At 36.2% G+C, this 115343-nt stretch carries 122 protein-coding genes, 2 pseudogenes, 2 riboswitches and 1 other annotated feature (2 of these 127 cut by a window edge); of the genes and pseudogenes, 24 read left to right on the forward strand and 100 right to left on the reverse strand.

What is annotated here, in order from left to right:
* The 11 genes from ytvI to T323_RS0121835 form a co-directional block, all read right to left on the reverse strand.
* On the reverse strand, window positions 1–847 hold the 5' portion of the coding sequence (gene ytvI, locus T323_RS0121790; RefSeq protein ID WP_026675172.1) for a sporulation integral membrane protein YtvI. The gene continues 278 nt to the left of window position 1, outside the view; only the first 847 of its 1125 coding nucleotides appear in the window; its start codon is at window positions 845–847; the stop codon falls past the left edge of the window.
* Between the two features lie 362 nt (window positions 848–1209).
* The gene (locus T323_RS0121795) at window positions 1210–3396 is read right to left on the reverse strand and encodes an alpha-galactosidase (RefSeq protein ID WP_026675173.1); all 2187 of its coding nucleotides are present in this window, start codon (window positions 3394–3396) and stop codon (window positions 1210–1212) included.
* 67 nt (window positions 3397–3463) lie between these two features.
* Window positions 3464–6520 carry a beta-galactosidase, LacZ type gene (lacZ, locus tag T323_RS0121800; protein WP_026675174.1) on the reverse strand — a complete coding sequence of 1019 codons (3057 nt, stop codon included), beginning with the start codon at window positions 6518–6520 and terminating at the stop codon, window positions 3464–3466.
* Between the two features lie 26 nt (window positions 6521–6546).
* Entirely contained in the window at window positions 6547–7374 is an 828-nt protein-coding gene (locus T323_RS0121805; RefSeq protein ID WP_026675175.1) for a carbohydrate ABC transporter permease, read from the reverse strand.
* Complete coding sequence (locus T323_RS0121810; protein ID WP_026675176.1) at window positions 7367–8272, reverse strand: carbohydrate ABC transporter permease; 906 nt, start codon at window positions 8270–8272, stop codon at window positions 7367–7369. Before T323_RS0121810 ends, T323_RS0121805 begins: the two co-directional genes overlap by 8 nt.
* Before the next feature lie 363 nt (window positions 8273–8635).
* Complete coding sequence (locus T323_RS0121815) at window positions 8636–9943, reverse strand: ABC transporter substrate-binding protein (protein ID WP_026675177.1); 1308 nt, start codon at window positions 9941–9943, stop codon at window positions 8636–8638.
* A gap of 185 nt (window positions 9944–10128) precedes the next feature.
* Window positions 10129–11886, reverse strand: a complete 1758-nt coding sequence (locus tag T323_RS0121820; RefSeq protein ID WP_026675178.1) for a cache domain-containing sensor histidine kinase — start codon at window positions 11884–11886, stop codon at window positions 10129–10131.
* A 10-nt stretch (window positions 11887–11896) separates the two neighbouring features.
* On the reverse strand, window positions 11897–12511 hold the full coding sequence (locus T323_RS29430) for a helix-turn-helix transcriptional regulator (protein WP_051556666.1): 615 nt from the start codon (window positions 12509–12511) through the stop codon (window positions 11897–11899).
* 17 nt (window positions 12512–12528) lie between these two features.
* Window positions 12529–13431, reverse strand: a complete 903-nt coding sequence (locus T323_RS29435) for a response regulator (RefSeq protein WP_051556667.1) — start codon at window positions 13429–13431, stop codon at window positions 12529–12531.
* Between the two features lie 186 nt (window positions 13432–13617).
* Complete coding sequence (locus T323_RS28565; RefSeq protein ID WP_084309367.1) at window positions 13618–13731, reverse strand: YjcZ family sporulation protein; 114 nt, start codon at window positions 13729–13731, stop codon at window positions 13618–13620.
* A 322-nt stretch (window positions 13732–14053) separates the two neighbouring features.
* Window positions 14054–15139 carry an AI-2E family transporter gene (locus T323_RS0121835; protein WP_026675179.1) on the reverse strand — a complete coding sequence of 362 codons (1086 nt, stop codon included), beginning with the start codon at window positions 15137–15139 and terminating at the stop codon, window positions 14054–14056.
* 834 nt (window positions 15140–15973) lie between these two features.
* On the opposite strand from T323_RS0121835, the gene T323_RS0121840 reads away from it, so the two are divergent.
* Window positions 15974–16792: a MerR family transcriptional regulator gene (locus T323_RS0121840; RefSeq protein ID WP_026675180.1), complete on the forward strand. Its 819-nt coding sequence runs from the start codon at window positions 15974–15976 to the stop codon at window positions 16790–16792.
* A gap of 4 nt (window positions 16793–16796) precedes the next feature.
* Here the strand turns inward: T323_RS0121840 and T323_RS0121845 are convergent, their stop codons facing one another.
* Window positions 16797–17003: a hypothetical protein gene (locus tag T323_RS0121845; RefSeq protein ID WP_026675181.1), complete on the reverse strand. Its 207-nt coding sequence runs from the start codon at window positions 17001–17003 to the stop codon at window positions 16797–16799.
* 145 nt (window positions 17004–17148) lie between these two features.
* Window positions 17149–18492: an MATE family efflux transporter gene (locus T323_RS0121850; protein WP_218971045.1), complete on the reverse strand. Its 1344-nt coding sequence runs from the start codon at window positions 18490–18492 to the stop codon at window positions 17149–17151.
* Between the two features lie 163 nt (window positions 18493–18655).
* Here T323_RS0121850 and T323_RS0121855 point away from each other — a divergent pair, with 163 nt between their 5' ends.
* Window positions 18656–18838 carry a hypothetical protein gene (locus T323_RS0121855; protein WP_026675183.1) on the forward strand — a complete coding sequence of 61 codons (183 nt, stop codon included), beginning with the start codon at window positions 18656–18658 and terminating at the stop codon, window positions 18836–18838.
* Between the two features lie 81 nt (window positions 18839–18919).
* Here T323_RS0121855 and T323_RS0121860 read toward each other — a convergent pair whose 3' ends face one another.
* On the reverse strand, window positions 18920–19834 hold the full coding sequence (locus T323_RS0121860; RefSeq protein ID WP_026675184.1) for a glycoside hydrolase family 43 protein: 915 nt from the start codon (window positions 19832–19834) through the stop codon (window positions 18920–18922).
* Window positions 19835–19949: 115 nt separating this feature from the next.
* Window positions 19950–20741 carry a DUF817 domain-containing protein gene (locus tag T323_RS0121865; RefSeq protein WP_026675185.1) on the reverse strand — a complete coding sequence of 264 codons (792 nt, stop codon included), beginning with the start codon at window positions 20739–20741 and terminating at the stop codon, window positions 19950–19952.
* A 455-nt stretch (window positions 20742–21196) separates the two neighbouring features.
* Between T323_RS0121865 and T323_RS0121870 the strand changes: the two genes are divergently transcribed.
* Window positions 21197–21766 carry a hypothetical protein gene (locus T323_RS0121870; protein ID WP_026675186.1) on the forward strand — a complete coding sequence of 190 codons (570 nt, stop codon included), beginning with the start codon at window positions 21197–21199 and terminating at the stop codon, window positions 21764–21766.
* A gap of 148 nt (window positions 21767–21914) precedes the next feature.
* Here the strand turns inward: T323_RS0121870 and T323_RS0121875 are convergent, their stop codons facing one another.
* The 3 genes from T323_RS0121875 to T323_RS27415 all read right to left on the reverse strand — a co-directional run bounded on the left by T323_RS0121875 (window position 21915) and on the right by T323_RS27415 (window position 24402).
* Complete coding sequence (locus tag T323_RS0121875; RefSeq protein ID WP_026675187.1) at window positions 21915–22478, reverse strand: SRPBCC domain-containing protein; 564 nt, start codon at window positions 22476–22478, stop codon at window positions 21915–21917.
* Window positions 22465–22791 carry an ArsR/SmtB family transcription factor gene (locus T323_RS0121880; RefSeq protein ID WP_026675188.1) on the reverse strand — a complete coding sequence of 109 codons (327 nt, stop codon included), beginning with the start codon at window positions 22789–22791 and terminating at the stop codon, window positions 22465–22467. The genes T323_RS0121875 and T323_RS0121880 overlap by 14 nt, the downstream gene beginning before the upstream one ends.
* A 114-nt stretch (window positions 22792–22905) precedes the next feature.
* Window positions 22906–24402 carry a BCCT family transporter gene (locus T323_RS27415; RefSeq protein ID WP_035179610.1) on the reverse strand — a complete coding sequence of 499 codons (1497 nt, stop codon included), beginning with the start codon at window positions 24400–24402 and terminating at the stop codon, window positions 22906–22908.
* Window positions 24403–24532: 130 nt separating this feature from the next.
* On the opposite strand from T323_RS27415, the gene T323_RS0121890 reads away from it, so the two are divergent.
* Entirely contained in the window at window positions 24533–25255 is a 723-nt protein-coding gene (locus T323_RS0121890; protein ID WP_026675189.1) for a DUF3270 family protein, read from the forward strand.
* A 32-nt stretch (window positions 25256–25287) separates the two neighbouring features.
* Here the strand turns inward: T323_RS0121890 and T323_RS0121895 are convergent, their stop codons facing one another.
* The 3 genes from T323_RS0121895 to T323_RS0121905 all read right to left on the reverse strand — a co-directional run bounded on the left by T323_RS0121895 (window position 25288) and on the right by T323_RS0121905 (window position 28728).
* The gene (locus T323_RS0121895) at window positions 25288–26796 is read right to left on the reverse strand and encodes a sensor domain-containing diguanylate cyclase (RefSeq protein ID WP_026675190.1); all 1509 of its coding nucleotides are present in this window, start codon (window positions 26794–26796) and stop codon (window positions 25288–25290) included.
* 152 nt (window positions 26797–26948) lie between these two features.
* Window positions 26949–27028: riboswitch (cyclic di-GMP riboswitch) on the reverse strand.
* Between the two features lie 202 nt (window positions 27029–27230).
* On the reverse strand, window positions 27231–28208 hold the full coding sequence (locus T323_RS0121900) for a DUF4179 domain-containing protein (RefSeq protein ID WP_026675191.1): 978 nt from the start codon (window positions 28206–28208) through the stop codon (window positions 27231–27233).
* Window positions 28189–28728: a sigma-70 family RNA polymerase sigma factor gene (locus T323_RS0121905; protein WP_026675192.1), complete on the reverse strand. Its 540-nt coding sequence runs from the start codon at window positions 28726–28728 to the stop codon at window positions 28189–28191. The genes T323_RS0121900 and T323_RS0121905 overlap by 20 nt, the downstream gene beginning before the upstream one ends.
* Window positions 28729–29313: 585 nt before the next feature.
* Between T323_RS0121905 and T323_RS0121910 the strand changes: the two genes are divergently transcribed.
* A complete protein-coding gene (locus tag T323_RS0121910; RefSeq protein WP_026675193.1) occupies window positions 29314–31050 on the forward strand; it encodes an ABC transporter ATP-binding protein in 1737 nt (578 codons plus the stop codon).
* A 103-nt stretch (window positions 31051–31153) separates the two neighbouring features.
* Here T323_RS0121910 and yjfF read toward each other — a convergent pair whose 3' ends face one another.
* From yjfF to T323_RS0121930, 4 genes are all read right to left on the reverse strand, one after another.
* Window positions 31154–32140, reverse strand: a complete 987-nt coding sequence (gene yjfF / locus T323_RS0121915; protein ID WP_026675194.1) for a galactofuranose ABC transporter, permease protein YjfF — start codon at window positions 32138–32140, stop codon at window positions 31154–31156.
* Window positions 32137–33165 (reverse strand): ABC transporter permease, encoded by a 1029-nt coding sequence (locus T323_RS0121920; RefSeq protein WP_026675195.1) that lies wholly within the window; start codon window positions 33163–33165, stop codon window positions 32137–32139. Before T323_RS0121920 ends, yjfF begins: the two co-directional genes overlap by 4 nt.
* Window positions 33162–34682 carry a sugar ABC transporter ATP-binding protein gene (locus tag T323_RS0121925; RefSeq protein ID WP_026675196.1) on the reverse strand — a complete coding sequence of 507 codons (1521 nt, stop codon included), beginning with the start codon at window positions 34680–34682 and terminating at the stop codon, window positions 33162–33164. The genes T323_RS0121920 and T323_RS0121925 overlap by 4 nt, the downstream gene beginning before the upstream one ends.
* 92 nt (window positions 34683–34774) lie before the next feature.
* Complete coding sequence (locus T323_RS0121930) at window positions 34775–35821, reverse strand: ABC transporter substrate-binding protein (RefSeq protein ID WP_026675197.1); 1047 nt, start codon at window positions 35819–35821, stop codon at window positions 34775–34777.
* Window positions 35822–36208: 387 nt separating this feature from the next.
* Here T323_RS0121930 and T323_RS0121935 point away from each other — a divergent pair, with 387 nt between their 5' ends.
* Genes T323_RS0121935 through T323_RS27420 form a run of 3 tightly spaced genes read left to right on the forward strand, consistent with a single transcriptional unit; the run spans window position 36209 to window position 40485 of the window.
* The gene (locus T323_RS0121935; RefSeq protein WP_051556668.1) at window positions 36209–37951 is read left to right on the forward strand and encodes a sensor histidine kinase; all 1743 of its coding nucleotides are present in this window, start codon (window positions 36209–36211) and stop codon (window positions 37949–37951) included.
* 4 nt (window positions 37952–37955) lie between these two features.
* A complete protein-coding gene (locus T323_RS0121940) occupies window positions 37956–39479 on the forward strand; it encodes a response regulator transcription factor (protein ID WP_026675199.1) in 1524 nt (507 codons plus the stop codon).
* 19 nt (window positions 39480–39498) lie between these two features.
* Complete coding sequence (locus tag T323_RS27420) at window positions 39499–40485, forward strand: substrate-binding domain-containing protein (protein ID WP_051556669.1); 987 nt, start codon at window positions 39499–39501, stop codon at window positions 40483–40485.
* A gap of 336 nt (window positions 40486–40821) precedes the next feature.
* Here the strand turns inward: T323_RS27420 and T323_RS0121950 are convergent, their stop codons facing one another.
* The 5 genes from T323_RS0121950 to T323_RS0121970 all read right to left on the reverse strand — a co-directional run bounded on the left by T323_RS0121950 (window position 40822) and on the right by T323_RS0121970 (window position 46009).
* A complete protein-coding gene (locus tag T323_RS0121950) occupies window positions 40822–41922 on the reverse strand; it encodes an ABC transporter permease (protein ID WP_026675200.1) in 1101 nt (366 codons plus the stop codon).
* Window positions 41919–43184, reverse strand: a complete 1266-nt coding sequence (locus tag T323_RS0121955) for an ABC transporter permease (protein ID WP_026675201.1) — start codon at window positions 43182–43184, stop codon at window positions 41919–41921. The genes T323_RS0121950 and T323_RS0121955 overlap by 4 nt, the downstream gene beginning before the upstream one ends.
* Before the next feature lie 11 nt (window positions 43185–43195).
* Window positions 43196–44128, reverse strand: coding sequence for an ABC transporter ATP-binding protein (locus T323_RS0121960; RefSeq protein ID WP_026675202.1), 933 nt, complete (start codon window positions 44126–44128; stop codon window positions 43196–43198).
* Window positions 44129–44250: 122 nt separating this feature from the next.
* Window positions 44251–44883: a response regulator gene (locus T323_RS0121965; protein WP_026675203.1), complete on the reverse strand. Its 633-nt coding sequence runs from the start codon at window positions 44881–44883 to the stop codon at window positions 44251–44253.
* Window position 44884: 1 nt separating this feature from the next.
* Complete coding sequence (locus tag T323_RS0121970) at window positions 44885–46009, reverse strand: sensor histidine kinase (protein WP_026675204.1); 1125 nt, start codon at window positions 46007–46009, stop codon at window positions 44885–44887.
* A gap of 159 nt (window positions 46010–46168) precedes the next feature.
* On the opposite strand from T323_RS0121970, the gene T323_RS0121975 reads away from it, so the two are divergent.
* Complete coding sequence (locus T323_RS0121975; protein WP_026675205.1) at window positions 46169–46633, forward strand: helix-hairpin-helix domain-containing protein; 465 nt, start codon at window positions 46169–46171, stop codon at window positions 46631–46633.
* Between the two features lie 49 nt (window positions 46634–46682).
* Here T323_RS0121975 and nikC read toward each other — a convergent pair whose 3' ends face one another.
* From nikC to T323_RS0122190, 38 genes are all read right to left on the reverse strand, one after another.
* Window positions 46683–47585, reverse strand: coding sequence for a nickel transporter permease (nikC, locus tag T323_RS0121980; protein ID WP_051556690.1), 903 nt, complete (start codon window positions 47583–47585; stop codon window positions 46683–46685).
* Between the two features lie 42 nt (window positions 47586–47627).
* Complete coding sequence (locus T323_RS0121985; RefSeq protein ID WP_026675207.1) at window positions 47628–48629, reverse strand: ABC transporter permease; 1002 nt, start codon at window positions 48627–48629, stop codon at window positions 47628–47630.
* 340 nt (window positions 48630–48969) lie between these two features.
* Complete coding sequence (locus T323_RS0121990) at window positions 48970–50649, reverse strand: ABC transporter substrate-binding protein (RefSeq protein WP_026675208.1); 1680 nt, start codon at window positions 50647–50649, stop codon at window positions 48970–48972.
* A gap of 50 nt (window positions 50650–50699) precedes the next feature.
* A complete protein-coding gene (locus T323_RS0121995) occupies window positions 50700–51668 on the reverse strand; it encodes an ABC transporter ATP-binding protein (RefSeq protein WP_026675209.1) in 969 nt (322 codons plus the stop codon).
* On the reverse strand, window positions 51661–52656 hold the full coding sequence (locus T323_RS0122000; protein WP_026675210.1) for an ABC transporter ATP-binding protein: 996 nt from the start codon (window positions 52654–52656) through the stop codon (window positions 51661–51663). The genes T323_RS0121995 and T323_RS0122000 overlap by 8 nt, the downstream gene beginning before the upstream one ends.
* A gap of 555 nt (window positions 52657–53211) precedes the next feature.
* Complete coding sequence (locus T323_RS27425; protein WP_035179613.1) at window positions 53212–53442, reverse strand: hypothetical protein; 231 nt, start codon at window positions 53440–53442, stop codon at window positions 53212–53214.
* Window positions 53443–53498: 56 nt separating this feature from the next.
* Window positions 53499–55976 (reverse strand): glycosylhydrolase-like jelly roll fold domain-containing protein, encoded by a 2478-nt coding sequence (locus T323_RS0122015; RefSeq protein ID WP_035179615.1) that lies wholly within the window; start codon window positions 55974–55976, stop codon window positions 53499–53501.
* On the reverse strand, window positions 55973–58168 hold the full coding sequence (locus tag T323_RS0122020) for a glycoside hydrolase family 88/105 protein (RefSeq protein WP_035179617.1): 2196 nt from the start codon (window positions 58166–58168) through the stop codon (window positions 55973–55975). Before T323_RS0122020 ends, T323_RS0122015 begins: the two co-directional genes overlap by 4 nt.
* A gap of 18 nt (window positions 58169–58186) precedes the next feature.
* Window positions 58187–59473 carry a Gfo/Idh/MocA family protein gene (locus T323_RS0122025; protein WP_026675213.1) on the reverse strand — a complete coding sequence of 429 codons (1287 nt, stop codon included), beginning with the start codon at window positions 59471–59473 and terminating at the stop codon, window positions 58187–58189.
* Between the two features lie 21 nt (window positions 59474–59494).
* The gene (locus T323_RS0122030) at window positions 59495–60370 is read right to left on the reverse strand and encodes a carbohydrate ABC transporter permease (RefSeq protein ID WP_243532425.1); all 876 of its coding nucleotides are present in this window, start codon (window positions 60368–60370) and stop codon (window positions 59495–59497) included.
* Between the two features lie 11 nt (window positions 60371–60381).
* Window positions 60382–61266, reverse strand: coding sequence for an ABC transporter permease (locus T323_RS0122035; protein WP_373279358.1), 885 nt, complete (start codon window positions 61264–61266; stop codon window positions 60382–60384).
* Window positions 61267–61401: 135 nt separating this feature from the next.
* Window positions 61402–62937: an extracellular solute-binding protein gene (locus T323_RS0122040; RefSeq protein ID WP_051556670.1), complete on the reverse strand. Its 1536-nt coding sequence runs from the start codon at window positions 62935–62937 to the stop codon at window positions 61402–61404.
* 319 nt (window positions 62938–63256) lie between these two features.
* A complete protein-coding gene (locus tag T323_RS0122045) occupies window positions 63257–63886 on the reverse strand; it encodes a YesL family protein (protein ID WP_051556671.1) in 630 nt (209 codons plus the stop codon).
* Window positions 63887–63904: 18 nt separating this feature from the next.
* Complete coding sequence (locus tag T323_RS0122050) at window positions 63905–66271, reverse strand: helix-turn-helix domain-containing protein (protein WP_026675218.1); 2367 nt, start codon at window positions 66269–66271, stop codon at window positions 63905–63907.
* 642 nt (window positions 66272–66913) lie between these two features.
* Complete coding sequence (locus T323_RS0122070; RefSeq protein ID WP_026675219.1) at window positions 66914–67708, reverse strand: nucleotidyltransferase domain-containing protein; 795 nt, start codon at window positions 67706–67708, stop codon at window positions 66914–66916.
* Between the two features lie 88 nt (window positions 67709–67796).
* On the reverse strand, window positions 67797–68714 hold the full coding sequence (locus tag T323_RS0122075) for a cation diffusion facilitator family transporter (protein ID WP_051556672.1): 918 nt from the start codon (window positions 68712–68714) through the stop codon (window positions 67797–67799).
* 22 nt (window positions 68715–68736) lie between these two features.
* Window positions 68737–69321, reverse strand: coding sequence for a TetR/AcrR family transcriptional regulator (locus T323_RS0122080; RefSeq protein ID WP_035179620.1), 585 nt, complete (start codon window positions 69319–69321; stop codon window positions 68737–68739).
* Window positions 69322–69654: 333 nt separating this feature from the next.
* The gene (locus T323_RS0122085) at window positions 69655–70971 is read right to left on the reverse strand and encodes an acyl-CoA thioesterase/bile acid-CoA:amino acid N-acyltransferase family protein (protein WP_026675222.1); all 1317 of its coding nucleotides are present in this window, start codon (window positions 70969–70971) and stop codon (window positions 69655–69657) included.
* Between the two features lie 91 nt (window positions 70972–71062).
* Complete coding sequence (locus T323_RS0122090) at window positions 71063–71614, reverse strand: histidine phosphatase family protein (protein WP_026675223.1); 552 nt, start codon at window positions 71612–71614, stop codon at window positions 71063–71065.
* 138 nt (window positions 71615–71752) lie between these two features.
* Entirely contained in the window at window positions 71753–72607 is an 855-nt protein-coding gene (locus T323_RS0122095) for a hypothetical protein (protein ID WP_026675224.1), read from the reverse strand.
* 675 nt (window positions 72608–73282) lie between these two features.
* On the reverse strand, window positions 73283–73798 hold the full coding sequence (locus tag T323_RS0122100; RefSeq protein ID WP_026675225.1) for a GrpB family protein: 516 nt from the start codon (window positions 73796–73798) through the stop codon (window positions 73283–73285).
* 208 nt (window positions 73799–74006) lie between these two features.
* Window positions 74007–74222: a hypothetical protein gene (locus T323_RS0122105; RefSeq protein ID WP_026675226.1), complete on the reverse strand. Its 216-nt coding sequence runs from the start codon at window positions 74220–74222 to the stop codon at window positions 74007–74009.
* A 39-nt stretch (window positions 74223–74261) separates the two neighbouring features.
* The gene (locus tag T323_RS0122110) at window positions 74262–74858 is read right to left on the reverse strand and encodes a hypothetical protein (RefSeq protein WP_026675227.1); all 597 of its coding nucleotides are present in this window, start codon (window positions 74856–74858) and stop codon (window positions 74262–74264) included.
* Window positions 74859–74907: 49 nt separating this feature from the next.
* A complete protein-coding gene (locus tag T323_RS0122115; protein ID WP_026675228.1) occupies window positions 74908–75723 on the reverse strand; it encodes a lipid II flippase Amj family protein in 816 nt (271 codons plus the stop codon).
* Window positions 75724–75770: 47 nt separating this feature from the next.
* Window positions 75771–76280, reverse strand: coding sequence for a DUF7878 domain-containing protein (locus T323_RS27430; RefSeq protein WP_051556673.1), 510 nt, complete (start codon window positions 76278–76280; stop codon window positions 75771–75773).
* Window positions 76277–76402, reverse strand: coding sequence for a hypothetical protein (locus tag T323_RS29620; RefSeq protein WP_281175757.1), 126 nt, complete (start codon window positions 76400–76402; stop codon window positions 76277–76279). Before T323_RS29620 ends, T323_RS27430 begins: the two co-directional genes overlap by 4 nt.
* A gap of 76 nt (window positions 76403–76478) precedes the next feature.
* Window positions 76479–76790: a hypothetical protein gene (locus tag T323_RS0122130; protein WP_026675229.1), complete on the reverse strand. Its 312-nt coding sequence runs from the start codon at window positions 76788–76790 to the stop codon at window positions 76479–76481.
* 90 nt (window positions 76791–76880) lie between these two features.
* Window positions 76881–77606, reverse strand: a complete 726-nt coding sequence (locus tag T323_RS0122135; RefSeq protein WP_026675230.1) for an alpha/beta fold hydrolase — start codon at window positions 77604–77606, stop codon at window positions 76881–76883.
* A 117-nt stretch (window positions 77607–77723) separates the two neighbouring features.
* A complete protein-coding gene (locus T323_RS0122140) occupies window positions 77724–77903 on the reverse strand; it encodes a hypothetical protein (protein WP_026675231.1) in 180 nt (59 codons plus the stop codon).
* Between the two features lie 22 nt (window positions 77904–77925).
* Window positions 77926–78417 (reverse strand): GNAT family N-acetyltransferase, encoded by a 492-nt coding sequence (locus tag T323_RS0122145; RefSeq protein ID WP_026675232.1) that lies wholly within the window; start codon window positions 78415–78417, stop codon window positions 77926–77928.
* Between the two features lie 326 nt (window positions 78418–78743).
* Window positions 78744–79088, reverse strand: coding sequence for a cupin domain-containing protein (locus T323_RS0122150; RefSeq protein WP_026675233.1), 345 nt, complete (start codon window positions 79086–79088; stop codon window positions 78744–78746).
* A gap of 40 nt (window positions 79089–79128) precedes the next feature.
* On the reverse strand, window positions 79129–79602 hold the full coding sequence (locus T323_RS27435; protein WP_051556674.1) for a GNAT family N-acetyltransferase: 474 nt from the start codon (window positions 79600–79602) through the stop codon (window positions 79129–79131).
* A gap of 154 nt (window positions 79603–79756) precedes the next feature.
* Window positions 79757–80215: a hypothetical protein gene (locus tag T323_RS0122160; RefSeq protein WP_026675234.1), complete on the reverse strand. Its 459-nt coding sequence runs from the start codon at window positions 80213–80215 to the stop codon at window positions 79757–79759.
* Window positions 80216–80644: 429 nt separating this feature from the next.
* Window positions 80645–80956: a hypothetical protein gene (locus T323_RS0122165; protein ID WP_026675235.1), complete on the reverse strand. Its 312-nt coding sequence runs from the start codon at window positions 80954–80956 to the stop codon at window positions 80645–80647.
* A gap of 146 nt (window positions 80957–81102) precedes the next feature.
* A complete protein-coding gene (locus T323_RS28570; protein WP_084309371.1) occupies window positions 81103–81201 on the reverse strand; it encodes a YjcZ family sporulation protein in 99 nt (32 codons plus the stop codon).
* 365 nt (window positions 81202–81566) lie between these two features.
* On the reverse strand, window positions 81567–82364 hold the full coding sequence (locus T323_RS0122175) for a phosphotransferase enzyme family protein (RefSeq protein WP_026675236.1): 798 nt from the start codon (window positions 82362–82364) through the stop codon (window positions 81567–81569).
* A gap of 496 nt (window positions 82365–82860) precedes the next feature.
* A complete protein-coding gene (locus T323_RS0122185) occupies window positions 82861–83562 on the reverse strand; it encodes a class I SAM-dependent methyltransferase (protein WP_026675237.1) in 702 nt (233 codons plus the stop codon).
* Window positions 83563–84042: 480 nt separating this feature from the next.
* Window positions 84043–84263 (reverse strand) — a binding site (T-box leader).
* Between the two features lie 56 nt (window positions 84264–84319).
* Window positions 84320–84835: a hypothetical protein gene (locus T323_RS0122190; protein ID WP_026675238.1), complete on the reverse strand. Its 516-nt coding sequence runs from the start codon at window positions 84833–84835 to the stop codon at window positions 84320–84322.
* 72 nt (window positions 84836–84907) lie between these two features.
* A riboswitch (guanidine-I (ykkC/yxkD leader) is annotated at window positions 84908–85005 on the forward strand.
* 59 nt (window positions 85006–85064) lie between these two features.
* Between T323_RS0122190 and T323_RS0122195 the strand changes: the two genes are divergently transcribed.
* Together T323_RS0122195 and T323_RS0122200 are read left to right on the forward strand one after the other, a co-directional pair.
* Complete coding sequence (locus T323_RS0122195; protein WP_026675239.1) at window positions 85065–85406, forward strand: DMT family transporter; 342 nt, start codon at window positions 85065–85067, stop codon at window positions 85404–85406.
* The gene (locus T323_RS0122200) at window positions 85406–85720 is read left to right on the forward strand and encodes a DMT family transporter (protein WP_026675240.1); all 315 of its coding nucleotides are present in this window, start codon (window positions 85406–85408) and stop codon (window positions 85718–85720) included. Before T323_RS0122195 ends, T323_RS0122200 begins: the two co-directional genes overlap by 1 nt.
* Before the next feature lie 74 nt (window positions 85721–85794).
* Here the strand turns inward: T323_RS0122200 and T323_RS0122205 are convergent, their stop codons facing one another.
* From T323_RS0122205 to T323_RS0122250, 10 genes are all read right to left on the reverse strand, one after another.
* Window positions 85795–86547 (reverse strand): aminoglycoside phosphotransferase family protein, encoded by a 753-nt coding sequence (locus T323_RS0122205; protein WP_026675241.1) that lies wholly within the window; start codon window positions 86545–86547, stop codon window positions 85795–85797.
* Window positions 86548–86581: 34 nt separating this feature from the next.
* Window positions 86582–87124 carry a GNAT family N-acetyltransferase gene (locus tag T323_RS0122210; protein ID WP_026675242.1) on the reverse strand — a complete coding sequence of 181 codons (543 nt, stop codon included), beginning with the start codon at window positions 87122–87124 and terminating at the stop codon, window positions 86582–86584.
* 52 nt (window positions 87125–87176) lie between these two features.
* On the reverse strand, window positions 87177–87338 hold the full coding sequence (locus T323_RS29255) for a hypothetical protein (protein WP_169737920.1): 162 nt from the start codon (window positions 87336–87338) through the stop codon (window positions 87177–87179).
* 145 nt (window positions 87339–87483) lie between these two features.
* A complete protein-coding gene (locus T323_RS27440) occupies window positions 87484–87756 on the reverse strand; it encodes a hypothetical protein (RefSeq protein ID WP_051556675.1) in 273 nt (90 codons plus the stop codon).
* Window positions 87757–87855: 99 nt separating this feature from the next.
* Window positions 87856–88266 carry a GNAT family N-acetyltransferase gene (locus T323_RS0122225; protein WP_026675244.1) on the reverse strand — a complete coding sequence of 137 codons (411 nt, stop codon included), beginning with the start codon at window positions 88264–88266 and terminating at the stop codon, window positions 87856–87858.
* A 77-nt stretch (window positions 88267–88343) separates the two neighbouring features.
* A complete protein-coding gene (locus T323_RS0122230; RefSeq protein WP_026675245.1) occupies window positions 88344–88619 on the reverse strand; it encodes a hypothetical protein in 276 nt (91 codons plus the stop codon).
* Between the two features lie 171 nt (window positions 88620–88790).
* Window positions 88791–88982, reverse strand: coding sequence for a hypothetical protein (locus T323_RS0122235; protein ID WP_026675246.1), 192 nt, complete (start codon window positions 88980–88982; stop codon window positions 88791–88793).
* A 239-nt stretch (window positions 88983–89221) separates the two neighbouring features.
* The gene (locus T323_RS27445; RefSeq protein WP_051556676.1) at window positions 89222–89488 is read right to left on the reverse strand and encodes a hypothetical protein; all 267 of its coding nucleotides are present in this window, start codon (window positions 89486–89488) and stop codon (window positions 89222–89224) included.
* Window positions 89489–89569: 81 nt separating this feature from the next.
* On the reverse strand, window positions 89570–90298 hold the full coding sequence (locus T323_RS0122245) for a DUF2812 domain-containing protein (RefSeq protein ID WP_026675247.1): 729 nt from the start codon (window positions 90296–90298) through the stop codon (window positions 89570–89572).
* Window positions 90295–90612, reverse strand: coding sequence for a PadR family transcriptional regulator (locus tag T323_RS0122250; protein WP_026675248.1), 318 nt, complete (start codon window positions 90610–90612; stop codon window positions 90295–90297). The genes T323_RS0122245 and T323_RS0122250 overlap by 4 nt, the downstream gene beginning before the upstream one ends.
* A gap of 260 nt (window positions 90613–90872) precedes the next feature.
* On the opposite strand from T323_RS0122250, the gene T323_RS0122255 reads away from it, so the two are divergent.
* Together T323_RS0122255 and T323_RS0122260 are read left to right on the forward strand one after the other, a co-directional pair.
* Window positions 90873–91391 (forward strand): RNA polymerase sigma factor, encoded by a 519-nt coding sequence (locus tag T323_RS0122255; RefSeq protein ID WP_026675249.1) that lies wholly within the window; start codon window positions 90873–90875, stop codon window positions 91389–91391.
* Window positions 91381–92205 carry a hypothetical protein gene (locus T323_RS0122260; RefSeq protein WP_026675250.1) on the forward strand — a complete coding sequence of 275 codons (825 nt, stop codon included), beginning with the start codon at window positions 91381–91383 and terminating at the stop codon, window positions 92203–92205. Before T323_RS0122255 ends, T323_RS0122260 begins: the two co-directional genes overlap by 11 nt.
* An 858-nt stretch (window positions 92206–93063) precedes the next feature.
* On the opposite strand, the gene T323_RS27450 is transcribed toward T323_RS0122260, so the two are convergent.
* The 11 genes from T323_RS27450 to T323_RS0122315 all read right to left on the reverse strand — a co-directional run bounded on the left by T323_RS27450 (window position 93064) and on the right by T323_RS0122315 (window position 100532).
* Entirely contained in the window at window positions 93064–93810 is a 747-nt protein-coding gene (locus T323_RS27450; protein ID WP_051556677.1) for a Fic/DOC family protein, read from the reverse strand.
* Between the two features lie 7 nt (window positions 93811–93817).
* Window positions 93818–94021 carry an antitoxin VbhA family protein gene (locus T323_RS0122270; protein ID WP_026675251.1) on the reverse strand — a complete coding sequence of 68 codons (204 nt, stop codon included), beginning with the start codon at window positions 94019–94021 and terminating at the stop codon, window positions 93818–93820.
* A 128-nt stretch (window positions 94022–94149) separates the two neighbouring features.
* The gene (locus T323_RS0122275; protein ID WP_026675252.1) at window positions 94150–94626 is read right to left on the reverse strand and encodes a GNAT family N-acetyltransferase; all 477 of its coding nucleotides are present in this window, start codon (window positions 94624–94626) and stop codon (window positions 94150–94152) included.
* Window positions 94627–94743: 117 nt separating this feature from the next.
* On the reverse strand, window positions 94744–95001 hold the full coding sequence (locus tag T323_RS0122280) for a hypothetical protein (protein WP_026675253.1): 258 nt from the start codon (window positions 94999–95001) through the stop codon (window positions 94744–94746).
* A gap of 40 nt (window positions 95002–95041) precedes the next feature.
* Window positions 95042–95596 carry a hypothetical protein gene (locus T323_RS0122285; protein WP_026675254.1) on the reverse strand — a complete coding sequence of 185 codons (555 nt, stop codon included), beginning with the start codon at window positions 95594–95596 and terminating at the stop codon, window positions 95042–95044.
* 99 nt (window positions 95597–95695) lie between these two features.
* Window positions 95696–96148, reverse strand: a complete 453-nt coding sequence (locus tag T323_RS0122290; protein WP_026675255.1) for an NUDIX hydrolase — start codon at window positions 96146–96148, stop codon at window positions 95696–95698.
* A gap of 363 nt (window positions 96149–96511) precedes the next feature.
* Window positions 96512–97765: an acyltransferase family protein gene (locus tag T323_RS0122295; RefSeq protein WP_026675256.1), complete on the reverse strand. Its 1254-nt coding sequence runs from the start codon at window positions 97763–97765 to the stop codon at window positions 96512–96514.
* A 219-nt stretch (window positions 97766–97984) separates the two neighbouring features.
* Entirely contained in the window at window positions 97985–98422 is a 438-nt protein-coding gene (locus T323_RS0122300) for a hypothetical protein (RefSeq protein WP_026675257.1), read from the reverse strand.
* 50 nt (window positions 98423–98472) lie between these two features.
* Entirely contained in the window at window positions 98473–99474 is a 1002-nt protein-coding gene (locus tag T323_RS0122305; protein WP_051556678.1) for an alpha/beta fold hydrolase, read from the reverse strand.
* A 172-nt stretch (window positions 99475–99646) separates the two neighbouring features.
* Entirely contained in the window at window positions 99647–100255 is a 609-nt protein-coding gene (locus T323_RS0122310) for a transglutaminase-like domain-containing protein (protein ID WP_026675259.1), read from the reverse strand.
* A 64-nt stretch (window positions 100256–100319) separates the two neighbouring features.
* The gene (locus T323_RS0122315) at window positions 100320–100532 is read right to left on the reverse strand and encodes a hypothetical protein (protein ID WP_026675260.1); all 213 of its coding nucleotides are present in this window, start codon (window positions 100530–100532) and stop codon (window positions 100320–100322) included.
* Between the two features lie 234 nt (window positions 100533–100766).
* Between T323_RS0122315 and T323_RS28575 the strand changes: the two genes are divergently transcribed.
* The 5 genes from T323_RS28575 to T323_RS0122340 are packed head-to-tail and all read left to right on the forward strand — an operon-like array spanning window position 100767 to window position 104666.
* Window positions 100767–101684 carry an AraC family transcriptional regulator gene (locus T323_RS28575; RefSeq protein ID WP_084309372.1) on the forward strand — a complete coding sequence of 306 codons (918 nt, stop codon included), beginning with the start codon at window positions 100767–100769 and terminating at the stop codon, window positions 101682–101684.
* Between the two features lie 41 nt (window positions 101685–101725).
* The gene (locus T323_RS0122325; protein ID WP_026675262.1) at window positions 101726–102724 is read left to right on the forward strand and encodes a C45 family autoproteolytic acyltransferase/hydrolase; all 999 of its coding nucleotides are present in this window, start codon (window positions 101726–101728) and stop codon (window positions 102722–102724) included.
* A 5-nt stretch (window positions 102725–102729) separates the two neighbouring features.
* The gene (locus tag T323_RS0122330) at window positions 102730–103137 is read left to right on the forward strand and encodes a VOC family protein (protein WP_026675263.1); all 408 of its coding nucleotides are present in this window, start codon (window positions 102730–102732) and stop codon (window positions 103135–103137) included.
* A 42-nt stretch (window positions 103138–103179) separates the two neighbouring features.
* On the forward strand, window positions 103180–103599 hold the full coding sequence (locus tag T323_RS0122335; RefSeq protein WP_026675264.1) for a VOC family protein: 420 nt from the start codon (window positions 103180–103182) through the stop codon (window positions 103597–103599).
* An 8-nt stretch (window positions 103600–103607) separates the two neighbouring features.
* Window positions 103608–104666, forward strand: a complete 1059-nt coding sequence (locus tag T323_RS0122340) for a serine hydrolase domain-containing protein (protein ID WP_245613759.1) — start codon at window positions 103608–103610, stop codon at window positions 104664–104666.
* A 262-nt stretch (window positions 104667–104928) separates the two neighbouring features.
* On the opposite strand, the gene T323_RS0122345 is transcribed toward T323_RS0122340, so the two are convergent.
* A complete protein-coding gene (locus tag T323_RS0122345; protein WP_026675266.1) occupies window positions 104929–105588 on the reverse strand; it encodes a 3'-5' exonuclease in 660 nt (219 codons plus the stop codon).
* A 199-nt stretch (window positions 105589–105787) separates the two neighbouring features.
* On the opposite strand from T323_RS0122345, the gene T323_RS0122350 reads away from it, so the two are divergent.
* The gene (locus tag T323_RS0122350) at window positions 105788–106990 is read left to right on the forward strand and encodes a PQQ-binding-like beta-propeller repeat protein (RefSeq protein ID WP_026675267.1); all 1203 of its coding nucleotides are present in this window, start codon (window positions 105788–105790) and stop codon (window positions 106988–106990) included.
* A gap of 324 nt (window positions 106991–107314) precedes the next feature.
* Here T323_RS0122350 and T323_RS0122355 read toward each other — a convergent pair.
* From T323_RS0122355 to T323_RS0122400, 10 genes and pseudogenes are all read right to left on the reverse strand, one after another.
* A pseudogene (locus T323_RS0122355) lies at window positions 107315–107509 on the reverse strand (ATP-binding cassette domain-containing protein); the annotation flags it as partial.
* A 125-nt stretch (window positions 107510–107634) separates the two neighbouring features.
* Complete coding sequence (locus tag T323_RS0122360) at window positions 107635–107979, reverse strand: DUF1048 domain-containing protein (RefSeq protein WP_026675269.1); 345 nt, start codon at window positions 107977–107979, stop codon at window positions 107635–107637.
* Window positions 107976–108329 (reverse strand): DUF1048 domain-containing protein, encoded by a 354-nt coding sequence (locus tag T323_RS0122365; protein WP_026675270.1) that lies wholly within the window; start codon window positions 108327–108329, stop codon window positions 107976–107978. Before T323_RS0122365 ends, T323_RS0122360 begins: the two co-directional genes overlap by 4 nt.
* 22 nt (window positions 108330–108351) lie before the next feature.
* Window positions 108352–108687: a DUF1048 domain-containing protein gene (locus tag T323_RS0122370; protein ID WP_026675271.1), complete on the reverse strand. Its 336-nt coding sequence runs from the start codon at window positions 108685–108687 to the stop codon at window positions 108352–108354.
* Window positions 108688–108707: 20 nt separating this feature from the next.
* The gene (locus T323_RS0122375; protein WP_026675272.1) at window positions 108708–109028 is read right to left on the reverse strand and encodes a PadR family transcriptional regulator; all 321 of its coding nucleotides are present in this window, start codon (window positions 109026–109028) and stop codon (window positions 108708–108710) included.
* 274 nt (window positions 109029–109302) lie between these two features.
* Complete coding sequence (locus T323_RS29440) at window positions 109303–109962, reverse strand: hypothetical protein (protein ID WP_245613755.1); 660 nt, start codon at window positions 109960–109962, stop codon at window positions 109303–109305.
* A gap of 33 nt (window positions 109963–109995) precedes the next feature.
* On the reverse strand, window positions 109996–110529 hold the full coding sequence (locus tag T323_RS0122385) for a GNAT family N-acetyltransferase (protein ID WP_026675274.1): 534 nt from the start codon (window positions 110527–110529) through the stop codon (window positions 109996–109998).
* 93 nt (window positions 110530–110622) lie between these two features.
* Window positions 110623–111054, reverse strand: coding sequence for an HIT family protein (locus T323_RS0122390; protein ID WP_026675275.1), 432 nt, complete (start codon window positions 111052–111054; stop codon window positions 110623–110625).
* Window positions 111055–111347: 293 nt separating this feature from the next.
* Window positions 111348–111497: a hypothetical protein gene (locus T323_RS29025; RefSeq protein WP_156942511.1), complete on the reverse strand. Its 150-nt coding sequence runs from the start codon at window positions 111495–111497 to the stop codon at window positions 111348–111350.
* A 254-nt stretch (window positions 111498–111751) separates the two neighbouring features.
* Entirely contained in the window at window positions 111752–112291 is a 540-nt protein-coding gene (locus T323_RS0122400) for a GNAT family N-acetyltransferase (RefSeq protein ID WP_026675276.1), read from the reverse strand.
* Between the two features lie 560 nt (window positions 112292–112851).
* Between T323_RS0122400 and abnA the strand changes: the two are divergent.
* The 5 genes and pseudogenes from abnA to T323_RS27460 all read left to right on the forward strand — a co-directional run.
* Window positions 112852–113817: pseudogene (gene abnA, locus T323_RS27455) on the forward strand (arabinan endo-1,5-alpha-L-arabinosidase AbnA); the annotation flags it as partial.
* 18 nt (window positions 113818–113835) lie between these two features.
* Entirely contained in the window at window positions 113836–114264 is a 429-nt protein-coding gene (locus T323_RS29445) for an RICIN domain-containing protein (RefSeq protein ID WP_281175764.1), read from the forward strand.
* Window positions 114265–114653: 389 nt separating this feature from the next.
* Window positions 114654–114947: a hypothetical protein gene (locus T323_RS0122410; RefSeq protein WP_156942512.1), complete on the forward strand. Its 294-nt coding sequence runs from the start codon at window positions 114654–114656 to the stop codon at window positions 114945–114947.
* Between the two features lie 15 nt (window positions 114948–114962).
* The gene (locus tag T323_RS29030) at window positions 114963–115106 is read left to right on the forward strand and encodes a hypothetical protein (protein ID WP_180320858.1); all 144 of its coding nucleotides are present in this window, start codon (window positions 114963–114965) and stop codon (window positions 115104–115106) included.
* Window positions 115107–115214: 108 nt separating this feature from the next.
* Window positions 115215–115343: the 5' portion of a serine hydrolase domain-containing protein gene (locus T323_RS27460; RefSeq protein WP_084309374.1), read on the forward strand. The gene runs 1071 nt beyond the window's last position; only the first 129 of its 1200 coding nucleotides appear in the window; its start codon is at window positions 115215–115217; its stop codon lies beyond the right edge, outside the window.

Genomic DNA, 115343 nt, shown 5'->3' on the forward strand with positions numbered 1-115343 from the left:
TATAAATCCCCCATGGTACGAGAATAAGCCCTGTTCCAAGATAAGGTAATAAATCAACAACACCAAGAATTAAGGCGATGGTTAAAGGCTGTTCGACATTTAAAATAAGCAAACCGATAAAGTTAACGACCGCGGTCATAGTAATAAGAATAAACTGAGCACGAACAAAACCAAACAGCTTTGATTTTAAATCTTTAAAAATATCACCGATTTGTTTTAACGCTTTTGTCGGGAGTTTATCCTTCACTGCCTTCATTAAGTCATTCCAGTCCTTACTCATAAAATATAAAGCAAGTATAATAAACACAACAACCGTTAATGTAATCGGCAAAGCTCCTATAAAATGGGACAAACTGTTGGCGATCGCTTGTCCAGCGTTTGCAAGTAAAGTCGCAAATTGGCCTCCTAACTGTTGAATGCTGTTGCCGACTGCGTCACGTTGGGTTTCCTCTAATTCATCAATTAATCCAATCGCCTGTCCCCACAGTGGTAATACCTGTTCATTCACATACATTTGAATATGAATTGAAATCGTTTCAATATGTTTTGGGACAAGCTGAGACAAATATTGAAAGCCATCAATGAGTTTTATAATAAGAAGGGTTACAGCACTACCGACTAACCCAAATAAAAATAAAATTCCCGAAAGAACAGCTAATGTTCTTGGAAACCTCGCTTTTCTTTCCAAAAAATTAGCAACCGGATTAAGCAAAAAAGCAATCATTCCAGCAATGATAAAAGGATATGTAAGCCAAACAACATAGTAAAAAGCAACCAAGCCAATAATGAACAATGCAACAACAATGAGTAGACGAATAATCATTTGCAACACTTTATTTTCCGCCATGTTATACCCCTCCGATAAGAAAAACGCGGAGCGTCTTTTCGTTTCAAGCGAAGAGCGGAGCCCTGCCCGCTTTTGACAGTGAACCCCAAGTGCTCTTCTTGGGGTGAAACGCGCAGGTGCGCAGCCTTCGCTCTTCTAGAATAAGCTTTCAAAGCCTCACTGCTATACTAAAATTTTTATGCTTTCTTATCTTTAAATCAAAAGACCTCTACCAAGAGGTGAAATACCGATGGTAGAGGTCCAACAAGCACCATTCAACGTTGTTTTCTTCCTCTTTCGTTAGAGCGTATGTTGAACTGATCATAAATCATTTCAACATAGAAAACAACTATGTTACAATTTCAATTTTATTCAAATTGTCACTATTCGGCTATTAAATGCCACATGAAGCTTTTGAAGTCTCCATTCATTAATGGAACATTAATGCCGACATTCATTAATTCATCGCCATAAAAACTTTTTCCTATTGCCTCAATTTTATATTTTTTTGAAGGGTTCAAACCTTTCAAACGAACTTTTATTAAAGCATCACTCGGTTCTGCTAACACTTTTACATAGGTTACAACAGCTTCAGACTGGTCTTCAGACACTGACATCCAAGCCGTATGATTCGATTCAAATGGATTATACAAACGGTAAAACTGTCCAAATTGAATAACGGGTCTAATTTGCTTATAAAACTCAACTTGTTCTGAAACGGTCTGTTGTTCTTCTTGAGACATCTCCGTCACATCTAATTCATAACCAAAGTTTCCTGACATCGCCACATGTCCTCTAATATCAAGTGATGTGATTCGTTCTACTTGATGATTTGGAACAGCAGAAACATGTGCCCCCATTGAACTTGTTGGATAAACAAGGCTTGTGCCATATTGGATTTTCAATCTTGAAATCGCATCTGTATTGTCACTCGTCCACGTCTGTGGCATATAATAAAGAATACCTGGGTCAAAACGACCTCCACCACCAGAGCAGCTTTCAAACAAAATATGAGGAAACTTTGTTGTAATTTCATTCATGACGCGATACACACCTAGCATATAGCGATGTGCTGTTTCTCTTTGGCGTTCAGGTGGCAATCCCGCTGAGCCAACTTCTGACATATGACGGTTCATATCCCATTTTACATACGTAATTGGGGCTGCTTCAAGAATAGCGGAAACTCGAGCAATGATTTCATCACACACTTCTTTACGGGAGAAATCTAAAATTAATTGCTGTCTGCTTTCAGAACGTCTTCGGTTTGGAACATGGATGCACCAATCCGGATGCTCCCGATACAAATCACTGTCCACTGAAATCATTTCAGGCTCAAACCATAATCCAAACTCCATCCCTGTTTCTCGAATTTGTTCAGCTAATGACTGTAACCCATTTGGGAGTTTTCTTTCATCTACGAACCAATCTCCTAATGACGTTGTATCGTTATCACGTTTGCCAAACCAGCCATCATCTAAGACAAATAACTCCATCCCTAGATCTTTACCACAGAGAGCAATTTCTCGTATTTTTTCTTCATTAAAATTAAAATATGTCGCTTCCCAGTTATTAATTAAAATCGGTCTTTCTTTGTCGCGGAATTCGCCTCGACATAAACGTGTTCGGTATAACCTGTGGAACGTATGTGACATCGCACCTAATCCATTCGCTGAGTAGACCATGACAACTTCTGGCGCTTGAAACGAAGCCCCTGGCTCAAGTAGCCATGAAAAATCAAACGGATTAATACCGACTGTGGCACGAGAATAGCCAAACTGGTCGACTTCAACAGAGCTTAAGAAATTTCCACTATACACAAAACTAAATGCAAACACTTCGCCATATTCTTCGTTTGTGTTTTTTTCTACTAGTGCCATAAATGGATTTTGTTGATGACTACTTGCCCCGCGGCGACTTTCGACTGATTGCATACCTGGACGTAATCCAGTTCTCGCAACATAACGCTCTCTTCCCCATGCTCCTGGCAAACTAATTAAATCGAAATCTGACTGGCGGAAATCTACATTAGCACTTGCTACTTTTAATAGTTTTACGTTTTCGTTACCATCATTGATAAAACGAACCGATCTCGTAATCGCATCATAATTTTCGAATACCGTGTAACTTAACACCACTTTTAGATTTATTAAATCATCTTTCAACATGATTTCGATCGTTTCTGCCTCATTTTCATCCTCTACATATGTAGCAGGTAAGCCTTCTAATACTTTTTTCCCTTTAAAAATTTCATGTGACTCATACCGTAAATCTGTCACAGTTGAGCCATTTTCTAATTGAATTTGAAATGCAGGATTGCGATAGTCAGAATGACCGAAAGATGGATATTCCTGAGGAAGCGTATCTAAAGAAAACGTAAGGTCATCTGCTACAGGGTTGGCAGAAAATGAGCGATTAACAAATCGAAGTTCATTTGAATGATTATACTCGTTTACTTTTTTTCCCCAGTATAAATGACTCAAGTAGCCATCTCGAATAATTTGAAAAATATAACTCGTATCTTTTGCAGTTAAATGGAATGTTTGTGTTGATTGGTCAAATGTTATAGCCATAATAACCTCCTATAGTAAAAACAAGTAATGTGCCAAAAGGTCATAACTAGACCTTTTGGCACTATTTTTATAAACGCCCAATTTTAAATTCAAATGTCATTTCTTTATTCGCTTGAATCGTATGTTCGTCATGAACAGGGGCTCCCCAACTATCATCCCCACCAACGCCCATTTGCTTACCAGCAATTGTTAACACCGTGTAATGAACGTTTGGTAATTCATAATGATGGTTTGCATTTTCTAATTCAAAAGCGGTATAAGGTGATGCATTACACTCGACTGGTTCACCTTGTGCAGAAATCTTAAGGCCGTGACCGTTTGCATTTGTCACTTCTAAACTTCTCACTCCTGTACGGTTTCCTGATTCTTGTGGCATCACATATGGGGACACATTTGTCATAACAGTATTTTCAAAAATACCAAGCCGTGCTCCTTTTGCTCGGTCAGAGTAATTCTCATCTGGCCCCATTGCATACCATTTTAACTTTTCATACTCAGCAGGAACTTTAAACGATAACGCAAAAGTTGGTAGCTTTGGCAAATTCTCTGCCCCATAATACACCGATTTCACAGCAATGTCGCCGTTTAACAACACTTCGTATGTGGTTTTTACAGATACATCTTCATGAATCGAAAATCGATACGTAAAGGTAACAGACACACTATGCTCTTTCTCTACTAGGTCAATTTCTGTACATAAGCGTGCAAGACTTGCGACATACCACAGACCTGAACGAAATGTTTGACCGAAGCCTTTATCATTTTCTGTTGTCGCTCTCCAAAAGAGTGGCATTGGAGGAACAGAAATCATTTCCCGACCTTCATAATTTATGGACACTAATGTACCTGCTTGTTTAGAAAATAAGATACTAAAATCTCTCCCGTGGACACCAATATTGACGTCACCTTCTACTAGCTTTAACTTGCCGTTTACTGTTGGACCTTCTTCTTTCGTTGTTCCCTTTTGTTCTGTAAAAATAAACTGACCAAAGGCAATTTCATGTCCAGCTTTTGCCCAACGCTCATCTGATTTTGTTACGAGACGAACATGAATGCAATACTCACCGACACCATAGTCTGCAAATATTTCTTCTTCAATATCAAACTTTACTCTAGCTTTTTCATTTGGAGCAACAAGTACCGTTTGAGGCTTACTTCGATAACAAACTTCACCTTCATAAAGCAAATCATATTCCAGTGCATAACGGCTTGTATCGATAAATAAGTTTTGATTTACAATCGTAACACCTGTTTTATCTACTTCTAGTTTCACGTTTTGATATAAAAATTTCACTTCTTGCATTTTCGGTGAAACTTGACGATCCGCGGTTACAATTCCATTTGTACAGAAAGAATAATCTGTTGGACGGTCCTCGAAATCACCACCATATGCTAAGTGCTCTATGCCATAACGATCTTTTTTCATTAAAGATTGGTCAATATAATCCCAAATAAACCCACCTTGATACATCGGATACTTTTCTTCTAAATCAGTATACTTATACATCCCACCTACGGAATTTCCCATCGCATGCATATATTCGCAGCTAATGTACGGCTTATGTGGATTCGATTCAAGATATTCGATAATATCGTTTGGTTTTGCATACATACGACTTTCCATATCACTTGTCGCTTCATAATTGCGGTCATAAAACACACCTTCATAATGTACAAGTCGACCAGGGTCTTTTTCTTTAAAGTATTTCGTACATTGGAGTATAACTTCCCCTGCATAAGATTCATTTCCACAAGACCAAATTAAAATGGATGGATGGTTTTTATCGCGCTCATACATAGAAACTGCACGGTCTAACACTATATCTTGCCATTCTGGGAGATTACCAGGAATGTTCCAAGATGGCTCAACCTTCCCCATTTTTTGCCATGAACCATGTGTTTCAAGATTCATTTCATCAATGACATATAAGCCATAAAGGTCACATAACTCATACCAATAGCTTTGGTTCGGATAATGAGACGTACGAACGGCATTAATATTATTTTCTTTCATTGTTTTAATGTCCCAAAGCATATCTTCTTTTGTAACAACACGACCTTGGCGACAATTAAATTCATGGCGATTCACACCTTTGAACACAATTCGTTTTCCATTTAAACACATTACTTTATCGATCATTTCAAATCGACGGAACCCTACATAATGCGGTATACACTCAACAAGCTCACCAGCAGGATTGTATATATTTATAAAAAGGCGATACAAATATGGATGTTCAGCACTCCAAAGCTGTGGCTTTTCTACTTCTTCTGCGATAACCCAACTGTTCTCACCTTTTCTATCCGCAGCAGCACGTAACATAAACTCACCTTGCTCATCATATAGCTCAACTTCAAGGCGTGCATTTTCAGGAATTGTCGTTACACTCGTAAACTCTCCATGTAAAACCGCATTTTGATACAAATGATCAAGTTCTGTTTGAACATTCATATCAAATACATGCACCTCAGGGACTGTATATAAATACACATCTCGGAAAATTCCAGAGAATCGCCAGAAGTCCTGGTCTTCTAACCAGCTCCCAGTACTACGTTGATAAACTTCTACAGATAGTTTATTTTCACCTTCCTGTAAAAACGGAGTTAAATCAAAATCAGCCGGTGTAAAACTATCTTCGCTATACCCAACAAACTCTCCGTTTAACCAAAGATAAAAAGCTGATTCTACACCTTGAAAGGAAATATACACTGGTTTCTTTTCAAAGTTAGTAGGAAGGTGGAAGTAAGTCACATAACTTCCTACCGGATTATCGTCCATCGACACTTCCGGTGGACGAAGATGGTGATGCCCATCCCAAGGATACATCGTATTCGCATATTGCGGTTTACCGTATCCTTGTAATTGGATATGCCCAGGAACTGTTATATTACCCCAAATTGTACAATCATAATTGACCTTATAAAAATCTTTAGGACGCAAAGCTGGATTTAAAGCATAATGAAACTTCCAATTGCCATTTAAGGAATGACGAAGAGCCATGTCCCCTCTTTTTTCAGCTTCTTTTTTTGTTTCATAGTAATAGTGATCGCTATGAGCTGGAAGACGATTCACAGCAAATACGCTCGTATCCGAAAGCCAATCTAGTGTTGGTGTTACTGTCATCATGTATCAACCTCTCTTTTTACAAATTATCCTTTAACTGAACCCATCATTCCTGCAACAAAATGCTTTTGCATTAAGAAGAATACTAGGGCTGTTGGTAATGTTGCGATAACAATGGCAAGCATAATCATCCCGTAATCTGGCGTATAACTAGAGCCTAAGTTCGAAATCAATAACGGAATTGTTTGATTTTCTGGCGATTGAAGGATAACGAGTGGCCACAAGTAATTGTTCCAGCTCGCCATAAACGTAATAATAGCTGCTGCTGCATACGTTGTTTTCATTGTTGGGATATAAATTCGAATGAACACACCAAGTTCTGTTAACCCATCAATTCGACCTGCTTCAAGCAATTCCTTTGGAAACATTTTTGTTGATTGCCGGAAGAAAAAGATGAGAAAGGCAGTCGTAATCGTTGGTAAAATCACCGCTGGAATCGTATCAACTCCGATAAACGGAAGGTATTGTGACATGGAACCAAACATTCTAAATAACGGAACCATCAAGGCAGCAAAAGGAATCATCATCGATAAAAGCAAAATGTTAAACACAACATCCTTTGCTTTACTGCGATAAATTTCAAAACCATAACCAGCAAGTGACGCGATAAGCAACGACAGAACCGTCGTAGCAATCGATATTTTTGCTGAATTCATTAATGCCGGGACAAGATTTACTGTTTCTAATAAGTTCTGGAGATTTTCCCATAAATGCGAGCCTGGCAGTAAACGTCCTCGTGTGACATCAACTGATTTATTCGTTGCACTAATAATCATCCAAAAGAACGGAAAAATCGAAACAATCGAGATGATGGATAAAATTAAATAGATAAAAAACCGCTTTACTTTATGCATTTTTATCACCCGCCGCTCTGAACTGTAATATTGAGAAGAATACGATTAACACGACGATGGCATACGATACAGTCGCTGCATACCCAAAGTCTGGTGTATATTTGAACGATAAATTATAAATGTATTGTGAAATCGTTAATGTTGAATTACCTGGTCCTCCACCTGTTATATTCATAACTTCATCAAAGAGCTGAAGTGTTCCGATAGTTGAAGTAATTGATGTGAATAAAATAATCGGTTTTAGCATCGGAATGGTAATCGTAAAAAACTGTCGAATGGGTGATGCCCCGTCAATTTTAGCTGCTTCATAAATCGAAGGGTCAATATTTTGTAAAGAAGATAAATAGAAAATCATATTGTAACCTGTCCATCTCCACGTAATCGCAATAATAATCGTAACTTTAGCCCAAAACGGATCCGTTAACCATTGAACCGGTTGCCCGAGAAAAGATAAGTTCATAAGCATGACATTAATGAGCCCATCTGTTCCAAATAAATACTTGAAAATAACAGAATAAGCAACGAGTGACGTAACACACGGTAAAAATATCGCTGTCCGGAACCAACCTCTTGCCATAAGTTTTTTATCATTTAGTAATACTGAAACTAAAAGAGCGAGGAAAATCATCACAGGTACTTGAACGATTAGATATATGACTGTATTTTTAACCGCCGTTATAAAAACAGGGTCACTAAACAATCGAAAATAATTATCCAAACCTACATATTCAAGATTTCTCCCCGTTCCAGATTGAAACGACAAAAGTAACGCTGAAAACATTGGATAAAAATAAAAAATTGAGATTAATACAACAGAAAGTAAAATAAAAGACCAACCGATAATTCCATTTTTAAAACGAAGACTTCTCCCCAGCTTGTTTGGTTTCTTTTCTTTCATTGGGGGAGACTGCTGCGGGACTGATTTTGCTGTTTCCACTTGAAGTCACTCCTTTTTGGCTGTAACGGACATACGTTCCGCTATTTCTGCTAAAATGCTAGATTTTTTTATCTAACGGACATCTGTTCCGTTATTTCTGAGTTTTTGCTTTGTTTCACTCTGTTTTGACGTAAATAACGGAACCAATGTCCGTAACGTTTTCTAAAACTGTTCTTTTCTTTAAAATAGCGGAACAGATGTCCGTAACTTATTCAACTAAAAAAGAAAAACTCGGAAACTCGCTTGTAGCCGGACTCCAAATGGATAGTAGGCAAAGCCGGCGAGTTTCCAAGCCCTTTCATTCAAACGCTTACAAAGATGTGATTATTTAATTTGTGTTTCTGCTTGTGTTTGTGCATCTTGTAACGCTTGGTCAATATCTTTTCCGTTAAGGTAATTTTGCATTTCTACGACAAGAATATCTTCAATAGCATACGTGTGTAGACCAAAGTTAACTTGTGGAATTTCTTCTGCCCATTGTGAGAAATCAGCATAAATCATTTGGCCACCGAAGAACTCGTCTTCTACTTGGTAAGCATCTCCTTCAGCCGCTGGTAAATACGTACCCATTGCTCCGATTTCTGTAATGAAGTTTTGGTATAGTTCAGTACTAGAACCAAAAGTTTTAGCTAGGAAATCTGTTGCATCTTCTTTACCATCAATATCAAGAACATACCATGAGCTTCCGCCTAAGTTTGTTGCATTTGCAGAGTCAGGGAATCCTGGAAGACTTGGGAATGGAACGACTGCCCAGTTACCTGCTTGAGACTCTTCTGCTTTGATTGACGGTGTGATCCAGTTTCCAGTTGGAACAGCAGCAACTTCTCCATTGTTAAAGCCTGCTAAGAATTGACTCCAATCTGAAATCGGTTTTGATACGTCTTCAGTAATTAATTGTTTAAAAACATCAAATCCTGCTTTAATTGCTTCATTTCCAGCAATATTTGGTGTTGCTCCATCTTCTTCAACATACCATGTACCTGCTGTTTGAATCATCATACGAACAAGGCCAAGGTCATTTGGATCAAGTGTTAACATATGTTTTCCTGTTGCTTCTTTTACATCTTTTGCAATAGCAATGAACTCGTTCCAATCAATATCTTGTAAATCTTCAACCGAATAGCCAGCTTCTTTTAAATAATCCGTTCTTACATATAAACCAGCAACGCCAGTATCAAATGGTAAACCGTAGTTTTCTCCATCTAAACTTGTTGGAGCAATTTTATATGGTGCAAAATCCTCAGTGTTATACTCACCTGTAATCGGATGGAAAGATCCTGGATACGCTTGCAAAAAGCTTTGTGCACGGTAATCTTCAATTAATACGATGTTTGGTAAACCACTTGTTGAACCAGAACTTAAGCTCGTATTTAACTTTTGGATAATATCATCTTGCGCATATTCAATAATGTTAATTTCAAGGTCTGGATTAACTGATGCATATGTTTCTTTCGCTAATTCCATCGCCTTAATGTTAAAGTTCGGGTCCCAAGCCCAAATTGTAATCGCTTCCGCAGAAGTCGTGTCGCTGCCACCCTCAGCTGGTTCACTAGAATTCGATGATTCTCCTCCTGAACAAGCAGCAAGTAGCATAATACTTAGTAAAAACAATGTGACTAATACTTTCTTCATCTTGCATATCCCCCTTTGTTTTCGTATCTTTTTTGTTTGTGTAAGCGTTTTCTATCTTACAAATTAATCTTACCACCTGCTGACTTAAGGGAGTTATGACTATCTTTTTATTCTCTTGTGTTATTTTTATATGTTCTTCATTCACAAAAAAATCGTTTTGTACTTTTTTTAGTTTTTTGTACTTTTTATTGTTTCGTGACTGGAAGTGTAATTCTCACTTTAGTTCCTTCCCCATCGCCACTAGAAAGTTCAACACCATACTTCTCCCCATATAATAATTGCACACGCTCATGTACATTGTTTATCCCAATTCCAGAGAAATGTTGGCCCCTTCCTTTTTTCCGTGGAACGAGTTTATCTTTCGACTCTGATGCGATCCCATCACCATTATCCATCACTTCACAAATTAATTTCTCTTCTTCTTTCCAAACCATAATGTGAATAGAACCACTCGCTTTTTTATTAAACCCATGGAAAAAAGCATTTTCAACAAATGGCTGTAATATAAGTTTTGGTACGTTGTAGTCAATACAATCTGGTGCCACAAAGTAATGGACTTTAATTCGGTTTCCATAACGCTTTTGATTAATGAACACATAATTTTTTAAATTCTCAAGCTCTTGTTCGACAGTTACAATTTCATCGACATTTCCAATCGTATTTTGTAACAGAGAAATTAAGGAATGAATCGTGTCTGCTGCTTCTTCTTTACTTCCTTGTTGAACTAAAAATTTAATTGATGTTAACGTATTATAAAGAAAGTGAGGATTGATTTGTTGCTGCAATGCAGCTAGCTCAGCATTTCTTTGTTTCTTCTGCGAAGCCATCACTTGCTCTACATATTCATGCAATTCATCCAGCATTGAGTTAAAGGCGATGCCGATCTGTCTTGTCTCATACGCTCCTGTTACAGTGACATACTGATCAAAATCATGTTTTGACGCATTTCCAATTTGTTTTACTAGGGACGACAATGAATTCGTTAATTTTCTTGAAATAAAAAAGACAATGACTAATGCAAGGAGGACCGTTCCAAAACTATATAAGCCAATACTCCTTTTATCGATAACAGCTGCACTTACGACATCCCGATTTATCGTATTCACAAGATACATATCAAAAAAAGGAAGGTATTCTGCCAACACAATGTGTTCCTTCCCGAGCACTTCCATATTCGTATAATCTATTGAGGAATTGGCGACTTCTTTTGCTGCGTTCACTAACTCTTTATTTTCATGTCCAATCGTTTCAGTGATGTTACTCGAAACAATGTGACCGTTATTATCGAGTACATAAACATCATTTCCGGGACTAGTAAAAGTAAGATAAAACTTTCGGAAATCCTCTTCATTCATCGCAAAATGAACTGTCCCGTATACATTGCCAGAGATTCTTTCCATAAGACCTTTAGAGGCGACGATAATTTGACCTTGGTTTTCTGTCTCATATGTTTGATATTGAAGCCATCTCGGTTCAGTCCATGTATTTCTCATGACCGAATGTTCAAGCCATACTTCATCAGAAAATGGCCAATACGAACGATCCGAGGAAAATGTAACTCCGTTTTTTCCCGTAATCATAATCCCAGTATCATACCGGTCAAAATTCGGTTTGACTAACTCCATTTGATTATTTAACACATAATATGAGTTCATTAAGTCTCGATTCGTTTGTTCTGAAGAAAGAATCGTTCTCACTGTCCCATTTTGCTGAAAATGATTAGCAGAACGAATGATCGAATAATTATACCCTTCAAAATTACCTTTAATTTGATTTATTACTTTCGCATTTGTAATGCTAAATGTATCAATAAATAGCCGTTCCGACATTCTGAGCGTTGACATCGTAATCGTGACAGAAACTGAGATTGTGATGACAAACGTAAGCAAGAACAGTTTTAAAAATAAGCCGTTATATTTTAATCGTTCAATTAAAGTGTTCATGGTTGCATTCCTACTTTACTAATTTTCTTCGATATTGACTCGGAGAATAGCCTGTCCCTTTTTTAAATACTTTGCAAAAATAACTATGATCAGAATACCCCACTTGAGCACTTATATCTGATATTGGGGCTGATGTTCGTAACAATTTTATTGCAGCATCAATTCTAATTTTATTTAAATATTCACTAAACCCTTCTTTATTATGGCTTGTGAAATAAGTGGAAAGATAAGACGGATTAAAATGAAAATGTTTTGCTACCTCTGTTAATGTTAAAGGTTCCATGTAATGCTCAGAAATATAAGCTAATAATTTTTTCATGTTTTCGTTTTCCACTGAAGATTGTTTATTTGAAACACAATTTTCTGCCTCGTCTATAAATTCGTCAAGGAAAGCCACGACTTCCTTTGCATAGTGTGCTTCTTCAATTTTTTTCATTTGACTATACTTTGAGTTTTCTAACTTATTCACGTCAAAACCGATATTTCTTAGTAATATCGTCACATTAAAAATGATGTTGTTAATAAGCGACTTAAATTCATCAACATCCATTGTTACGTGGGTAGACAATGTCTTTCCATGCTCTCGAATATAACGGAAGGCAGATTCAAACCGTTCCCGTTTCAATTCTTCTGTTAACCATTCTAATTGAAAATGAGGGGGGATTCTTTGTCCATCATGATATCAGATTGCAACACAACTTGCTTGTCAGGCACATAAAAACGGTACTGGAATAATGGCAACAACCAGCGTTTATACATCTCTCCAATTTCAGTAAAGTTTGAAAACGGCTCTGTCAACACAAAGCCAATATTCGGCTGGCGTTCGCTGCACTCCTTTATTTTAGGAACAACATGAACAATGTCCTTTTCTTTTACATTCAGTAAATAGAAACACGAATCTTTCTCCGCTTTCATATAATAGCTAATTGCCTCATCCATAATTTCAGAAAACGCCCATTCTACTAATTCTTTCACTTCTCCAAGTACAGTTGGATTTCGACTTAAGTCTACTCCTAATAAATAAAAGGCTTCATTTGGAAATGAATTTTGAACTTCCTCTATATTTTCACTGACATCAAAACCAGAGATAAGCTTGTCGATCAATTGGTCAATCGAAATGGATGCATCTTTCGTTTTATTTGTAATTTGAAAATCTGGAATTCGTTGAACAGCTGTTTTTAACACGGCTAATAAATTTTCTGAATCCAGTTTCGGCTTTAAAATATAATCGACAACCCCACTTTGAAAGCTCGAGCGAACATATTCAAATTCACCAAAACTACTTAGGACAATGACTTCTATATGAGGATAATTTGCCTTAACAATTTTCGTTAGTTCTTCCCCGTCCATGATTGGCATGACAATATCTGTAATGAGGATGTGCGGTTGTACCTCATCTAACAGTTCAAGTGCCTCTTGTCCATTTGAAGCTTCTCCAACAATAAGAAACCCTTCTTCTTCCCAGTTAAAGTAATGTTTAATCCCTTGTCTTATTAATGTTTCATCGTCTACAATCATCACTCTACATGGCTCTGAACCTTTCATGGCTTTTCCTCCTTTGTCCTTGTCCTATTACTTGGTAACGCTTTCAAATAATGAGTTTGTTATTTTTATAAAGAATAAAATACAAATTATATTCTATCTTAGCACAAAAATAAATAAACGGGGATATGGCAACTTTGTGTAAACGAAAAAAGGAGCCGATTATGGCCCCTCTTTTATCAGTAAATATTAATAGCCGTAACCGTATCCTGGACCTACCCAGCTAGCTCCAATGATAACTAGAAGGATAAATAAAACGACTAATAAAGCGAATCCTCCGCCGTAACCTGCTACTGCACCCATTCTAACATCTCCTTTGTTTTTTAATAATTACAATGACATAGTATGTTTTGTTTTTTAAGTTGGTGTGGGCTCTCGTGTAGTTCATATCGTCATGTAAAAAAATATCTTTCCATGCGGCACATTATGGACATTGTTCCGCTATTTAACTACACCAGCAACGGAAATTCACTTTCCTGTTACTTTAACGGAACGTATGTCCGTTCATATGTAAAATATTATTTTCCCTTAAAATAGCGGAACAAATTTCCGTAAAAACCACAAACCAAAAAAGAAGGATGTCCAATTAACATCCTTCCCTTGTTTTTACGCTATTTGTCATGAATTAAACTATTTTTTCCTCTTTTCTCACTTTCCACAAGCGATACAAATGAGTCACAATGACCTTTCCAATCGCATAAGTAGGAATGACAAGCACCATTCCAACAATTCCAATAAAGCGTCCTGCCACAAGCACCAAAGCCATAACCGTAACTGGATGAATGGACATTTTCCTACCAATAATTTGTGGTTGTACAAAAATACTTTCGATTTGCTGAATGACAACAACAATAATCAAAACAAGGAGTGCTTGCATTGGCGAATGAAGTAACGCGACAATAACAGACGGAACAGCACCAATCCACGGCCCAACATATGGAATAATATTTGTCACCATACCAACAATCGCTAAGATTAGCGCAAATTCTAAGCCAATACTTGAGAACCCAATATAATAAAGAACACCAATAAAAGAACAAACAATCAATACACCTTGAATATAATTACTTAATGTTTCATCCATATTCGTTAAGATCGGCTTCACTTTATCCTGCTTATCTTCATTTATAAAATTTAATAAATAATTCGGGAGCTTTTCGCCTTCTTTTAATAGGTAAAAAAGAATAAATGGAACAATAATTAAGATTAATAATGTACTAAATATTGTTCCGATAAAGCCCATTGTATTTGAAATGATTTCGCCGACGAGTCCAGCCACAACTACTCCAATTTCTTCAATCCGGTCTTCCCAATTAAAGAAATCACCTAAACCAAAGCGTTGAATAAACTCATTATCTTGAATACTTGCAATTAACAATTGGAGGTCTCTAATAATAACTGGCATACTTACGATTAAGTTAGAAAACTGCCTTTGTAGTTCTGGACCAATAAAAGAAATGAGCCCACTGCCAAGTCCAAGAATGCCGACATACACTAAGAGGATGGCAAGCGTTCTTGACATTTTTTTATTTAACAATCGGACAATAGGTCGGAATAAATAAAACAAAATGCCCGCTAAGAGAATTGGTAAAAATAAAGTTTGAAAAAATACGATAACGGGTTTAAATACCCAGTCAATTAACGTTCCCAAGTAAATAATTAAAAACAGCATGAGAACGATGGAACCAATTTGCAATATTTTTTTATACATATAAGAGTGCCTCCATTACTGCATTAACCTCATTTTTTCCTATTTTCACACATCATAAAAAGTCGAAAAAAACAGAAAAATGATGAGGCTTTGATAGACATTATTATACAGTTAACTACTGTATAAAGCTACATCCTTCTTAAAGATTAGAAATAAGAAAAACGCGGGAGCGTCTTTTCGTTTCAAGTGAAGTGTATGATGAAACAACAAACACATCCCATGTCCCATTTTTGCGGTCAGAGTAGTCGTTATTTGTGAACATGATACGGGTTTCCGTTTATTAGCGGCCACAGGAGCGCATATTCACGCAAAAGCCACTCTATTCCTAGCGATATATTATGAATAACGGCTCCTGTGTCCTCCAACGTTCCAACACGCTAGCAATGTTCACAGATAACGGTTTTCATGGCCGCTTACTTACCATAAACAACAAAATTGCTAACGCGATAAACCCGCCCAAGTGTTGAATGATTCACTTGGAACTTTTCTGGCTGTCTCATAGTACTCATTTATTAGAGCATTGTTATACACAAGGAGAAAAACGCGGAGCGTCTTTTCTTTCAAGCGAAGTGCGGAGCCCTGCCCGCTTTTGACAGTGAACCCAAGTGCTCTTCTTGGGGTGAAACCCGCAGTTTTCTCTCTCTCTCGAATAAGCATTCAAAACTTCACTGCTAGATCAAAACTTTTATACAGGAATGCTTTCTTATCTTTTAAAAATCAAAACCCGAATATAGGACTTCTTGACTTAAAGAGACAATTATATTAAAACATGAAAAGAATCCTATTATAGAAGAGTCAAATCTAAAGTCATCAATTCAAGGAGATATAATTCCAATGGACATCAACCCACAAATCCATCTAACAACCGGACAATTCGCAAAGTTAATGCGTGTGAGCAAAGATACGTTATTTCATTACGATAAACTTCAAATCTTCTCACCAGAATTTATAGCAGAAAACGGCTATAGATATTATTCGATTTATCAATCCGAAGTTTTTTATGTTATTACTACGTTAAAAGAATTAGGAATGTCTTTAAAAGAAATTAAAGAATATTTAAATCATAAATCACCTAAAGAGTTTATTTCATTACTAGACAAACAAGCAGATAATCTTAATAAGAAAATCCAACACTTAAAAAAAGTTCAAAATATGATTTTACAAAAATCAAAATTAACAAAAGAAGCAATGAAAATAAACACCTCTGTAATAACATTTGAAGAAAGACAAAAAGAAAGATTTATTGTTACAGAAGCAAAAGCGATAACAGATGAAAAAAATATATATGATTCCATTTTTCAACATATAGACTGTTTAATGTATTATAAAATCAACACATTTCATTTAGCAGGTTGGATGATTGACACGAAAACCGTATTCGATGGAAAGTTAGATTATTATGATTATCTGTTCACACGAGTCACCGAAACTGATTATTATAACTTTACAGCGGAAAAAGGGACTTATTTAGTTGCCTACCATACAGCTGGCTACACTACTATTAGTGACAGTTTTAAAAAGATAATTGAATATGCACAAAGCAACAACGTTATTTTAGAAGGGTATTTTTATGAAGATATTTTGTTAGATGACTTATCTGTTCAAGGATACGAAAAGTATTTAATCAAGCTATCTGTCAAAGTAATGAATTAATGTTCTATGTTGTTGGCAAGAAAAGCGGAATTCTTTTTATAGCAACGACTGCTGCAACACTTCCAATAACCCCAGCAATCGCACTAGTTGACACATAGGTTACAGCATAATAAACACTCGTTCCCGTTAGACAATCAATCACAAAAAATCGTTTGAGCGCTGACGAGTGAATCGTGTAGAAAACCACTTGATTTTGTTTTTTACCTTTCATGCTGTCACCTTCCTTTTTTATTCTTTTTACCGTATGAAAAACAGAAATGTCCTATTCCAAAACAAAAAAAAGGCTAAGACATAAAAAAAGTTCCAACCTAGTATTTATACGTTTTTTTCATTATGTTTGCCTCTCCATAGTCTTGTTAAAAATAATGATAAAATTTCCTTTGGTGGAATAAGAAACACGCACAAACGAGAATAGACAAAAATTCAGCTAATGGGACCGCGAGCCATATTCCATTGACTCCCATAATTAACGGTAAGACAAACAGACCAACGATGACAAAAACGAACGTTCGAAGTAGTGAAATTGTAGCCGACACTTTCCCATTCGATAAAGCTGTAAACAACATGGATATAAAAATGTTCATGCCCATAAACAAAAAAGAAACCCCAAAAATGATAAAGCCATCCACTGCAATGTTGTACACATTACTTCCTTTGGCAGCCATAATTTGAATAAAATACGGTCCAAACAACAAAGCAAGCACATATACAATAATTGAACCTACACTCACTATGAGCAAACTAGATTTAAAGATTTTTTGTAATTGCACTTCATCTTTCCTTCCAAATTTATAGCTAATAATCGGAGCAATTCCTGCTGAGTACCCCATAAAAACAGCACCTAAAATAAACATCACATATAGCATAATTGTCACGGCCGCCACCCCATCCACTCCTATATATTTAAGAAGAAGAAGGTTAAATGCGACTGTAACAACAGAAGAGGCTAAGTTGGAGACCATTTCTGATGACCCATTGATACAACTAGAAAGTAAAAATATTCCATCAAACCGAGGTCGAACAAAATATAAAGAACTACCTTTATACAAAGAAAAGTAGACAAGTCCAAAGAAAGCCGGTATGGCGATCCCAATAGCCGTAGCAATAGCAGCACCTGCAATCCCCATTTCCATTACAACGATAAAAACATAATCCAATACTATATTTGCCACCCCACCTAAAACCGTAACGGTCAAACCTAAATTCGGTTTCCCTGCCGTGACAAAAAACAGCTGGAACAACATTTGTAAAATGATCAAAGGACTAGTCATTACCATAATCCTTCCGTAAGTGTAAGTTTCCTTAAATAATTCTTCTGTCGCACCCGCTCCAAGCATTTGAAAAATAGGGGTAATAAAAAGAAGACCAATAACGAAGATAACGAATCCAATAGCTGTACCACAACTCACAATAAAAGTGAAATTCCGTCTTGCTTCCTCATAATTTTCCTCTCCCATTTTCCTCGCAATGATTGCACTTCCACCTGTACCAAGCATTAACGCGATAGCAATCACAAGTCCATATAAAGGAAAGAAAATATTGATCGCCGATAACGCTGTCGCACTCACATACCGCGCAACGAAAATACCATCAATCATCGTATATATCGACATAAACACCATCAAACCGATTGTAGGTGCCGCATAAGCAAGTAATGATTGTAAAGAATATTTCTTCCCTAATCCATTTGACATTTCCATTATAAGTTCATCTCCTATTGGGCTAGTAAGACTATCGTAAAGTGTGGTGTAACACGATAGTCAATAGGAAAATGAAAGCCTAGATTATGACATATGAAAAACGAAATAAAGGTATAAGGCATATGATACGAATATAACTGTATTCAAGTAAGGAGGGCTTAGCATGTCTTACCACAATTCTGAACTTACGAATTCTAGACTTAATTATGGTGCCTCTGCCCTATTGTTACTTGGCTCCATTCTTTTTTTGATCGGTTCTGGTATTTCCTTTTTTGTGACTCGCGACCAGCATTATGGAAAAGTGCGTGAATACGAAAATCATTCAATAAGTGGTGGCTGGGGGTAACCTAATCATAAGCTCACATAACATAAAAATAAGCCCCTGTTAATTTGGAGGCTTATTTCCACTTTATTCTTTATTTTTTTATCAACCAAAAGCTTTGACTATGCGCTCATACTCTTCCAACGTAATTTGTATCACACCGCCGTGCTTGGATTTAACCGGAATGTGTAAATCGGTTTTACTTTTTGTGAATTGTGCACTAGCTAAATCATCTGTAAAATAAGGGATGTATTTTTTCTCATTCTCATAATGGTCTAACAGTAAACACCATCGCTCTTCCCCTTTTACTTTATAACATGCGGGACCTTCTACTCCAATTACCTCTTTTAAATTCGAATCCAGTTCAGTAAACGGTCCCCACAATGAATCTGAAACTTCTACAGTAATGCTTTTCACCGTTTCATCTTTAGAAAACCGATAAAATTTACCGTCTTCCTCGATAATCGTCGTATCAATAACATGATTTTCTCTTTCAATATAAACTCTTGGTTTCGTGAAGGATATGAAGTTAGTTGTTTTCGCGTAATAGATTTTATGTTTATCAGCCCCATAGTTTTCACGAGAAGCCCAAAACACAAAAAATTCCTCGTTTTCCTTATCATAAATCGCTTCCGGTGCCCACACACATCCAGCTGTTTCTGGTCCAACCTTCACTAAGCGTTGGTCTGACCAATGAACTAAATCATCCGATTCCCACACAACGATATGCTGGCTACCAAACTTCTGAACTTCTTCCCAGTCTTTCCGATAATACATCGATAAATCGGTCCCAATTAAATAGAATTTCTCTTCTTTTGCGGAGCGGATAACAAACGGATCTCTCACACCTTTTTCTCCAATGGTTGATGTTAAAATCGGCTTTTGCTCATGTAACGTTTCCCAATGAATTCCATCCAAACTAACCGAAAAATAAACTTGCTCCCCATCAGGACTGCTCGTTTCTTTATGAATAAAATGAACAAATAAATAAGCTTCAAATGAAGTCTTTTTAATATTCATCAACGCTCCCCCTTCTTGTTGTAAAATTATATCATTTCAGATGAAACTACTAGGTAGTATGGGCGATGTTGATTGTTTTTTAAAAGCTTTTTCACAAAAAGAAAAGAAACGATGTTTACATTGTTTGCGTCAACTCCGTCTTCCCCTGTTTCTTTTCTTTCACCTGCTTTAATATCGCTACTATTAAAAAGCTAACAATGACTAATAATAACCATGAACTTACTTTACCGAGATGGACTAGACTCCATGCCTCTGTTTGATTCGGATATTCCCAAGCCCCAAAGAAGGTTGCCACATTTTCAGCTATCCAAATAAAAAATCCGATAAGAAAGAATGAAAGTACAATTGGCATCCGATAACGAGTTCCCCCAACTTCATAAATAACCCAGGATTTAAAAAAGACAATAATCACTAGTCCAAACAACCACCAGCGAACATCAATCCAATAATGATGAGTAAAAAAATTCAAATATATAGCGACTGCAAGTGGAACAACAACCCCAAACAGAGGCCAATTTACTAAATCAATCTTAAGCCTGCGCCAAGCTTGGCAAAGATAGCTTGCAACACTTGCATACATAAACCCACTATACAAAGGTACATCCAATATTTTAAAATAACCGTCATCCGGATAACTCCACGACCCCATATGTACCTTGAAAATCTCAAGAGCTAGCCCGATAAAGTGAAACAAAGTAATCACGAGAAGTTCATCCTTTGTTTCAAGACCAGACTTAACCATGGCCCACTGCATGAAAAGACAAATGATGAGTAGCCAATCATAACGCGGTAACAATGGAAGTGATATAAATTGTGTTACAGCCAAAGAAGTAAAAATAACAACCGGAAACAAACACGATAGAGCCTGCTCCCAACCAAAGCGAACAAGCTGTTCGAATGCTCTCATAGATTTTCCTCCTGGAGTATATCCTGAATTTAGAATTATTAACTTATTCCTTAATATTCCATTTTGATGTAGCATACAATTTATTGTTTAACTGGATCCACCGTTCGGACATATGTTCCGCAAATGAAGTAAAAACAAGGTGATTGTGATTTTTTACGGACATTTGTTCCGCTATTTGCCCGAAATAAGCTTTAAAACCATCGTGTTTTCCTATGATAACGGAACATATGTCCGATAGCTTTTGGGAAAGATTAATTTTTATTAATATAGCGGAATAGATGTCCGTTACTGTCTGCTAAAGACTAATGATTAGAAGCAATAAAATTGTTTCATATATTTACTTATTATACTATCCTTCTTCAATCCCCCCTACCTTATATGGTATAATATTCCACAGTAATAGTCTTAATTTTCAAACAATACGTTGTAATAATTTTTAAAAAGGAGGTGTACTAATGAGCATTCACTATCGTAAATCTGCATTAAGCTTCTTTACAAGCATTAGCCTAAGCTTTCTGGTTCTCAGCGGTTGCAGCAACGCTTCATCTGAACCCTCTTCAAGCAATCAATTCGAATACAATAATAATGTTAGTGAAGGAGAAACAATAACAGAAGAACAAGCTAAAGAAGAAGGTGTAAAGTCTGAATATGTACCGAGAGAATCGGACATTGTCTACAAGGATAACGAAATTGTAAACGTACATTTGTTAGAAGAATTTATGGAAATAGCGGGAACAGATAATGAAAGTAAAATTAGAGTCGTTATCGACCATTCAGAAAAAGGAGTCATTGTCTATTCTTTATATTCCCGCTATAATAGCAGTCAAAATAGCGGTGGGATTGACGTAATCCCTGATATGAGTAACTATACATCTTCTGATGATGAAGTCGAACATATGTTTAATTACAGCCCTCAACAATGTGAATATTTGGCCAAAGACGACTCTGGAGAGCAAGGATATTACAAACTCTTTGAATGTGTGACAAACTGGCAATTCCCATTACTCCCTATTCTTGAAGACTAGTATTGCGCACATGTTAATAAGGCACAGGATACGCATGAACAAGGCTGTGAATCTCCATTTTTTCCTCGTTCCTAATTATTGTTAGAGTAACTGTATGATTAACATTTTTCTCGTTTAATTTTTTTTCAAATGACTCATAGCCTTCAATCTATTCTCCGTCTAGTGCTATAATGATATCCTCAGGTTTTAGCCCGGCTTCTTTTGCTGCTGAGTTTTCCTTCACTTGTACTACTCTTGTTCCTTTTTTATTCTCGCTAGTGGTATGTAATATTCCAATGGATGTTTTCCACATCATTGCACGAATATCGATATTTTCTTCATAAACACTTTTTAAGTTTTGTAAAAATTGACTTGTCCCAAACATCATGTTTTCCTTTGTACTATTATCCATTTCTCCAATATAGGAAGCCTGATATTCAATACTCACCAAAATACCCTCCTCAACCTTTTCCAAAGACGTAATCGTTGTAAAATCTCCATCTAGACTTTGAAGAACAAACCGTTCCATTGGCACAATTTCAGTAAAAACACCTTCAGATGTCGCTCCCCAGCCATGATTCAAATATCCTCTTCCGCCAACACGAAAGTCAATTTCTGCATGTTTTGTATACCAACGATTCAAATGTTCCGCTTTGGTCATTGCATCCCATACTTTTTGTAATGATGCATGAATAACAAGTTGTCTTTTAATGGAGTCCTTACTTTTTTTCATCTCGAACCTCTCCTTTTTCTACATAGTTTTTTAGACTAACAAGTTGAGCATCCAGTAATTCTCCAATAAACTGAAGCATTTCTTCGTAGGCATTATGGAGATTATTGACATGCAATGAATAAATACGGTACTTCCCATCTAATCGTTCTGAAATCAAGCTTTCCTCTAGTAAAATTGTCAAATGCTTCTTAATGGCTGGCTGAGAAATTTCAAACGCTTCGACAATTTCTTTTTGTGTTTTACTTCCTTCTTTCAGCATCATAACAATTCTTCTTCGTGTTGAATCCCCTAATGCACGATAAATATCTGGCATCTTCTTATCCTCACTTTATATATAACCAATTGGTTATATATAATATATCCTTCAGATAACTGGGTGTCAACTATATATTGGAAGTTATGAAAAAGAAGTCTGCCTTTACATCCCTTACCCCCTTTCCTTTCTAAGCTCCTTCAATAACCCAAAACACATAAGCACGATAATAATCGAAAACGGTAACGCTGTAATTAATGATGCCGTCTGCAATCCTGTTAAACCACTTGCAATTAGCAATATCGCAGCAATCCCCGTCATTAATACGCCCCAAACTATTTGAATACCGGTTCCAGGTTGTATTGGGTTTTTGGATGTCATCATTCCTAATACAAATGTCGCTGATGCGGCTGAGGTAATAAGAAAAAAGAAGATTAAAACAATCGCAATAATAGCGAGTACAAATCCAAACGGAAACTGTTCTAATGTCACAAACAGTCCATTTGTCACATCATTCTGAACTGCTTCAACGATCGCCACTTCTTTTTCTTTTTCAAAAAATAACGCTCCCCCACCGAAAATAGCCATCCACGCAACCGCCACAAGTGGAGGGACAAACAAAACACCAACAACAAATTCTCGAATTGTTCTTCCTTTAGACACGCGCGCGATAAAAGTTCCTACAAATGGAGACCAAGCCATCGCCCACGCCCAGTAGAAGATTGTCCATTCACTAAGCCAATCGCCATCTTCATAAGGACTGACATTAAAGCTCATATCGATAAAGTTTTGCACATAACCCCCAACTCCATAAATAAACGTGTTAACCATATGCAAAGTCGGCCCAACTACTAAGGTAAATGCCAAGAGTAGAAACGCCACTGATAAATTGACAACACTTAACAACCGAATTCCTTTATTTAAACCTGTTAATGTTGAAACCAAATAGGCAATCATTAAGCATATGATAATCATCATTTGTGTTCCTGTACTGTCGGGAAGACCAAAGGTATAATTGAGCCCTCCGTTCACTTGCATGACACCTAATCCTAACGTTGTGGCAATTCCTGTTGTTGTCGCTACAACAGCTAAAATATCAATCGTCTCACGCCAACCATTTATTCTATGCTTTTTCTTACTTAATAAAGGCTCAATACTCGCACTTATTAACCCTTCCTTCTCCTTTCGAAATTGGAAATAAGCAATAACGAGTCCAATCACACCGAAAACAGCCCATTGATGTATTCCCCAATGGAACATAGAATATTGAATGGCTATATTGGCGGCCTCTTCTGTTTCACCATCATATCCTGGTGGAGGGGATGAATAATGCATAATTGGTTCTGAAACTCCCCAGAACACTAGGGCCACCCCAAACCCTGCTGAAAATAGCATCCCAATCCAATTGTAATAACTATATTCCGGTTTATCGTCATCTTTTCCAAGCTTTATTTTCCCAAAGCGACTCAAAGCTAAAAATAAACAAAAACCAATAAAGAAAATGGTTACTACTAAATAAAACCCACCAAAGTAAGTAGTAGACCAGTCAAATGCCGTTTCTGCGTACGTAGAAAGTGTATCTGGCACTGAAACACCAAAGACAATAAAGACAAATATAATGAGAGCAGACACCCAAAATACTACGTTGAATTTTTCAGTACTTTTCTTCATCTCTCTCCCCCTATCGTCACCTTTTCTCTCCTATATCCTACTCATTGAAAAATAAAACGTCCTACTAGTTTTGAATTTCGTATGGAGGGGATAGATAGATAGATAGATAGACGTAAAGGAGAGAATCATTTTGTCTTTTGATCTTTTAGCAATGGGTCTATTTTTTATTGCCATTCACCTATTAGCAAATGAGCTCATTCCTGCTGACCGAATAAAACGATTACGATGGCTATCATTATCAGGTGGCTTTGCTGTATCGTATGTTTTTGTATATGTCTTGCCTTCACTTCATCGTGAACAGCAGGAACTTCATGAATATCGACATACCTTTGCGATGGAATCAGAACTCTATTTTATCGGTCTATTAGGATTATTATTATTTTATGGGGTTGAAAAAAAAGTCTCTGATGCCAACGAGAAAGGAATTGCCGATCGCCAAGCTTATTTTTGGTTGCAAACGATTTTTTTCACATTGTATAACATGTTAATAGCTTATACTGTCGTAGCTTCTTTTGTGGAGGGCATTCAAGCGTTGTTTTATAGTGTGGCCATTGGATTACACTTTATTGCAGTTGCTCATGATTTATGGAGAAAAAGTCCGGAACGCTATAATAAAGTCGGGCGATATGTTCTCGCTTCAGGAATTTGTATCGGTTGGCTAATTGCGATGTTGACTCAGTTTTCCGCTGTGACACAATCGATTATTTTTGCGTTTATTTCTGGAGCCATGCTATTAAATGTATTAAAAAATGAGCTACCAAAAGAACGTGATGCCCATTTTCCAACGTTTGCTGTTGCCATCGTTTCTTATACTTCCATTACATTAGGGTTAAAGTATTTTTTTCAATGGTAGATGTAAAAAAGGAACCCAACCATGTGGATTCCTTACTTTTCCTTGTTTGATTTTTGTTTATCATTGTACATGCGCTTATCTGCAACACTGTACAATTGGTCCATTGTTGTGCCATCATAAGGATACTCAGCAACCCCAATACTAGCCGAAAGATTAATTTGTTGCTCTATTGAAAGTGATAATGGAATGGTTAATTGTTCACGAATTTTTCTAATTAACTGATCTGTCTCATTCGGACAAAGCAAAAGAACAAACTCATCTCCCCCTAATCTAGCAGCATGATTGTGACCTGTTGCGATTTCTTTTAGAATTGTTGCAATATGTTGAATTGCTTTATCACCTGCTTGGTGTCCATAACTATCGTTAATTAGCTTTAATTTATTCAAATCAATAAGGACTAGATTAAATTTCAGATTATCGTTCAATAGTTTGAGAATATGGTTCTCAAACGCTGCCCGATTTGGTAACCCTGTTAATAAATCATGGTAAGCCAGATATTGGACCTTTTGTTCTTTTACTTTTGCTTCAGTAATATCCTTGACAATAACGAACTGAAGTGGCTTTCCCTCTACCATTATAAAATCCGAATCAATTAATACGGTTAACTGCTCTCCAACTGGATTGGTAAAGTTGATTTCAAAATCAACGAGTTTAATTTGATTATCAAATCCGTTTTCATGCTCTCTCATAAACTTTTCCTTATCCACGCCACCGAGAAACGATAAGATTGGCGAATGCAGAAGTTCTTCTTTTTCAACACCAAAATATTTCGAGACCAGTGGGCTCGCCTCAAGAATGACCGCTTCTTTATCCATAATAATAATTCCGAGTGGTGAACGTTCAAACAAAATATTATAACGGGTTTCATATGACGATAAATAATCGTATTTTGACATACTCAGAAAAATCGCAAATGCCCAAAATAAAGACCCATGTGGAACAATATAACTTAAGAAATTAAAACTTGTATTTTGCAAAAGGATGCTCGCTATAAGGAACACAAATGACCAAACAAAAAACAACACAATCCCCACAAACCATAATTTTGCTGATTTATTTCCCTTTTTCATTTCTTTTACAGTTAGAACGATATTGATAACAAGATAAGAAAAGTCAAGTCCCCACATGATAAGTAATCCTGGGCCAGGGGTGAACGTTAAATATGTCTCATTCCAATAAATCATCCAAGAATGAATAGGAAGGGTTAGTAAACTCAAAATACCTGGTAGAAATAATAGCTTAAACCATTTTCCATTTTTCTTATCATACATATTTGTGTTTAATAACCACAGATGTAAAGACAATAATGCTGCGATCATTACCGCACCATTAATCCAATAAATCAAAATAAAATCAAAAAATCTCGGATAAACAAGTACATAGGTAAAAGTGCCCATAAACCACAGTGAGGAAAACAGAAACAATAAACTACACGTTATATGCTTTCTACTTTTTGGGTTATTACTATAAACCATGCCAGCCAAAAAGATAAAAATAACAGCTGGAACTAGATATAAAATTGTATATAATATAAGCTTCAACTAGCTCACCTACTTGGTAAAATAAATTAAATATAGACCATTTACAATAAAAATCGACATTGCTTCGAAAACAGGAATGTCGGGAATTACGAATTAGTATTGAAGTTAAAAACAAAAAAAACTGCTTCACAGCAGTTTTTTACTCAATAATATCATGCAACCCGGCTATCATACTGTGTTTAGACCCGTGGCTTTGCGTCCTATGCTTTCACATAGTTTGCCTTTTTAATTACCTTTATTATAGTACATTTTTACTATGTAGTAAATAACATTTTTGAAGTTAAATGTGTCAATTTTCCTATATGTCAATGCAAAGTGCGAGCCTTCGCTCTTCTAGAATAAGCTTTCAAAGCTTCAAATCTATACCAATTTTTTTTACATTCTTATATGAAAATAAGGCTGACGATTATATCATCAGCCTGTCTCCATTTCTATTAATCTGAAATATTTACTTTTAATGGTTCTAACGAGACAATTTCTCCATCACGATAATCTGTAGGATATATTAGTAAATACTTTGTTTCACTTTTTATGCCAGTTGTAAAAACAGCCTTCTCGTTCCCTATACTGTGGAGCGAATCACTAACTATCTCATTCCCTTTATCATCAAAAATTTCAAACTTAAGTATATCCTCTGAAATATTCGTCTCATAGTATAATGCCATGTTTGATTTTCCAAGCGTCATTGACTGTAACGTCAAAGTATGAGAATCATTTTTCGTTGTAAGTTCTTTACCAAGTAGAATTGTCAGAGGTGGATTTTGAGCAACGGGCACATTAAATGTCCAGTTTCCTTCAACTCCGCCGATAGAATTAAACGTAATGGGAAGAGTAAAGTCTTTTGGAAGTTCCTTTTCTGGAAATTCTAACTCGATTGCTCCTATATAATCGCTACCAATCTGTTGAAGTCCATGATGCTCTCCACCCCATCCTACTCTCACCGGTCCTTCCTCATATAAGTAAAAATCATATTCAGAAGTAAAATTATCCTCACCTAGCTCACTATTACTAAATAGATCTTCCCCACTCGCTCGAAACGTTATGCCAATATAAATTCCATCAAAAAATACACTTGTTAGTGTGAGATCTACACCATTGTCAGTTACTGTGTGATTGATCTCCGTCACTAAGTGTTCTTTTTCTACTACTTGTCCAATACTTTTGTTAAAGCTTTCATAAAACTCACCAATTATCGGGACATTAGCTAAAACATTTGTAACCGGTGAAAAAACGAAGCCTAACGCTAGAATCATAGTTGCTGCTGCTGATAAAATAGAAAGCGAAAATTTTGTACGGTTCCGCTTATTTTTTTGTTTCTTTCCTCTATCAATGGCTCTATCTATTACCGCATATACTTCATCTATTGGTACATCAATACCGTTTGTCTTATCCTCAAACCATTTTTTGTTCATAATGATAATCTCCTTCTAATATCTTTTTCAACTCCATTTTTGCTCTACGGAGGTACGTCTTTATTGTGCCTTCTGGCTTGTCCATCATTTCGGCTATCGTATGGATCGATAAATCATGAAAATAAAATAATATAATAGCAGTTTGATATTTTTCATTTAAAAGAGACAGCGCATCTACTAAATCTAGCTGCTCACTTCGGTCAGGAAGTCGTTGTTCAAGTAAAACAGCTACCGTTTCACTATCAAGAAGTTTCCACTTTTTCTTATCTTCAAGGGATCGGAAGGCTGTTCGAATCAATATTTTTATAAGCCACGTACTGAAATACTCAGGATTCCTCAACCGTGTAATCGATTGATACGCCTTATATACCGTTTCTTGAACAACATCTAGTGCATCTTCTTTATTACGCACATATAAAAACGCGGTTCTATACAATTTACTACTCTCTTGCTTGATAAGTAATTCAAAGGCGGATTCATCCCCCTTTATCGCATTTAAAACTAAATTGTATTTTTCCATTTCCAAAACTCCTTTCGCCTATTAGAGCAATAATAGTAGGAAAAAGTTTCACAGGAAGACGACCTAGATATTTCGCTACTGTTTTTTAAAACTAAAATGAAATGAGATTAATAAATTTTATACTTTAAATTAAAATATTAGCAAGCAATAATTTAAGGTTCTTACTATTAATAAATGAACGAGATATTGACCGTCTTTGAACAATATTTTGGCACTTGTTAGGCTAATGAAGGACACTTTCGCTCTTTTTTAACCGAGTTTTGTCCTTCATTACACTCATGAAGGACACTTTCACTCTTTTTCAACCGAGTTTTGTCCTTCATCACACTTATGAAGGACACTTTTGCTCTTTTTCAACCGAGTTTTGTCCTTCATTACACTCATGAAGGACACTTTTGCTCTTTTTCAACCGAGTTTTGTCCTTCATTAGCCATATGCCTATCAACTATTGAAAAAACTGTTGACGTTGACCTTAGGGAAGGCAGTATCATTTTACATAGTCACTACATCATCTCTAGATTTACTTGAAACTTTTAGACGGCTATAGCGTAGTTCTTTAACGAAATTAAAATGAGGAGATGTCAAATGGAAAAACAACAAACTCATTCCTTGAAAGCTTTTTTCTCACTTATTCTTTCTACAAACATACCTAAGGTAGCTTTGTCGGTCGGTTTAATTGGAAGTCTCTTTACTACACTCGTTGGGCTTACAATTCCTTTGTTAACAAGAGAGATGGTTGATGGGTTTTCGATGGAATCATTAAATGCCATGCTCATTGTCGTAATTGTGCTCGTTTTTATTCTTCAAGCAGTGACGGATGGGATCTCGATGTATGCTCTTGCTTACGTTGGGCAAAAAATTGTGGCAAGACTGCGGGAGAAAATGTGGTTCAAATTGTTACGGTTGCCGGTGAATTACTATGATAAAAATACGAGTGGTGAAACAGTAAGTCGGGTCGTGAATGATACTGGGATAGTGAAAGACTTAATTTCTCAGCATTTCCCGCAGTTTATCGGTGGGATTATTACGATTATTGGCGCTGTCATTATTCTGTTTATTATGGATTGGAAGATGACATTGTTAATGTTTATTGCGGTTCCGATTACTGTTCTTTTTATGGTTCCACTCGGTATGAAAATGACAAAAATCTCACGAGGACTCCAAGATGAAACGGCTACTTTTACAGGGAATGTCCAGCAAACCTTAAGTGAAATTCGCTTAATGAAAGCATCGAATGCGGAACAAACAGAGGAAAAAAGAGGGCTAGTTGCCATTGAAAAACTGTTTTCATATGGACTAAAAGAAGGCCGTATTTTTGCTCTGATTGCACCCCTTATGTATCTTGTCGTGATGGTCGTTATCGTCATCATCATCGGTTATGGTGGAATCCGTGTTGCTGAAGGCACAATGTCAACAGGATCACTTGTTGCCTTTCTGCTTTATTTGTTCCAAATTATTTTTCCGATTACGTCGTTTACAATGTTTTTCACTCAACTCCAAAAAGCGAAAGGAGCCACTGAGCGCATCATTGATATTCTCAACCTCAATGTTGAAGCGAGTCAAGAAGGAAAAGACATCGATATTTCCAATCAACCCGTTCATGTCAGAAATGTATCTTTTTCGTATAGCGATGACGAGCCTGTCATTCACAATGTATCTTTTGATGTGGAACCAGGAACAATGGTCGCCTTTGCTGGTCCGAGTGGTGGCGGGAAGTCGACGATGTTCGGTTTACTAGAGCGATTCTATGAACCAACTTCTGGAGAAATTTTTATTGGGGACACTCCGATAACTGAACTATCGATGCATTGTTGGCGAACTCAAATTGGCTATGTGTCACAAGATAGTCCAATGATGGCAGGAACCATTCGCGAAAACCTATGCTATGGCTTGGAAAACCGCAATGACATTACAGATAATCGCTTATGGGAAGTCGCAAAAATGGCGTATGCGGACCAATTTATAAAAGAATTCCCTAAAGGACTCGATACAGAAGTGGGAGAGCGTGGCGTTAAGCTATCTGGCGGCCAAAGGCAACGAATCGCTATCGCAAGAGCTTTTTTACGAGACCCAAAAATCTTAATGATGGATGAAGCTACCGCTAGCTTAGATAGTCAGTCAGAAGGAATCGTCCAGCAAGCATTAGTGCGGCTAATGGAAGGGAGAACAACTTTTGTCATTGCCCATCGACTCTCCACAATTGTAAATGCGGATAACATCATATTCATTGAAAAAGGCGAAATCACAGGAATGGGGACACATCAAGAACTGATTGAAAATCATGAGCTGTATCGGGAGTTTGCGGAGCAGCAGTTGACGTAGCCCCGCTAGAAAAAGATGGAAGAAAAGGGCAGCTTATACATGTTAGCTGCCCTTTTCTTTCAAAAATTTAACATTCCACTACCACGTCCTAGGAATAACAATTTTAATGCGTGGATATTGTATCTTTTTTTGCTTCCGTCCGCAAGACAATCACCCTTTGAAGTACAATAAACAATAGTAACAATAAACCAATAGCAATTCTAGTCCACCAAGCACTAAGGGACCCTTCGAATACGATAAGGGATTGAATTGTCCCTAGAATTAATACACCAATGACACTACCAGCAACATACCCTACCCCACCCGTTAGTAAAGTACCTCCAATCACAACTGCTGCAATGGCATTCAATTCAAATCCGTTTGCATGTAATCCATATCCAGATAACATGTAGAAAGTGAACACAATTCCGGCAAGTGACGCACAAAAACCACTTAATGTGTATACAAGTATTTTAGTCTTAGCAACTGGTAGTCCCATCAGTAATGCTGACTGCTCATTGCCTCCAATAGCATAGACATTACGACCAAATTTTGTGTAGTGCGCGATAAAAACAGCAGCAACTACAACAAGTAAAGCAATAATTACACTTATAGAGATAAAATAATCGCCAATATATATTCTCGTACGTGCCATAAAACTAAAAAAATCATCATTTATCGTAATCGTTTGAACACTAATAACAAAGCTTAATCCTCTCGCTAAAAACATCCCTGCTAAGGTGACGATGAAAGGTTGCAGATTAAAATAATGAATACAACACCCCATTAAAAATCCTAAAATAGGACCAACCATCAGTGCTATTGGGATGACTAACCATGGCGGTAGCCCTTCCATTAGTAAACTTGCTACAATCATACTTGTTAAAGCAATAACGGACCCCACAGATAAATCGATACCACCGGATAAAATAACAAAGGTCATACCGACCGCAACTATAATTAAAAATGCATTATCAATGAACAAATTCATAAATACTTGTGGTGAAGAAAAATTATCATATCGTAATAAGCCAAAAGTATACATAAGTACAAATAGTCCAACAGTAATGAAAACTGGAATCATCCTAGTATTTATTTCAAGACGGTTCATGATAGTGTCACTCCCTTGTCTTGATTCACTTTTTTTCTAGAAAACAAGCTATAAAAACGCTTGCGGAACTCAGATGATTGCAAGAGACAAACAAGTAACACGACTACAGCTTTTACTACTAGGATAGTTTCAGCAGGTACACCAATGGAATAAATGGTTGTCGTTAAACTTTGTATAATTAAGGCTCCAACCACTGTTCCCATTAAATAAAACCTTCCCCCCATTAATGAAGTTCCACCGATTACTACCGCTAAAATGGCATCTAACTCAAACCAAAGTCCAGCATTATTACCATCAGCACTCATTACATTTGAACTTAAAATAAGACCAGCTACTCCTGCACAAAACCCGCAAAATAAATAAACAAATAATATGATATTTTTCGAATTAATACCTGAGAGTCTACTAGCTTCGGGATTCCCTCCGACCGATTCAATAAATAAACCTAATGACGTTCTTCTCGTCAAATACAAGGAAATAGCTAGAACAAATATAACAATATAGATTGAAAACGGAAGCATAAACAAATATCCGCCTCCTATGAAAGAATACGGGCTATAATAAACCGTCGTAATTTGTCCATTCGTAATAAGCTGAGCAATTCCACGTCCAGCAACCATAAGAATTAATGTTGCAACAATTGGCTGAATACCTAAACGTGAAATAAGAACTCCATTCCATATCCCCACTATACTCGCTACTGCAAGTGCTAAAGCCATAGCTAAGAACAAAGGAAAGATAGAATCAGACGCCCCTAGACTTCCTCCAACAATCGTTGCAGCAATCGCTCCGGTTATGGCAATTACTGAACCCACCCCAAGATCAATTCCTTTCGTCGCAATAACTAATGTCATCCCAATTGAAACAAGGATAAGTGGGGCACCACGATTTAATATATTTATTATATTGCCAGTCAAATAGCCATTTCTTACTTCAATCACAAAAAAGCTAGGATTAAAAATGAGATTAATAAGCAGGATAAAGGCTAGAATAACAAGCGGCCAAAAAAGTTTAGACTTTATCATAAGCCACCTCCAGCAATTTCACTCATAATGTATTGTTGGTTAATTTCCCCATTATTCACTACCTCTGAAATTTTTTTTCGGTCTCTTAAAATGGCAATTTTTTTGCTACATCTCACCACTTCTTCTAACTCTGCTGAAATGAACAAAAAAGATTTCCCCTCGGCACTTAATGTCATCATTAATTTTTCAATTTCAGCTTTTGCACCGACATCAATTCCTCGAGTTGGCTCATCAAGGATGAGCAAATCCGGATTTGTAATCAACCACCTTGCTAATAATACTTTTTGCTGGTTCCCGCCACTTAAGTTTTTAATAAGTTGATCAGGGTTAGGAGGGTTTATATTTAGTAATTTAATATACTCATTAGCAATTTCAATTTGTTTATTCCTCGCAATATAGTTAAACCAACCTTTTACCCCTTGTATAGCTAAAATCATATTTTCTCGAACTGATAACTCGGGTATGATTCCTTCTGATTTCCTATTTTCAGAACAAAAAGCAATTCCATGGTCAATTGCATGTTTCGGAGAATGTAAATGCGCTACTTTCCCATGAATCTTCACTTGTCCGAAATCAATTTTATCCGCTCCAAATAACAATCTCACAAGCTCTGTCCTACCTGAACCTAATAATCCAGCTATTCCAACAATTTCACCGGTATGAATTGTTAAATTAAACGGATGTATTCGTCCAACCTTTGACACATCTATCGCTTCCAAAAGAATGTCTTTTTTGCTATTTTCTTGTTCCATTTGCTTTTTTTCAAGCTTTAAATCTAGCTCTACCTTTTCTTTTCCTATCATTTTTGTAATTAAATCAAACCTGGACAAATGCTCGGGGAGATATTCCCCAATGTACTGTCCGTTCCGAAGAATTGTTATTCGATCAGAAATTTCATAGATTTGATCAAGGAAATGACTAATAAACACAATCGCCATCCCCTCTTCTCTAAGCTTACGGATAACATCAAATAGTTGATTGACTTCATTCATATCTAAACTCGAAGTTGGTTCATCGAGGATGAGAATCTTAGCTGAAATATTAAGAGCACGTGCAATTGATATCATTTGTTGGATCGCAACTGAATAGGATGAAAGATCCTTTGTCACATCCACATTTAAATTTAACCGCTTGAGTAACTCTTCTGCTCTTACCTTCATCTGCTTCCAATCAATTTTTCCTTTGTTAATGATTTCTCTTCCGATGAATATATTTTCTACAACCGATAATTTTGCACATAAATTAACTTCTTGATAAACCGTACTAATTCCGAACTCTTGACTCTGTAAAGGGCTTGTCACATCAATTGGTAGTCCTTCAAGATGAATATCTCCACTATCTATCTGGTAAACGCCTGTTAAGACTTTAATCAATGTTGATTTTCCTGCACCGTTTTCTCCCATTAACGCGTGAACTTCACCTGGGAACAAACGAAAGGAAACGTCTGACAAAGCTTTTACTCCTGGAAACACCTTCGTAATTTTTTTCATTTCGAGTATCGGTGATTTTGTTTCCATTGCTTTTTCCCTCCATTGATATCTCTATTAAAAGAAACCACTCTTTAAAAGGGAATGTATTCTAGAATAAGAGTGGTTCCTACTAATAAAAGTTAGTAAGTTCTAGACTCAATGAGATCCGCGGCTTGGTCCATCGTATACATCGATTCTTCTACTGCAATACGTTTTGGAAGTTCGTTACCAGCAAAGTGATCTTCTATTAAACCGACGAGCTGTGGTCCAAACTGCGGGTTACACTCAATCGTTACATTCATTTTTCCTGCAACCATAGCTTCAAAAGCGCCTTTTACTGCATCGACTCCGATGACTATAATATCTTCTGCTGGGTTTAGACCATATTCCTCTATCGCTTGAATTGCACCAATTGCCATATCATCATTGTGTGCGTATAATACATCAATATTGTCCCCATCCGATCTCAAGAAAGCTTCCATCACTTCCTTACCTTCTGTTCGGGTGAAATCACCTGTTTGTGATTGAGTAATCTTAAATTTCGGGTGGTTTGCTATTACTTCTTCAAAACCTTTCTTTCGATCAATAGCTGGAGCAGATCCGACAGTTCCTTGAAGCTCAACAATATTTACTTCACCGTCATAATCAGCCATCTCTTCAACCAACCAGTTTGCCGCTTTTCGCCCCTCTTCTACAAAGTCTGATCCTAGGAAAGTTACCCAAAGAGAGTCATCTTCTATATCTACTGCTCTGTCTGCTAGGAAAACAGGAATATCTGCATCTTTTGCTTCCTGTAATACTGTTTCAAACCCTGTTTCTACTACCGGAGAAAACACAATCGCATCCACACCTTGTGAGATAAAAGAACGAATCGCCATAATTTGATTTTGCTGTTGCTGTTGCGCATCAGAGAATTGCAATTCATGACCTGCCTCCTTAATTGCGTCTTGAATTGACTGCGTGTTGGCAGTTCTCCACTCACTTTCAGCTCCAACTTGGGAAAATCCAATTACAAGCTTGTCTTTTGTCTTTTCATCATTACCATTACTATCTTCTTCATTTGATCTGTCTTGAGTTGGACTTTCTCCTTCTGGGGCGCTATTTGCCTCATCTCCACTTCCGCATGCCGACAAAAAAAGTAAAAGTGCCATTGCTACAAAAAATAATGTCCATACCCCTTTTTTCATCACTCACTACCTCCTTTTCATTTGCTATCCAATAGCTCGATTTCCTATTTGGCTAGCGTACCCTTATTGTAAAGCGCTTACAATTCGAAGTTAATAAACAAGATTTCGAAAATTGTATAAGTTATTTCACTTCGAGATTTCATTTTGAATTTAAAGTTGTGTTTATTTTTTTAAAAGTTATATTAATTTTCGATGGTGCAAGTTTGTCATTTTATTTTCTTTTAAATCATGTATGATAAAGCTACATAAATAAAAAAATCCTTTTCGAAATGCTCTGAAACTTAGTTCACTGTAAATTCCCATATTATCGTAAAGTATTCCAATTTTCAGAGAATTCACTTACAATATTAATTAAGCGCTTACATTTAACTAAATGGACTGGTATTAATGATGATGAAAATAAAAAAGTTCCTATTTTCAAGTTTACGGACGAAGCTCTTAGTCATGTTTATCCTATTAACTGTCGTACCTCTTATTCTAGTTGGAGTTGTTTCCTACTCTAAAGCTGTAGCAATTATTACAGAAAACGCACATGCAAACGCACAACTGAAAAGTACACAATTAAGTCAAGATATTGATGGCATTATTCAAGATACAATGAGATTTGCTGAGATTGGTAAGCATGAAAGTACCGTTCGTTTTCTAATGGATATAGATAATGATGAAACGTATAACGATGCTAAAACGATTCTCAATTTATTTCCTTTCTATCGTGAAATCATTCCTTCAAGCAAATATGTAATTGATATTAATATCATGAGCAACAAACAAAAAGGTATTAGTGAAAAAGAAGGCGTCTTTTATAGAGAGGAACCACTTTCTACTTATAATAATCAACATGGCATTCCACATAACATAACTAACTCCTTGATAACGTTAAAAAAAGAGGAAGGAAACGGAGTTATTTCTATTACACACCCTATTATTTGGGACATCACTTACGAGGTAATTGGGCACATCACCATTTTTCTCCATCCTTCTATCATTGATCGCACCTTAAACGACACCGCAAAAACAACAGATTCATTTCTCATTTATTCAGAGCATCATAAAGAAATATTGTTTACTAAAAACGTAACTAATGAGCTGGATATAGAAGAAATCATTGCTGTAACCAAGGCAAAAAAAAATGATAGATTATATAACTCCCTATTTATTGTAAGTGATACTTCAGCTGTAACAGGTTGGATGGTTATCGGTATAGTACCTGAATCATTGTTAATGAAAGAGGCTAATGATATTAGAAATCTTATTATCGGTACCGTAGCTTGTAGTATTATTTTTACAATTTCTCTTTACTACTATATTTCTTCTATGTTAATAAGACCTATCCGTAATCTTATGGATAAAATGAAAATCGCATCAAAAGGAAATCTCGATGTAAAAATTAATAAAATAAGTCATGATGAAATAGCAGAATTGGGAGACTCCTTTAATATCATGATCCACAAAATAAAATCACTACTAGAAAAAAGTATTCGGGAAGAAAAGCAATTGAAATTTGCAGAGTTACGAACTCTTCAAGCTCAAATCAATCCACACTTTTTATATAACACTTTAGATACAATTATTTGGATGGCTGAAGCAAAAAAAGGAAAGGACGTTATCGAAATAACAAAAGCATTATCGCACTTTTTTCGCCTCACTTTAAGCCAAGGCAGAGATGTCATTACAATTGCACAGGAAATTGAACATATCAAAAATTATCTCGTCATTCAGCAAACAAGGTATCGCGATATCTTAGAGCTAAATATCGAAGTAAGTGAAGAACTAAATGAATATTCCATTCTTAAAATCACTTTGCAACCCCTTGTAGAAAATGCTATTTATCACGGTATAAAAAATAAACGTGGCAAAGGCCTCTTGCAAATTAAAGGTGGATTTACGATAGAAGGTTATATTCAATTTAAAATTATCGATAATGGCATTGGCATGAATGAAGAAACTTTATCGAAAGTGAAATACCATTTATACAATGGGTTTCCAATTGAAAGTCAAAGTGGTGGATTTGGGATGTATAACGTACAAGAACGAATTAACCTATACTATGGCGAGCCATTTGGGCTAACGATCGAAAGCAGCTACCAAAATGGCACAACAGTTTGTTTAACACTACCAGCATTGAGGTGATAACATGAAGAAGATTTTTTTGGTTGATGATGAAATAGTCGTCCGTGAAGGTATCCGAAACTGTATTGATTGGATTAAGGAAGGGTTCGACTATTGCGGAGATGCTCCAGATGGAGAAATTGCTTTACCACTCATTGAAAAGCAACAACCAGATATCGTAATAACAGACATTAAAATGCCATTTATGGACGGGTTAGAGATGTGCCGAGTTTTACGAAAAAAAATGCCCCAAATAAAAATCGTTATTCTCAGTGGTCATGATGAATTTGAATATGCTCGTGAAGCAATGCGAATTGATATAAATGAATATTGCCTTAAACCTATAAGTGCAGACGAATTACTTCAAATATTAACAAGGGTCTCATTACAAATAGAATATGAAAGAAGAGAAAGACAAAAACTGATTGAGCTAGAAAGCCAAGCGAACCAATCGATAACAATGAAAAGAGAAAAGTTTTTATTAGAATTATGCGAAGGATGTCACACGACCTCATATGCCATTAATGAAGCTACCAAACTAGGAATTCCTCTTATTGCAAATTATTATTTTGTCCTTATTATCGATAGTGAAAATATACAAACGGTGCACTCCTTGGATAAAGTAACCTATGTTCGATTTAATCGAAAAATGAGTGAAACCGTTCTTATTTTCCAAGGTGAAACGATAAAACAATTAGAAGCAATCATCACAGAAATCAAAATACAAATGGAAATGAAAACAAAACAAAACAATCAACATTATGGTGTCGGTACGATTAAAGATAGAATACTAGAGATATCTCATTCATTTTCAGAGGCATATGAACAAAAATACTATCAGTCAAAACAACATCATATTCTTTTTAATGAAACATTACCCACATTTGAGCTCCAACTTAACTTTAATAAAAAAGACTTACAACATTTTTTGAAATTTGGCCATGTAAATGAGATTAATAGCTTTTGTAAAAATTACGTAATGGCACTTAAAGAAAAAATTAATGAGAAACCATTTTGGTACTATTATTGCCTAATTGACTTTACAAACGTCACTATTGAATTTCTAAAGGAGTTTTGTCCACAAAGCACATGCGTTCTAGATAAAGTTAAAAAAATTGAAATGAAAGCTAATAAAGACATTGACTACATTATTCAATATATGATTGGTATTCTAGAGATTGTTATAAATCATCGTGATAAATCTAAAAGTAAAAACTTCCCTATTATTCAAAAAGCAAAAGATTTTATACAAGAACATTTTCAAAATCCAGACTTATCGTTACAAATGATTTCTAATAATGTCAATGTAAGTCCATCATACTTTAGCCACTTATTTAGTCAAGAAACTGGTCAAACTTTAAAGGAGTATGTAACAACCACACGAATTGAGAAAGCAAAAGACCTCCTTCTCATGACAAATGAAAAAACGTACGAAATTGCACTAAAAGTCGGTTATAATGATTCTCATTATTTTTGCAATATGTTTAAAAAGATAACAGGAATGACAACAAAAACATTTAAAAATCAAAGACAAAAATCAATCTATTAGAAGTAGGGGGAACATTGTAATGGAAAGATTATTATGCATAACAACTTTCATATGCTTATTCCTTTCTGTTTCCTGTAGCTTTCAAACTGAAAATGTGATTGAGTCGAACCTCGAAGCGTTGAATGAAGAGAGCACTTCCCTTCCCTCTCAAAATATTACTTTTGCTATCATTTATCCCGTGGCCCATCCTTTTTTTGAAGGAGTTACAATTAGTGCTACAGAAACGGCTGAACTACTAGGTGTTGACCTTATCATCCGTGCGCCAGCGACAGCGACTGTTGAAGAACAAATTCAAATCATCGATAATCTTATTCATCAAGAAGTGAATGGGATCGCCATCGGACCAACAGATTCCGCCGCGCTAACACCTTTTATTGATAAGGCAATCGATTCAGGTATTCAAGTTATTTGCTTTGATACAGATGCACCGGAAAGTAAACGGTTATCCTACATCGGTACCGATAATTATTCTGCTGGAGAGCATTTGGGAGAAGTTGTCGCGAGATTAATGGATTATGAGGGGACTATTATTAGCAGTACTGGGTTATCATCAATGCAAAACCTCAATTCAAGAATTGAAGGAGTTAATAAATCGCTACAAAAATATCCTAACATAGAGATAGTAGATATTCGTTATAGTGACGGAATACCGTCCAACACTATAGCGAATATTGAAGAAATGATTGCTGAATACCCTGACTTCACAGCATTAGTGGGTATTGACTCATTATCAGGACCTGCAGCGGTTACTGTTTTTAAAGCGCAAGGGCTCAATGATAAAATTGCTGTTACTTTCGATGATTTACCAATGACTTTAAAAGGAATAACTACCAAACAAATAACTAGCACAATTTCACAAAGCCAATATGCATGGGGGGAACTAATAATACAAAGTCTCTTTGATGCCCATCATGGAAATAATATCCCAATGTATGAATTAACGGAAACATTAGAAGTAAATGATACGAACATCCAACAATATATAAGTAGCTCCACTGGGGAATGATGAAAAAGGTAACTACTCAAAAAGCACATAGTGAAAATCAGCGTCATGAATGTTATCGCTTCCCGTTCGGACATATATTCCGCTATGTAAAGAAAAAACACCACTTTTCAATTTTTATCGGACATACGTTCCGCTACTTGACAGAATCAGCCTTCTGTAACCTTCTTTTCTTAAAAGTAACGGAACAGATGTCCGATAGCTTTTGAAAAGCGTTACTTTTTTATGAAATAGCGGATCGTATGTCCTCTGACTCGGATGTTTTTCTGCATCACCACCTGCCCTATCCACTGACAACAAAAAGCCTCGGAACATACTGATTCCAAGGCTTTTGAACCCTTAACTTCCTCTCCGCTCAATTAAATTAATCCCAACGCCCATCGCAATTACGCCAATTAACAGCATAATCAAAAGCTGCATCATAACATCTTGTAAACTCGCTTGATAGAAAACAACAGACATAAGGGCTTCCATTGCATGAGCCATCGGAAATAAATCTGCGATAAACACTAACACCGGATTTGTAATTGTACCTGGCATCATATACGCTCCACTGATGAGCGGGATAACGGGAATGAACGACGGGTAAATCGAATAAAATTGCTCTGGAGTCCGCACAATCCCGGTAATTAACATCGCTAAACTAATCATGCTGAAAATGAAGCATGCTACGATAAGGATAACTAACGGAAAATTATCGCCAACCTCATAATTTAATACATATTTAAATATGAGCAATACGACAACAAGCTGCGCTAACGTTATAAAAAAACTGTAACTTATATACCCACTATACATTTTTGTTTTACTTAGTGGTGATAAAATCATACGGTTCCATACACCAGACACTTTGTCATTTGTGACATTGTTTACTTTAAACCCTAAAATAAACATAGAGATTAACAACGAGAACGCAAACATCAATTGAACACTAATATTATACTTAGGGATTTCTTCTGTATGCAGTCCCTGTACTTCTACCTGGAACGGGCCTTCTGTAAAATAAGCTTCAATCTCGGAGCGAACTTGTTCGTCTCCTTCTGCTTCTACAATCGCACGAATTTGTGCTTCTTGATGAAAGACTTTATGAACATAATGCTGAACATAAGCAACACTTGATAATTCACTTGTTGTGACTAATTGATAATCATGTTCGAATAGCTTTACGGCAATATCTGCTTTTCCATCTTTTACATCTTCCCGAGCTTGTTTTGCATCTACTACAACAAAATGAAACGAATCATCCACATTTAATAACTCTTCCCATTTCGCTTCAATTTCAGCTGCATTCGGTTCCTCGCTAAAAATGGCAATCGTAGTTGGGATGTAAGCACCACCTGCAAATAAAAGCGTCGCTAAAATACTACCGGCAATAAACAATAAGAGGACAAAAGGATTGCGTTTATCTTTTGAAAACTGTGCCCATATAACTGATTTCATTTCGCTTCCCCCCTATTTGGATAATATGCGACACTCCAAACTATACAAAGGAAGAAGAACGCTAATAAAACGATACTTTGGAATAGCAACGAAGTAACATCTTCAAACTGAACCCATTGTGTAAACATGACTAGTATTTGACCGTTTGGTGTCCATTCTCCAATTTGTTTGAGCCAATCAGGTAATATATAAATCGGCACAAAGTTTCCACCTAACACCCCTAATATTAAAATGACGAACATGACGATTCCATTCAATATATCCGTGTTCTCGACCTTTAACGCAATAATGGTATATACTGCGGTCATACCAGAAACAACGATCGAAAATAAAGTTACAATCGCAACTGTTCCAAACCAAAAGCTTGCTGACCGCTCAGGGAAAACCCCTAACAGAAAATGTGACACTAAAAAAACAAACATGATTTGCAGCCATACTAAAAGAAAGGACGAGACAATTTTTCCAGTGAGAAATAAAACAGGACGACTATCCGTTAACAAAATCCTATGAAACACTTTTTGTCTAATTTCTTCACCTGTTTTCGTTGCTACTGTTCCAGATAAAAATAAAGCAAACAACACTGCCATCGTAATCGTGAAATACTGTGCAATCGTAAAGTTGTTGCCCCCTTCTGTTTGCTCGATTCCACCAACTGGTACCCTCATGTCTAAATTCTCATTGATGCCTATTTGTTGAATGGCTACTCCAACATTCATCTGATCCATAAACCCTTCAATCATTTGATAAAGTACACTTGTTTGAAGATTTTCTTTTTCAAGCTTATAAATTAATGATATGGTTGAGGATTCCCTTGTAAAAGCAGCATACAAGTTATCCGCTGTATAGCCTTCGGGAATGAGAAGCATCCCATCCATTTCTCCTTCTTCTACTTTTCTAACCGCTTCATCTTCAGAAAGCATATGGACCGTTGCCCACTTTCCTACTTCGTCACTTTGGAGGTAATCTAGCAACATCGAAACAGGACGAAATTCCTTTTCTTGTGCGATAATGGCTGCTTTTTGCTCTTCTCCTATTGCATCATTGTCTACTATTTTTTCCTTAACTTGATTCCATCCGCTCTCTTCATCATCAAGATGAACCACAGCTAATTGTAAATCCATCTCCTCTTCTTCTCCACTAAATAAACCAGAAAATGCAAAATTTAAAACGACAACCAAAATAATCGGAAGGAGAAGGACAACCAACATTTCTTTTCGGTCACGCCAACATAGCAACAAATCTTTTTTTATAAAACTTCTCATCGTCCCTCCTCCTAATCTCGTAATGTTCGCCCAGTTAGGTGAAGGAATACATCTTCCAAACTTGGCGTCTCTGCTTGATATTGAATAATTTGTACTTGATGACTGTCAGCCACATGGACAAGCTCTCGAATGAAATGGCTTCCTTTTTTCACAATGATTTTCAATTGTCCTTGACTAGCTTCAATTTTACGAATCCCATCAATCGATTTCACTTGTTCTACAAACACTTCATCTAGCTTACTGACTTCGACTTTTATCGTATCTTCTGTGGATAATATGCTCAGCAATTCCTCTTTTGTTCCAGCGGCAATGATTTCACCGTGGTCCATAATGTACAACCGGTCACAAAGCTGTTCCACTTCCTCCATATAATGACTTGTATATAAAATCGTTGTGTTATCTTTTTCGTTTAACATGCGCACTGTTTCTAAAATATGATTTCGAGATTGTGGGTCAATTCCAACTGTCGGTTCATCTAAAATTAAAATTTTTGGTTGATGAAGTAATGCAGCAGCAATGTTGATTCTCCGCTTCATTCCACCAGAAAATGTTTTGACCACATCTTTTTGACGGTCTTTTAAGCCGACAATGTCTAACGCTTCTTGAATATTTTTTTCTAACTCCTTGCCAGTTAAATTATAAATCGAACCAAAAAACTGCAAATTTTCATAAGCAGACAACTCCTCATACAACGCTATTTCCTGGGGGACAACTCCTAAAATTTTTCGAAGCTCACTCGGATTATCAATCGTGTTCACACCATTCAATTTAATTTCACCCGTTGTCGGCTTTATTAATGTCGAAATCATCGATATCGTTGTTGATTTTCCTGCACCATTTGGTCCGATTAAACCGACAGACTCCCCTTGATTTAAATATAAGCTTACATCTTGCACCGCTTTTTTCCCTTTAAAAGATTTGCTCACATGTATCGTCTCAAGCATTTGATATGCCTCCTTTTGTTCATCGTAACTCTTTGTAATGCCATCATAAATCAAAAAAACCAAAGTCACTATTGACTCTGGTCACTCATTCGTTAGTCTTATATTACTTTTGTCACTTTTCTTTACACGAGACGATGTCGAATCGCATAAATCGCGAGTTGTGTCCGATCCCTCAGTTGCAATTTCTCTAAAATGTGACTTGTTTGATTTTTTACTGTACCAACGGATAACCCTAATCGTTCAGCGACTTCTTTATTATTTAACCCTTCTCCAATACAAGTTAAAATCGCACGTTCTCTTGGTGTTAATGTTGGATCAACGGTTTCTTCTTTTTCATGATTTAATAACACAGGCATAACTTTAGCAGCGACATGGTCTTCTAAAGAAAGCCCCCCATTTAGTGCGCTTTTAATCGAGCGAATTAAAGACTCCGTATCCCCATTTTTCAGCATATACCCGCTCGCACCAAGCTTTAACGCATCGAGTACATACTCATTATCATCAAAGGTTGTAAGCATGACAATCTTCATATGTGGAAAGCGCGAACGTAACACTTTCGCTGCTGCAAGTCCGTCCATTTCAGGCATTCGGATATCTAATATCGCAATATCAAACTGTTGCTTCTCACATAAACTTACCGCTTCCTTCCCATTATTCGCTTCCCCTGTTACCGTAATTTCTTCATCAGTTTCAATCATCATTTTTAAGCCTTGCCGCACCATCACTTGGTCTTCTGCTAATAAAACTTTAATCATGTCATCCCCTCCGTTCCGTTAATCGAATGATACCTCTGACGATAAATTCATTCCGGTCATATTCAATTTCTAATGTTCCACCGACTTGCTCGATACGCTCTCGCATCGCTTTCAACCCATATCCTTCATGAAAAAAAGGATTAGGCGGAGCTTGATTGGAAACTTCGAAACGGAACACACTGCCCCCCGGTGACTCAAACATAACCTCTGCTTCACGAGTCGAACTATGCTTCATAATATTCGTTAGCGCTTCTTGAACAGCACGATAAATCGCAAATGACTGTTCTCCTGATAATGGCGCGGCAAAAGCCCCATGTTTTACAGAGAAATGAATTTTCATAAAGCTTTCCATTTCTAACTTCCGAATTAATCGGATAACCCCTTGTAACCCACCAATATCACGTTGCTTAAATGATTTCACCGCTCGTCTCGTTTCATCCAAGCTTTCACCAGCCAAGTTTTTCAGAGTCCCGATTTTCTCTTTGTCCTTTTCTTCTGCTGACAAACGCAGGGTCTCTAGTTGCATGAGCAACGCAGTTAATTTATGTCCGACAGAATCATGAATTTCATGACCAATTCGAACACGTTCATCTAATCTCGCTTGCTCCTCCTCTAAAACAAGCTGTCGTTTCATTTTTCGATATTCATCAAGTAAGGCATTATGCTGTTTTTGGATTTCCATTAAACGGATATGACCCGTTTGATAATAAAAACAAGCAAGAATGACAAACAAATAAAACAAGCTACCAAACCCATATTGTGCAGTTGTTACCATTGCTTCTGAAACTAAGAAAACAACGCTAATCATTTGAACGCCTAAGACAATCAGACTTTTAACACGGTCCAAATAATACACAGCCTCAGCAAAAAGTAAAGCATGAAGTAATAAGACAAATGGACTTAGCCATTGTTCTGTCGGATTAAAAATAATGAATAGCGATACTAACTGTACGCAAAACAGTCCAGTTTGAATCCACTTTTTTTCAGAAAACAGCGGTAAAATGAACAAAATAAGAAAAAAGAGGCTTAGACTGGATATTTGCGCTTCATTTATAGTTGAAAACTGAAGGATGGCCAAAGACCAGACTAAGAAATGAATGGCTAGCCAGATGAAGTAGAGTTTCATATTGTTCTCCTTTGAAGCGGTTATGGAATATACTATTTTTAGTAAATTATACTACTTTTTCATCCTAATAAAGTCAAAAAAAAACTACATCTAATAAAGGAATTAACAACTTAATAAAGAAACGATCACTTACACTATCTTACAAAAGGAGGAAAGCTATTGATCTCAATCATCAAATTACCACTCACTCAAGAGGAAAAATCAAAACTACGAAAAGCAAGAGTAAAGATAAGCGAATTACATATTTTTACTGTCGATCATATTAGCGAACTCTTAGACATACCACTTGAAAAAGCCAAAACTTTAAAAGGGCTAGCAGAGTTTCAAACAATTCCTTCGATTGGCTATAAGTTAGCTGAAAAACTGGTATTTCAGTTGAAGCTCTATTCTCTAACTGAAATCAAGAATAAAAATGCTGCTTTCCTTTTTGACCAATTAGAACAACAACTTGGTGTATGGACTGATAGTTGTGTCGAAGACCAAATTCGGTGTGTGATACACTATGCCAATAATCAGAACTCTAACAAGCAGTGGTTTGATTTTACAGAAGAAAGAAAGGTGTACCGTGAAAAATATGGCTTTCCTGAGACGAGACCGACAAAGGCTTGGTTTGAAGATTCATGAGCCATCAAAAAAGAACGCTTAGATATTAATCCAAGCGTTCTGTCACACTTTAACTCTTCATCTTCGGATCTAATGCATCCCTTAGCCCATCGCCCATTAAGTTAAAACCAAGCACAACGAGCATAATACAAACTCCTGGCACAACTAATGTCCATGGCGCTAACGTTAAAAAGTCACGAGAATCAGCAAGCATTTGCCCCCACTCTGGTCTTGGTGGTTGAGCACCTAAGCCAAGAAATCCGAGTGCTGCGGCTTCAAGAATGGCTGTACCAAACCCTAATGTCGATTGAACGATAATCGGTGCGATGCTGTTCGGTAGAATATGATGCAATATGATTCTTCCGTTTTTCATCCCTTGTGCTTTTGCTGCCATAATATATTCTTCTTCTCGTAAACTGATCACCTTTGAACGAACGAGCCTTCCGAATATCGGAATGTTTATAATGGCGATGGCGATTAATGCGTTTTGTAAAGATGCCCCAAGAATCGCTACAATCGCAATCGCCAGTAAAATACTTGGGAAAGCTAGTAATATATCAAAGATTCGAGAAATGAGCATATCGACCCAACGCCCATAGTAACCGGCTATAATTCCTAATAATGTCCCGAAAACTAACGCCCCTGTTACTGCAAAGAAACCAACCATTAAGGAGACCCTCGCCCCATAGGCAATTCGAGTGAAAATATCTCGGCCAAGATGGTCTGTCCCAAGCCAATGCTCAGCTGATGGTGGTTGCAATCGATTCACGACATTTTGCTCTGCATACGTATAAGAAGTTAAGAGTGGTGCAATGATGGCCACTAAGACAAAAAAGACAATGATGGAAAATCCTATGATAGCGAATCGATTTTTTCTTAATTGCCTAAATGCATCTTTCCAAGGGGAGACCGCTTCCATTTCCTCAGGGGTGTTCGTTCTTTTTTTCGTTGCATCATCCTGAGCTAGATTCATTGATTGTTCACGTTTTTTTAACATTGACATCGTATCCCCCCCTTAGTATTTAATCCTTGGATCAATGAATTTATATTGAATATCAACAATGAGATTAATCATGACAAAGATAAAGGCAATGACTAAAATCCCAGATTGAATGACAGGATAGTCCCGGTAATTAATTGCTTCATATACATATCGACCAATACCTGGCCAACTGAAAATCGTCTCTGTTAAAATAGCTCCACCTAAGAGAACACCTGTCTGTAAACCGATTACTGTTAAAACAGGGATAACGGCATTTTTTAATGCATGCTTATAAATAACTAGGAATTGTCCTGCCCCCTTGGCACGAACCGTACGGATGTAATCTGATTTCATGACCTCAAGCATACTCGAACGTGTCATCCGTGCAATAATCGCCATCGGAATCGTTCCTAGTGCGACACTTGGAAGGACTAAATGTTTTAATGATGTCATCACACGTTCAAAATCCATATGAAGGAGAGAGTCGAGTACATAAAAATGTGTAATGGCCTCGATCGGGTCGCGACTGTTTTGTCTTCCATATGCCGGTAGCCATCCTAGTTCTTGCGCGAAAATCCATTGTTCCATTAAGGCTAACCAGAATACAGGGATAGATACACCAACTAAAGCAATGAACATGGCTAAAAAATCAAACCACGAATTTTGTTTCCATGCGCTAATTATTCCGGCGTTCACTCCAATGATGACCGCAAATAACATCGCAAACAACGATAGTTCAAAGGTCGCTGCGATATACGGCCAAATTTCACTCGAGATTTCCGCTTTCGAACGAAGGGATGTCCCTAAATCACCTTGAAGAAGTCCAGAAAGATAAAGTCCATATTGAACGAAATATGGTTTATTTAATCCCATGCTTTCTTCTAAATCAGCAATCGCTTGTTCTGTCGCGGTTTCACCGAGTATCACTTGAGCTGGATTTCCGGGGATTAAATGAACAATGGAAAATGTAATGAGTGTCATCCCAATAAGAACTGGCACTAATAACGCGAGACGTCGCAATATATAAGTAAACAAAAACTTCACCCCAGTTCCAATGCTTTTTTGTGAATAAAAGGTAGTAGCTCGACACTACTACCTCATGCTGTCGAGAACGTTTCGATAGCTTTATAAATTCAATTCTTACGGACATAGGATCCGCTATTTGATGAAAAAATCGCGTTTGTCCAAGGTTAACGGACATTCGTTCCGTTAATGTAGAAAAACGAAGTCATTTTCCCGCTATTATCATGAAGTAACGGAACAGATGTCCGTTACAATTTGAAAAAGGCGTGTTTTTTACGAATAGCGGAATACATGTCCGTTATGATTGAAAATAGAAGGTAGTAGCTTGAAAACTACTACCTATTTTCCTGTATTAGTTCGCTAATTCTACTTCTGTTAATGGTTCACTTGTTGATGGATGTGGGACGTAATTTAGTACGTTGCTTGATGTCGCCATCACTGGTGTAGAGTGGACTAATGTTACCATTGGTGAATCTTCAGAGATAATCGCCTGTGCTTGTTTATACAGGTCTGCTCTTTCATCTTGGTCCACCGCTCTTTTGGCTGCATCTAATAGTTTGTCAACTTCATCATTTTGATAGAAGGAACGGTTACTACTTCCGACGTTCGAGCCATGAAGTAAGCTACTTAAGAAATAATCTGGGTCTCCATTTGTTCCGGACCAGCCAAGCATGTAAAGCTGTTGCTCCCCGTTCATTGTTTTCTCTAAGTAAGGTGCCCATTCTTCACGTACGATCGTTGCATTGATACCGACTTGTTCTAGATTGTTTTGAATGATTTGTGATACCGTCTCTGGGTCTGGCATGTAAGGTCTTGCTACAGGCATAGTCCAAAGCTCAATGTCTAGGCCACCTTCATAACCAGCTTCAGCAAGTAATTCTTTTGCTTTTTCTGGATTGAAGTCATACCCTTCTACATCGTCGTTATATCCTAAATATCCAGGAGGTAATGGATTTTTCGCCACGTTGGCATAACCTGCATATAACGCATCACCAATCGCTTTCTTATCGATGGCGTAGTTAATCGCTTGGCGTACTTCTACTTTGTCTAGTGGGGCTTTTTGCGTATTAAATCCTAAATAAGCGAAGTTGTTTTCCGCACGAGTTAAAAGCTCCAAGCTGTCTTCTGCTTCAATTCCCGCTGCATCATCTGGATTTAGTCCATCCATAATGTCAATTTCACCTGAGCGGAGCGCAATTAATCGAGCAGCGTTATCAGGGATGACTTCAAAAATAACACGGTCTAGTTTTGGATATCCTTCTATACGATAGTTCTCATTTTTATCTAAAATAATGGAATCATCTTTGCTCCAGCTTACAAACTTAAATGGACCTGTACCAACAGGGTTTTCGTTAATTTTTGAACCATACTCTTCAAGTGCTGCTGGTGACGTAATTCCAAAATAACTCATCCCTAAGTTTTGTAAAAAGAAACCTAATGGCTGATTCAAAACAAATTCAATTTCATAGTCGTTAATGACATTAATTTCATCAATGACGTGTCCTTCATCGCCTTTGAACCCACCAAACATCGTGCCATACATTGAATACACATACCCTTCATCAGTAAATGCATATTCATGATCTGGGTCTGACCAGCGCTCAAAGTTCGTTTTTACAGCTTCTGCATTAAAATCAGAGCCATCATGGAAAGTCACACCTTCTTCAAGATAGAATGTATAGTTTAAGCCGTCCTCAGACACTTCCCAATCATGGGCTAAGCCTGGAGTCAGCTCAAAAGACTCTTTATCAAATTGCAGTAACCCTTCTAATACTTGGACTGTTACACGAGATGATTCCCCGTCTGTTGTACTACCTGGGTCTAAACTTTCAGAATCTCCACCTCTAGCAAACACTAACACTTGTTCACCAGACGCTTCTTGTGTCCCTTCACCTTCATCCTCGGAATCTACTGCTTCTTCAGCTGGCTCTTCTGCCGGTTCATTATCGGTCTCCTCGCTATTGCTGCAAGCTGCAAACACGAAAAGAAAAGCGAGCATCATGGCAAATAAACATGACCATTTCCATTTCATTCATTTTTCCCCCTTAATTTTTTTAATATAGATAAAACTTTGTTCCCTATCTATTCATATAAATGACAGGCAACAAAATGGTTATCTTCCACGGATTGAAACTTAGGTTTCACCTCTTTACATCTATCAATCATCTCTGGACATCGTGTATGAAACGGACAGCCAGATGGCGGATCAGCAGGACTGGGGACATCCCCTTTTAAAATGATCCGTTCTTTTTTTATATCCGGATCTGGTAGTGGAACGGCAGAAAGAAGTGCTTTTGTATAAGGATGCTTCGGATTCTCATAAAGCCGGTCTCTATCTGTAAGCTCTACCATTTGACCTAAGTACATCACACCGATTCGATCACTAATATGTTTAATGACACTTAAATCATGAGCAATAAAAAGATAGGTTAGTTGAAATTCATCACGGAGTTTTTCCATTAAGTTTAAGATTTGTGACTGTACGGAGACATCTAACGCGGAAACAGGCTCATCACAAATGATGAGTTTCGGGTTATTCGCTAACGCTCTCGCAATACCAATTCTTTGTCTTTGTCCTCCACTAAACTGGTGTGGGTATCTTGCCGCATGATAACTACTCAATCCAACAACTTCTAGTAATTCATGCACACGCTTTTTTCGTTCTTCTTTTGAAGTCATACCATGTATTAACAATGGTTCACTTATAATTTTTTCAACAGTATGCCTTGGATTTAAGGAAGCATATGGGTCTTGGAAAATAATTTGCATATCTTTTCGCAGTTGCCTCATTTCTTCCGCCTTCAGCTTTGTCACATCTTGCCCAAGGAAGTTAACTTCTCCTTCTGTCGGTTCAATTAATCGTAAAATCGATTTTCCAGTTGTGGACTTCCCACAGCCCGACTCCCCAACAATTCCAAGAATCTCACCTTCCATAACGGAAAAGGAAACGTCATCAACCGCTTTGACTTCACCAACTTTGCGACCAAAAATTCCACCTCGGATATCAAAGTACTTTTTCAGCCCTTTTACTTCCAATATTGGCTCAGGCATTAGCAACGTCCTCCTCCTTCTTCTCGTATAAAAAGCAACGACTCTTTCGATGATTTTCTAAAGAAAGTAAAGCGGGGTTCTCATTGAAACAACGGTCAAACGCCGATTCACACCTGTCAGCAAATCGACAGCCCACTCTCCCCATTTTTGGCTTCGGCACTGTCCCAGGGATCGAATACAGTGTTTGCTCTCTTTCATGAAGCTTTGGCAAAGAACGGATAAGCCCTTTTGAATATGGATGCTTTGGACTTTTTAAAATTTCACGAGTTGTCCCTTCCTCTACCACTTGACCAGCATACATCACGATGACCCGATCACATATTTCCGCAACAACGCCAAGGTCATGCGTGATTAATAGAATCGCCGTTTCGTTTTGTTTATTTAAATTTTTCATAATATCTAGAATCTGTGCTTGAATCGTGACATCTAGTGCTGTCGTTGGTTCATCAGCAATCAGAAGTTCTGGGTCACACGACATCGCAATCGCAATCATTACCCGCTGCCTCATCCCGCCGGACAACTGGTGCGGATACTCATCAATGACCGCTTCCGCTCTCGGGATTCCAACAAGTTTTAGCATGTCTATCGCTTTTAGATGCGCTTCTTTTTTGCTCATTTTTTGGTGAATTAAAATTGCTTCTCTCATTTGATTCCCAATCGTAAACAACGGATTTAACGAGGTCATCGGCTCTTGGAAAATCATTGAGATTTCATTTCCACGAATTTTTTTCATTCGTTTCTCTGTTACCTTTGCTAGATTTGTTCCTTTAAAATTAATTTCACCCGAAACGATTTTCCCAGGCGGTTTCGGAACAAGCTGCATAATAGAAAGTGACGTTACACTTTTCCCACAGCCCGACTCACCTACGATACCTACGACTTCTCCTTTATGTACACTCAAGCTAATCCCATCCACCGCTGGGATTTCACCACTATCTGTAAAAAAGTGTGTATGCAACTCTTTTATTTCTAACACAACATCCGACATGAATTAGCCCCCCTTCATGACAACAAATAGCAAATGCAATCGGAAAATCTTTTAGAAAACTATACTTCAAACATACTCAAAAGCTTGACCAATCATTCCTCATTTTTCTGAAAATAAAAATATTTTTCAATACTTTTACAAAGGTTTATTTCAAAATTATTTAATCATACGAAATCAAAATGACAAGCGTTGTGTCATAATATTTAACATAATAGTTACCACTTTCTTTTTTTGTATTTATTTTTGTAAGATTATGTTCCATTTGCTTTTTCTTTTGGAATTGTTGAAGGAGTTGAATTGAGATGGATAAGTGGGAGTTTGAAATGGTGTTGGATGGGAGTTTTTTTCACTTTAGGGGGAATTTTCATTTTTTGGCGTTTCGGTGTTGGCGGGATTTAAAGATAGCGTTGAGGATGAGAGCTTTTTTGCAGGGGATATTGTAGTGTGATGGAGTTATTTGAGTGGAGTGTGTCCATTAGACTTGCTCTATTGGCTTCATCGCCTTCATGAAGCACACTTCTCTTACTTTTTTTCTCTTTCTGTCCTTCATCGCTCTTATGAAGGACACTTCTCTCGCTTTTTCTTCTCTTTCTGTCCTTCATCGCCTTTATGAAGGACACTTTCTCGCTTTTTCTTCTCTTTCTGTCCTTCATCGCCTTTATGAAGGACACTTTCTCGCTTTTTCTTCTCTTTCTGTCCTTCATCGCCTTTATGAAGGACACTTCTCTCGCTTTTTCTTCTCTTTCTGTCCTTCAGCCATAAAAAAAGAGGAGTCAATCCACACACGAATTGACTCCTCTTTTTTCTTACTCAGCTTTATTTTACTGACAGTTCCTATCCTATCATGACTCTAACAGAGGTACTTCTACTTCAATCACCACAGGCCCTACTAATCCTGATTGTAAGCTAACATTATCCATTTCGTTTGCTTTATTATTTGTTACTTTCACTGTTAATATATTTGTTCTTATTTTTAAATGCTGTTGGTCCAATTCAAAACGGTAGGGGGCCCACATTTTCACTCCAATAGGATTTCCATTTACTTGAACACTAGCGATTTCATACACTTCCCCAAGGTCAAGTGTATACGAAGCGGACTCTTGAATTTCCTTCATTTCAAACTGTGTTTCATACACAAGCGTGCCTGAATAGTATTCCAACTCGTTCCAATTTGACCACGATGCCAATTGTTTTTCACGCCACAACAAACTTCCTTTTTTAATCACCCATTCGCCCTGCAATACAACTACATCCTTTGTTTTACATTGCGAGCTCATATCATCAGATGGTAATGAGTACTCTTCCCCCGGCATTACATAGTAAACAATCGATTCCCGTCTATTTATTTCAAGTGGTATGGCGACTTTCTCCTCATAACACTGAACTTGCACTTCGTTAATTACACCAATCCATGGGTCCCAGCATTCTACTTTTCCTTTTTCCGCTATCAAGAGTTTACCATTATACATCTCTTCCCCTTCATTCACTACAACATAGAACAGACAGCCTTGCTTTTCTACTTTACTTATTCGAATGTCTGTGTTTCCTGGTGATAAGCTAACTTGTCGCACACTATTTTTATCTATTTCCTCTATGAGGTTAGGTTCATTCTCAATTACAGTCGCTCCCTCTAAAAATTTTCCATACAAATGTGAAAGAACAATGACTCGCCCACCTGTTTTTATAAAAGCTTGCAGTCTTTCCGCTACTTCAGCATGTAAAGAGAGTGTATTTTCTACTAGAATGACTTTATACACTTGTTTTTCAATTTGAATTTTACCATTCCCAATAAAACAATCCTTTAGTAGTGAGTCTTCCAAATAATTGAACTCAATTTGATTTTGATAAAGAGGCTTAACGATACGCCATGGTAAATAGTCTTCTTCACATAAAACAGCAATTTCCGTTTGATTCACACTATCTGTCATGACCCAACTCATCCGTTTAATATATTGTGAAAACAAGTGATAATAAGTCCACCAACTGTTATTTGGCCCAACATCTGGAGGCCGCTCATGACTTCTTTTTTTTCCGTTAATCGAATAATAAAAGGCATGCGGACATATCAAATTCACTCCTCTTACAAACAGCCAGTCAAAATACCATTTCATATCTCCTGGACTTAAGGCCCAACTGCTCTCCTTGCCACATACACCTAGTACTTCATTTAAATTTCTTCGTCGGCCACGGTGTCTTGCTGCATCCGAAGAACATTTTCCAGCAGTAGAATGCTCTCCTTCTAGTGATTTCCCTTCTTCAGGTGCAACCCAGCGCCAGACAACATCTTGCCCTGGTATTTGAAAATAATCCAATAGCCCGATATCATCACTTTTCGCAGGATGACCGGTTAACGCAATACCATGACTTTGACACCACTCACTAATCGGCCGATAATATGTTTCTCTTACTCTGTCATGTATACATTGGCGATAGCGTTTTTTTATATCATTAGTATGAGCTCCAACGTCATACCAGAGTGCACTTAAATCAGATTCTTCATTTCCATCTTGTATAAAAACATCTAAAAAGTTGCGCGTCCACGGCTTTAAACCAGGAAGAGCATTTCGCCCTAGCATATCTGGTTCATCCGTAAACATCCCGATTACCGTTTCACCAAAATACTCTTTCAGTACAGCGTAGTATCTTTCGTGAGTAAGACGAATGTACGTTCTGACTGCATCAGGATTTAATAAATCAGCTGATGGAGGGGCATTTTTTTCTCCATCATCCTCGTCAAAATGAATGCCCCGAATCGTTCCTTTTGTGTCTGTTTCAATAAAAATTAAGATCGACCATTGACCTTCACTAGGAGGGATAAAGACAACTTTATCTTCGGTTGGTTTTAAGATTATCGTCTTTTCATGATGTATGGACGAATTTGACAGTTTTTCTACAGCTTGAATGGAAACAAGCTGATCACCTTCATCTAGTTCAAGTGAAATTTCATTTTCTCCTTGCTTTATTGAATGTTCGACCATCTTTAACCCTCGACTTGCATAGCGAGAATCTTCTTTGACAACTTGACCATTGGCAGAGCCAGAAGGATACATCCCTTCATCATACAAAACCACGCGCATTCCCAACTTGCATGCTTCACGAACCGCTTCATAAACCAACTCCATAAAATCATCTGACAAATAGCCAATGTCCTCTGGAATCCCTATCCGAGGATGAAGAACAAAGCCAGTCACCCCTTTCTCATAAAAATCATGAATTTGCCGTTTTATTTCTTTTATTGTTAAATAATCATTCCAAAACCAGAAAGGAATTGGTGTGAATTCCTCTGCTGGATGTAAAAATTGGTCCCGTAAGTCCTTCACGCTTTTACACCACCCTTTGCCCAATTCACACTCCTATTCTTTAATGACTTTTTCAGCTTAAGCGTTTCAATTCCAGCTAGTAACACAATCCCGGTACCATGAGTATCATTGAGAATCCATGTAAGATCATTTTTATAGTAATTCTCTGTAAAAGAATAGCCGGAACCTTGGCAAACACCGTATACATTTCCGTGCTGATCAATTGCAAGACGAGACATCGCCTCCCAACCTTTAAAAACAGACTCACTATACCGCTTCTTATCTTTCAACCAGCCGTAACGAATCCCTCTTGAAAAACCATATATGAACATGGAAGTACAAGAAGTTTCCTCATATGATTCATAGTCAGTGAGAACTTGATGCCACATTCCAGTTGGTCCTTGCAGTGAAAGATACCCTTCACATAAATCTTGAAAAAAGGCTACTAACTCATTTCTATCACTATGGTTTTCTGGTATGACAGCTAATAATTCTGATAGAGAAAACAACACCCACCCATTTCCACGTCCCCAAGGTACACCTGTAGCTGAATCAAATTTAAAGTCATAAACATGGGACATGATTTTTTGGTGTGGCAAATAGAGAAACGCTTTATACCGTAAAAACTGATATACAGCATCATGCAAATACGCTTCGTCTCCTGTTTTTTGATAGTAGCGACATAAAAAAGGAGTACTCATATACAAATCATCACACCAAATTGTATCTTTCATAAAGTCAACACTTCCAAACTTGCGATATAATGTCCCATCTGGCAACCGGTCTTGAATCATTGAAATATGATGGGCAATATCATGGGCAACTCGGTCGGCATCTTTAATCGTATTTACTTCTGATGCGAGTAACATCGTAGCCCCAAAAGAACCACAATCATCTAAACTATCAATCGCTGATAACTGATTATTCACGCCCGCTGCACCGTATTGTTCTTTATCCCATAAAGAATACTCATATAATGCTGTGCTCGTTTCAATATGATTTATTGCGTAGGAAATAATATCTTGTCGATTCAACTCTTTTCCCGTTTGAAGCAAGCCATACAACGTAACCCCTAATGGATAATCCCATTTTCCAAACAAACGATTTTCTAAATAAGGCCTCACATAAAGATGTGGTTCGTCAAGTCTCCAAAACGTTGGCCCATCCATCGCATCCATAATCGATGTTATTTGTCTAATTTCCTTCATATCCATGTCAGACCTGTCTTCAAAAAGACCTGCATACAACCATTTGCCGTTTGCTCCTTTCACTGGAACTGGCAATTGAAATTGTACTTCCTCTTGGCGTGCTTTGATTTCAAATCCCCAATCATCTTGCTCACAGTAACTTTTTATCACAACATCATGCTCACCATATGGTAACTCTACTTGGATCTGAAAGCTTGAAGACCCTTTTGTTTGAAATACTATCTCATTCTCGATAAAAATATCAATTCGTCCATTTGACTGACCGAATAACTCCACTCCCTTATTTTCTAAAAAAGGAATGTTAATTTTCGACCAAGCGACAGCAAATGTATGTTGACGGTTCCCAAACATCCTTGTCATCTGCCATTCAGAAGTTAGCTGTGGCCACTTTATTTCAGGGTACCATTGAACTTTTTCATCAAGTCCATTTAACTCCGAAGGTAATTGTTCAAACGACTCTCGTAATGGTTCAGTAAAAATCCAACCTTCTTGCCCGTCTCTTTCCGCTGTAGGAGATAAAAAGTGCATAGGATGCCGTTTAAATGACCCTGTTCCAAAAATCCCCCCAATTCCGGATGACGTCTTCACGAATTTTAAAACGAAGTCATTCCAACCTTGACAGATCTTTAACCGAAAGCCTACCTTTTTCTTTGGATCTAGCTCTTCCACAATCGTCGAGCGATATTTTAATTCTCCATTCACATACAAGTGAACAGGGCCATAACAATTTAAAGCAAACATATACTCCACTGCCTCGTCAGACCATAACTTTCCCCATGCATAAACCGATTCACCGTTTTTGCAGTGCGGAAATTTCGTTTCAAAATCAAAATGGTAACGGTAATCTTTTAATCTCGTTAATCCACTCGAACAAAATGCCCGGTACGTAATAGGATGAGGGGGATGACTACCAATATATCGATTCGAAATCGTTGCTAATATGTGCTCCATATTATCTTTACATTTCGTGTAAATACTCTCATTACTATGAAAATAAGGTTCCAACTTCACTCACTCCTTATTTTAAAACTTGACTAACTGATCTACTTTTACCGCCTGCCCTGTTTGCAATGATAGATTTCCGGCGATTCCTGTTAAGATAGACCTTGCACCATCTATATGTGACGCCGCTCGGTGAAGCGCGTCTGTACGTGGCACTCCAAATAAATCTTGGAGTAATAGCGGATCACCTCCGCCGTGCCCACCTTCTTTTTCTTCTACTTCTACTTCATAAGAAGGGCCGAACATCGGTATGACTTGAATTGACTTTTCTTCAATCGCACCTTCTTCCGACTTTTCTCCTCCAGAGTTAACGTACGATTGTTCTCTTACTTTCACTTCAATTCTTCCTTTACTCCCGTTAAAAGAAATGATAAAGCCTTCCCACGGTAAATAAGCATTTAAAGAATACGTTAAAATCGCTTTGTTTTTATATTGAACGATGACCGCTAGTGTGTCTTCGATATCAATTCCATCTCCAAACACACTTTGGTCACGGTAATAACCATCTTCATGCTCTGCATTTAAATACATCGCTTTTAAATGTTCATTTTTCTCTAAGTGCAGTGCAAATGGGTCGTCTTTTGCATACTTACTTCCATGTGCGCGCTGATAAAACTGCGTAACCCCACGGGACTCTGCATTTTCTTTCCCATAAAAGCGCAGTCCCCCATTCGCATACACTGTATCAGGCTCTGTTCCAAGCCAAAAGTTTACTAAATCAAAATGATGTGTCGATTTATGAACTAATAGCCCACCACTATTTCGTTTGTCTCGATGCCACCGTCGGAAATAATCAGCACCATGCTGTGTATCCAATGCCCATTCAAAATGAACCGAAAACACTTCACCAATCACACCATCACGAATTAACTCACGGATTTTCGTATTATGAGGGGCATACCGATAATTAAAGGTTACCCTCACTTCTTTTCCTGTTCGATTCACCGCATCATGTATCGCTTGACATTTCTCAGCGTCCACGGTCATTGGTTTTTCAGTAATGACATTACATCCTAATTCCAATGCTTTTATAATGTACGTATGATGGGTGCGATCAACGGTCGTAACAATGACCACATCTGGTTTTTCCGTTGCAACCATATTTTCAAATTCAGATGCTCGATACGTGTGAATGTTAGAGTGCTTATATTTTTCTACCAATAATTGATTCGCATAATTCATTCTCGTTTCGTTTACATCACAAAACGCGACAAGCTCTGCTGTTTCTTTAAAATCTTTCGCTAATGCTCCGTAAAAAAACTCAGCTCTTCCACCTGTTCCAACTAACACATATTTCAGTTTATTCATTCTAGTACCCCCTTCTCTCTATTAGCCTTTAACCGACCCTAATAACATTCCTTTTGCAAAATGCTTTTGTAAAAATGGATAAACAAACATAATGGGTAATGTCGCAACAACAATGACAGCAAATTTTAAGGACTGGTCAGGTTGCTCCACTAACGAATCGATTTCACCAAATCTTACATCTGCCATCGTCATAATGTTTTGCAACAATAACATGACCGGATATCGGGTGCTATCATTGATGTATAAGAGGGCGTTAAAGTAATCTCCCCAATATCCTACTGCGTAAAATAAAGCAAAAGTAGCAATAATGGGTTTTGATAAAGGCAAGGCAATTTTCCAAAAAACACCGACATCAGTACAACCATCCATTTTTGCTGATTCCTCAAGTTCTTTAGGTAATGTACGGAAAAATGAGATGACGATAATTAACCACATTGGATTCATGGCAATAGGAAGAATTAAAGCTAAAAATGAATCTAATAATCCTAAATCCCTCACTAACAAATAAGTTGGAATCATTCCTCCTTGGAATATAATTGTGAAAATAACAAAATATATGAAAAAAGAATGGCCAACAAGACGTGTTTTTGATAACGCATAGCCCATGGTCAATGTTAAAGATAAACTTAGTAGTGTGCCTGCTACTGTAATAAACACTGACACACCAATAGCCCTAACAAAAGTCGGTGTTGAAAAAATATATTCATAGGCTGTTAACGTAAATGTCTCTGGAAATATAAAAAATGCTCGACGGGCTAACTCACTTTCTGTTGCAAATGAACCGGCAATGACATATAAAAAGGGAACGATCATCGCCAGAGCGACAATGGCTAGAAAGATATAGTTAAACACATCAAAGACTCTTCCTAAAGGTGTATTATGAGATTTCATAACCATTTTCCCTCCAATTAAAATAATGTTTCCTGTTTCATCTTTTTAGCAAAATAACGAGCGGTCAAAATAAGAATAATCCCAACTACCCCTTTGAAAAGTCCAACAGCTGTACTGTGACTAAATGAACCTTGCGTAATCCCGACAAAATAAATATAAACATCAAATACATCAGCAACACTTCGATTCAACGAATTCGTCATTAAATAGATTTGCTGGAAGCCTTGGTCAAGAAAATTCCCCATTCGTAAAATCAATAAGATGATAATGACATGTCGAATAGCAGGTAATGTGACATGCCACATTCTACGAAAACGACCAGCCCCATCAACAATCGCTGCTTCATATTGCTCTTTATTTACACTCGCTAAAGCAGCTAAAAAGATGATCGTTCCAAAACCGGCTTCTTTCCAAATTTGTTGTCCAACAATCATCGTGCGGAACCACTCTGGACTGGCTAGAAAATTAATCGTCTGACCTGTGAGATTTTGAATGATGACATTTATTATTCCTCCACTTGTTGTGAAAAAGATATAGGTTAAGCTAGCTACAATAACCCATGACAAGAAATTAGGAATATAAATAAGCGTTTGGATTGTTCTTTTGTATAAAGTAAATCGAATCTCATTTAACATGAGCGCTAAAATTATCGGCGCTGGGAATACAAAAATCGTTTCATATAAAGCTAAAATCAACGTATTGCGTAAGACACGATAAAAGTCGGGATTTTGAAATAACCGCTCAAAATGGGCAAAACCGACCCACTCACTTCCCCAAAATCCAAGAAAAGGAGAATAATTTTGGAAAGCAATAAGAGTTCCCCACATTGGAACATATCGAAAAACAATAAACCAAATAAGCCCTGGTAATAATAGAAAATAAAGCCATTTGTCTCTTTTTATCTTTTGCCATCTTGTTACTTTATTGACTGGCTGTAATGTTGCATTAACTTCTAGCTCTAACTTTGCCACATGATCTCTCCTTTCAATTGAGATGAAAAGCAGGTGGCACTCACCACCTGCTTAGGTAGAATACGGTTATTGAATTGCGCTGTATGCTTCATTTATTTCTGCGATATAATCATCACCGCCAGAACGTTTCCATAATTCTACAGCTTCATCTAAACCAGATTCATCGATTTGACCAACAATAAATTTAATTCGGGCATCATTAATAATATTGTCTAATTGCTGACCTCTTTCCGCATACGTAGGGGATATTAATGGCTCAGCAGGATTTCCAATGACAATATCCAAGTTTTCTTCCATCACTTTCGTCGCTTTTTGCTGTAAATTAGTTTGTGGCATTCTCATAAATTTTTCACCAGGAATATGGGCTACGATTTGGTTTAAATCACGAACTTCACGGTCAAACAGCTCTCCGCCTTCTTGTTGAGATGTAAGCACAAGCTCTCCATCTAAGATTTCATGGTGAACCCCTTCTACCCCGTTGTAAGCAAGATTTTGAACTTCTTCATCATTTAAGTCATTCAAGAATTGTAGGACACGTCGAAGCTCTTCTTCTGTTTTTACCGCCGTTGTTGAAATCGCAAGGATTCCTGAATATCCCGCTGTTGGTTTCGTACGTAATCCTTGTGGTCCTTCAACAGCTCCGAATACATCTAATGTAATCTCGTCATTTGTATAGCCTTCTGTTATTTGATTTTGCAGACGATTCGCTTGGTCCGCAACGTCGATAACAACACCAGCAGATCCATTTACGATAGGATCAAACCATGTAGCTGAATCCATTACGGCAAAATCTTCATTCACTAACCCTTCATCATATAATTTCTTAAAGAAATGTAATGCATCTCGGTATTCATCAAACATAAAGTCTGGTAACAGCTCTCCATTGTCATCATAGCCCCAGCCATTTGGAACCCCGAACCAAACTTGCATAATATCCCACGGTCCTTCATATTCAGAAACAACCATTCCATACGTATCATCTTGACCAGATTGATTTGGATCATCATAGGTAAATGCTCGTAAGACTTCATAAAAGTCATCAATTGTTTTTGGTGTTTGTAATCCTACATTTTCTAACCATTCTTTGTTAATCGTTACAGCATGTCTACCAAGAGGTCTCCCTCGATATACACCGTAAATTCGTCCATCAATAGAAACATTATTTGAAACTATTTCATTCGCTTGGCTTAAATTTTCATAGTCATCAATATAATCGGTGATGTCCCAAAATGCCCCATCTCGAGCAGCGTTTATGAAACTCGGTGTCTTATTTGCCAACATAATATGTGGAAGATTGCCAGATCCTAACGTAACATTAAACCGTTCATCATAATTGGCATTGACAACAAACTGAAAATCAATGTCCATATTTGTATACTCTTCAATAGCTTGTAAAGCCGGGCTTGAACTGTCAACAGGTTCTGGAGCAAAAGCTGTCGTCATAATGGTGACTGCCATTCTCTCATCTAATGTTCCTTCATCTGTATCTGCAGGTTGATTTTCATCAGTCGTTGCCTCATTACTACAACCAATAAGAACAGTAAAAAGTAGTACAATACCGAATGTTTGCAAAATACGAAATGAGCTTTTCTTCATAATCATCCATTTCCCCCTTATTCATTTTGTGTTTTTTCCTACATTCACGATTCTCTTCCCATCCCTCCTTCTTTCCTTTTCATCCCCTTTGGGTTAACAAAAATATAAAACGCTTACATTTTTCCGGCAATATTCATTTTTTGATAATTGGCAAGTACTCCTATTTAAAATTGCTTAAATCACAATAGTGTAAGCGTTTTCTATTGTACTTTTTTGATCTTTAACACTTTTTTGCACTTGCCTGAAAAGTCTTTTAAACAAAAAAGTATCACTATCGTTTAAGACAAGTGATACCTATCCTTTTATTATTCAATTCCATCCTCTATTACGATGCTTGTTGTTCTGTTCTTTGTTTTAGTTCAATTCGAGAAAAAGTGTGATACGTCGTTGCCATAATAACTAAAGCATATAAACTAACTCCCAAAAAAGGGATTAAAATTGGAAAAAATCCGAGTATCATTGTAACAACTAAACACCCTATCATCGTAAATAATGTTCCAAACGGCCTGGAAAGAAGTAATAAAAAGGCATTTTTTACATGTTGACCTAAAGAGGCCTCATAATGAACAAGTAATGGAAAAAGATAAAGGAATGCAGCGCCTGACAACAGCATAATCCCAATCATCATATAACGAACCGATACAGACAGCCATTTTGTTTCTACTTGAAAAAATTGAATGTTGACATATCCAATCAACGCGATGGCCATGAAAAGAAGCCCTAATCCATTAACACGTATAAACTCTTGACGATACACACTCCAAAACATTGTAAAGACCGGGGCATCCTCACCTCTTATCGACTTTCGAATCACAGCAAACATTGCTACTGTACTTGGAGCCCATCCAAAAATAATTCCTCCTAGTAATGTAGAGCAAATCCACAATAAGTTAAGGTATAAAAGCAAAACAAAGTATTCACCAAACCGAAAAAATGTGCTCATAAATCCTGACATCGTATCCCCCCTCATCGTCTACATCGGACGATTTGTTTTCGACTGATTTGCAACATGCTGCTTTCTAAACTGACTCGGTGGTACACCTGTATGCTTTTTGAATATCCGATTAAAATAACTGTGACGGTAGCCGACTTGTTCTGCGATATCACTAATTTTCATATTTGTTTGGAGGAGCAGACTTTTCGCTTTTTCAATTCGAATAGTAGTTAAGTAATCAATGAAATTGAACCCTATTATTTTTTTGAATGCTTTACTTAATGTATATGGGTTTGCCCCTGCATCCTCTGCACATTGGTCTAATGAAATGTCCTCCATATAATGAGAATGTAAATATGAACATACTTCCTCAACAAGTTGTTTCATTTTCATATTAACTTTCGCTTCTAACGACTGGATAAACGGTGTGATCACTTCTTTTGTTAGCCACTTCGTCATTTGGTCTGGTTCACGAATTTTTGCCACTTCTTCAAACATATTTTTTCCATTAAATAGTTCATATGGATGTATGCCTGAATAGATAATTTCATGTTGAATACTGCCAAATAATTGAGTAATCGCTGGTTGAATATTAATTTCCTTCGTCTCTTTGCTCATCAATTCCTCAATAAATTGTTTAATGAGATTTTCCGTTTCCTTGATATGTCCAATTCGAATCGCTTGTAAAATCTCTCTTTCCATTTCAAAAGGATAATGCATTTGGTGAGATGAAGAAAATGGATTGATTTGTTGTAAATCAATGATCTGATTTTCATTTTCAAAGTTTCGATACTGTTTTCCTTGCCTCACTTCTTCAAACAAGGAAGGAATTCGTTTGACTTTATCGTCAGGCTTTGAAATCGTAATGGTAACTTGCATCTGTAACACCTTATTCAAAACTTCCATTGCCTTTTCAGCAAACTCGTGCAATGATTTCCTATTCTCTTGTTCTCTCGGATAAAGAATGAGTAACCCAGTCGATAAATCATAAAAATTTAAAACATTAAATTGATGAAACCGATGTTCGGCAACATCCTCAATGATTTTCGTTACAGCAGAAGTTGCAATACTTTCATCCTGGTTTAACATATTAACGTTTGCTTCATGTAATCCTAATACTTGAATATCCATTACGACAAACATATGATTATCAATATCCCAACCGAAATTTTCCATTCTTTCATGTAGTTCTTCTTCAGAATAATGATAAAGATATCCTTGAATCAATTGCAGCAAAAAGCTATTTTTCAATTGTGGTAGATGCGTAGACAAACGACTTTGCAATGACAAACTTTCTTTAGACAGCTGTTTATATTTTCGCTCAATTAATGTAAACTCATCTTCGTCTTTGTTGTTACTCCACTTTTCATCCGTCTCTAATTGCTTCATTAGCTTTGCAATTGGATAATATATTCGTTTTGACGCAAACCATGACATGAATAAGGCGATAATGAGACCAACTAAACTGACAACTATAATAATCTGTGAAATTAAGACAATCGGTGATGTAATTGAAGACATCGGTGAGGCAGAAATATACGTCCATTCTGAGTTAATTCGATTCATTTTTCCGTATGACACCGAATAGGTTTCCTCTCCAAACTCTAAAGTAAATGTCCCATTTGTATCTTCTCCTCGCTTTTCCGATAATTGCCCTTGCAAATAACGAATAAGCGAATCATCTTCCATACTGTTCACCGCTGCTAGTATTTCATGGTTCTCACTTAGTAGAAACGCTACTCCTTGATTATAAGGAGTTAAAGTCCACAATAATTGTGAAACCATCTCTTTATCTAACGTCACAATCATAGAACCAAACGGGTCATTACTGTTTGCAAGAATACTATGGGTCAAAATGAGTGGCTGGAGATTTTCAATATCTTTTTCATTCGCTGATTGTGGAAGAGAAGGCCACGTAATATTTCGATGAGTGGTAAATGACTGATAATAGTCATATTCCTGCTCATCTGTGATGACGTTATACTTAGGACGAAATACAATCGGTTGTTGTGGTGAGTCTATAAATAACTCAATCTTTTCAATAAGAGGATGACTGCCTTGTAATGTAAAAAGTGTTTGACTAATTTCTCGTGTTTCTTGAAATTGCTGTACATAATTAAAATCAATTATTTGAATGTTAAATCTCGGTGTAAAAGCCCAATGAGTAACCGCCATTTCTAAATAATCAAACTGACTATTAAGATTATCGACCCCTTGGAGAATTTGTGTTTTGTGTAATTCTTTTAACTCATCCTCTACTTTACTCACCCCGATAAAATAAATACCAATCCCTGAAATAAGACCTGGAATAAAAGCGATTAATAAAATGAGAATAAAACTTTTACGAAAAAATTGACTACTCCAACTACTCGTCATTTTTTTTATATGTTGTAAAAATGGAAACACCCCTCTCATCACAATGTACGTACAAGTTTTGTAATATTTATAATATTACAACATTATGTGAGATTATGACAGCGCTTTAATTAGGTATCCTACGACATGTGGTTTATAAGAAAAACGCGGAGCGTCTTTTCGTTTCAAGCGAAGTGCGGAGCCCTGCTCCTCTTTTGACAGTGAACCACAAGTGCTCTTCTTGAATAAGCTTTCAAAGCTTCGCTGCTAGACCAAAAATTTATACTCCCATCTTTTAAAATAACCCCAAGCCTTAGGCTTGGGGTCTGTCCAATAGACTCGTTCTATTGGACACTTCTCTTCTCCTTGGCTCACGTTCTGTCCTTCATCGTCTTTATGAAGGACACTTCTCTCGCTTTTTCTTCTCTTTCTGTCCTTCATCGCTCTTATGAAGGACACTTCTCTCGCTTTTTCTTCTCTTTCTGTCCTTCATCGCTCTTATGAAGGACACTTCTCTCACTTTTTCTTCTCTTTCTGTCCTTCATCGCCTTTATGAAGGACACTTCTCTCACTTTTTCTTCTCTTTCTGTCCTTCATCACTCTTATGAAGGACACTTCTCTCGCTTTTTCTCTTCTTTCTGTCCTTCATCGCCTTTATGAAGGGCATTCCACTCTTTCCCTCTCCGTTATTTGCTAAGAAATATAGACTTCGTGCGCAAAATTTAGGCTTGCCCACTCACCTTCTAATTTAAACAATTCATAAACAGCTTCCCTATCCATCACTGTTTCCTCTATCAAGTTGAATAGTGTAGAGATAACTGGCTTCTTTTCTGGAAAGTAAAAAAGAAAAATGTCAGCTTGCTCATGTAGGCGCGTTGTCCATATGTGAGAACGTACCATTACCATTGAATAGTATTTTCGAATGATTTTACGAGCAAAGCCTTGTATAATTTTTGGTAAGTCTTCACTAGAAGCTGTTTCTATCCTTGTTAATGTTCTTGTAAGCACTTCACGAATATCACCATTAAAACGGATCGCTATCTCTGGTGAGAGTTTGTAAGGACCAAACTTCTCACCAAGATCCTCACCATGCACACAAACGCATAGTTCTGCTAGAAATGCATTTTCATAGTAATTCACTGGGTCTACTGTATAGTCATAATAGGCAATCGCGATACCAACTTCACGAACTAAATCAACATATTTTTGTGATAAACCCGCAGCTAGCTTCCTTAAGTCATCCACTTCACTTGACGACAACTCGCTTTTAAACATAGCAATAATATCCAAATCAGATGTAGCCACAACGGCTTCCCCTCGTGCGACACTACCGTACACATATATGCTGTGCAATTGCTGATGAAACAAGTTTTTAAGACTCTCTACACATTCTTGTATGCAGGGCAAATAGGTTGGCTCAATTTTTTCAAGGCTAACGTCACTCACAATAAATCCATTCTCATCAAGACCATATCCTGATTGTAACATCAGCACTTCCCTCCATCCGCTTCATCTTCTTACATTCATATCCTCCAAAAAACTAGAAGATATAACATCACTACTCGCTAAAAAAATATTACACTAGCCTCTTTTCCGCCCACTTTTTCTCGTTTGTAAATGAAACAGTAAGCCATTTTTTATAGCCTACATCCTTTGTATGTTGAATAATTTCTTCCCGTATCTCGTCCTGTTCAGATATTGTTACATTTTTTGAATGTTCATCAACGATGAAATCAATTTCGATAAATAGTTTATTTCCTACTTTTGCGATACGGACAATTGATTCTTGAATATTGTAACGATCTTCAATGGAAGCAATGACTTCTTTAAACCTCGTTTGAATAGGTTGGTCTGGTGACATTTCAAGAACTTCTCTAAATGCTTTACTCATTTCAATTATCGGAACTTTAAGGAAATATCCCGCCACAAGAAGGACCATAAGTGGGTCAACATAAGGAATCACGCTTTGATAAGGCGTAAATGAAAGTAGAACAGCGAAGAAGAAACCTACCAAAACTGCTGCACTTAATAACGTATCCATTCTCCACTGGTTCGCTTCAGCCTGAATAAAGCCAGATTTTGCTTTATTTTTATTTAGTAAAAAATATACAACAGCACAACCTACTGTATTGACAACAGCAAAAATAAGAGCATGCCCTACATTAATTTCCCGCCCTCCTGATAACATTGCATCAATAGCGAGCCAAACGGAAAGTATACAAAGAATTAATATCGCTGCATATTTCACGATAATGACGACAGGTTCGAGCATTTCTTTACCAAAGGGGAATCTTCTTGAATCACTTTTACTAATATATTGCGCAACAAGAAGAGATAACAGAGACAGCATCACACTTACAAATGAATATAACCCGTCAAAAATAATTAAATATGAAGAAATCAATGTTCCCCAGACGATTCCTAGTATTGCAAAAAAGAGCGCACCAAAGACTGATAATTTTAACAGCGTTTTCTCGGATGCTTTCGTAAACATAGTACACCTCATAATTTTTTAATTATGAATGATAGTCAGTCAGTGTACTCTTTATAAATGTCATGACCTGAGTTTTTGTAATTGCCGATTCTTTCTTTGCTTGATTGGAAAGATAATAGGCTTCAGCTGAAGTTTCAATAAGATTAATGATCATTCTTGTCAATGGAGCAATTTCTACTTTTGGAGTAATCATGCCACTTTCCTTAGCGGAGTTTAATTGTTCTTCTAGCCAATCATAATACGGCTGATAAATCTCTTCCCAAATGTCAAAAGAATGATAATAAGCCATTCCTGCATAACAAAATAAAATTAATTCGTTATACTCTTTTGTCACTTCAAATGTAACATCAATGACCATCTCAATCGTTTCAAAAATCGACCCTGACAGAAGATGACTTTCCTTTATCTTTGCAAGCAATGTATTTAAAATCCTCTTCGCAATAGCCGGCACTACAGCACTTTTCGAATCAAAATATAAATAAAAGGTTCCTTGAGCAACTCCCGCTTCCTTCACAATTTGAGAAACTGAAGCTTTTTCGAACCCCTTTTCTTTCATGATTTTTATTGATGCATCCACAATCAGTTCATATTTATTGTCCACTTTCATTACCAATCCTCCTAGTATTTACCGACTGACTGACTGTCATTCTACTTTAATATTACCACATAAAAATTACTCCAACAACTTTTGTACGGGCAGAGATTTTACCCGCTTACCTTATCGGACATACATTCCGCTATTTTATAAAAAACACCTACTTTTACATTTCTATCGGACATCTGTTCCGTTATTCCCCTTAAACTGCTATGAAACTCTTATACTTTCGTTCATTTAACGGAACAGATGTCCAATAGCTTTTGAAAAACGTTGCTTTTTCGTGAAATAGCGGAATGAATGTCCGTTACCGACAACTCAAACTAACCACAGTGAAACCATTCGTTACTTAGCGATAGCCTCATCTTTTTTAAGCGCTGTATTCACTTGCAAAAATTCAAGAATTTCACCCCATGTTTCTTTTGCTGCTGCGGCATTGGCTGCCTTCGTTCCACCAAATGTCATTGTCATTCCCCCACCGGTATTCATAAATACATTGGCAGGCAAATTAACGAAACTATATGGAAAAGAGAGAAAGTGACCAGCGTTTTTATAATATAAAAAACGATGTTGAGGAGAAGGATCTGATGCTGCCCTCACGTGTTTTTCCATTATTTTCACATAACGCTCGGATGGCCATAATTGGTCATCTCCACCTGCAATAAACATGACTGGAGCCTTTATATTTTCAACTTGAATTCTTGCTTCTTTCACAGCTTCTTCATTTTTCAACGAATTACCCCAAATGGAAAGATAAGAAATTGGGTTTCTCGTTATCCAATTTTTTAATAAATGGAACATCGTAGAGAACTTATATTTAAATTTTATATATGGAAAAGTGTCCTCATTGAAAGACCATGCGGGGACAGGAGCAAAAATCCCATTTTTCATTCCTGCTGTTACGTAAGCACTAGGTGCCCCTGCTATTATCGATGTATAGTAATCATATGTAGCACCGAGAAGTAAGACGAGTTCGCCGCCTCTAGAGTAGCCAATTAAGCTCACTTCACCATTTGCTTTACGATGTTCTTTCAACCACATCGTCGCTTTTTCAAAATATTCTAATCGAATATTTTCAAGATCCTTCGGTACTCCTTCTCCAGCAAAATATGAAAGAGCCAATGTGACATATCCTTTTGTAGCTAACAATGCCGCCGCATGTTCTTGCATTCCTCCATCTGATCCGCTTAACACGATTACTGCTGGGAATCTTCCTTCCGACTCCGGATAAAACAGAGTCCCCCTTACTTCATCAAATTGAATTGCTTCTTTAGTAACCCCTTCTTTGTAAAAATGCCTTGTTACCGTTACTGACTCATGCTTCTCTCCTTCGACTAGCAAGTCTATCTTTATCTTTACCTCATCTGCTTTCACTTTTTCAAAATAATCATCCCATTTAGATTGTAGATGCTTCATAGACCAAAACAAGCCAGCACTATCCGCTTCATCATATGTGCCCGCAATTGGCTTCTGTCTAGATAGGTCGACTATCCCATTTTGATTCGGACGAAATGATGCATGAGAACAAAATTCTTTTTCTTTTTCATCAAAGGCTGTTGCTTGGATCGTCACTTCTTTATTGACTGGACAACCCGTTACCGTAATCAATACTTCCTCGTCAATATATGAATTAAGCGGAGTTACTTGTAAACTAGGTGTCACGTTTCTCCCTCATTTCTTGTCACTATATTCATATTTACGATAAAAATTGTTTCAATAAAGACTTTAATTATCGTTAAAACATGAGATTAACTCAGTTCCACACTCGTTCTACATTCCTTAACTCTTTTCCATCAAAGGTCAATTTGTAAATATCGGGCATATCGAGATTTTGCCAAAATGTATAATCATATTGTTTAGAAAAAAAATTCATGATTAATACCATGATATTACCGTGAGTCCCAATAACAATATTTTTGCCTTTATACTTTTCTAGTATATGGTATAAGGCTTCTACTCCCCTTTGTTGAGCGGCAACATTGGACTCTCCACCTTCCCATGCAAAATATTCATCCTCCCATACTTTCTTAATAGCCTGAGTAAAATTCTCGACTGGGACTATCGTTAACGTTCTCTCTTTAAAATTATCTACCACTTCAACTTCTTTATTTATTGTTTGCGCTGTCCCTTTTACCGTTTGAATTGCTCGCTTATAAGGGCTTGAAACTACTATATCGATTTCTTCGTTTTTCAATAGGGTTGTAACCTTTTTTGCATCTGAAAACCCTTTTTCCGATAATGGCCGTTCATGCTCATCTCGTGTATAAACAGAGTGAGCATGTCGAACAAAGTATACATTCGTCAATATTGCAAGCAACTCCTTACGTGAATAACATGTATGTTCATTCTAACTTTATTCCTTTTTTGTGCTTATTGTGGGGCAGAATAGATGCGATTCGTCATTTATATGAACTGGGATAAAGTGATTCGTCCTTTCTAACCCCTAACTGCCATCATCCATAAAAGTCTCTCTAAATAGCATTGCCAATTCTTCATCTATCTCGTTTAATCTTTTTTCTAACATCGTCGACACCTCGGATGACATCAAAATAAGTTGACCTACTCTAGCCTCTACCTCACGATCGCTTTCTTCTAACTTATTAGCCAGCATCACAGCGGCATGGATGTCCTTTTCAGTTAAAAGCATATCTTTAAAGGTGGTCGTCTTCCCTTCACGACTGTAAAAAGATAAATCATAATAAAGATATTGCTCTTTATTACCCGTTCTTCGGTATGACGTTTTAATTTTTGGTTCGATCCTCATCATCCAAACTTCGTCCAATGATATCGTTGTTGAAGAGAACAGACCATTACTATGTATCGAATCTTCATCAACATATTGGTAATGATTCAGCATAGCCATATTCCAGACAATAAAAATAATCAGTACCCATATCGACATATGCCACCGTGCAAACCAATGTTTCTTCGGATTAATATAACAGTAGGTAAAGACAAACCAAGTAATGAAGTATAAAATCATAGATACAAATCCTATATCACTAGAATGGTATAAACGCGCATACAGTGCACCATCAGGCACAAGCCAATCTAACTTTAAATCATACACAACTCCATATAAAAACATTGTAAAAATAAGGACCTGAACACTAACATAACCTTTAAACCACTTGTTTTCATACCAACGTTGCTCTTTATCTTTCAAGAACATTACCGCAACAATACAAAAAAGTAACGAGGTCAAGAGTCCACCTATATGTTCAAATCCTCCTCTTAAAAGATTCAGATAAGCTATTACTAAAATCAATCCACCATAGGTTTTTCGATTAATTTCCACTCCCAATCCCCCTAAACATTTCACCACTACCGGCCTTTGTCTTATACTCTCTATGTAATCATCATTGTGAAACATGTATGTTCATTCTAACATTTTATTCCTTATTTGGACGGACAAAAAAACATTCCTTATCGAAGGAATGTAACTTGTCAACAGCTAATATCACAAATCATACGGACACCAGTTCCGCTATTTTGCTAAAAATCAACGTTTCTGAAGTTCTATCGGACATTGGTTCCGTTATTATTGAAGAATCAGCTGTTATCAACCTTGTATTGGCGAAATAACGGAACAGGAGTCCGTTAAAAGTCCTAAAGTGCGCATTTCCAAAAAAATAGCGGAATAAATGTCCGATACGTCATCCACCATAACAATTGCTAGTTTTTTCGAACAATCTTTTTAAGTAAGCGACTAGACTTCCTGTAAAGATTCTGATAAAAATCATCTAACCAATATTTTACGATTAATCTTACTAATGAAAAAAATAGGGCTATAACCATGATTACAAATAAGAGCACTAATCCGTGCTTGATTCCTTCCATTACATCACCCTTTATTCTAGACATGCTAGTTTAAGAGAATAGCTCAAAAGTATATTTCGGTGTAAGAAAGCTCTCAACTCTCCACCAATTTTACCAAAATCTCTTCTTTCAATCCACGAATACTCTTCGTTTGCTATTCATTAGCCCACTTAAGCGCTTTTTCCGTCAAAACCTTCACGAGTGGGGCTTTCCTTTCCTGATATCCTTTTACGTCCTCTCCATATTCTTGAAGCAATGATTGCTTTAAAGCCTTATATTTTTCACGCTCAACTTTATTTTCAATTAAAAAATCTCGAAATGCTAGATGCTCTGACAACTCTTTTGCTCCTGCTTGATAAATATGTATATGAAATGTTCTTTTCACTTTAGATTCTTTGATAAAATATCTTCGTCCTTTTATCCCGTTTTCTCCTCTTGGGAGATATCCATGCTCTATCATTCGGTGATTAAAGTAATCAATTTTATTAATGTCTTGAACCTCTATTAACATATCAATGATGGGTTTCGCCACCATTTCAGGAATAGAAGTACTACCGATGTGATTTATATTTACAAGTTCTTCACCAAATATTTCTTTGAGCTTTTCAGACTCCACTTTATATTTGTCTGGCCAACCGATATCATACTGTACTATTTCTAGTCTCCTCATCTTATCTTACTTTTACTTCTACGCAACAAAAAAATCACAACTTAGACGAGAAAAATTTCCGTAACCTCAGTCAACTGCGTAATACAATAGTTCTTAAATTCAATTCCACTTGGCTTAGGGTGGGTCTTATTTAAAATTTATTCATTTTGTACAAAAAACGAATTACAACAAAGCAACTCGCTTTTATCCAATATAAAGAAAAAAAGGACTACTCCCTTTTCTCTAGATACTCCTCATACACCTTTTGTGCCTTATCCTTTTGAAGTCCCATTTTCTTATGAATCTCATTCAACAAATAAACTCCCCTTAACAAACAGCCTAAAATTAATCCAAAGGCAATAGCGCCTCCAAAATATGGCCCCATCAAAAATATAAGAAATAATCCAATGATTGTACTTACTACTATTGATAATACTAGATACATGTTTCCACTCCTCTTTTTTCTCTCTTTTTTTACCAAATACTATAACAACGGTAAGATATCCATTTTCCAAATCCCGTCTTCTTGCTTTAACCCTCTCACTTCTACAGAGTGAAAATGTCCATAGCTTACTCCTATTTCGACAACTGCTTCGTTTTCATTACTATTATCATCTTTAATTTCAAGTGAATTATAACCTCTAAAGTCAAGTGTCGTTTCTAAGTCTTTAGTATGGAGTCCATCACTATAGTACTTATCTTTAAATATAGATAGTTCAGGTAATGTTCCATCATTATAGGTCAGTAAATAAATGGACTCAACATCGTCAATGACAACGGAGTGAAAATAAAGCAAGACGATTTTTTCCGGAGATAAATTTGAAAGTTGCTGCACATCTTTTTCTTCTAAAAAAACTTCATACAAAGTTAGTTCATCTTCTGTGAAATCTCTTAAGTAGGAAAAATCACTCTGTAGTTCAGTAATGATCTCTTGTTGCTGTTTCACGGTGTCTTCAAGGTTTGCCTTTTTTTCCTTAAGCTCTTTTATTTCATTCTGTTGAGTATCTACTATATCAAGATCATGATTACAACCTGTGATAAACAATGTAATGAAGAGAAAAACACCTACAACTTTTTTCATTTAGCATCCTCTTTCTCCGATAGATTTAAAAACTCATTCTTCCAAAATCTTAAACAATAAACGTTGTAAACCAAGCGATATATTTTGCTCCCCATATGAATAATAATTGCGCAAGCACTGTGCCTAGTAATCTTGACGTTACCATCATTAATGACATACTTTTCAATTTATTGTAACTTCCTCTTTTATTCACTACATCGTCTGCGATGACAGAAATTTTCGGGTCAATGAAAACAACTAAAAGGATCGTTGCTATTCCATTTATTAATCCAGATGCCATTATCGCGGTAGACGCTCTTTCCGGCGCTAATAAAGCAGCATATAATGCTGATAATACACCGATTGTATAAATTGCTGTAATGACCATGTTTATGCAAAATAAATTGATAGGAATATCTTTAACCTTTGTATCTCGCAAATAAGAAAATTTAGGTAAACTAAAATGGGTTATGCCACGCTTTATGTAATGCAATGAAAAGATTCTTTTCATTAAAGAAGGAACTGAGCCTTTTTCTTCTGACAAATGGATAATCGCTCTTGAAAATAAAGCGATGAAAGTAGGAAGTAGAAGAATCCCAAATAGTGTTCCAATCGTTGAGGCACCAATCAATATCCGAAATTGTGCTTCTACAAACTCTAGCGTATTTACTTGTGGTGCCGTATCAATTAAACTCCCCGTGAAAGGCTGTTGCATCATATTAGCCAGTCTTGAAACGATGACCATGATGTTAAAAAGAGATAAAGCTGACGCTATCAATTTAACTCTCGCACCTGACAACCTTACCGCATATGCTAATGTTTCAATTGAATGAATAATAAAAATAAAAAAAGCGATAAACAATAGTTTTTCAGTAATAAGCTCCATTCAGTTACCTACTTTTTATATGAAATTGTTTTATTTAGTGCCCATATCTAGTAAGCCCACACTAACTTACTTTCACTGTTACAATAAGGAATATGCTTTAAAAATGAGTCCAAACGGATATGAAAGAAGCGTTCTATATCTATTCTTAACTTTTGCTCTAACTCACAAAATTCAGACACGACATAATCTAATCCAAAAACATTATAAAGCTCTGCTTCTGCCCATATCGTTTTCACTCTTGCTTTATCTGAAAATGGCAGCAATGAAAGAATAGCTCCATCTTCATAGTCGTCATATTCAATCGTATAGTAGTGAAATTCGGGTATAACATCATTCTTAATTTTTTCTTTCCACTTAAAAAGAGCCTTGTAAAATTCTAAAATCGCTAGTTCCGCTTCAAAATATAGTACATTATTTATTTTTATTGTTAACAAGGCATCTACTGCCAAAATAGAAGGAACATCTCTTTTTTGTTTGTTGGAGATTACTCCTCTTTCACTTGTAAACTCGTATTTGAAATTTATTTTATTAGTAGAAGCGTTTATCATATCACTCATGTTATTAACCTCAATAATCGTTTCTCAGCTTTCGCTTTGACCTTGTCACTAAATTCCTTAAAAAGCGTTCCTAACTCATTTTTATCGTCCATTTCTTTATTACTTATAAACTTTTCATTCATTAAAACACCTCACCACAATTATGTCCTAACAAACACTTCATTTTTTTCAATCCCTACTTAAATGATATTCCTCTTGCTAGTTTGCTTTTTTTCGATTAACGACCAAAGTCATTGTATTCAATGCGATCGTAACAACAAGCAAAACTGTCGCCGCAACCGCGACTCCACCCATTGTATCCATCAAAGCTGACCAATCCTCAATTATTACTAGATGATAGTTATAGTACATCTGGAAGCACAACGCAACACCACAACAACTAAAGCTCCAAATGGAGAAAACGACTAATTTGTTATTACCACTCTTTTCCTTTCTCATAAGAACAACAACAGGTAATATCCAAGCTATTAAACCAAGTACTAAGCTACCAATATTTAACCAACCAATCATGAGTAATTTCTCCTCTATATATGTTTTTCTACTTTTGTGCCTTTTAATTTTAACACTATTTTCCTAATGGAGTATAAATACCTCCCTCACTTAAACCCTTTCAACCAACTTTTTTATCGCACTAATAACGATTTCTGGTTCATCATTTTGTATATAGTGACCACTATTTTCTGCAATCACCAATTCAGCATCCATTGATATATCAAGAATCTCAGCTTGCATTTCATTCCACAATTTTTGAGAGACTTTCGAATAATGAGTTTTCTTACCTGCAGAAACAACGATTAGTGGGACATGTAATGAACATCTGGCTTCTTTAACCTGCTTCAAACTTTCCATAAATTCATCGTAATTGCCTTCAGCAACGAACTGATTGTTGTAAGCTTGTTGAAACTCTTGAGACATAGTTGGGAGGAATCTTTCTCTGTAATCTCCTGGAGTAGAATCAACCAAGACAAGTCCACAAACATCATTTCGATATTCACTAGCAAACATCCGCATTGTAACTCCGCCAAATGAATGGCCAACTACGATGTAGGGAGGGGTGATGTTAGCTTTTACTAGTAGTTCTTTCAGTTCCTTTACCATCTCTTTGCTAGTTCTCGGGTTAGAACTTGGTTCACTTTTCCCGAGCCCTGCTCTATCATAAACGAAAACATTGGCAAACGTTGAAATTTCGCCAATGATTGAATCCCAAGTTTTAGAACAATCTCCATACCCAGCGTCCATAATAACAGTTGGTATTCCAGCGTTTTCTCCTAGCAACTTTGCATATAGTTTACAACCACTTACTTGTACAAACATTTCTTCCATCATATAGTGGGCCCTCTTCCTCTCATTCTACCAACTAGTAACAGCGCTAATTGCAAAGTTACTCAATCATGAAATCTTCTAAGCGGATTGAAATTGAAGCATTCATTCTAAGGCCCTCTTTCACTTTGATTTATTTGGAAATAATGTAAGGCCAAGTAAACCAACTACCAAAGCAGATATTCCAGCAATGCCCCCTGTAACCATCCTGCTTTGATTAGGAATTAAATATTCTGAGAGAAAAACTACTACACCAACAAAAAAGCCTATAAACAATGCTATTCCTATAGTTCGTTTTTTCAAGCCCAGCACCTCCAATCGTTTCTTAATGATTTACACGTAAAACCATCCGCACAGTATTAAAGGTATATCCACCGAAATTGTCATCAAACTCACTAATGATTTCAAATCCTTTTGCATCATAAAACGCTTTTCCGATTTTATTATCTTTTTCAACATTAATATATATCTCTTTTATCCCCTCTAATTCTTTGATCCCATGTTGTAACAATGCTGAACCTATCCCATTACCTTGAAATTCTGGGTAAAGATATATCGCGCCAAGTTCCACTTTTCCGTCTTTTTTCACTGGAGAAAAATTTGCAAAACCAACAATTTGCTCATCAACTTCCGCTACATATAAAAAAGATCGTTCTAAGCGATGTCTCATTCCCTCATCACTATAAGCTGAGCTCAAGAAATTGTTTTGTACTTCTATTGGAATTACCCCCTCGTATGTGTCATGCCAAGTCGTTTTCGCCACATCTTGAACTTGCTTTATATCTTCGTGAACCATTTTACGAACGGTAACTTTCATCTAACCCTCTCCTTTAAGTGATTTTTTACTATTTTTGGAGATTATAGCACAACATGAGCTTAAAATTCTTTTAAAAATAAAAAAAGAACTCCTTTATTCTTAAAAGGAGTCGGTGCTCAGAGCGTATCGGACATCTGTTCCGCTATTTCATGAAATACGGGGTGTTTTTGATTGCTATCGGACATCTGTTCCGCTATTTGACCAAACGAGTGTTACATCCATTCTATTTTTCTAATATAACGGAACGTATGTCCGATAGCTTTTGAAAAAAGCTAATTTTTATTGAGTTAGCGGAATGTATGTCCGTAAGGCTGGCTCTTTCCGTTTTATCCACTCATTAAAACCCTATCGCCTCTACTATTTGACTGAGAAGTAACAATAAATTCAACATCTTGATTAGTATTATTAAACATTTGGTGTGGAACAAGTGGAGGAACTTCGTATCCTTCTTGTGGATGTAATTGTATTGAAACACCGTCAACTTCAAGTGTCGCAGTGCCTGATAAAACAAAGAAAAATTGTCGAGAGCGCTCATGATAATGCCTTACTTCAAATGTATTAGGCGGCATCCGTTCATGAATAATACTTAAATCGTTATGTTTCACTAAATGCCAACCATCGCAATTATCTCCCCAACTATAATGTTCTGCATTATTTTTGCTGATTTTCATGGATTTCTCCCCTAAAATTGAATTACTTTAAAACACTAGTTTAACTTAACAACATTAACTCCCATTTTTCTTCAATTAGTTCTTTACCGGACAGCATTTGCGGTTGTGTTTTCATTAATGTAAAACCAAACTTTTCATAAATTGTCCTTGCTGCTTTCAACTCACTATTTGTCCAAAGAATAACCTTCTCATATCCTTTTTCTTTACTGAAATTAATTGCTGCTTCGACTAATTTCAGGCCATAACCTGCACCTCGAACACTAGGGTCAACAAGAAACAAACCCAATTGGGCAGTCTTGTCATTCACTTTTTTAATACTAATGGATCCTTTTTGTTTTTCATTTTTCTCTAAAACAAAAATATTTTCAGAACAATCGGTCCGCTCGATAAATCCATTTACACTTTCTTCTATAAAATGACGAAAAGATAAGTCGTATCCAAATTCACTGTTGTATAAATCATAATGAGCATTGACTATGTACTCTTTATCTTCTGCTCGATATGTTCGGATCATAATATCACCTTTTTCTTTATTTTAACATTAATTTCCTTTTTAAAATAAAAAAAAACGGAAATTAATTAAGGATTTTGCTTTATAACTGATATATAATCAAACACAAAAATAAGCCTTCAACATGATATTGATAGACTTATTTAGTCATGTATTTCTATCTAAAATGCATTGGATTTCCATAAACCATATCAGATAACAAAAATAATGCACTTGTTGGTACAGGGTCTGAGAATTGCGGGGGACCAATTCGTGTCGTACTAGTTAGACCAACCCATTGTCCAAACTCCCCTGCTTGTAAAGATGGAGGGTTCATTAAAAAGTTGCCATTTAACACGAAATGCCTTGTATTAATTGCCAACTGATCAAAGACCAACAATTGACCTGAAAAGCTTGCGAACGCTGTGTTAAACATTAGATTTCTAGTATTCTCATCCCATATCCCGCTAATCGGCAAATCTGTACCTCGAAAATTAATCGTCCCTCGGACATTGTTATTTTCAATGGCTTGGATTACTAGTACACCTCTTACTATCCGCCTTCCTGCAACATCTCCAATAATACTCCAAGTGGAAGGCACAGGTATGGTGCGTTCGGTTTGCTGAATTGCTTGCATTTACTACCCTCCTAAAGCTAGGTTAACACCTACTGATGTATGGTAGTATATGTAATTTCCTTTATTGTTGTGACTATTTTTTCTAAAGGAAATTTTTTTGTAACGGACATCTATTCCGCTATTCCATGAAAATGAAGCATTTCTACAAAGCTATCGGACGTATGTTCCGCTATTTGTTCAAAAGAGCGAGAAAAACTCTCTGTTTCCTTAAAGTAACGGAACAAATGTCCAATAGCATTTTAAAAATAGTAGTTTTTATGAAAATAGCGGAACAGATGTCCGATAGGTTTTTCTCATCAACACCCATAGTGTGAAACAGCTATTTTTTGATGCGTCTCTATCGTTCGTCGACAACTCCGTGCCCTGTTTACACTCTCTTACTTATTTTTTTCAACAAGGATAAACAAATAATCACCTAATCAAAAAAACCTAAGGCCCAAATTCAATTTGTCCCGTAAACAATAAAATAATTGTGATGATCCAAAAGATAAAGAAGGACGAGGAAAGGAGTAAAGCAATCACAGGAATGACATTTTTCTCTGTTTTCTTTACTAACCCAATGATTGCTAGGACGATACCAACCCCTGTTAGCAAAAACGTAATAATATCTCCAAATCCATTTCCTATATTCGCTATTCTTGTTGGTGTTACAAAAACAATGAAAAAACAAATAACCCCAACAGCAAGGGCGAAATAACTAATCAAACCGTACTTCTTTTGCGTAGCCTCGTTGCTTTCCAAATAAACACAACCTTTCTCATTAACTTCTTTATAATATAGCATAATTTACCAATTAATACCGAGGATTTATTTTTTATTATATAAAAAGAATACCTAGATAAAGCAGACTACTATAGTAGCCTGCTTTGTTTAAAAACCTAGTTAAATTAATAACCGCCGTACCAACAACAAGCACCAACGATAACTAAAAGGATAAACAGCACAACGATTAGTGTAAAACTTGGACTTTTTTTGTATCCACTCATATCTAACACCTCCTTTACTTGAGGTTGCTATATTTTATGAGTATTTCAGATATATGATTGGACGAGTGTATAATTTTTTCTAAGAAGGGCAATTGGAGAGATTATTATAGTTAAATGCTACTGTTTTCTAATAGTATTGTTATACATATGATAGGTTTCTATCTTAAATGCGAGGCTGTCCGATGCTATATTGGCCACCTTTAATAAAATGGACGTTAGGAATGGTAGTATAAAAATCTATTGTATCTACACAAGAGTGGTTTAGAAGGGATTACGTTGTCCAACCAATAAACGTAAAAAAAGCTTGGATTCCCCAAGCTTCCTTTGTTACATATACCATTTTTTACATTTGGAACATTTACACCCTAAACCCATTCTCTCCCATATTCACGAATGAATAGAAATTCCTTTTGGTAATGTTCAAAATGTCCGTCATCAATCATCTTTTGAAAAGCAACATCACCTTCACTCGCTCTTTTTATCATGTATTTACATAGCCCTTCTACTCGTAGCAATACCATTTGTAAAAAACCTTTTTCCATCCCTTTTATCCCGTAAGCTTCAAAAAATAACGCAACCCGTTGTCTTATCCGGGCCGCACCCTTTAACGGATCATAAAAAACCGCCTCACCTTGTTCAGTATGATACAGTCTACTTAACGGAACACAAGTATAAAGAGCATAGGCAATATCCCATAGCCGTGGCCCAGGAGCAGCAAGGTCAAAATCAATAATGCCGACTGGCTTTTCATGTTTAAAAATAATGTTATATATAGCAAAATCATTGTGACATACAACCTCGATTTGTTCAGGAGTACTCTCCATCGGTTTCCACTCATGTAATTGTGGAAAATCACTAACAGCATCATGATATTCTCGGAGCATTTTTGCTATTTCTGTTAAAACATCATGAGACCACATATATGTTTTTAAAGGATAATGACCAGCGTCCCCGTCAATATAGGAAAGGATTTCTCTATTTTTTGCATCAATCCCTCTAAATTTCGGAGCAAAATTAAAACCTTTACTTTCTAAATGCTGCAATAATTTATGAATACTAGCACTTTCATTCTTTAGCTCACGTCGAACCGTATTTCCGACTCGATAAACAGTTGAGACATTCCCACCTGTAAGCTTTTCTTCATTTTCGTCATAACTTTTCATTACGAATTCCCCCAAATATAGGGACTCTATGAGAGTGGCAATAGAGATGTATTTTTTCCATAAATAAAAAGCAGACACACAACGGTATCTGCTTGGTAATGGGAATGAAATTGTCCACACCATGTATCCCTTGAATGATTTAAGATTGACAAAGAAACGCATCCTGTTAAAAAGGACCGTAGCTGTCATTATCCAATTACATCATCAGTTCAAGGTATTCCACATGTGTCCTATCGATTCCCCTTTCTTTACATCTCTTGGTTAGATAGTACCAACGATTTCCAACTATGTAAAGGAAAATCTTAACTTTTTTGTTTCTTGATTTCATCTAACAATGTAATAATCTGATAGTTTTGCTCAATCAGTTTGTCATTTTGTTTTTGTAATTTAGAAGACTCCAAGACACACACTACCAAAATGATAATCATACCTAGAAAAATGAACAACGAAATCCTCACCTCAATCCATCATTTCCTCTATAAAACTAACATAATTCCTATTTTACACCACCGAAAACAGCAAGCTCCATCCATTTGAAATAACAATCCACATGGTTAAATCCAATATCTCTTAACCACTCTACCTGAACATCGACTCTTTCAAGAATATTATCTTCCTTGTCTGGTCTATTGTTGTACTCGATAGCCACCTCATCTTTGTTTCTATTGTTATGGGAAGCAAGATGGGTAATAAAAAGCTCATCATGAAGTTTTTCAAGTTCAGATGTCGCTGAGGCGACGTGCTCAATATTAATAAAAATGCCTCCTTCTGATAAGTGACTATAAATATCTCGATACAATTCTTTTTTCTTTTCATGTGGAAGGTGATGAATAGCAAATCCTGAGACAACACAATCAACTGAATTTAATCCTGTATATTGTTGAATCGACGGACTAAAATCACCGTGAATAATTTCACAACGGTCACTAAACTCACTCATATTCTCACGTGCCGCCTGGACCATTGGCTCTGAATGGTCCACGAGAATAGCTGTAGCTTCAGGATATGTTTTCAGTAAAATCTCAGCTAAGAAACCATTACCACACCCTAAATCCAATATTTTTTTGGGATTTGGTGTAAAATGATGAACGACTTGAAGCATGATTTTAGCTTGCTCAACTCCGAAAGGAATTCCTCCTCTTACTTGTTCTAGATAATGTTGGGTGACATCTTGTCTTTGCCAATTTGTTTTTTCCATTCTTTCTCCTCCTCAATAGAAATGAACAAATTCAAGGTTTGGGCTTGCGAATAAATAGTTTGTACAAACAATTAAGTTCTATTGATTCCACATCTCTCATTTTTGCGGTCAGAGCAGCCGTTATTTGTGAACATGATACGGGTTTCCGTTTTTTAGCGGCCACAGGAGCGCTTATTTGCTCAAAAGCCACTCTATTTCTAGCGATATATTATGAATAACGGCTCCTGTGGCCACCAACGTTCCAAAACGCTAGCCATGTTCACAGTTAACGGTTTTCATGGCCGCATAATTATCATAAAACAACAAAATCGCTAACGCGAACCCCACCGAACCAAGTGTTGAATGATTCACTTAGGTCTTTTCTCGCTTGTCTCACAGCACCCCAAACCCCTAATTCATTCTAAGAATATACAGGCGCAATTCTTCCCAAGGTCGACTATGTTATAGTTTCCGTTAAACAATAAGAAAGCCCATCATCTCATAAGAGACGACAGGCTTTACCCCCGTGGTACCACTCTTTTTGATTTGTAGTTTAACACATACAAATCCACTTTTAACCGATTACGGAAGTCAACCGTTAAGACCTACTATCAGCCTTACCACTCATGGGCGAGTTGGGGATTGTTTTTGACTGTCTTTCACCAACCGACAGCTCTCTCTGTAAAAAATGTCTCCTTACTACTCCCAGTCATTGTGTTTTTATTGTTTAAATTTTCCTTATTTTATATATAGTGAAGAAATCTGTCAATCTCTTTTTTTACGTTAGACAAAAAACAAAACAGTCATTCGCATTCCACATATGCAAATCATCCGCAATGTACCCACGTAGCCATAATTGACCGTCTATTCGTCTAAGGTAAAACCCTTTCGGAAAATCATCGTCTTCATATAAGGCCTTTGTTGCTACTGTTATTGAACCTGTTGGAGCTTGATGTTGTAATGAAGTCCCAATATTCCCTTCTGCCTGGTCCAACAAATGCAGGCGTAAGTAAGGTCCTAGCTCTAGTGGACACAATTTCAAGCCAAGTTCGTCCGCTTGTTTATAAATGTCAGGCGTTGTAGCTCCATCAGGAAACCCAAGCGAACGCACCGTTAGCTCTACCGTTTCTACCTTATATTTTTTCTCTGAAGTTATAAAGTTTTCATCCGCTAACAATCTCTCTCCATATTCATTTACCAGGACAGAGAACTCTTGTAAGCTTTGTCTTAACTGCTGTTTCGACAGTCCACCTACCTCTATCGTTCTCGTAATCATTGGATTCTCTATCGCCATGTAGATTCACTCCTAACAAATAAATTATTGATTGTTGTAAAGATGTGTGTATAATGAAAAGTAATTGTATATGAGAAGGTTTTCTAGGGTTCCGCAACGGTTACGTTGGTCTGGTCCGAGAGAAAACTCACAGCATTGCTGTGTCACGGAAGGATAAAAGCCTGGGAGATACTGTTTAACAGTGGTCTTCTAGGTTTTTTTACTTTTAGTTATCTTGGAGGTTATATATATGAATTTAGATTGGATGAAAGTATTTGTTGCTGCTTTCTTTGAAGTTCTTTGGGTGATTGGCTTAAAACATGCTCATGACGTATGGACTTGGAGCGGTACTGTTATTGCAATCATTATTAGCTTTTATTTACTGATTATGGCTGGAAAAAAACTTCCGGTAGGAACGGTCTATGCCATTTTTGTTGGGTTAGGTACTGCAGGAACAGTCATGAGTGAAATTCTATTTTTCGGTGAACCATTTAAAATAGAAAAGATCCTATTGGTTCTTCTTTTATTAACTGGAGTTATCGGTTTGAAATTAGTGACAAAACAAACGATCAAGGAAGGAAGTGAAGCCTAATGGCATGGATTTCTTTAATTTTTGCAGGTCTTTGTGAAATGTTTGGTGTTGCCATGATTAATAAATTGCATCACGACCGAAAATGGCATTCATTCGTTTTGTTACTTTTCGGATTTGGTTTCAGTTTTATCTTTCTTGCTTACGCGATGCAAACTTTACCGATGGGGACAGCCTACGCAATTTGGACTGGTATTGGTGCATCTGGAGGAGCAATTTTAGGCATGACATTATATGGAGAATCTAAAGATTGGAAAAGGCTTGTTTTTATTGCGATGGTGTTAAGCGCAGCCGTTGGGCTTAAGCTTGTTTCTTAATCATTATATTGATAGGAGGATCCAGCTTAATTGTAATGCTAAATTAGGCTGGATCTATCTCCCTGCTTCTCGATTTATGAGATAGAGTCGTTAATCATCTTCAAAAGTCGCTCACTATTCTCTGTTGCAACATGTTCAGATAATCTAGCGCCAGCAATAACTGGGGCCCATTGAAATACCTCATCCCTTCCCATGCCACTTTTCTTACAATAAAGCCGCAAGTACATTTCAGCGAGTTCCCTTGAAACTTGCGAATATAAAAGATAAGATCGACACACATCCGCACGAACATCTCCGGCACTCGCATCAACCCAATCAATCACGACCACATTATCGTCAGTCTTCATCACATTATATAAATGAAAGTCTCCATGACAGAGCCTACTCTCGTAAGTAAAAGAATCTAATTTCTTTAACAGCCCCGACTTTTGTTGCTGAGTGAGTTGATGGACAGATTCGATTTGACGAGATAATTTAACATACATTTGTCCGATAACTTCTGGATTAGGCATCATTCGATGTACGTTCAATTGCATGTCAACGGAGATATCCATGTAATATTCTGCATGCTCTTTATCTTTCACCAATAAATCTCCTAAAGTTTGTCCCGCAACATATTCCATTACGATCGCTTGTTTTCCGTTTATCCTTGTAACATCAAAAACCTCAGGTACAGGAAGTCCACATGAATAAGCATATTGTTGCTTTTTCGCCTCATTTACGGATTCCAATTCTGGCAAAAAGTCATTAAAGACTTTTATGATTTTATTGTCATAAAGATAAATTTTTGCAGTATTACCTTTAGCAATTGGATTCCCTAACTCCATTAGGCACTCTCCCTAGATTCTTAACATTTTACTCCTAGTGGTCAGCAGGATTTATAATAGCCAATACTTGATGGTCTTCCCATTTCCCATTAATCTTTACATTTTTAATAGCTAATCCTTCTTTGTGGAATCCCGACTTTTCTAACACACGAATTGATCCTATATTATGAGGCATAACACCTGCTTCAATTCGGTGTAATTGTAATGACTCAAAAGCATAGTTTACTAACAATGTTACAGCTTCAGTTCCATATCCCTTACCGTTATAGTCTTTATCAATAAAATAGCCTATAAAAGCACTCTGAAGAGAACCTCTCATCACCTGAAATAAACTGATTATACCTATGAGTTTATTTGTCTCCCTTTGAAAAATACCATACTGATACTCCGTGCCATTTTCAATGTCCTGTTCCCATTTTTTTATTAAACTTTGTTGATGCAAAAGTGTATAAAATGAATCTGGACGCACCATTGCGAACTTTTCAAAGAATTCTTTATTACTTATTTGAAAATGAAGTAAATCATCTGCATCAGGCAAAGTAAACGGTTTTAATAATAAGTTATTAGACAAAATCACAATATCATTCCTTTTGAAATAAAAATATACACTTCCATTCAATAACAAACATTTAATCCTTACTAGATATCTCTTGTTTTAATTCATCAAGCTTTTCATTCATTTCATTTAACGTTTTTTTCGTATTAACCATATGGTGAGCCACTCTTGATATTAAATAAATTACAAATATGAAAAATAACAAGTTTAAAACCAATCCAAAAATATCATGCATTGTCTTCTTCCCTCCAAAGTAAATAAACCTTTACAATCATCATTGATTCTCCGCTTTATTACATTTTCTTAATTACTCTCTTTATATTTTAATTCGTCTAAACTTTTGTTTGTCGAAAAACTAATTTGGAAGAAATTCTCTTTCTTTACCAAATTATGATAAGTAACCTCTGGCTCGTCTTCGAAAACGACCCCAATATGAAAACTCCTGCTCTAAAATGCCATTCTAACATTTCAACTATTTTCTCTATTTGTGCATCTATACAATAAGGACGAGCAATAAAAAAAGAATGTATACCAACAGAACGACTAGGGTCAATATCCTCATGCCATTGTCCTTTTAACATAAACGAACTAACGATAAGCACTGCAACAAGTCTAGCAACAACCATGAACTCTATCAATTCTGTCGGGTGCATAAATCCCTCCTTATTGTGGTTAACTTCTTTTCTTCAATACTATATATAGATTGTTGAAATATCCTCATCTAAAAAGAACAAACTTCTTTAAAGCATCCCTTAACTTAACTTCGCAAACGCTACTAAAGAACCTTTATCACAAGATTGGAAACCATTCTTTTCATAAAAATGCCTTACATCAGGGGCTTCGTCTGTTAATAATACCTTTTGACGAACATCTTTATATTTTTTTAAAATTCGTTGCAATAGTTGAGTTGCAATTCCTTGATTTTGGTAAGCATTTAAAACAAGAATATCCTGAATGTAGATAATAGTTAATCCATCACCAATAATTCGGATTAAACCAACTAATTCTTGACCATTCCAAGCTGAAACCACTTCTAACGACTGTTCAGTTGCTAGTTGAAGAACAGCTAAATCTTTTGTGTAAGCATACCAGCCCACATCATTATATAATCTCTCTAATTGTTCTCTATTTAAATGTTTACTATTAGTAAAGTTTATACCCATTCGCTTTCCTCCTCAAAATTTTATTATTTTGAAGAGTGACGTCTCAATTTAACCACTGTATTATCACTCCCTTCGAGTTAGGCATTATCCTTAAATGTTTTATAATATTCATATCCTAAGATGCTGAACCCTAATATAGTTAGTACGAGTCCTACACTAAATGGAAAACCTAAAAATAAAGACTGTACAACCTCATCACCATATTGCTTTTCTCCCCAAATTGCATACCATAATTTCGACTTGCCTGACCATCCGGTGATATCCGTTGCGAAAATAGTTCCCGCTAATATAATAGTTAATGTAATTAATAGTCCACCCATCATTATAAATCCACCAATTACAATACTTTTCATGATTCCCTCCTAATTTTTATTGTCTCTTAATCTCACAGTGTCTTGCAGAATCAGATGTTGGTATAAACTATAAACATAATTCATTGGCAAATTAATAATTACTTTTTCAAGTTGATCGAATGCCCTATGTCTCCCCACAGCACCATCACTGTTACTTGAAGATGTGTTTGGTTATTCTTTATCCAAATCATCATCAAAGAACGATTTTTTATTTTCTCTAATGTCCTTAATCCCATACTTTTTTTCAAGATATTGACCAATTATTGAATTGTTAATCCCTTTCCTGACAGCCGTTTCAATAACTATATAAAGAATAATTAGACCAGCAATATACAATACGATAGATAACCCGACACCCTCCATTAGTACCCCCTGAAATAACACATTTTTATAAACAAAATCTATAAAACTTTAGAAAAACATCTTTCCTAAATTAACTGCTACAATCGTTGAAGTGTCAACGATTTTTACTAAAGTACGTTGCCTCCCTTTATTTTAACATTAATTTCCTTTTGGTGAACATAGAAAAAAACGTCCCTCATGTAGAGACGCTTTGCTTAAAAACACAATTGAAGAATTCCCCTTTACTTACCGTATCGATCTTAGTAAGAGGTATAGCTCACATTGGATGAACTACCGTCACAACCGCATTCAAATTCCTTAAAATTATATTCTTTATACAAACTAAAGTCTTTAAAATCAATTGTATTTGATTCGTAAACCTTTACCACTGGGGCAACATCTATTTTTGCAAATTCTTTTATTTGATTATCTAAATCCTTAGCTGAATCAATAGTATATTCATTCATATCTAAATAAAGATCATTGTGTTCACAAACTTCGTAAGTCACAGCGAAATAGTATTTCATAGCTAACTCCCTATTTTTTATTCACTCATATTCACCTTCATTTTAACATTAAATCCCTTTTCGCTACATTGTTTTAGCAAACTATATATTTTGCTTTTCCCCAACAAACTTATGGTAAAAAAACATGATGACCCATATCACAGTTGGAAATGCGATAGCACCAATTATCATGTATAGAAAAATAGAAAATGGATTACTTGAGCCATCAACAACGAACAATATTATCAAAGCAGCAACTAATAATAAAAATGGTAGTATTTTTATTATTTTGTTTACACTACTTCTACCTTCTATCTTCCATTTATTATTGTATATCGTAACTACAGTCCAAATAGTTGGAATAGCAATGATGCTAAGAATAATAGCTGTTATGTTAAGAACGGTTTGTAATGTTCCTGTGCTTATGAATGTTCCTATCCATACAAGTGCTGTTATAAAAAACAATGAAATGGCAAACCATTTTAATGCCTCTCCTGAGTTAGCATGCTTTTCAACCAAGGTCTCCCGATCACTGTATATCGGCTTAGTCCCTGGTAATGCACGAAATAAGTGCATATTCCCTTCTGAAGTAATATGACTCCACCCAGTAGAGTTAAAAAAGTCAAAATACTCCTCAGTTTCATTATCTTGAAGTGAACGATAATCGACACTGTAAATATAATCCGATTTCGGTCCTTTTTCAAGTTTATAACCCATAAATGTAAAGTCACTGACATGCCACCCTTTTAACGAAGACCTTCGCAACTTTTTCATGTCCTTTTCCTCAGAAAATGCCAAACCACCTGACATAAGATATTTTGTAGTTCTCATTCTTCTGCCTCCTTTAAACCTATTTCCGCTAAATCAATCATTAATTTTCTAAGTTTTACATTTTCTTCTAATACTTCTTTGCCTTTGTCAGTAAGCAAATATGTTTTCTTTCTTGGGTCCGCTCCATCATAAAGATAAATCCAATCTTGATTTAATAGCTTTTTGATTATCGTATACATTGAAGCAGGTCCTATCGCTATTGCTCCCTTTGACCTCTCTTCGATTAAGTTCATGATTGCGTACCCATGCCTTGGTTTCGTTAAAGCTGCCATAATATAAAACATTGAATCTGTTACTTGTTCTGATGTTTTCAATCCATCACCTTCTATATCTCTTTTTGATATATCGTTTTATGATATATCTGTTTGGTTTTAATATATCACTTTATGATATATCTGTCTACAGGTATATCATAAAATGATACATTACTATATAATTACCCTGAGAAATCAACAACTCCGTTAACCTCAAAAGATGTAATTAAAAAATTTTAAAACAAAATTCTCCTAATCTGACACATAACAAAATTCCTTACGTCTAATAAGTGAAATCAAACTACGAGGGAGCAAATTTTATGACGGTAAAGAAAACAATTTCAGAATGGTTTTATCAATACAGCGATGATGTATACCATTTCCTCGTTTATTACACCGGTAAAACGGATGTAGAAGATTTAGTTCAGGAGGTGTTCATTAAAGCTGGAAAAGGTCTTGCGTCTTACCGAGGACAATCAACTCCAAAGACGTGGCTTTTCAGTATTGCACGCAATGTTGCCATTGATGAAGAGAGAAAGAAGAAAAAGAAGCTCAGTCAATCCACTCCCTTTGATGAAGCAATGTGGAACCAACAATCAGGTGCCACTCCTGAGCAAATTTTTTTACAGCAGGAAGAATACCACGAACTTTATATAGCGATTTCAAGACAAAAAAAGAAATACCGTGAAGTACTCATACTACGTGGCATTCAGGATTTATCTGTAAAGGAAACAGCACAAATCTTAGGCTGCAATGAAACAGAGGTTAGAACTAATTATCATCGCGCTATTAAAGCACTACGTACAGAACAAATCGGGAGGCGAGCAGATGTACAATAATCATAAAACAGTTGAGGACAAAATGAAGAAACTACCTTCATATCGTTTATCTGCATCTAAAAAAGACCAAATGCATCAAAATGTGATGAATGCCCTCAAGGATGAGGAGCATTCACAACCAATAAGGAGGAAATTTGACATGAGAAAAATAATCGTTGCTATTTCAACTGCTGCAGCACTCACGTTATGTTCAATCATTGGTGTAAACATCATCTCGACGAATGATCAATCCACAGGTAATGTGGAGCAACCTGAAAGCATTCAAAATCCATCTCCAACTGAACAACTAGAAGAAACAGAAAAAGATCCTCGTGAAGAACAAATCATGATCGAGCAAAAAGCAAAGGAAATCGTTCAAGTTCTCCACAAGCGCCAGATGGACACTCTCGCAAGTTATGTTCACAAAGAAAAAGGGTTATTGTTTGCTCCTGAAGCGTATATAGAAAGTTATTCGTTAATATTCACCAAAGAACAAATGGCCACATTATTAGATGACAAAACTGAATATGTGTGGGGCTTACAAGAAGCCAATACAGAAATTAAATTAACCCCTGAAGCTTATTTTGAAAAACGAATTCAAGCAGAACGTTTCCTGAATCCAGATGAAGTGAATGTAAATCCGAATGTGCCTGAAGGTGAAAGAAGTACGAATATTAAAAACTATTTTCCCGAAGCAATGGTCGTTGAATTTCACTATGCTGGTACAGAACAATTTGACCGAATGGACTGGAGAAGTTTGCATCTCGTATTTGAAGAGAATGAGTTAGGCGATTGGGACTTAGTTGCCATTGTCAATGGTCTATGGGTGCCTTAATCACATCGATAGTATAATATAAAGGCCAAAACCTAAACGAATGCGAGAGGTTAGCATCTTTCGCATTCGTTTCCTAAAATGAAATGTAAAATGGATGTTTTTCCTTATCTAAGCACAGTAATAACTCTTCTATAAAATCAGGTATTTTTATCATATTTACTGCCTTCAACTATTCATCTTTTTTATTTGAGGTTAGGCATTCCTTCTCTTCCTTTTTGCTCTTCTTTTGTCTAATAGAACCCTTCTATTAGACACTTTGCTACCTTTTTACCCTTGTTTTGTCTAATAGAGCTATTCGACTAGTCACTTCTCTGCTATATCCATAAATGTTTTATACTATTTTTCGTAATTGATTAGGAATCCTACTGCGCTAGTATCACCTACATAGGAATCAATATCGTTACTAGTATTTCCAACATTTAAGCTACAGCCTCTTAAGAAAAGCACGGCATTAATAAAAAAACAGAAACTTAATCATTTTCCCAACTTTATTTCCCCCTTCATAACCAGCACACTTTACTATATAACCAAGAAGTCCGAACACTTTGTTTCATTATTCTACTGAATTAATCCAATAAAGAAAAACGCGGAGCGTCTTTTCTTTCAAGCGAAGTGCGTAGCCCTGCCCGCCTTTGACAGTGAACCCCAATCGCTCTTCTTGGGGTGTAACGTGCAGGTGAGCAGCCTTCGCTCTTCTAGAATTAGCTTTCAAAGCTTCACTGCTACACTAAAGTTACTATGCTTTCTTATCTTACAAGGAAAACGATAGCTTTTTGTAGCTATCGCCTCAACAGTAAGCCGTACTATTTACTGGTCTTCAAAATATAAAGAAGCATCCATTGCCAATATTCTTTGTGCTTATTCTCTCTCTCCCTTGTCAGTTTCACGTGAACGATTATCTTTTGTTCGATCCTTTGAATTAATTGTTAAATCAATTTCTTTTAATCCTTTTAGGGAAAATATATTATTTCTTTCCTCTTTCTTTTCCTTACGAAGTTCATCTCCTCGTTGCATTGAATCTTTAACAATACGTTCAATATGTGTGTATTCGGAGTATTCACCGATACTTGCAAGAACAAGTGAATCCCTCAAAAAAGCAGGATTTCTCGCAATTACTTCTCGATCTAGATATATATTTTGAGTGGCTGCGTACTGTACACAGAATTCAGTCACTGTCCTTGTATTTCCTTCTCTAAAAGGATGTATTTTCCATAACTTAGAATAATGTTTAGAGAATGATTGAGTCTTTTCATCATAACTTTTTAACTCATGCCATTTGACACCTTTCATCTCCTCAATTGCTTTTGATGCTTCGACAGTAATTTTTTTATGATGCCCATAAGTAACACTCAATCCCGAAAGTACATTCTCGCTCTTTGTAATATCTATAATCCGAGCTTCCCCAGCCCACTCATAAAGATCACCAAACAAATGTCTATGAATATCCATTAAATGTTGATAGTCAAAATTACCTTTTACATCCTCAACATCAAAAAATTTATTGGTAACGACTATATTTTCAACATCTTCCAATACTTTTTGCTCTGTGATTCCAGGTTTATTTTTTAATACATTAGTGTTTGGATTTATATAGGGATCAATCATTTTGTATTCAATCCCCTGTTTTTAAATATGTATCTACTATTAATTTTCGAAGCTCATCAAAATCCAATTCACCATCAACATAACTTTGGAACAAAGCCCGATGTTCTTCCGATAATGGTTTATCCGCCCCTAATGAATTCATAGCTATTGCATCAGAAACTACTTTTTGTCTTTCTGCTTTTGTGGTATTAGCAATACTGTATTTATTCATTTATATCATTCCCTTCACCCTTGAGTTTTCCATTTAAACATGAAATAAATCTTTTAAAATCTCCTATTTCATAAAGTGCTACTTGAGACTTTTCTATGCAAAGCAATAACAGTGAAGAAATACACCATTTAATCCAGTATAATCTCCATTTTTCTACTCTTTGTTGTCATTCCAATTGACCTATAAAATTCAATGGCAGATGTATTTTCCTCGGATACTCCCAATTCAATACTATTAACTTTGAGCCTTCTTCCATAATCAAAAACATAGTTAGTTAGTTTTTTTCCAATACCTTTCTTTCTATGAGTTTCAGCAACGCATAAACTCTTTATAAATAATACTTTCCTCGCGTTAACAAACGAATTTTCATTTATTTCTTCTTCCTTTGTCACTACAACACCAACTATATCGTTGCCTATAGCAGCCACAAAAATATGCTGTTTTTCATCACTCAACTGACTTTCAAAAAACTCTTGTTCGACGGGAGTAGAATTCTCTTTGTACAAATCTGGTCTTACAAAAACGTGGAATTCATGAATCTGCTTAAATAAAGGCAACAATAAAACGTAATCGTTTTGCTCGGCTTTTCGGATAGAGATATCCATATTTCTTCCTCCCCCTCCCTATTTTTGTTTAATGCTTGTCCTCTCTTCTCCCTTGTTAATTGAACAAGAATAGCGAAGACTTATATTTCTCTCGCTACCCGTTTCATTAATGATAGTTTATTTATTTCCCATATATTTTTTATATTTATTTTCACTAGAAAACCAACTTATAATTCCATATAATAATCCAAAAGGAATTGCAAACATTAAAAAGTCATACATTGTACTATTGCCCCCTTTTATATTATTAAATAAAAACCTAGTGAAGTAAGCAACAGTTCCACCCAATAGTAGTCCATACAAGAATATATATTTCCATGCCCCTAATTTTCTTGTTCTTTCCCAACTTTTCATTTCTTTCTCTTTGTTAAACACAGTAATACCTCCTATAAGTCATTAATATAAGAATTACAAATTATTCCTGTACCCATTCCATCCTATCAAAAGCATAACCGATACTCATTCCTATAACTTTATTATCAATGTGTACAAAAGATAAATTCACATTATTTTGGTGGTCAATGTACCCTATTATATATATGCCTTGATCTTTATCTTCAAAATTATAATAATTCTCACCGTACAATACTTTAACTTCATCAATAAACGCCCCTATTTTTATTCCCATTGCACTTGACGATGTCTTATTTTCTTCAAGTACACCAACTTGTAAAATTTCTTTTGTTTCTCTATCAACACCCATAATAAAATCTTGGTTCCAATATTGATCATAATTTCTTCGTGTGGCATAGTGTTCATTATCAGGATACAGCTCAAAATTTCCATTTTTCGCTATAAAAGATTTATCATTGATTGACATCCCCACTTTTATTCCATCAATACTTTCATTAGATAAATCCGTAGATTCTACTTCCCTCATCACATCTTCCATAGTATTTGAATTACAAGCCATCATTAATAACATTATTAAAGTGAAACAAAACAATGTGGAAAACCGCTTAAACTTCATTTACCTATTCCTCACTTTTAGTATATATTCATTTGAAGTCTCTTCCGCGTTAGCACCATAACTAGACATGGCGGATATTGCAACCGTTGTTGATAAGAATTATTTGTCCATTTTTTTTAAATACGGTTCAATAAAGTTCCATGTCCCTCTTGTTAAATCATCAGGTAATTCCTTCACATTAAAATACTGCACATCAATAGACTCTTGTTTATCTATTTCTATATTTCCTTTCACTTCTTTTGCTACAAAAACAGCAGTTACTGAATATAATTCATCACCATTAGATACTTTCAAATAAAAATCTTTACCAGAAAAAACGTCTAATAGCCCTAGCTCTCCAATATCAAGTCCTGTTTCTTCTTTCACTTCTCTACGTGCAGTTTCTTCTAAACTTTCACCTAATTCCATAATTCCACCTGGTAATCCCCAACTACCGTCCCTTCTCTGTTGTAATAATAACTCACTATTATCATTAAATATTAAAACTACTGAACCAGGTAGTATTAAAGGTCTATGACCAACTAATTTTCTTAATTCCTTAACATAATTCAATAAAAATCTCCTCCCCATCCGCTATAGTCTCATTTTTTATTCTGTATATATATTTCTTCAATATTACTGCCCTAATAGTTGATAACCTCTTCTGTTTAATCTTTATTCCTACCATTTCATTTTAACATTAATTTCCTTTTATAAAACATAAAAAAATCATCCCTATGTAAGGAATGTCCCGTTTACGTTATAACAAATTTTTTGTTCTCCACATAATTTTAAATTTACAACTGTCATTCCTGATCATGTTAATGAAAACCCCTCCAATAATCATTTAATTCTTCTATCAAATAATTAAAAATACTGTACTATATCCTATATGAATTAGCACAGTATTTTTAATTTATCCTGACTTTCTTTTTACTACGCTTCTTTCCGTACCTTAGGCTCCTCTTGCTTCGGCAGAGGACGTTCTTTATTCTGCGCCCAATCAAGAATTGGCTTTTCAACAAAGTAAAAAGATAAGGTTGCTACACCGTACGATATTATTAGAACGACAAAAGATACGCCCAACCATGTATTGAAATCAGCAAGACCCATGTAAACAAAATCAGGTTGCCAGTATCTCTCCACACTTAAAATAACGAGATAGTGCCAAATATAAATACCAAAGGAAACTTTGGCTGTGAAACGAAACAGTGAATTATCAAGTATTTTACCAAACCAACGTGAATGAGGTGCCGTACATAATGCACCGGCTACGAGAATGGGAAAAATCGGAAAAAAATAAGGCTGATTTTGAAAACTCACAGTGAATTCCGCTATATGTCGCATTTGAAAAATAAAGACTATAGTACAGATTAAACTTAATGCACTAATGACATCAAATCCACCTTTTTGTTTAAACCTTCGTACTCGCTCTGTTTCTGTAAAAAGTTTCACTGTAACTGCAGATGCCATGATTCCTATTGCAAACTGTCCGAAAAAACCAACAGGATTATAATTAGGCATCCAGTACTTCGCTCCACCAATCAAACCATACTCCCAGCCACGTTCAACTTCATTTGGAGTAAAAAAGGAATGGACACCTTGATTGACGATTAAAACAAACACTATCACTCCAAACCAATACAAAAGCGCTTTCGAAAATGTTCTTCTCTTCCCAAAATTGAAGAGTCCCAACATAAATATAGGCAATAACAAATAGCTAAATACTTCAAAACTTATGGACCATAGTGGGCCATTTAATTCAGATGGAAAGAGAGTAGTATAATGAAATCCTGACGTAAAAGTGAAGCCTGTGATGATTCGCAGCCATTGATAATCCGTCTGAACCTGCCAAAAGTAAGCAAGCAAAATCGAAACAAATAATGCGACATAAAAACCTGGAACAATACGGACCGCACGTCTAAACACATAGTGCTTCATATTTGGAAAGCCGCCATTTCCTAGATAACTTTTCCAAAATGGTAAAGCTAGTAAAAACCCACTTAAAACGAAGAAAACACTGACCCCCGCATTTCCTAATAGAAAAAAAGCTTGAGATTGTTGCACAATCGAAGTTTGTAAATCCATTGTTAAACGCTGTGTTAAGTGATGGAAAACAACAGCTAAACAAGCTATAGCACGAATTCCATCTGCTCCAGATAAATATGACGGCATTAATCTATTGTCCATCCTACTGCACTACCCTTCCATTACAATGATAATAAAGCCTATACAATTAATAGTAACCTAATTCTACAATGTTTTCTGCAGTAAATTTTTTCTTACACGTTTGTATGATTGACAAATGGATAGCTCCTAGCTATTCTTTACATAGAAAAAAGAGCCATCCCTGCTTATGCAAGAATTGCCTCTGTTAACTATCTGTTTTCACAAAACGTTGATACACAGTCACTGACTTCTTGCCGGTTCCCACTCAATATCCGCTTTTTCAATATTTTCGTAAAGTGTATTTTCATTGATTATTTTAAATCGACCATCATAGCCAAATTCTACACTGGTTTCTCCTACAGCAATATCATATTTATTTCCTTTATTTGTATGAAGAAAAATCACATAATCATACCGAAGAGGTGAGTTATTATCCCTTTTCATTTCCATATTTAAAAGCTCAATAGTAATCTTCTCCACTATTTCGCTATTATCAGAGTTAAAATAACGGTCTGTTTTATAATCGATAATACTAATCTCTGTAATGGATTCATCTTCACGTAACATATCTGAGATTACTTCCCCATATGTTGTAAATTGCATTTTGTCATAAAAAATATAGACCATTGCGATTAGTAGAATGATTAGCGTAATGCCAATAACTCGACTTTTTTTCATATATAAAATCCTCTCTATGAAGTCATCTCAGTAATGGATATGCAAATGAATTACATAATCGCTAATACGTCATCTTGTATAATGTTATGAAAACGCTCTGGTTCATCTAAAAAAGGAGAATGGGATGAATGTTCAAAAGTAAACATTTTCTTCTGAGGTGCCTCTATTGATTCATAGAAACGTTTAGCTTGAGTATGTGTTGTTTGAAGGTCATGATGGCCTTGAATTATAAATACTGGGAGGTTAAGTGAAGGAACGAGTTTTACCAAATCTGTTGTGCCAAGAGTATGAGCAAGTGACTTATAGCTATAATAACTGCCATACAGTATATTTTTTCGTTCTTTAAACGTATAATTTGGACAAGTCAAAGTATGTTTAAGAGTTTTAAAAAAAGAATATCCATCACGTTTAAAACCGCCACCATATATATCTGTATACTTTTTTCTAATTACAGCATAAGAATGATTTTTATAGTAATTTTCATCGAACGTTACTTTTTCTATTTCTTTAATGGCCCGATGATCATTCTGGTTTTTTGCCGTGTTTAAGATATAATTGTATGTCTCATTTTCTGATTCTTTTTGTGAACCAATTTGACCAACACCAATATACGCGTGTACGAACTCAGGTTGTTTACTAGCCACGAGGCTTCCGAGATAAGTTCCCCAGGAATGGCCCATTAGAAAAATCTTATCTTGTGAATATTTTTCTCTTAAATAATGAATGACTTCAATCGTATCATCAACCAATTGTTCAACCGTTAGTGGCTTTTCAGTTTCTTTTTTATTGTACGACATTCCTGCACCTCTTTGGTCCCAATAACAGACGGTAAAGTATTGCTGAAGATTAGTACCATAGGCTTTTATAGCAGGATAAATAGGAAAGCCAGGACCGCCATGTAAAAATAATAACAATGGATTTGCTTGATTTAACGACTCAATAATTATGCCCTGTCGTACTCCATTAATTTTTAGATATTCCTTTGTAACCGTTCCTTTTTCAGTTTTCTTATTCATGTTAATCAATGGCTTTACATTAGACTCTAAAAGCACACTCTCATCACCTTTCTTTTATTATGTAGTGCATACTCATCTATTGCTCTTCTTAAGTACTGCTCTATGAAATACGGGAGAACGCTCAAAAAGTTTCTTACTTTTATTAATTATATTTACCTCCCCAAAAAAACATATAATATTTTGCTATCTCACATCATTACTAACTAACCTATATACATCCTGGCAAATGATGCTTATACATTTCTACTATATCACTATGCTCTTTTAATACATTTATTGTTTTTGCATTCGGTTTTGTATAAATAACAGGATAGTCCTTTTCATCGAATTCCTCATTAACTGAAAAAGCTAATTTCTCTTTATCTATTGAAAACTGGGCATCTACACCAGGTTTATTTCCACGAGCATCTAACCGTATCCATTTCTCAAGTGATTTTAAAAATACAGCATTTAAAGCGTGAAGAGAGTATCCTTTTTCAGGTGTATCAAATAACATTAATCGCTGATAACAGAATCCTGTTGGAATTTGTTGAGAACGTAATAAAGCTGCCAACAGATTTGATTTTGCATAACAAATCCCTTCTTTATATTTCAAAACATCTGATGCATGACAAGTCACACGTGTTCCCTGAATATCCCAAGAGTGAGCGATTTCATCACGGACAAATTCAAAAGCTATCTTGACTTTTTCAACTTCTGTTTGACTTGAATGAAAAAGCTCTTCCATTTTTCCTTTTATCAATGGATTAGAATAATTAACTTCATTTAATTCAAGCAGATAATCTTCTAATTTGTTAGACTCACAAATCAATTTCAATACTATCGCCACCTCATTATATATAGTCATATTACTATTCCATTTTCACACTGAACATTAAAGGTTATAGTAATACTCCTACTATGCCTAAAACAATTCCAGTCCCTAAAAAAGTAACTGTACCGCTAATTCTTTTTCTGTTTCTCTCTGCCATTTCAATGGAAAGTTTATCACCAATGTTAAGTTTCTTAAACTCACTCCATAATTGATAAAACTTAAAAGAAGATAATACCAAGAAAAATGAAGATAAAATCACAAAAAATATAGTCCATTCCAATGAATTTGTCCTCCTATTAATGGTGTTAAGTTATCGTAAGTTTAAGTAAAGAATTATATAATTTCCAGTCAATCTTATACACAACTTAATCTCCTGTATTTTACCATATATATTTATAGACTTATGATGTGATTTTTTATAAGGATAGTTAGAATCCATTAAAAGGAAAAGGATTATGAATACAAAAAGGCGAAAAAGATGAAGCAAATGGATTTGAAAGAAAGGATTTGACTTATGACTCATTACGATGACCGAATAAATGATGTGATGAAATATATTGAACATAATCTGTCAAAAAAGATAACCCTTGAAGAACTTGCCGAAATCTCGAACTTCTCAAAGTATCACTTCTCCCGAGTATTTACTTCTATTGTCGGAATGACACCATATGCTTTTCTAAATGACCGTCGATTAACAAAATCCTTACATTATCTTGTAAACACAGATAAAACTGTGCTCGAGATTTCTATTTTATGTGGGTTTGATTCGGCCTCAAATTTTAACCGCGCCTTCAAAAAGTGTTATGGCTATACTCCGAGCTCAGTAAGACAAAAACCAGAAATAATTAGCAATATTTCATTACATCATGACAATAATCCGCAAGAAAAGATTCCTCCTTCTCGTTATGCTAATAGTGAGATAAAAAATCACTTATTAAGGAGGATTTGGAATATGAATATTACAGTTACGGAACTACCAAACTTAGACATTGCGTATGTTAGGCATGTTGGAAGTTATCTTGAAACAGGCCAAACTTGGCGGAAATTAGGTGAATGGGCAGCAAAGCATGAGCTCTTGCCACCTAATCACTCTTTTATTGGCATTTCACTTGATGACCCAAATGTTACGGATGAGTATTCTTGTCGGTATGATGCCTGCGTTACAATTAACGATAGTTTAAAAAAAGATAGTGATTCTTCTATCAACTATCGAACATTACAAGGTGGCCTTTATGCATTATATCCGTTCTACGATACAATTGATAAACTCGCAATCGCCTATCAAACGGTATACGGACAATGGTTACCAACGAGCGAATATGAACCTGAAGATAAACATAGTTTAGAGTTTTGTATGAACAACCCATTTGAAGACCCTGAAGGAAAAGCGAAAATCGATTTGTATATCCCCATAAGAAAAAGACACTTATAAACGTAAAATAGCATTTTAGCTTGATAACTGGAGGCCAGCTCATGTACCATCCGCGATTACGAGGGAAATATTATGATGTAGGAAAACATTATGGCGGCATCCTCTATAAAAACGGTTTTGTTTTTCCAGAGGTTTCAAAAGAAAAAATAGAGTTTGGTATGGAAAGCTTACCATACTTAGAACGCTTTTATCCTCAAATTTTCGAAGAGATTAAAGGGTTTTCCGAAGCATGCCATACGCCTTTTGAACAAGTGAGTTCTTTTCTATTAAGCATTGGAGTTTTCGATACAACTGCTCAATGTAGTATTTTTGCTTCATTTCAAAACAATGAAATGATCGTTGGAAGAAACTATGATATGTTACGGAATGTTAAACCGTTTTTGGAAAGCTCGTTACTTTGTATCGAGAATAAATACCGCTATGTCGGACATTCAGATGTTTTCATTGGAAAAGTTGACGGGCTAAATGAAAAAGGGTTATTCATTGGGATGACACTTGTTCCAGAAGAAAAGACTCGACCTGGTATAAACTTTTATTTTGCTATTCGTTATATTCTTGAACATTGTCAAAATGTAAATGAAGCGATAAAAATTCTTGAGAATTTTCATTCGTCACTGAGCAATAATTATCTCATCGCAGACCAAAGTGGCAATATGGCTGTTGTGGAGGTAGGGCCAAATCACTTTCACGTCATTAGACCGGATCACGGTGAATCTTTTATCGTAAGCACGAACCATTTTACACATGCAACTTCTATTCCAATCGCCTCATGGAGTAAAACATGTGAAAGAAAAACGAGTATGTCTCAGTTTTTACAAGAACAGGAAACCATGTCAGAACAAACAGCAAAACAAATGATGTCAGATACGAAAGGCCATGTATGCTTACAATTAAATCAGTATAACTTTGGAACATTGTATTCTTTAGTTCTTAATTTGAACAATCTAACTATCCAGAGAGCAGAAGGTGCTCCTAACAGGTCAAAGTACAAAATAGATAATAGACTACAAACCGAAGTATTTAAACATGTAATGGAGTGAATAAAATGAAAGAAATATTAAGTAGAATTGATTGTACTTTTATTCCTGTACACAACATACCTGAATCTATTGATTGGTATGTGAATAATCTCGGCTGTAAGTTCATGTGGCATGATGGAGGGTATGCAGCATTAAATATTAATGCTGTTCACCCTGAGGAAGGGCAAGGTAATATTGTGTTAGGACAAGCCATGATTACTTTAGTTCAAGCCGATGACGTAACTCCCCTCACCTTCACCTTCGATAAAAAAGAGCACCCCGTCATTAATTTTTACACAAAAGATATTGAATTCACCTATGGACAATTGAAAAAGAATGGTGTTGAGGTCAGCGACATTCATACATATGGTCCTTTAAAAAGTATCGAATTTAAAGAGTTAAACGGGCATTTATTAGGAGTTTGTTGTTTTTGAGTTGGTTATATGTTTTAGCGCTAGGATAAAGGAGAAATCACAATGACCATTTATTTAAAAAATGCAAAACAAGTAAGGCTTGTAAAAAATGTTCAGCAAGCAAAAGAATACTATTCCAATGTATTAGGTTTTTCAGTAGATTGTTGGGGGCATGCCAAAAGAGATAATGTCGGTTTCTTGCTCCAACAAGCGGATAAACCTGAACATATTCATCCTAATGAAAAAGCAACGTATCTTGATAAAAACTGGGCAGGCCCCCCAATGGGGTGGGATACATATTGCTACTCCACTTACGATGAAGTGCTTTCTCTGTATGATGAATATACCGAAAATGGTGCCATCATCGCTTATGAACCTATTAAAGAAAACATGGGAAACCAAGAGTGGATTGAATTTGCAGTTCGTGACTTAGATGGATATGTCATCGTCTTTGGTGGCGGTAAACCTAAAAAGGGAGTATGAATGTGAAGATGAAACGTCCTATTGTGTTAGCATTGTTCTTATTTCTATTTCTCTTGAATGGATGTGAATGGAAAGTTGAAGTTGCCCAAAACCACACTACTTTCGATTATAGCAAGCTTAGCGCTGAGCATATTAAACAACTAAACAAAGTGGACCTCAACATTCAAAAGGACAAAGATGCTTATAGTTTCCTTTATTTCAAAGATCAACAGTTAATCCTAGAAAGCTATTACAACGGAATCAAGCGTTCAGATGAAAATAACATAAAGTCGATGACAAAAGTGGTCATGACCACGTTAATCGGCATCGCCATTGAAGAAGGTCATATCGAAAGTGTAGACCAGGCTATAACTGACTTTTTTCCAGAATACCCTTTTCAAGATGAAAAACAGGAGATTACAATCAAGCATCTTCTGACCATGACTGATGGACTATCCATTGAGGAAAATTCTCCGGAAATGATGGAACTATTTGAGTCCTCTCCAAACTGGATTGAAGATATACTACATCTCCCATTAGCACATACACCTGGTGAAAAGTATAACTATAGTTCCGCTAGTACTCACTTATTATCAGCCATTATTACAAAATCAACAGGAATGAATGCGATGGAGTATGGAAATTTAAAATTATTTGGTCCGCTCGGATTTACAGTAACTCAATGGAATGAAGACCCACAAGGAAACAATATGGGTGGTTCACAATTATATTTAACTCCGCTACAACTTTTAAAAATTGGGCAATTATATTTAAATGTAGGAAAGTGGGATGGCCAATCTATTGTTTCTGAGGAATGGATAATGGAAGCTACTAGTCGCCAATCAGATGGCCAAAACAGAGGCTTGAATTCAGCTTCATATGGATACGGATGGTGGATTTTGAACACGATGGATGACTATGCAGAAACAAATATTTATGTAGCAACAGGTTATGGTGAACAATATATGATCATTGACCCTGATACAGGCTCGATGCTTATCCTAACGAGAAATTCGGATGTTCAGCCGGAGCAGCTAGTGTCTCATTTTGATGAGGTAATGGAGTTGGTGAGGTTTGAAGGGAATTAATGTAATTTTCTTTTAAATTATCATACAAACGAAGTTACCTTCTTCTACAGCAAGTGTTCTAATTCTCCCCCTAATGAGGAGGAGTGTAAGATATAGTGATGTAAGGGTTCTCTTTTAACTACACTCCACTCCCCCATTCGTTTGACTGTATTTTTTACATCCAATTATCCCAAAAACTCTAAAAGGTATTTCTATATTTTTCTGTTTATTTCACCCTTTAAGCCACGAATTCTATTTTTCCTCTACCAAATCTGCTAAAGTTTTACAACGGTTTAATTTTAAATCTCTTCACATTTATAGGTTTATTAATGGCTAAATCTCTTATATTACGTTTTTCAAATTCAGTTAATATCTTCTTAAAAATCCTGCTAATAACGATACTATCATCCAATGCATCATGCCTCTTTATGTCATCATCTTTAATCTCATAGAATTTAATTAAGAAGTCTGTCCAAATAATCTCATTAATTTCAGGATGTAAGTAAGAAAATAAAGCCTTAGTATCTAAAGTTACATTATTTAACATCTTTAGATTGTTATTATCGCATTCTTTTTTTAGTAATGGTAAGTCAAATTCATAACCAGCATGTGTAACTAAAACAGCATCTCCAATAAACTTTAGGAATTCAGGATAAATCTCACTAATGTCTGGAGCATTTTTAATCATTTCGTTGTTAACACCTGTAAATTGTTCTACTTTCTCAGGTATTGGTTTTGGAGAACGAACATATGAATTAAACGTTTTCCCTTCTAAAATTTGTCCGTCCTCAAACATAACTGCGCCAATCTGAGTAATATATTCATCCTTGTACTTAATTCCTGTTGCCTCAAAATCAAAAATACAATATTTTTGATTTTGTATGTCCTGTAAATATAAATCTTCTAATGTATAATCCTCATTAGAAATATAAGTTAACTTCATTTATTCATTCTCCTTCCGGTTACCATATTTATTAAATAGACTTTTCTACTATTTTGCTAGGAAATCTCACTTATTCTCCCTTTCACTCTACCATATTATCAAAAAACATATGGAATATAATTTCAATTTTTACTTGATTTATCATTTTTGTTATTTAATAATGTTAAGTATGTTTTTTTATAGTATAGGAGGTAATAATATGAAAAAGATAACATTTGTTTTGTTCTTCGCTTTTCTTGTTTCTATCATGGCTGCTTGCGGAGACAATTCAAAAGAGACTTCTAGTTCTAGTAGCTCTTCGTCAAAAGACACTGTCATTATTGATGTGAACAGTGTGTCCCCTTCAAAGTCTCTTGAAGATGTCGGTGGAGAAACCTTTAAAAAAAGTTTCATGGGAAATTCCCCTGTTTTCATTCGAGATGAAATCCTTGTCACCTTTGAAGGTGGATTAAAAGCCTATGAGTGGAGAACAGGTCAATTTTTATGGGAATATGATTTAGGTGACAGCACTGTTAAATACATTCCAGATGCTTCATTCCACTCTACATTTCTGGCAGAAGATTATGTTTTTTATGGAAAAGAAGGAGAGATGTATCGAGTAGGTATCGATATAAATCCAGAAAATAATTCCCACGAGAAAATTGAAATTCCACTAATATCGAGGTTCCATGTAGACGGTAGTACAGTTTATGCACAAAATAGAATGGAAGATGACAGAGCAAAGATTTTTTCTTTCGACGCTAATACATTAGACATACACTGGGAAACTGAGCTTGAGAATGTTGGTTCGTTAGATGTTTTTCATGTATCGGACAATTATGTAATTATCGATGCAGGAGTATCCTTTAAGGCCGTTGTTCTAAACGCAGGTACGGGAGAAATTTTGTATGAAGAGGAAGGCAAAAGTGCCTATTTTCATGGTGGAATATCTATCGGAGAAGACGTTTATCTCATCCGTTTAAATGCAGGTGAAACAGGAACTGTTTTCCACATTAATCCGAATACTGGTGAAAAAACTGAATTCGATACAATTGAAGGTACGGATTCATATTCAGATGTTACGTCAATTTATAATTTTGAAGACAAAATTCTTTTTACCACTGACCAAAAAGCATACTATTATAACCCTTCAGAGAAAAAATTAGAATGGATTATAGAAAACTCAGATGAAACAAGCGGTAGAACAGAATATGTGAGATTAGGGAATTACTTCTACACGGTACTAAGATCAAGTGATTTTACCCATGACTATATTGTCAAAGTTGATATTTCAAAAGGGGAAATCGTCGATTCTTACACGCTCGCTGGTCTTTCAGATAGCAGTTCGAAGATTTTCCCTATCAATGATTCCAGTTTTATCGGATTCATCCGTGATGGTTACATGTATTACTTAGAAGAATAGTTCTTATAGAGTGCTAAATTAAATTTAGCACTCTTTCTAGTAACTGTCCCAAACTCAATCCTATCGGACATCTGTTCCGCTATTTCATGAAAAATAGGCAAATAGTGAGCCCGTTCGGACGTATGTTCCGCTATTTGACCTAAAAAAGGGTGATAAACTCTCTGTTTTTCTTGTTTAACGGAACAGATGTCCGATAGTATTTTAAAACTATTACTTTTAACAAAAATAACGGAATAGATGTCCGTAAGAAAGGTGATGCAGGCATAATCTATATTTCCAACTGTAAAATTACCCCAACTGGTGTTTAAACGCTTTATTCGCAACACAAATACAAACTTTACCACTATCTTGCTTCATTAGTGTAGAGAGGATATTGACCGTTGTCGTCTTGCCCGCTCCATTGGAACCTAGCAATGCAAAGATCTCTCCACTCTGCACCTCAAAATCTACCCCATTTATGACTCCTTTATCTTTAAAAGATTTTTTTAATCCTCTAACAGAAATTGCTACACTATTCATCGTTTCTCCTCCTTTTAAAAGTGTATCTCTCTACTTAGCATTACTGATATTCTGTATTACTTACTACCGTACTAAAAAAATAACTAATATTTAAAACCGTTATGCCACCAATCACTACGTCTCATTTATTTTTTCATAACTTTATCAATTTTTTGATTCACTGTTTCTTGATAGAGATCAGCATATGTTGTTGAATCTCCAATAAGTGCATCACAGAAAGCGGCAACGTCTGTTCCAGTAACTTCAAGCACACCTTTCCCGCTAGCTGCACTTTCTTCAAAAAAGCTGACAATATCCGAAAGTAGCCCAACACCCTCGCTTAGTTCAATAGGACCAACTTTAAAGAGATAATTTTGAATCTCATGATAAACAACTTGGTAATCTTTTGGTAATGATTTAACACGAGAAACATGGGCTCTCCATGCTTTTTTATCTTCAATGATTTTTTTGATGGTATTTATGATTCTCATTTCAACCCTCCTAATTTTTTTGCTACATTCTTATTAAGTTGTTCACGCCATTTATCTCGATACGATTTCGCACTTTCTACACCAACAAGCGCTGTGCAAAAGCCCCCTATATCGGCTCCTAGTACTTCCTCGACACTCTGACCGCCTGCTGATGCAACCTCAAGCAATTCAAGAACACTATCAAAAGCCGGCATCAGATTACGTCCACTAAAATCTCCGTGAATCCAAAGATTACTTGTTATCTCTTCCCAAGCGCTTTGATATTCAGCTGGTAAAACTTTTACTCGTTCTTCAAAATTTTTCATTTCGTTATTTATATCCTTACCAGTTATTTTTTCAAAAAAGTTCATTGTAGTCTCCTCCTTTAAGGTTTTATTCTTTAATCGAATTATTCAGTTTATGACGCTGCTTATCAACCCATGATTTTGCATCAATGACGAGATCATCACAGAAGGTTGATACGTCGTTACCAGTAACTTCTTTTACTCGCTTGCCGTTAGCTGATGCCTCTTCAAGTAGGTCGATGATGTGATTGAAGATGAATTTTGATTCTTGCCAATCCATCACGCGGCCAGTGTTCCAAAGATATTTTTGCATAGCTTTGTATGCTTTGTGGTACTCACTTGGAAGTGCCTTCGCACGTGCTTCCATCGCCTTCCACTCCCGCTTGTCATTGAAATTTCCTATTATTTTTTCAATCAGACTCATATTCAATCTCCTTTTAGTCATTATTTTATTTTAAGCTCATTAATTTTACTTGAAACAAACTCCCATTTCTTCCAAAACAAATCGAGTTGCTCTTGACCAGCAGTGTTGAGTGTGTAAAATTTTCTCGGCGGTCCCATAGTGGAAGGCTTTTTTTCAATGTCCACCAAATTGTTTTTCTCAAGTCTCATTGTAATCGTATAAACTGTACCTTCAACAACATCAGTAAATCCAAGTGCTCGCAGCTGTTGTGTAATTTCATAACCGTAAGTTTCTCCGCGGCTGATGATTTCAAGCACACACCCCTCCAGCACTCCTTTCAACATTTCTGTAATATGTTCCAAAATTCTCCCCCTCCCGTAGTATTACACTTTATTTTATTAGCCTATTATAAAAATTGAATTTCCTACACAGTATTCTGTAATACTTATTACTGCTATATAGTAATGCAGAATACCTTCACTTGTCAAACCCATTTTTAAAATTATGAACACCATAATTAGACTAATAACAAAAAAAGAGCAACAGGGCTCTTTTTCATCCAAACTTTAAACACAAGGGATATTACCTTCTACCTATCTCATATGTGCCCTTTTATTTCACTCCATCTAACACCTGTTATTCCCCATAAACATCAAGCCCCACAATACTCCCGTCCTTATCATCAACAACTAAAACCATCCGTTCGGCAAAAGAACTAAACAGTCGAATCGTTTCAGCTTCCTTTAATTTATCTTCTAGAAACCAGCCCTTTGGTTGAAGGGATAACAAACCGTATTTTGCAAAAAATGAGTGTGTAATAAATTCTTGTAACTTCTCTGTTTCTTTTAAATTTAGCGGTTCAATTTTTGCTTGGTTTACCTCAAAATAATTCAACTTCCTTGATGAATGAAAGGTGGCGCGATCAGTGCTGCGGTATAAATCAGCAATCACAGGATAGGTCCCAACCGAAAGTTTGTCTTGTACCATTTTTTTCGATGCATCTTTTAGACACCTTACATTTATTTCTGTTAACTTCCCATCGATAAAGATTTGCTTTACATCTGAATAATGAGGTACTATTTCCTCCATTGTCATCTTGAGAGCCCTTTCATTTGGAACAGGGAAGGTGGCTAGAGCATCAGTTTTTAGAAGTACATCATACGAAGCAAAAAACAAACATACTTCACTCATTTCCGTTAATACACCTGTTGAATCAATGGGTACAATTTCAAGTTCTCCATTTTCAACATTCATTTCATTTTCCGGTTCTTTGATAATAGTTAGCCATGCATACAAAAAACTACCTCCATTCTTTTCCTGAACAAAATATCATTTCTTGTATTCCATTAACCAACAATCTTGATATTCACCTTCGTGCCACTCATTCTTTGGAAGGAACTTCACTTTTTTAAATCCACACTTTTCATAACAGCGAATTGCCCTTTTATTTCTTGTTTGAGGGTCCATTACTACTCTTATTGCTTTTATTTCTTCGGTTAAGAACTGAACCATAGAGGATACAAGTAATGTTCCTATTCCTTTATTCCAATATGCTACTTCTCCAATGAATTGGTCGGTACCAAAGATAATCTCATTCGCATATCCATAATTTTTTTTCGTTTCTTCGTCCATAGGATAAAATTGAATATAGCCAACTTCATGGCCACCAAATTCAACAATACATCTAACCTCATCATCTTCAGCTGGATAAAAAGCTTTTTCAACCTTTTCAATGTCCATTGGATTGTCTCTTCCTTCATAAAATTCGAGCACTGTCGGATCAGACAGCCACTTTACTAACAGAAACTTATCCTTAATTTCTAATTTGCGAACTTTAAGATGATCATTTTGAAAAAGTAACATACTATCCTCATCCCCCTAGCCTTTTATTGTTGCACTCACTAGTGATGTAATAATCTTAATATCATTTTCAGACTTTCAAGTCGACCACTAAAATTAAATTAATTTCTTAATGAATGCACACAATTCATCCCTTGTTTTTAACAACTTTCCCTTTTCACTTTCATTATTTAATGGCGTCTCTAAATAAAAATCAGCAAACGATTGATGCCTATACCTTGGTACAACATGCATATGAAAATGATGAAGCTCACTAAATATTCCGCCGTTTTGACATATTGTTATCCCATCAGGCTTATAAAGTGCTTTAACCGCTTTTGAAATTAACCTAGATGCTTGTATTACAGCATTTGCTGTGTCTTCTCTAAGTTCATCGACATCTTCAACATGCTCTTTTGGCAGTATCAAAACATGCCCTTCATTAAATGGGTTATGGTCCAAAATACAACAAACATAGTCGTTTTCATAAACTACATGTACTGCTGAAATTTTATTAGCTAACTGACATCCCAAACAATCTGATTTCATATTATCTACCCTCCTCAATGAAAAATCCCCCTCTTTTAAAGAGAGGGGCTGAACTTTTGTCATGTGCTCAACCGTAACGGACATCTGTTCCGCTATTTCATGAAAAATAGGCAAATCTTGATCCCGTTCGGACATATGTTCCGCTACTAGACCCAAAAAACGAGAAAAACTCTTTAACTTTCTAAGTTAACGGAAGCAATGTCCGATAGCATCTGAAAAACATTAGTTTTTACAAAAATAACGGAACAGATGTCCGTAAGACAAGTCTTACCCGTATCCAAGCTATAAAACTACTATTTTCTGTTCAGTTTCTTTAACTCATCGACAAGTTCTTGGTTTGTCTGATTACACTCTTTCATTAACTTCAGTGTTTTTCGCTGCTTTTCGTCTATGCTAATAAAAGCAAACACACCTAATGCTAGAATAATTAAAAAACCAATCATTTTTATGTACTCCTCCATTTTTCAAAAAGGCTTCAATAATTCAACCTTACCATAATTACCAATTAATTAGGAGGGGGTATCTATTTTTAATAAAGTGTAATTATTTTCTTTAAATATACTGACGAATAAAATAATCCGGTATTAATAGCAACGTCCCTAGTAAAAAATCGATATAATCTCTTTACATAATCCTACTTCCATCTAACAAAACAAGAATTTCTAACCAACTCTTGTTTTACATCTTAATTTCCCTATTAAATGTTTAGTGCTTCCCATTCTTCCCTTAAAATCCCCATACGAATGGAATCATAATGACGTCCTTCATGAAAGCGGACTTTTCGTATACGCGCTTCTATTTGCATTCCGATTTTCTCACCGACCCGAATCATTCTTTCATTACCAGACCAAGTTGTTAAACCAACTCTTACAACCGGCAATGAATTGAATAAGTGATTAAGCCAAAGTTTCAAGGAGCGAGTACCTATGCCTTTATTCCAAGTTTCAGCTTTGTGAATAACAATTCCTAATTCTAACCAATTACATTGTTCATCCTCATAATAATAAGACACAACGCCACATACGACTTCATCGACCGTAATGACCCACCTATCATCCACACCAACCCATGCTGGTGCAGTTTCCATGAAAGTCTCAAATGGAATCGATTTATGAGGAAAGTAAGGAGCATCCCATTTCTTCCATTCGGGTTTATCTTCTTTATAGATTAGCTCCCACAGTTTTGATAAATCTTGCTCCATAATCGGACGGATTACTAGTTCATTATCTTGATACATAACAAATCCTCTTTTCATATTTTTTATTGACGATTCTCTACTTTTCAATCACCTTATTGAACTGTTTATTTTTCATCTTCATCATACCTTCCTTTTATTAGTTTCATTGTATCATTTTTCCAATCGGAAGTTTTAGTTTTTCAGTAACGCGCTTTGTTCACTAAAAGAAAATACGAATTTATGAACGCACCAAAAAGAGCCCCATCTTTAAAGAGATGGAACTCTTTCAATACCCGTTACTTCATGCTGAAAAAACATATACTGAACAACCACTGTCTTAGACTTTATAACTGAATTGCTCCGTCCAACACGTCATCCTTTACATCCCCTCAAAAAACATATCAGCATAATACTCAATTTCACTATCATTCCGTAGTAGCGCCACCATTTTTTTCACAAACTTTTCGGATAAGATTCCTTCTTGAAAAAAATGATTTGCGTAATTAGCTGCCGTTTCCTTCACTTCTAGTTTAGAAAATGATAGCGTTTACATCATTGTAACGGAAGGAAGGAGAATAGTTTTATCTTTATAAAAAATAAAATAATGGAGGAATGAATGTATGGTCCACAAGTTAAAAAACAAAGGAAAAGTATTATTATTAACAATATTATTAATCTTTTCACTCTCTCACACGGTTTCTGCTGATTTCTGGGATTTATCTGGAGATCTCATGTTACATGACCCTTCTATTATAAAAGAAGGAAATACATGGTGGGCATTTGGCACAGGTGAAATTGATAAGAATGGTATTCGCGTACTAAGGTCCAATGACGGTAAAAACTGGTCAGCTGCTCCAACTATTTTCCCACAACCTCTACCATGGTGGAAAACGTATGTGCCCAACCATACTAGCGCACAATGGGCCCCTGATATCCAATATTATAATGGGAGATATTGGTTGTACTATTCTGTTTCCTCTTTTGGCTCCAATAACTCTTTAATCGGTCTTATCTCAACTACTAGTATTAACTCTGGAAACTGGCGAGATGACGGGCTAGTCATACGCTCGACTACTTCTAATAACTATAATGCCATTGATGGTGATTTAGTGATAGATGCTAACGGAAATCCATGGCTATCATTCGGTTCATTTTGGTCTGGAATCAAATTAACTCAGCTAGACAAAAATACAATGAAACCAACAGGACAACTTCATTCTATTGCAGCTAGACCAAATCATCCTGAGCGTGCTATTGAAGCACCAAATATTACGTATCATAATGGATATTACTATTTATTTGTTTCCTTTGATAAATGCTGCCAAGGTTTGAATAGCACATATAAAATTGCCTATGGTCGTTCTACTTCTATTACAGGACCTTACTTAGATAAAAATGGTGTCAATATGATGAATGGTGGCGGAACTATATTAGATACAGGCAATGACCGCTGGATCGGACCAGGTCATCAAGATGTGTATAACAACAATATTCTCGTTCGTCACGCATACGATGCACAAAAGAACGGTGAACCTAGACTATTAATTAATGATTTATATTGGGACATTAATGGTTGGCCTACTTATGATAAAAATGCAGCTTCTATTCTATCAGGTTCAAGATATAAACTTGTCAATCGAGCATCAGGACGTGTAGCTGAAGTGATGAACAGAAGCACAGCTGATGGAGCAGATGTCATTCAATGGACCGATAATGGTGGAACAAATCAACAATGGGTCATTACCGATTTAAACAATGGCTTTCATAAATTAACAAATGTAAATAGCCGTAAAGCATTAGAGATCTTTGAATGGAGTACCGCTAATGGTGGCGATGCCGTTCAGTTTACAGATTTAGGTGGTAACAATCAACAGTGGAGCCTTGTCCCTTTAGGAAATGGTTATTATCGAATTGTAAACAGACACTCAGGTAAAGCATTAGATGGTTTCGGTACATCAAACGGTTCTGATATCATCCAATTTGACTATCATGGTGGTAACAATCAACAGTGGCAATTAGTAAGAATCAATTAAACGGATTTTTTATACCGTCGTACATCGGGTCCGTTTACGTAAGGCTATTAAAACTTAATTGATTTTTAGGCCCTTGGTTTAACCTGTGATGGTTATCAAGGGCTTTAACAAGATTGAGTATCAATCTTGAGAGACATGAAAGGTTATCAAGCGTGATTTTTGTGGAGATTTCAAAGTGTGGATACAACTTCCTTTAGTGAATTATAGTTTCCTATCCAATGAATGCAGTGCTCTTCGATAAATAACACAATGCTTAAACTCTTAATATTTGTTAATTCTCTTTATATAACACAATAGCAAAATACTGTATAATTATATCCAGTTAGATGGTTTAGTTGTTATATTTATACAAAGTTTATATCAAATCTAATAAAAGAAAGGGTGATGATTTGAAGTACGGAAAATGGTCAGCCATACTTAGCATTATTTGTGGATTAGGACTTCTTTTGAGTTATGTTGTTGCTTCAGACACTCCAGCAGGGTTGGAATATTTCTACTTAACCATACTTTTCTTTGGTTCGATATTATTAGGTATCGTCAGTCTAATTTTTACTGTAATTGCCTACGTAAACAAAGAAAAAGGATTCATAAAAAACGTCGCTCCCATTGTCATTTGTTTCATTTTGCTATTGTACCTTCTCGCCTTTATCTTAATGATAATCGGATTAACGTCCGGACCTTAAAGGAGGTTTCTCTACATGAAAACATTACTATTGACTCGTACAGAAATACAAAACCTCTTGGAGCCTATAGAGCTTTATCCAGCCTTAAAAGAAGCGTTTGCCCAATATTCTTTAACACGACAGATTCCAGCACAACGGGCACGTTCTGACCGCTTTTGAACGAAATAAAGGTCGTTATATAAACTTCTTAGAATAAACATTACTAATGTCATTGTTAATAGATTGAAGCCGTTGATTTAAAACCCAATAATGAGAGGGGCATGAGTAGTGTTAAAAAACATTGATTCTTCATTTGTTGCTGAATTAGTGTCCACTGCGGTATCAAAGAAAAACATATTTGGTACTGTATTATGTGTCGAAAATGGAGATAACACAATCACACACTTATATGCATCT

Origin of the sequence: Alkalihalobacillus bogoriensis ATCC BAA-922 (assembly GCF_000621445.1) — a bacterium.
Lineage (GTDB): Bacteria > Bacillota > Bacilli > Bacillales > Bacillaceae_F > Bacillus_AO > Bacillus_AO bogoriense.

What these genes read in the sequence shown, in the direction of transcription:
- T323_RS0121870 (WP_026675186.1), top strand. Translation starts at nt 21,197, where the DNA reads ATGAGCATTCACTATCGTAAATCTGCATTAAGCTTCTTTACAAGCATT.
- T323_RS0122190 (WP_026675238.1), bottom strand. Translation starts at nt 84,835, where the DNA reads ATGGCGATAGAGAATCCAATGATTACGAGAACGATAGAGGTAGGTGGA.
- T323_RS0122075 (WP_051556672.1), bottom strand. Translation starts at nt 68,714, where the DNA reads ATGTTTACGAAAGCATCCGAGAAAACGCTGTTAAAATTATCAGTCTTT.
- T323_RS0122135 (WP_026675230.1), bottom strand. Translation starts at nt 77,606, where the DNA reads ATGATGGAAGAAATGTTTGTACAAGTAAGTGGTTGTAAACTATATGCA.
- T323_RS29030 (WP_180320858.1), top strand. Translation starts at nt 114,963, where the DNA reads ATGAAAACATTACTATTGACTCGTACAGAAATACAAAACCTCTTGGAG.
- T323_RS29435 (WP_051556667.1), bottom strand. Translation starts at nt 13,431, where the DNA reads ATGAAAGGTTCAGAGCCATGTAGAGTGATGATTGTAGACGATGAAACA.
- T323_RS27435 (WP_051556674.1), bottom strand. Translation starts at nt 79,602, where the DNA reads ATGATCCGAACATATCGAGCAGAAGATAAAGAGTACATAGTCAATGCT.
- T323_RS0121905 (WP_026675192.1), bottom strand. Translation starts at nt 28,728, where the DNA reads ATGGAAAAATACAATTTAGTTTTAAATGCGATAAAGGGGGATGAATCC.
- T323_RS0122270 (WP_026675251.1), bottom strand. Translation starts at nt 94,021, where the DNA reads ATGAATAAATACAGTATTGCTAATACCACAAAAGCAGAAAGACAAAAA.
- T323_RS0121940 (WP_026675199.1), top strand. Translation starts at nt 37,956, where the DNA reads ATGAAGAAGATTTTTTTGGTTGATGATGAAATAGTCGTCCGTGAAGGT.
- T323_RS0122080 (WP_035179620.1), bottom strand. Translation starts at nt 69,321, where the DNA reads ATGAAAGTGGACAATAAATATGAACTGATTGTGGATGCATCAATAAAA.
- T323_RS0121935 (WP_051556668.1), top strand. Translation starts at nt 36,209, where the DNA reads ATGATGATGAAAATAAAAAAGTTCCTATTTTCAAGTTTACGGACGAAG.
- T323_RS0122070 (WP_026675219.1), bottom strand. Translation starts at nt 67,708, where the DNA reads ATGTTACAATCAGGATATGGTCTTGATGAGAATGGATTTATTGTGAGT.
- T323_RS0122385 (WP_026675274.1), bottom strand. Translation starts at nt 110,529, where the DNA reads ATGTTACTTTTTCAAAATGATCATCTTAAAGTTCGCAAATTAGAAATT.
- T323_RS0121875 (WP_026675187.1), bottom strand. Translation starts at nt 22,478, where the DNA reads ATGAAAAAAAGTAAGGACTCCATTAAAAGACAACTTGTTATTCATGCA.
- T323_RS0122205 (WP_026675241.1), bottom strand. Translation starts at nt 86,547, where the DNA reads ATGGAGTTAGGGAATCCAATTGCTAAAGGTAATACTGCAAAAATTTAT.
- T323_RS0122105 (WP_026675226.1), bottom strand. Translation starts at nt 74,222, where the DNA reads ATGTATCTAGTATTATCAATAGTAGTAAGTACAATCATTGGATTATTT.
- T323_RS0122400 (WP_026675276.1), bottom strand. Translation starts at nt 112,291, where the DNA reads ATGTATCAAGATAATGAACTAGTAATCCGTCCGATTATGGAGCAAGAT.
- T323_RS0121955 (WP_026675201.1), bottom strand. Translation starts at nt 43,184, where the DNA reads ATGAGAAGTTTTATAAAAAAAGATTTGTTGCTATGTTGGCGTGACCGA.
- T323_RS29255 (WP_169737920.1), bottom strand. Translation starts at nt 87,338, where the DNA reads ATGCATGATATTTTTGGATTGGTTTTAAACTTGTTATTTTTCATATTT.
- T323_RS0121840 (WP_026675180.1), top strand. Translation starts at nt 15,974, where the DNA reads ATGGACATCAACCCACAAATCCATCTAACAACCGGACAATTCGCAAAG.
- T323_RS0121810 (WP_026675176.1), bottom strand. Translation starts at nt 8,272, where the DNA reads ATGAAAGAAAAGAAACCAAACAAGCTGGGGAGAAGTCTTCGTTTTAAA.
- T323_RS0122225 (WP_026675244.1), bottom strand. Translation starts at nt 88,266, where the DNA reads ATGGGTATAAACTTTACTAATAGTAAACATTTAAATAGAGAACAATTA.
- T323_RS0121965 (WP_026675203.1), bottom strand. Translation starts at nt 44,883, where the DNA reads ATGATTAAAGTTTTATTAGCAGAAGACCAAGTGATGGTGCGGCAAGGC.
- T323_RS0121990 (WP_026675208.1), bottom strand. Translation starts at nt 50,649, where the DNA reads ATGAAATGGAAATGGTCATGTTTATTTGCCATGATGCTCGCTTTTCTT.
- T323_RS0122195 (WP_026675239.1), top strand. Translation starts at nt 85,065, where the DNA reads ATGAATTTAGATTGGATGAAAGTATTTGTTGCTGCTTTCTTTGAAGTT.
- T323_RS0121960 (WP_026675202.1), bottom strand. Translation starts at nt 44,128, where the DNA reads ATGCTTGAGACGATACATGTGAGCAAATCTTTTAAAGGGAAAAAAGCG.
- T323_RS29620 (WP_281175757.1), bottom strand. Translation starts at nt 76,402, where the DNA reads ATGAATGAAAAGTTTATAAGTAATAAAGAAATGGACGATAAAAATGAG.
- T323_RS0122235 (WP_026675246.1), bottom strand. Translation starts at nt 88,982, where the DNA reads ATGGAGGGTGTCGGGTTATCTATCGTATTGTATATTGCTGGTCTAATT.
- T323_RS0121860 (WP_026675184.1), bottom strand. Translation starts at nt 19,834, where the DNA reads ATGAATATTAAAAAGACTTCATTTGAAGCTTATTTATTTGTTCATTTT.
- T323_RS0122330 (WP_026675263.1), top strand. Translation starts at nt 102,730, where the DNA reads ATGAAAGAAATATTAAGTAGAATTGATTGTACTTTTATTCCTGTACAC.
- T323_RS0122160 (WP_026675234.1), bottom strand. Translation starts at nt 80,215, where the DNA reads ATGCAAGCAATTCAGCAAACCGAACGCACCATACCTGTGCCTTCCACT.
- T323_RS0121970 (WP_026675204.1), bottom strand. Translation starts at nt 46,009, where the DNA reads ATGAAACTCTACTTCATCTGGCTAGCCATTCATTTCTTAGTCTGGTCT.
- T323_RS0122100 (WP_026675225.1), bottom strand. Translation starts at nt 73,798, where the DNA reads ATGAGGAGACTAGAAATAGTACAGTATGATATCGGTTGGCCAGACAAA.
- T323_RS0121995 (WP_026675209.1), bottom strand. Translation starts at nt 51,668, where the DNA reads ATGCCTGAGCCAATATTGGAAGTAAAAGGGCTGAAAAAGTACTTTGAT.
- T323_RS0122335 (WP_026675264.1), top strand. Translation starts at nt 103,180, where the DNA reads ATGACCATTTATTTAAAAAATGCAAAACAAGTAAGGCTTGTAAAAAAT.
- T323_RS29025 (WP_156942511.1), bottom strand. Translation starts at nt 111,497, where the DNA reads ATGATTGGTTTTTTAATTATTCTAGCATTAGGTGTGTTTGCTTTTATT.
- T323_RS0121930 (WP_026675197.1), bottom strand. Translation starts at nt 35,821, where the DNA reads ATGAAAAAAGGGGTATGGACATTATTTTTTGTAGCAATGGCACTTTTA.
- T323_RS0122325 (WP_026675262.1), top strand. Translation starts at nt 101,726, where the DNA reads ATGTACCATCCGCGATTACGAGGGAAATATTATGATGTAGGAAAACAT.
- T323_RS27445 (WP_051556676.1), bottom strand. Translation starts at nt 89,488, where the DNA reads ATGAAATACTATTTCGCTGTGACTTACGAAGTTTGTGAACACAATGAT.
- lacZ (WP_026675174.1), bottom strand. Translation starts at nt 6,520, where the DNA reads ATGACAGTAACACCAACACTAGATTGGCTTTCGGATACGAGCGTATTT.
- T323_RS0122370 (WP_026675271.1), bottom strand. Translation starts at nt 108,687, where the DNA reads ATGAGTCTGATTGAAAAAATAATAGGAAATTTCAATGACAAGCGGGAG.
- yjfF (WP_026675194.1), bottom strand. Translation starts at nt 32,140, where the DNA reads ATGAACCGTCTTGAAATAAATACTAGGATGATTCCAGTTTTCATTACT.
- T323_RS27440 (WP_051556675.1), bottom strand. Translation starts at nt 87,756, where the DNA reads ATGCACCCGACAGAATTGATAGAGTTCATGGTTGTTGCTAGACTTGTT.
- T323_RS0121920 (WP_026675195.1), bottom strand. Translation starts at nt 33,165, where the DNA reads ATGATAAAGTCTAAACTTTTTTGGCCGCTTGTTATTCTAGCCTTTATC.
- T323_RS0122245 (WP_026675247.1), bottom strand. Translation starts at nt 90,298, where the DNA reads ATGAGAACTACAAAATATCTTATGTCAGGTGGTTTGGCATTTTCTGAG.
- T323_RS27420 (WP_051556669.1), top strand. Translation starts at nt 39,499, where the DNA reads ATGGAAAGATTATTATGCATAACAACTTTCATATGCTTATTCCTTTCT.
- T323_RS0121815 (WP_026675177.1), bottom strand. Translation starts at nt 9,943, where the DNA reads ATGAAGAAAGTATTAGTCACATTGTTTTTACTAAGTATTATGCTACTT.
- T323_RS0121850 (WP_218971045.1), bottom strand. Translation starts at nt 18,492, where the DNA reads ATGGAAATGTCAAATGGATTAGGGAAGAAATATTCTTTACAATCATTA.
- T323_RS0122040 (WP_051556670.1), bottom strand. Translation starts at nt 62,937, where the DNA reads ATGATTATGAAGAAAAGCTCATTTCGTATTTTGCAAACATTCGGTATT.
- T323_RS0121845 (WP_026675181.1), bottom strand. Translation starts at nt 17,003, where the DNA reads ATGAAAGGTAAAAAACAAAATCAAGTGGTTTTCTACACGATTCACTCG.
- T323_RS0121925 (WP_026675196.1), bottom strand. Translation starts at nt 34,682, where the DNA reads ATGGAAACAAAATCACCGATACTCGAAATGAAAAAAATTACGAAGGTG.
- T323_RS28565 (WP_084309367.1), bottom strand. Translation starts at nt 13,731, where the DNA reads ATGGGTGCAGTAGCAGGTTACGGCGGAGGATTCGCTTTATTAGTCGTT.
- T323_RS0122340 (WP_245613759.1), top strand. Translation starts at nt 103,608, where the DNA reads ATGAAACGTCCTATTGTGTTAGCATTGTTCTTATTTCTATTTCTCTTG.
- T323_RS0122275 (WP_026675252.1), bottom strand. Translation starts at nt 94,626, where the DNA reads ATGGATATCTCTATCCGAAAAGCCGAGCAAAACGATTACGTTTTATTG.
- T323_RS0122030 (WP_243532425.1), bottom strand. Translation starts at nt 60,370, where the DNA reads ATGGTTATGAAATCTCATAATACACCTTTAGGAAGAGTCTTTGATGTG.
- T323_RS0121805 (WP_026675175.1), bottom strand. Translation starts at nt 7,374, where the DNA reads ATGCATAAAGTAAAGCGGTTTTTTATCTATTTAATTTTATCCATCATC.
- T323_RS0121900 (WP_026675191.1), bottom strand. Translation starts at nt 28,208, where the DNA reads ATGAACAAAAAATGGTTTGAGGATAAGACAAACGGTATTGATGTACCA.
- T323_RS0122255 (WP_026675249.1), top strand. Translation starts at nt 90,873, where the DNA reads ATGACGGTAAAGAAAACAATTTCAGAATGGTTTTATCAATACAGCGAT.
- T323_RS27430 (WP_051556673.1), bottom strand. Translation starts at nt 76,280, where the DNA reads ATGAGTGATATGATAAACGCTTCTACTAATAAAATAAATTTCAAATAC.
- T323_RS0121950 (WP_026675200.1), bottom strand. Translation starts at nt 41,922, where the DNA reads ATGAAATCAGTTATATGGGCACAGTTTTCAAAAGATAAACGCAATCCT.
- T323_RS0122300 (WP_026675257.1), bottom strand. Translation starts at nt 98,422, where the DNA reads ATGAAAAAAAGTCGAGTTATTGGCATTACGCTAATCATTCTACTAATC.
- T323_RS0121855 (WP_026675183.1), top strand. Translation starts at nt 18,656, where the DNA reads ATGTCTTACCACAATTCTGAACTTACGAATTCTAGACTTAATTATGGT.
- T323_RS0122260 (WP_026675250.1), top strand. Translation starts at nt 91,381, where the DNA reads ATGTACAATAATCATAAAACAGTTGAGGACAAAATGAAGAAACTACCT.
- T323_RS0122365 (WP_026675270.1), bottom strand. Translation starts at nt 108,329, where the DNA reads ATGAACTTTTTTGAAAAAATAACTGGTAAGGATATAAATAACGAAATG.
- nikC (WP_051556690.1), bottom strand. Translation starts at nt 47,585, where the DNA reads ATGAATCTAGCTCAGGATGATGCAACGAAAAAAAGAACGAACACCCCT.
- T323_RS0122110 (WP_026675227.1), bottom strand. Translation starts at nt 74,858, where the DNA reads ATGAAAAAAGTTGTAGGTGTTTTTCTCTTCATTACATTGTTTATCACA.
- T323_RS0122025 (WP_026675213.1), bottom strand. Translation starts at nt 59,473, where the DNA reads ATGAATAAACTGAAATATGTGTTAGTTGGAACAGGTGGAAGAGCTGAG.
- T323_RS0122115 (WP_026675228.1), bottom strand. Translation starts at nt 75,723, where the DNA reads ATGGAGCTTATTACTGAAAAACTATTGTTTATCGCTTTTTTTATTTTT.
- T323_RS0122130 (WP_026675229.1), bottom strand. Translation starts at nt 76,790, where the DNA reads ATGATTGGTTGGTTAAATATTGGTAGCTTAGTACTTGGTTTAATAGCT.
- T323_RS27450 (WP_051556677.1), bottom strand. Translation starts at nt 93,810, where the DNA reads ATGATTGATCCCTATATAAATCCAAACACTAATGTATTAAAAAATAAA.
- T323_RS0122185 (WP_026675237.1), bottom strand. Translation starts at nt 83,562, where the DNA reads ATGGAAAAAACAAATTGGCAAAGACAAGATGTCACCCAACATTATCTA.
- T323_RS0122045 (WP_051556671.1), bottom strand. Translation starts at nt 63,886, where the DNA reads ATGTCAGGATTTATGAGCACATTTTTTCGGTTTGGTGAATACTTTGTT.
- T323_RS0122000 (WP_026675210.1), bottom strand. Translation starts at nt 52,656, where the DNA reads ATGTCGGATGTTGTGTTAGAAATAAAAGAGTTGCATACACACTTTTTT.
- T323_RS0121865 (WP_026675185.1), bottom strand. Translation starts at nt 20,741, where the DNA reads ATGAGAGCATTCGAACAGCTTGTTCGCTTTGGTTGGGAGCAGGCTCTA.
- T323_RS0122295 (WP_026675256.1), bottom strand. Translation starts at nt 97,765, where the DNA reads ATGGACAATAGATTAATGCCGTCATATTTATCTGGAGCAGATGGAATT.
- T323_RS0121835 (WP_026675179.1), bottom strand. Translation starts at nt 15,139, where the DNA reads ATGTATAAAAAAATATTGCAAATTGGTTCCATCGTTCTCATGCTGTTT.
- T323_RS0122360 (WP_026675269.1), bottom strand. Translation starts at nt 107,979, where the DNA reads ATGAGAATCATAAATACCATCAAAAAAATCATTGAAGATAAAAAAGCA.
- T323_RS28575 (WP_084309372.1), top strand. Translation starts at nt 100,767, where the DNA reads ATGACTCATTACGATGACCGAATAAATGATGTGATGAAATATATTGAA.
- T323_RS0122285 (WP_026675254.1), bottom strand. Translation starts at nt 95,596, where the DNA reads ATGAAGTTTAAGCGGTTTTCCACATTGTTTTGTTTCACTTTAATAATG.
- T323_RS0122350 (WP_026675267.1), top strand. Translation starts at nt 105,788, where the DNA reads ATGAAAAAGATAACATTTGTTTTGTTCTTCGCTTTTCTTGTTTCTATC.
- T323_RS0121880 (WP_026675188.1), bottom strand. Translation starts at nt 22,791, where the DNA reads ATGCCAGATATTTATCGTGCATTAGGGGATTCAACACGAAGAAGAATT.
- T323_RS0122230 (WP_026675245.1), bottom strand. Translation starts at nt 88,619, where the DNA reads ATGAAAAGTATTGTAATTGGTGGATTTATAATGATGGGTGGACTATTA.
- T323_RS0121910 (WP_026675193.1), top strand. Translation starts at nt 29,314, where the DNA reads ATGGAAAAACAACAAACTCATTCCTTGAAAGCTTTTTTCTCACTTATT.
- T323_RS0122345 (WP_026675266.1), bottom strand. Translation starts at nt 105,588, where the DNA reads ATGAAGTTAACTTATATTTCTAATGAGGATTATACATTAGAAGATTTA.
- T323_RS27415 (WP_035179610.1), bottom strand. Translation starts at nt 24,402, where the DNA reads ATGAAGAAAAGTACTGAAAAATTCAACGTAGTATTTTGGGTGTCTGCT.
- T323_RS0122150 (WP_026675233.1), bottom strand. Translation starts at nt 79,088, where the DNA reads ATGAAAATCAGCAAAAATAATGCAGAACATTATAGTTGGGGAGATAAT.
- T323_RS0121795 (WP_026675173.1), bottom strand. Translation starts at nt 3,396, where the DNA reads ATGGCTATAACATTTGACCAATCAACACAAACATTCCATTTAACTGCA.
- T323_RS0122390 (WP_026675275.1), bottom strand. Translation starts at nt 111,054, where the DNA reads ATGAAATCAGATTGTTTGGGATGTCAGTTAGCTAATAAAATTTCAGCA.
- T323_RS0122175 (WP_026675236.1), bottom strand. Translation starts at nt 82,364, where the DNA reads ATGAAAAGTTATGACGAAAATGAAGAAAAGCTTACAGGTGGGAATGTC.
- T323_RS28570 (WP_084309371.1), bottom strand. Translation starts at nt 81,201, where the DNA reads ATGAGTGGATACAAAAAAAGTCCAAGTTTTACACTAATCGTTGTGCTG.
- T323_RS0122200 (WP_026675240.1), top strand. Translation starts at nt 85,406, where the DNA reads ATGGCATGGATTTCTTTAATTTTTGCAGGTCTTTGTGAAATGTTTGGT.
- T323_RS0121820 (WP_026675178.1), bottom strand. Translation starts at nt 11,886, where the DNA reads ATGAACACTTTAATTGAACGATTAAAATATAACGGCTTATTTTTAAAA.
- T323_RS0122145 (WP_026675232.1), bottom strand. Translation starts at nt 78,417, where the DNA reads ATGAAAGTTACCGTTCGTAAAATGGTTCACGAAGATATAAAGCAAGTT.